The following is a 112313-nucleotide window of genomic DNA, read 5'->3' on the forward strand; positions in this document are numbered from 1 at the left end:
AGGTATTTGAAGGACGGGCCTAAGGGTGGGACGACGCGGCCGACATCGGCTGCACACCTCGCCAAAGAAACCGGGCGTGATGATGCCAGCACCGCCCGTTCAATCGCTCATCTTGCCGAGCGCGGATACATAACCGTAGCGGAGCAGGGCGTTGGCCGGCGCGGCAACACATACCTTTTGCCGTTCAAATGGGTGCGGGACACCGCGACCGCAATTTACAATTACATCAAGCCGCTCGCAGAGGCCAAAAGGCGGCGACGGCGTGCGCACCGTAGTAACCGCGCTGGCGCGGTAGCTAGTTGCACCACTGTAGCTACCGCGCCCACGCGGGAGCTACGGAGCTTTGTTACCGCACCCGTGCGGTATCTAGACAGCATAGCTACCGCGCCCACGCGGGACCAATCCTATGGCCTTCCTACGGAAGGGCCTATAGGTGCCGACATGTCGGCGGGCACCTATAGGGTGCCGCCGCCAGTCGTCACGAAGAAGATTGTTAGCGCGATCGTTGAAACCGAAGATGGCGAGACCTGGCTTTCCTTGGATTTCGAGGAAGGCGGTGGCGATGTCATTGCGTTGGAGTCTTCCGATAAAGGTATTCAGGACGATGGACAGCGCGAGATTCAGAAATTGTGCGCTTCTGCTGGCCTTGACGAACTCAATGAGTCCGCAGAGCTAATTGGCTGCATCGTCTACCTGCAGGGCGGCCGATATGTGCTCGCGCCCGCCAACGATAACGATGCGGCGGACGACGACGCTGCGTGAGCGATCCATCACGCCAAAGCCTGACCGGGGCGATTTCCTCCAGCCCCGTTTCCGCAGCTAAGCGCCTGATCGCGCTAGCCCTGGGGCCGACTTCCAAGGGGGCCACTGCAATCTCTCAGATCACGGCCGCTAACTACCGGCGGCCCCCTCGCAAACTAAATCCCGCAGGTTTCCAAAAAGTGTGCAGCCGGTAACCGGCCACGCCAAGAGCCAGCAAATGGCCAGAACGTCACGTTGCGAAAGAAATCAATGCACCACGCAAACGACAACCAGCCGCTCGGCGCCGACTGCATAATCGAGACGCGGCCCAGCCCAACTGAACTCAACCGGATCCTTCATCGCCGCTTTCCGGGCATGGGGCCAGCTTTCGGCAAGCAGCTGGACGAGGCTGCGCGGAACACATTCAACGCCGACATGTCCAAGTGGCTCGGCCTGGACAACCGCTGGCATTCAACGGCCGAGCAATATCGCCAACCCAAGGGCAGCAGGCGGCTCGCGAAGCCAGGCAACCCGGCCCGGCCAGTGCTGGTGGAGCACGACCAGGACGTCGGCGCGCCGTGGTCGCGATGGTCGACCGCGGTTGCGGAGGGTGCGGAATTCTTGGCTGGCCGTACGGTTCCTGCGGTCGGTGGACGGCTGCTGCAGATTGGTGCCGAGGAGGACAGGCTTATAGCGATGCTGGACGCTGCATCCGATACGTGGGCCGAGGTACCATACAAGCCCAAGCGCGGTAGGCCGCCGAGGAAGGCACCTGCCGCGGCGAATGATAACACCCCCGTGCGCAGGCAAGCGGCATAAATAAAATCGCCGGACCGTATGTATTCGAGGGCGTTGCTGACGTCCCCGACGTGACGTGCACACTTTGGCGCGCCGGCCCACTACCGGCGTCGCCCATTTTTCCGGCCTAGCGCCGTGAGCCGCCGATCGGCTTTTTATTTCACCCTCTAATCGCAACTCCTAAATCTGAAAGGATCGCGGCCGCCATGGCCTCGCTTAACGCTGCGCTCGATGCAATCGAGCGGCACCTTGAATTTCCGCGCTCACGGAGCGTCGGCGTCGCGCGCCGACTGCAGGAGGCTGGGCAACTGCCGCTCGGCACCCCCAGCTCGCCACCTCAGGTGAACGAGGAGCATGTTCTGGATCTCATCGCAGGGTTGGCCGCGGACACGACGCTGGGCTATGCGCCCGAAGCGGTCATGAACTTCAATTACCTGACTCCAGGCGGCGTGCCGCTGGTCGGCGCTCCAGATTCAATTCCAACCGCCTCGATCGCTGTTGCCGTGTTGATCGAGGACGCCAGAGCTGGCGTTGGCCAGGCTCGTAAATCGCAGGTCGAGATTTCTCATAACTCCCGCGCTCTCGCGATTCATAAGCCGGACGGCAGCGTTGCTAGATTTTGCATGCCGGGTAGCGATGCGACCCATTGGCAGAAACGTGGACACCACAAGTCTACCACATTGAACGTCGCCGCGATTGCGGACGCATTCGAAGATATTTTTGGAAAGGTTGTTGCCTGATGGCTCCTCTGAAAAAGAAAACTGCCGACGAATTTGTTGTGCCCTCCCTGATCGAGGCCAGCCCGGAACATGCAGGCCTAGTAGCGAAACATACTGAACTGCAAACCCGCTATAACGAACTGAACGCAGAACGCGCCTTGCTTCGGCGGGATGTCAAGGCAGCTAAGGAGGCGGAGGCATCCGGTAAGAAACCGATTTCGCTCGCCGTCGCCAAATTGCTTGGCGATAACGCGGAAGAAAGCGTCGCCAGCCTTTCGAAAAAACTGCGCGAAGTCTCGGCTGAGATGGCGAACAATGAGAGCGCAACGGAGATATTGCGGCGACGTCTCGACGAATCGCGGAATGCTGCGAGCAAAATCGTTTGCGGCACCGTGCTTCAGGAATACCGGCGCCGTCTTAGCGCATTATGCGAAGTCGCACTCGCTCTGGAAGCCGCGCGCCAGGACGTTGACGAGCTGTTGGACCGGCTGGACGTTGAAGACGTCAACAAAAGCTATTTGCGTCCGATTGCACCCCACTTCATGGGCGATCGGCGCGAAGGCAAGGTGTTCTACTTCCTCAGGGAAGTGAAGGAGGCGCACAATGTTTGAGAAAGCCACCTCAAAACGGACGCGGACTAGCAAGCAATCGCGCCGCATTAAGTTGCCAGGCAAGGCTGAGGTCTACGCCGACACCGATCCCATCGAGATTGCGCGCGAATTGCGCGCCCGTTCCAAGCTCGGCAGGAGCGAGGCGAGGCTCGCTGCCGCCGAGGCGAAGTATCGTGGCCGATAACGTAATCACAGGCTTTGCCGCCGTTTTCGGGGTCGAAACCGACATTGGGGGCTATTTTCGCGAACGCCTTGCTAAGGGAGCGTTCACTCGCACTCTGAAGGAGCGGCCGGACGTTGTGATGCTGCTCAATCATGACAGTGGTCGAGTGCTGGGACGCACCTCTGCCGGCACACTTTCACTGCGAGAGAATAGTGGCGGCCTGTACTTCTCTTTGACTGTGGACCCAACCACGCCGGAAGGTCAAACCGCACTAGGAACGGTCGGCCGACGCGACGTGCAGGGCTGCAGTTTCGGATTTAGGGTTAAAGCCGAGGAGTGGGCTTTTGAAGAGGATGACTACCGGTTGCCGTTACGCACGATCACTGATGTGGATCTGTACGAGATCACGCTGACTGGGTTTCCAGCCTATCCGACCACAACGGCTGCATTGCGCGCTAGTAATAGTGATGCAGCCCGACGCCGCATCGAAGCAGCGCAGCGGAAGCGGGGAATTTTGAGATGAAAACGCTATCCGGCCTTGTTCATTCGTGGGACCGCAACCGTCGCCGAGGCATTGCCGAATTGGATGACTGCAGCACCGTGCAAATCCATGCAAACAACCTAGCGGCAACGCGGCGCCGTCCTGAGTGGCAAGGCCCATTCGAGATGCGCGCAGGCGATCGTTTCGAATGCGTGCGCGATGATGATGGGCATGTTGTTGATGTTCTACGTATTTGGTGATGGTGATTTGAATGAGCAATTATAGCACTAAAGTACATCGGGACGTTGGTGGTGACCAGCTGACCGTCGAGGCCGGCGGATCCATCAAGTTCGGCAATGCCACGTTCTCCGTGAACGCAGCTGGCAAGTTGATTGTCACCGGGCTGCCGACCGCGGATCCTCATGTTGTTGGGCAGCTTTGGGCGAACAGCAACGTGTTGACGATCAGCGCGGGCTAATGGGTCTGGGGAGGGGTGTAGAGCGGCTTTCCAGGCCTCGCCATTAGCTACCGGCGGCCCCCCATTTCACGCGCTTCTCCCATTCAAATGTTGAGGGCAACTTTGCCGAAACCACGTCTGCCGAGGGCAAAAGCCCTAGTTCAGGGCAGTGACATTATCCACCCTGAGCGCCACCGCCATCGCAACGAACCAACCAGCGGTCCATTAGGCGAACCGCCGAAATGGATGACTCCGGCACAGGCCGCAGCCTGGCACACGTTCGAAGCTGAAGCGCCTTGGTTGAATCACAGCCACCGCGGCCTAGTCGAGATTGCCAGCGTCGTACGAGCGCGCCTTGCTTCCGGCCAGGATGTTGGCGTGCAGGCAATGGGGTTGCTGCGGCTGTGTCTCGGTTCAATGGGCATGACCCCGACTGATGCGAGCAAGGTGTCGTGGGCGCCTGAGGAGGAGACCGATGACCTGCTCGATTGACGCGCCAAACCTCAGCAAACAGAGGATGACAGACATGGAAGATAAATCTCACCACCTCACCGCCTCGACGCAGGATGCAGTCGACGGGTTCGTTTTTAAACCAGCCGGCACGGAGTCCTGGCAGGTCTGGCAAACAATCAATGGTCAACACATGCGGATCGATGAAGCGGCTGAAGGTGTCGAACCGAAAGTGAACCAATGACCGCACTCGTCAGCTACTCCACCGGTACCGCGTCGGTTTCCGCAGGCGGAACGACCGTTACGGGCTCCGGCACAAACTGGTTAGGCACCATTGCCAAGCCCGGCGACATTTTCCAGATAGGCAATTTTCAGTCGGTCATCTCGGATGTGACCGACACAACGCATCTGGTCATTCCGCCGTGGGGCGGCGGCAATCAAAGCGGTGTCGCCTATACAATTTGGCAAGTCTCGCCGCAGCGTTTTGCTGGCGCGCAGGCAATGGCTACCGTCAGCCAGCTTGTCGCGGCCTTCAACACGTCCGGCTATTTTGTTTTCGTCGGCATTGACGAGACTGTGCCTGATCCATCGCTAGGCGACGATGGTCAGTTCGCGTTCCAGCCTACCACTGGTAAGACCTGGGAGCGGGTCGCTGGCGTCTGGACGTTTTTGGGTATCTACAAAGGATTCAACCTCACAGGCGATTACGATAACGCCACGGTCTATTCCTACGGCGATGTCCAGACGACGTCGGGATCGTCCTATATCTACATCAACGAAACTCCGAGCGCTGGGCACACCGCACCGAATACGACCTATTGGCAATTGCTCGCGAGCAAGGGCGACACGGGTGCGGCTGGCTCCAATGGTGCGACTGGCGCGACTGGACCAGCGGGGGCGGGCGCGACGGGACAATGCAAGCTTGTCAAATCCGGGTCGAATCTTGTCCTGCAACAGTTCAACGGCAACGCGATCAGAATCAACGGCCAGGTCTGCACAGTTCCGAATGCGGGCGTGTCGCTGGCGCCTACCGGCCTCACCCCGGGGACGAGCTATTTTATTTATGCGACGCAGTCGGGCGGCGTGGTCAACGCGCTTGAAGCATCGACGACCGCGCACGCAACGTCGACCACCAGTGGCAACGAAGGTACCGAAATTAAGAGCGGCGACGATGCGCGTTCGCTCGTCGGCATGGCCAGGGTAGTCACGGGGCCGGCTTGGGCCGACAGCGCTACGCAACGTTTTGTAATCTCATGGTTCAACCGTGACCGACGCTCATTGGCTGGCGCGCTCGATGGGACGTCGACAGAGACCTCAACTGGTTCTTATGTCGAAAAAGCGGTCTCGAAGGTTGAGTATCTTTGCTGGGCCGGTGAGCTGCTGCAACTGATCACCTACGGCATTGTCACCAATTCCGTGAACAACGGCGCCGTTGGCGTGATGAACATGCTGGACGGCGTCACTGTCGGCGGGCAGGCCGACGTCAACCCAGGCGGCACGTCGTTCCGTTGTCCCGTTTCCGCGACCTACAACGTAAGCGCAAGCTCAGAGGGATATCACTATTCAGACTTCGGCTTGCGTGCTCTGGGCGGCGGAACGGCCAGTGCGTCTTATGGCGTGACCCATACCACTGTAGTCGGATAAGGGCGCTGCTCTTATGAGGCTGGCTTTGCCTGTTTTCGAGCAGCAACCGGCGCCGCTGGTGCCGGCGCGGGCGCTAGCCTTTCTTTCGTCTAAATTCGAGCACTAGCTTTGCCTTTTAGAAATGGAGAATTCAAAGTGGCTATGGGTACAGTTAAGTGGTTCAACCCGACAAAGGGTTATGGGTTCATTCAGCCGGACTCCGGCGGCAAGGACGTCTTCGTTCACATCTCGGCAGTCGAGAAGGCTGGTTTTAGCTCTCTTGCCGAGGGCGCCAAAGTCAGCTTTGACGTCGTGAACAATCGCGGCAAGGACTCAGCGGAAAATTTACGAGTCGGTTGATCCGCTTACCTTCCGATCCAACGGGTTCGCGGCTTCGTCGCGGCCCGCGTCGGTTCCAACTCTCCGGCCTGCTCTTAATGGGCCTATGGTCGCATTTCCTCCGATGCTGTCATCGGCCATCCTGCGTTGGTTCGCTGGGGAGTCGAAGGATGAGCGAGCAGGAAGCGGACCGCTATCGAATCGAAGCTGAGGAATGCCGCCGCTTGGCCGAAAGGGCGATTAAACGACCGGATAAGGAAGCCTGGTTGAGGCTTGCAGCTGATTGGATGAAGCTGGCCGAAGGCGCCAGCACAAGCGATAAGCGTGAGGGGTGAGCTTATTGATCTATCAGCGCTGATGTCCGAGCCCGATTCCCAGCACGATAGCCTTCTGACGTAGCGCGCCCTCAGTCCGCTTTGTCATCTTAGCGATTTTGACAACCGGCGTCCGCGCTTTCGAGTGCGCCTTCAGATCCTTGATGTCTTCCTTCGTCCACTCGCGGCGAACAGTTTTCTTTGTCTTTTTGGCCAAGACCGGCGCTCCTTTGATGTCAAGGCGCCGTTTAGCACATGGCGCGCGATGCGCAACGATCACTCAATTTCATTTCGGACATTTAATGGCTGATAACGAACAACTAGTTCTCTCTATTTCCGCCGACACCCGAGCCATGCAACGCCAGCTTGACAAGCTGGTAGGCCAGATCGGCGCGGTCGACAGCAGCTTGGGCAACGCCTTTACGAAGGCGCCTAAGAAGATTGACGAGGTCGCTAAGTCGCTCGGCGCAGCAAAATTCCAGACCGCTAATCTCGCTGCCCAGTTTCAGGATATTGCGGTCCAGCTGCAGGGTGGCCAGTCGCCGTTCACCGTTGCCCTCCAGCAGGGCACGCAAATCAGCCAAGTTCTGGGGCAGGGCGGGGCAACTGGTGCCGTCTCGCTTCTGGGCAGTGCGTTCGCGTCGCTCTTATCCCCAACGTCGCTGGCAACGATTGCCGTGATCGCCTTAGGTGGCGCAGCGGTGCAGTACGGCGCGAAAGCAATCGGTGCGGTTGACGATGTTGACGATAATCTGAAAGCGCACGCTGAGCTAATCAAGTCTCTCAAGGAAGCCTATGGCGAGGCCGCGACAGGCATTGATGTCGTAGTCAAAAAGTCAGCAGATGTTCAGGCGGCGCTGATCGGGCTTAAGACCGATGAGGTCCGAAAGAATCTCCGCAATCTGACGAATTCGCTGCTGGCGACGGTCACGACCTTTACCCAACTCGGAGACGCCGCCGGCCAGTTTACGGAAGAAAACAATCCGAAGTTCAAGGCGTTTGGTGATGCCATTAATCAGCTACGGCAGCAGGCGGCGAACGGCACGCCGGATATTAGGGCCTTCCGGCTCGCTGTATCCCAGATTGTTGACTCGTCGAGTGATCCAAGCGTTCGAAAAATCGGGCAAGAGTTGCTCGATATGTCTAAGAGCGCTGGCCTCGCCGAAGAGGCAATTCAGGGAACATCGAAGGCGCTGCGCAATCTTAGCGCCGATGCTTTGGCCGCGGCAGAGCAGGGCGAGGCTTTTGCCAAAGCGATGAAAACCCTGAGCGGGACGGTCTCACCAGATTTGACCGACCGTCAGAAGGTCATGGAAAACTACACTAAGGCGCTAGTGCAGGCCGGTAGCACCGAGGAGCGCTTGGCGGTCGCGCGCGTAAGAAACGACCAATTATCGATCCTCTCTACGAACGAGCGCAAGAAAGCCGCAGAGGATGCTGCCAAGGCCCAAGAGCAGGCGGTAAAGCAGTTTCAGAGCACGATTAACTCGACCAACAAGAGAACCGCTGGCCTCGGTGGCGATCTTGAAGCCGTTGGCAAAGGCGTTGGTGAGCTTACGAGGCTCGAAACTCAGTACAAGCTTACCGAGGCTGCCCAACAGGCATTTGGCAAAGTCGCCCCTGATGTTGCGGCTCAAATTGAGAAGGTCTCTATCGCCGCGGGCGACGCCGCTGACAAATTGGCTCGCGCAAACATCGCGTCAAGAACCGATTTCGCTGTGAAGACCGCATTTCTGACGCCTGAAGATGTTGCTATTGCCAGCCAGCTCAAGAGCATCTACGGCAACGATGTTCCGGCCGCCCTCCAGTCCACGGAGGCAGCCGCATTGCGTAGTGCATACGCACTCCAGCGGATCAGTGACATCGGTCAAGACATCACTCGCGGCATCTTCACAGACTTCACGCAGCAGATTCGCAACGGTGCATCCGCCATGGACGCCCTGAAGTCCGCCGGAGTTAACGCACTCACCAAGATTTCCGACAAGCTAGCCCAGATGGCGGCTGACCAGCTTTGGTCGTCTGCGTTTGGCGGCTCGGGTGGTGGCGGGTTCAATATCGGCAGCTTGTTCGGTGGTGGTGGATCTGTAGACACGATCCAGGTTGGCTCGCAGCTCTTTCCGAAATATGCGAAGGGCACCAATTTCGCCCCTGGCGGCCCCTCTATCGTCGGTGAAAACGGTCCCGAGCTAGTCAACCTGCCGCGTGGCTCGCAGGTTATCCCGAACAATGTGCTGCGCAATGGTATGGGTGGAGGTGTCTCTGCTCCCGTCACAATCAGCATTGACGCTCGTGGCGCCGACAGGGAGGGGTTGGCACGCGTGCAGGCACAGTTGGCCCAGCTTGAAGCGGAGTTGCCTGGACGGGTTGTCGCGACTGTAAGGCGGGCTAGGACGGGGAGGATGTTGTGAGGGTGGGGCAGGAGGGAGCGGCGGCCTGCTAGAGCGTACGAGTGCTAACCCGGCTTGTCTGATGGCAGCGTCGTCTGATGTGGTAGGGCCGCCGGAGCATCCGGGTTGTCTACCTCGAACTTGGCCTCACCTGCGATAATTCCGGCCTTGGCTTTCTTGTAGGCCCAGCTTGGAATTTGAGGGCTGTTGCTATTGAGCTCGTTCTTGCGCTCGACCAGCTCCTTCAATTGAGAGGTCAAAACAACGTCCGAAGCCTCTTGCCAGCAATCGACAGACCAAAAAAGACGAGCGTCGTTGTTAAGCTTGTCGAAGCCGTGTGCCGCGCTGAGGTGGGCACTCTCCTTGTCATTCGGATTTAGGAAGGTCGTGATGCCAGAAAGAACAGCGACGGCAACCGAAAACAAGCCTGCGACGACTTTTACAGCTGGGTATGTCTCGGCGTACTGCGAGAAGGTCGTAGCCCCGACCAAGCCGGAGATAACAACAACAGGCAGGCCAAGCCAGAGGTTTCGGTTTGACCAACCGTTAGAGGCGACGTGGTGGCCCTTCATCGAATAGAGCGTGCTCTCTTCGAGACGCTTCGCCTCACGGATGATCTCTTCCAGGGCCTTTGAGGCGGGCCGCTCGCCGGTGGTCATCTCAGCCATAGGCGGGAAAATGGTAAGGCATGAGTTTCCGCCAGTTCTCAACCGCGCCGCGGACGTCCCCGCGGTTCGCCATCATCTCAGCATTTACGGCCACCGCGTATGCACTCTCGAACCGACGTGTAGCGTCGTCCACGGTCCCCTGGGTGATGTACCGTCCGATGTCGTCGCCGTATCCGGCCGGGTCCTTGTTTTGAGTCCTCACTGCGCTCCGAGCTTTATCGAAAAAGAACCGGACCCCCGAGGGGAAGTCGTCAATACGAATGCCTCGAAATATCTCTAGCGCCAGAACCTCGATATGGAATGACCTGAAGAAGCTGCCGTGGGCCTTATTCCAAGACTTAATCATCTTGATGATCGGGATGAACTGCCCGTTGTGCGCCTTGTTGGTCTCGGAGCTGATTTCAACGTGCCGCTTCGGGTTTGTAGATAGCCAAGAATTATTCATCGAATTGGCGATGATATAGCCACCACCTGTACGATTGAAGCCAACGACAACGTCCACCACGAAGTCGGCGAAGCGGATGGAGACAGCCTGACCGTTGCGGCTGATGTCTGGGGTCGAAGTGTAAGTTTTGAGCAGCAGACGCTTCGTATAATCCAGCAGCGCGGCTGGTCCGCCGTTCTGGTTGTTGTAGTGATTAAAGTAGTAAGGATCGAGGACGATGAAGATATCTACGTCCGCCTCCTTCAGCGGCGAAATCATTGTCGATCGCATGTAGGAGCCCGTCAGAAAGTCGTCGATTACTTTCATGCCGGCGTTGACCGTTTCGCGAACACCGTTTTGACGGGTTGAGACCGTCAAGGCCTGGTCAAAGGTGATTTCTAAGTTGGATCGGAGTTTCGCGAAGGATTCTGGAATCGTGTAGGGCATGAGACTACCGGAAAAAGTGACGTAGCATACACCGCGCAACCCGGGATGGAAGCCGACCTAAGTGGCCGGCTGCCTCGCAGGCTTCGATGATGGTTTGGGCTCGATGTAGTCGCCATTAAGCTGGGGAAAGGGTTGCGTGCCTTGGCAGATTTCCTCGAAGCCCTTAATCCCGCCGTCTGAAGTGTTGAGGAAGGCGCTATTGGCTGATGAGATGATGACGATCGTCCTACGGATTCCGGTGTAGCCGCCATAAGAATTTTTGGCGTTTGCCTCAATGCAAACGCACGACGTCGCCGCCGGAAACATCCCGTTTTGTATAGGGCAGGTCACCGGCTCGGCTATTCTGGCGTCGCGGATCGAGTACGGGTCTTTCCAAATCGTCGATCGGCTCGACAAGATGACTTTGGTTGCGACGTCGGCAGCAACCGTGCGCTGATAAGCGATGGCTGGAGCAGTATCGCTTTGCGTGACACAACCGCCCAGCAGCGCGCAAAGCGCCACGATTCCCAAATAACGCATATTGGCCCCCGGACCCAAAGCGCCACCATAGGGCGAGGTAGGCGTAGGGGGCAACTAGCCTTTCTAAGAGACGCAATAGGTGGGGTAGCGATGCGAAGGCATCGCCCATATATGGCTCTAACCTCGCAAAAAGCGGTTGATGACGGCTCGAATCGAGGAAATTTGAAAATCTCCAAAAAACGCAAGGCTTGATTCCTCGGTCAAGCGCGAGTTAGTAATTCGTTAAGGAATTACTAACGCGACTCGAAATGTCGCGGGTCTGGGGAGGAACTATGGCAAGGCGGGTTAACGACCCGTTAACCATAAACGGCGACATTCAGTTCGCCGACCACCAACCCATTGAAAAGAATTCGAACAGCCACTTTAACGCAGGTCTACTGCAACGAATGCCCGCGCTGGGTTGTTCTAGGAATCCGGTTCGCCGGAAAAAAGAGGGGGATGCCATGAGCACCCCCCCAAGTCACGCTGTAGAACGGACTGTTCAGCTACTTAGCTGGGCAGTCCGCGGCAGTGGGCGATGACCCACTCCAGCTTCCCGAGGCGGAACCGAGTGTAAGCGCGAACGCTTACGGGGCGGCTGCCACCACAGTGCGGGTAGTGAAACATGCTGTTTCACCTCCTTTCCGAGATCGCGCCAGGATCGAGCCTGGCCCTCCTTCGACGAGCGAAGCCGCCGAAATCCGTGTAAGCCATGACGACTTCCACGCATCGCGGAGTGGGCGATTCGGATGCACCGTCTAGTTTCATGAACGAGTCGTAAGGGAGTCGCAAGGGCGGTTCCGCAGCTATCCAGCTTTTTTGGGGGGAAAGGTGCGTGATCCCCAGGCCTCATCTTTTCGCGCGAGGCCAGCCTGTCATTTCTGACGGGTTCGGCCGGTGCCGAGATGATGCATGATGGCCTAACAGGAGGCCATGCTGTGCAACGTTACTACTTCCCGATCATCCACAACGGGCATCCACAGGCGGACGATGCTGGCGAGACGTTTGGCTCGGCTGAGCTAGCAGTCCAATACGGCGCGCAGATCGCACGCGATATCGGGAGCGATCCGGAATTCGACCGCGGTGCTGGCACGGTCGTTTTGGTGCTCGACGCCGCGAGGGCTGAGATAGCGCGGCACGTGGTTGGCATTCGGGTCAACTAGTCTGTTAATGGAAACAGAGGCTGATAACGTTCGTCTGGCGTTTTCCACGATCGCAAGAAATCTAGCGGATCTTGTGTGCCCAGGAATTGCCGCGCGAGGTTCAGGCGTTCCAGCATCGTGTTTCTCTCGGCCTCTGGCAGGGTGGTTGCGCGCTCAGCCGCTCCGGCGAGAAACCGCTCAACGTTCATCACATTCGACCACTGCTGAATGATCTGTCCCAGGTGCTCTTGGCTGTCCTTAATCGACTGCTGTGCGCGGCGCTTATCTTCCTCTCGGTTATACCTCTCTTCGGCAGCAAGCCGCTCTAGACGAGCGATTTCGGCCTTTCGATCCTCCTCTTTTAGTTTTATGGCAATCTCACTGGCTGCGCCTTCTAGCGACTTTACGATTTGCTTAAGGCTCGACTGAATTGAAGAGTCCTTCGTGTCTTGCCAGGTTGTTGACCACTCGACGCGGTAATAGGGGGAGTAGGTTAGCAATCGAAGCCGGCCAGAGGGCGCATCCTGTGTGGTTGTCCGGGTGCGATCTACGAGGTATGCGGACATTGCGCAGTCGGAATCTCGAACGTATTTGCCTCCAACGTATCGGAGGAGCACCTCTTCAGACATTTCGACGACCGCCAGTCCGATTGCCACGCTACCGATGTAGACAACAGTCGGTGCCATGGGTGACCAGAGACTATCGAAATAACTGCGGGGGCGTTTCCATCGAGTCTCGCGCTCATCAATTGCGGCTCGTCTCAGGTTTTCTCCACGCCGAGCCAGCGTCACGCGATGACCAGCAGATTCGAGGGTGCTGAAGAGATCGTTGGCAAATCTGAGGGCTTTATCGAGAGTGCCCTTCGATGTCGTTATGTCGACCAGAAGCTTTTTGTATGGCTTTAAGTAGCTGCTTTTGAACAAGCCCACTATGCCGTCGCTATTGAGCGGCCTGCAGTGTTCGAAGTGCTCTTTGGCATCGCGAATCAGCCGATGAGTATGCGGCGGTCGGAGCCGGACCTTCCTGGGTGTTTTTCCGTCCGGAGATTTCGCCCAATAGCTTTGCTTGGGTCTAGCAACACCGTAGATGTTGCACATACTAATCACGGAGCCGCGAGACTCCCCCAACTCCTCCGCGACCTCAGCCAAAGGCTTGGACCAAACTAGTTCGGACAGTTCTTCTTTGGTGACCATTGCGCATTCCCAAGGCGCGCGCCCCGGACAAATGCTCAAGCTACTGTGTTGTGGAGGCAAGTCATTGTGGCGGGTTTCCCACAACCGCTCGCGCATCTGTGGACGCGCCGAAGCGCCCCAAGGTAGGGCTGGATTTTTTACCGAATCGTGGGAAGCTGTCCGTGGGCTTGAACACCCGGACCGAAGATGAGGCGGGCGACCCTTGGCGGGGTGGCTGCCGATAGATGCGCTACGAGCCTTGGCGGGCTTTATGCGCTTGGCTGCACCTTGGCGGGTGCGCCGACCTGGCCATTATGGCCGGGAGCGGCGTGCCATGTCCAGAGAGAAAACCCTTAAAAGTGCGCCGGCCTGTCTCTTCGGCAGGTGTTCAACTCCCGGCTGCCGGTCTGTAACCGGCGACGGCCTTGAACAGCCAAATCGAAGAGCATCACACATGACCACCGCCACACTGACCGCAGGCGAACGCCTTTCGCACCTCATTATGTCGCATCGCACCGCTGCGGATCTCGACGCAGCTGCCGGCATCCAGAAAGAAATAGTCGACGCGCCCGCGGCGAACTGGGCTGAGTTCGGCGCCAAGGCGTGTCTTCTCATCAACGAGTTGACTACCGACCCCACCACCGGCTGGCTGGACGCAATCCGGGAGAGCCTCAGGGCCGATGTAGAGCGGTTGGGCACGCCCAGAGCGGCCTAATCCGGCTGTGGTATAATATCGGCTAGCGCGGCTGAATCGCCCCTGGTGACCAGCCGCGCCCCTGTGCGTCGGCTCAGGCCGGCGAGGTCCGCAGAGCAATATTTCTCAAAGGGCGTGCTCTTGCCCATTCCAGCGAACGACAACAGCCGCTTGCTCACGCCCGAGCAAGCGGCCTCTCGGCTTAATATCACCGAAGATCATCTCCGCGACCTCGTTAGCGAGGGTGCTATCGGATACATCAACGTCGGACTCGGCAAAAAGCGTCCTCGGCGGCGCTTCACTGAGACGGATCTGAATGACTTCATTGAAGCCCGCCGCAGGAGGGAAGTGCCGTGTCCGTCTACCGTGACAAGCGTTCGCCGTATTACTCGTTCGATTTCCAGCACGCCGGCAATCGGTTTCACGGCAGCACGAAATGCACGACTCGACGCGAAGCGGAAAGGTTTGAGGCCGCAGAGCTAGAGAAGGCCAAGGCGCTCGTGAAGGCGACTCGGCGCGCTAAGGCGTCGCTGGCGATCGATGACGTTGCCGACCGCCTCTGGAACGACAGCGCGCGGTACGACTCAGAACCGAAGGCAACTGAAACCAACCTTGCGCGCCTGATCAAATATTTCGGCAAGGAGAAGCCGCTCACAGAGATAGACCACAAGGCGGCCAAGGACATGGTGGCGTGGCGGCGAGGGCATCGCGTCTCGCGGCGTGGCAAGCGGACCAAAGAACAGGAGCAGGCCCTGCCGCTGGTGTCGAATGCCACCGTCAATCGCTCCACGACCAAGGTGCTGCAGCGGCTATTCACCTTTGCCAAGGCTGATGGAGCGGTATTCGAGAGCGAGCCGAAGTGGGAAGACCTGCTGCTGGCCGAGCCTGAGGAGCGTGTCCGAGAACTGAAGATCGAGGAGGCCGAGGCGCTCGACGAGGCCATGCGTGCTGATTATGGGCCGTTCTTTGACTTCGTCCGCGCCAGCGGCATGCGGCTAAAGGAATGCGTGACGCTGAGGTGGTCCGAGGTGGACTTCGGCACCCGGCAGATAGTTCGCCTCGGCAAGGGCGGCCGTCGTGTGGTGTTCCCGATCACGCCAGCGGTTCGCGAGATACTCTTCCCGCTACAGGGCCAGCATCCGGACTTCGTATTCACCTACGTGGCTGTCTACGGAAACAAACGCTTGGGTAGGGTGAGGGGGCAGCGCTACCCTCTAACCTACACCGGCACCAAGACCGCCTGGCAGCGCCTCAGAGCCATTTCTGGACTAGCTGATTTCCGGTTTCACGACTTCCGGCACGACTTCGGGACCAAGCTCTTACGCGACAGCGGCAATCTCAAGCTGGTGAAGAAGGCGCTCAATCACCGGGATATCAAGAGCACCCTGAGATACGCGCATGTGCTGGACGAGGACGTTGCCGAAGCTGTCGAGCGGCTCGCAGAGTCCCGGAAAAAGTCCCGGAGTAAGCTCCGGGAGGCAGGCTAAGCCCTTGAGTTGACGAGCGAAGCGCGAATCCGCATTCCACATTTCAGATGTCGTTCGCCGCGACGCTCGGACTTGTTGCGCTGGTGCAGATCGGCATGCCGAACCTGTTTGCGTCCCCCGATCATTCGGCGACAGCGCGGATCGCGCTGTGGGGCGGCCGCGAGATCGCGATGCTGTTCCTGGCCTCGCTGATCGCAGGGCTTGCGACCACGCCCTACGCCGCCTTCCACTTCCACCGCGTCACGCCCTACGGCGTGCTCGCCAACCTCGGCGCGATGCCGGTGGTCTCTGCGCTGGTGATGCCGGCGGGGCTGTTGGGCCTGCTCGCAGCGCCGTTCGGGCTCGACGGCGTGTTCTGGTGGCTGATGGGGATCGGGATCGACTGGATGGTCGCGGTCTCGCGCTGGGTGGCGGCACTGCCGGGCGCGGTCGGCCGCATCCCGGCCTTCGGCATCGCGCCGCTGATCGCAGCGAGCCTGGGGGTCATCGTGATGGGCCTGTTGCGCACGCCCCTGCGCTGGGGCGGTGCCGTGGTGCTGCTGCTTTCCATCGGTTGGGGGCTGTCGGTGCGGCAGCCCGATATCCTGATCGCCGGGGACGGCGCGAGCGTCGCGGTGCGGGGCGCGGACGGGCGTTTGCATCTGATCAGGGCAGGCAAGGACAATTTCCTGCTGAAGGAGTGGTTGTCTGCCGACGCTGATCCGCGCGATGCCGGCAGTAGCGCGCTGGCGAGCGGCATATCGTGCGACGAGTCCGGCTGCGTGACGCCGCTCGCCGACGGACGGCTGGTCGCGCTGGCCTCGCGCATCGACGCGTTGGCGGACGATTGCAGCCGCGCCACGCTGGTGGTGACGTCGCGGCCCGCGCCGCCGGATTGTGCGGCGATGGTGGTGGATCGGCAGCGGCTCGCTCGCCAGGGCGCGCTGGCATTGACGCAGCGCGGCGACGGCTTTTCGGTTCAGGCGGTGAGGGCGAGCGGCACGAACCGCCCGTGGTCACCGGCCGGTGTCGGCGAAGGTGATTTCGACGGCAGCCTCGTGCCGAAGGCGGCTCCCCGCACCCGCGATGCAACGCCATCGGAGACAGACTTGCAGGCCGACGATTGACGCCATCGATTACAGATACCAGGCCAGCACGGCCTCGAGCCTTGCGTTGCCGATGACTGGCAGGGCCACCATCCGGTTCAGCCCGGCTGCGCAGGCCTCGGACCCGGCGATCGAGCCGTCATGGGTGAGATCGTCGTTGAGCGCGGGCATGCCGGTGGCCCAGGCGCCGCCGATGCTGCCTTCGCCTCGGGCAATGGATTTGTCCGCATAGCGTGCGGCAAGGTCGGTCTGCGCGCTGCAATCGCCGGCGCGAAAGACCAGTGCCGAACGGGCCTCGTTCGGGACCCAGATCTCGAAGCGTCGCGCAATCGGCGTTGCCTGCGCCGAGAGGAATGTCAAAACCCAGGTCTGGTCGGTGCCGGTTCGGTAGGGTACGCCGACCCCCAGATTGATCCCGACCTTGGCGGCGTCCTCCCAGCGCAGGAAGCTCTTGGCGTCGTGCAGGTCCTTGATGATCAGCGGCAGGCCCGCCTTCCAGGTGCGTCCGGGCAGGCCGAAGCCGCGAGGAAACCTGGTGTGGCGGGAGTTGAATTCGAACATGTCCGCCGCGCCGTAATAGCCGTCGACGAGGCCCATCTCGTGGGAGAGATCAGGATCGTTGTGCCAGAGCTCGATCGCGCCGACATGCGCCTCGTCGTCGCCGCAGAACAGCACCATCACGGCTTGCAGGAATTCGCCTGCGAACACCGGCACCGCCACGCCGCAGGTGAGGCCGGCCGCGACGGCCTGATCGATCCGCTTGAAATAGGAGTTGGCGAATTTCGTGAGGATGACGGGATGGCCGCAGGCCCAGGCCTTGCCTGGAAGCCCCTCGTCATATCCGAAGTGCAGCTCTTCGCTGACGGCCTTGAACGCGGACAGCCCTTCATCGTAGAGGCCGCCGCCGAATTCCAGCCGCATGCGCGTCCGGTCAGGCACCCAGAGTTCAACGACGCGAATGAAGGTTTTCATCGAGCGTGTCCGCCGCCTCAAACCACGACAGCATCGGTCATTTGGCTGCGGAGCGGACGTTCAAAATTCAGGCAGCACGGCTCAAACTTCGTGCGGCGACGAGGCGAGGCGGCGGCGCTCGCCGATCGAATTTCATGAAACAAAAACCCACCGGGCTCGCCGGCCTCGGCCGGCGACGGCATTTCAATCCTGGCCCTCGGCTTATCGGGCGGAGGGCGTCAGCCGATCGGCAGTCGTGTGACCGTCGGGCGACTGTCGGCGATGATCTGCGGCTTGTGCTCGCGCTCGCCGATCGGCTGGGTCACCGGCAGTTGCAGCACGGTTGCGCGCTGGCCTTCGACCAGTTGCGTCACCAGCACGGATTTGCCGTCCGGGAATTCGATCGCGTCATGATGGCGATCGGGAATGTGCGGATCGATCTTGCCGAACTTGCCGACGCGGGAGTTGACGGTGCGCGTCCAGATCCAGCGGTTGTCGTAACGGACGTCGTCGGCGAAGGCGAGCTCCGTCCCCGGCAGCAGGCAGACCGCGACGGAGAGATCGGCTTCGGAGGCGAAGCCGCGCGTCGAGGTGCCGCGGAATGTTGTCGTAACGATCGTCTCGCCGACTTCTGCGGGGCGCGTCGCGACGGCATGCAGGCTGTAGTCACACATCGGGTGCTCCTCAATGCAGAGATAGCGACCCGCACCTCTTTCGGAGGCGCAGGCCCCTACCAGAGTGGAAGCACGTGACGGTCTGCTCGGTTGTAGGCAAATCTGCGGCTGGGATCCGCGAGCCGCGATCACATTATCTTTTCCATCTTTTCCGAATTTGTTAGGAACAAAGTCGGCTTCCGTGCATTTGGCAGCCGCGTCTCGACAACCGCGCGTGTCAACGACCGGCGGAGTGATGCGCTTGCGCGGCAACGGCTTGCGATGCTGATGTTGCGATCAGCGTTGCTGCGGCTGCACTCAAACGAGCTGCGCATTTGGGCCGTCCCCCCTCGAACTCGAAAGGCCGCGAAGCGATGTTGCGTCGCGCGGCCTGCCGAGGATGTCGCGAAAGGAGGAGGGGCCGGACAATCTGTGCGATACCAGAAAGACTATCCAGCCGGAGCGGACCGTCATCCGCTCCAATCTCTGATCGGCGAGGCCGATCGAAGGCGCGCGCGAGGCGCTAAAGACTTCAGTATCGAGTACTTCCGGTATCAGTACTTGCGATAAAGCCCGATCAGCTTGCCCTGAATCTTCACGCGGTTCGGCGGCAGGATGCGCACCTCATAAGCGGCATTGGCGGGCTCCAGCGCGATCGAGGCGCCGCGGCGGCGGAAGCGCTTGAGCGTGGCTTCCTCGTCGTCGATCAGTGCCACCACGATGTCGCCGGTATCGGCGCTCTCATTGCGCTGGATCAGCGCCATGTCGCCGTCGAGGATGCCGGCCTCGACCATGGAATCACCGCGCACTTCGAGCGCGTAATGCTCGCCGGAGCCGAGCATGTCGGGCGGCACGCTGATCGTGTGGCTGCGGGTCTGCAAAGCCTCGATCGGAGTACCGGCCGCGATGCGGCCCATCACGGGCACCGCAACGGGTCGCTCGCCCTCGTCCGCGGACGGGCTGGAGCTCGCGCGTAGCTTGCCGAGATTGCCCTCGATGACGCTTGGCGTGAAGCCGCGTCGGTTGCCGGCGGCAGCCTGGAGCTCCGGCAGCTTGATCACTTCGATGGCCCGGGCGCGGTTGGGCAGGCGGCGGATGAAGCCGCGCTCCTCGAGCGCGGTGATCAGGCGGTGGATGCCTGACTTCGAGCGCAGGTCGAGCGCATCCTTCATCTCGTCGAAGGACGGCGGCACGCCGCTTTCCTTCAAGCGCTCGCTGATGAACCGCAGAAGCTCGTATTGTTTGCGCGTTAACATCTCGAACAAAGTCCCCCGGTTGATGTCGTTCGATTCCGAGACGATGAGTTCAGCGATAAGCCGCTACATCTCGAAACAAATCATGAACGGACACTATATGTTCGATATGTGTTCCGCAACTGCTTAATTTACCGTGAACAGAACGAAACTCACGGAATGCGTGTGGCGGCGCAGTTCAGACGGGGAGCCGCAGCACCTCGCAGGGGCTGCCGGCCTCGGCCTTCGGCGCAAACGGTGCGCGCACGAGAAGTACCTGTGCTGCAGCAAGATTCGCAAGCAGAGAGGAGTCTTGATGGCTGACGGGAAGGGCGACGAGCGCGCCGTCGTCGCGCTTTTCCAGGCGCGCGCGCAGATAATCCTCGCGCTGGTCGTTGGCGCCGAGATCGCGGCCCAGCACGACGCGCTCGCGATGATGATGAATCACTGAACGGCCCGACAGCGCGCGAATCAGCGGCACCATGAACAGGAAGGCGCAGACGTAGGACGACACGGGATTGCCGGGCAGGCCGATGACGCCCATCGCCCCTAACCGCCCGTGCATCATCGGCTTGCCGGGCCGCATCGCGATCTTCCAGAACGCCATCGCGATGCCTTCGTCCTTGAGCGCCTGCTGGACCAGATCGTGGTCGCCGACCGATGCGCCTCCGGTCGTGACCAGGATGTCGGCGCCGCTTTCACGCGCGCGGCGGATGCCGGCGGTGGTGGCCTCCAGCGTATCGGCGGCGACACCGAGGTCGATGGTCTCGGCGCCTTCGCTGCGGGCGAGCGCGTGCAGGGCATAGCCGTTGGAATAGACGATCTGGCCGTGCCCGGGCGTTGAGCCCGGCATCACCAGTTCGTCGCCGGTGGCGAGAATCGCGACCTTCGGACGGCGGCAAACGGCGAGCTGCGGGTGGTTCATTCCGGCGGCGAGGGCGAGATCGCGCTCCGTCAGACGGGTTCCCTTGCGCAGGAGAACGTCGCCCTCGCGGAAATCGACGCCGGCGGGGCGGATGTGCCGACCCACGATCGCGGCTTCCTTGATCGTTATGTGCTTGCTTTCGGCGATCGTGTCCTCCTGGATCACGACCGCATCCGCGCCGTCGGGAACGACGCCGCCGGTGAAGATCCGCACGGCTTCGCCGGCGCCGACCTTTCCCGTGAACGGACGGCCCGCCGCGACCTCACCGATCATTGTCAGCGTGGAACCCATTGTTGCCGCATCGGCCGCGCGCACGGCATAGCCGTCCATCGCCGACATCGCCTGGGGCGGCTGGGTGCGCCGCGCAGCGACGTCCTGCGCGAGCACGCGATGGTAGGCTTCGTCGAGTGAAACCATCTCTGCAGGCAGCGGCTCTGCACCCGCCAGCACCGCAGCAAGGGCGTCGGAAACCGGCATCAAGGCCACGGCGAAACTCCTGCTCGGCACGTTCGGATGAAATGTTCCGACAGTCTTCTAGCCGAGCGCGGGGGCAGAGGCAAAATGGCGGAGCGGGCAGGATTTATCCTGCCGCTTCCAGCCCAGGATGGAAGGCAGGCTCAGGCTTGGCATGATCCAGAGAACGAGACCGATCGGCAGGAGGGTGGCCATGGCGAGGACGAGAATGACGAGCGCCACGGCCAGCATCGCTCAACTCCCGCTCGGCCGGTCCGGCCCGGCGTCCAGCGCGACGTCGGGAGCCTTCGGGCCTTGATCCTTGTCGGGCAGCGGATCGGCCTGGGATTTCAGGTCGGCGGCCTTGCTGATCAGCTTGGCGGAAAGGTCAGAATCCGAGGTGGTTCTTGCGAATTCAAGCAGGAGAGAGGCTTGCTTGGTGAGATAGGTTTTGCCCAGCACGTGCATAAGTCCGGTGTAGAAGTCCCAACGGACTCAAGAGTCCGTAAGGGGCCATTCCGTTCCCGGAACTCCGTACAAAAATGCACAAAGCGCTCTGGTTCCTCATTTTGGGCAAAATTGGTTCCGGAAGACTTGGCGACATTGGCGTCTCCCGCTGCGCGGAGATCGTCAGATGCCCAATGCCTTCAAGGCGTTCCCGACGTCGCGCGGCGACGTCACATGCACCGCTGTCAGCCCGCGCGACCGCGCGCCTTCAACATTCTCGGCGAGATCGTCGAAGAAAACGATACGTCCTGCGGGCACGCCGATGGCGGCGACGACATGGTCGAAGGCTTCCGCATCCGGTTTGCGCAGGCCGATGCTGGACGACAGATATAGCGCGCGGAAATGGCCGAGCAGTTCGCCGTATTCCTTCGAGAAATAGTCGACATGCGGCCGGTTGGTGTTGGAGAAGGCGTAGAGCGGCATCTGCTTCGCCGCGCGCGGCAGCAGCTCGGCGATGTCAGGCATCTCGCCGGCGAAGATCGCGTTCCAGCCTTCCAGGAACTGGGCGTCCGAAATGCCGATACCGAGCGAAGCACGCAGCGAGGCGAAATAGTCCTCGTCGCTGATCTTGCCGACCTCGTGCAGCCGGTAAGCCTCGTCACGCACATAGCGCGCGACGATGGCCTCGGGCTGGCAGCCGGCATGTCCCGCCCAGCAGGCGATCGCCTTGGAGAAGTCGATGTCGAGCACCACGCGCCCGAGATCGAACAGCAGCGCATCCGCGCTGCCGGGAGAAAGCGAGTTCACTTGCATCCTTTCACTCAGTATCGATACGGATCGTGATCGAACAGCGGGAATGCGCTGAACACGCTCGGCGCGTTGGTGGCGGTCGCCGGATGCAGGCAGGATTTGTCGACCTCGGCAAATGACGTGGCGCCCAAAAGGCCGAGGCAGCGCAGCACTTCGTCCTCCAGCAGCTCCAGCATCCGCGCGACGCCGGCCTCGCCAGCCGCCGCTAGCGCCCAGCATTGCAGCCGGCCGATCCCGACCATGTCCGCGCCCGCCGCGATCGCCTTGACGATGTCGGTGCCGCGACAGACACCGCCGTCGACCATGATCTTGGCGCGGCCCTTCACGGCCTCGACGATCTCGGGCAACACATGCATGGCGCCGCGGCCGTGGTCGAGCTGGCGGCCGCCATGGTTGGAGACGTAGATCCATTCGACGCCGTGATCGATCGCGATCAGGGCGTCCTCGGCGGTGGCGATGCCCTTCAGGATCAGCGGAATCCTGAACTTGTCCTTGATCATCTTCACGGTCCGCCACTCCAGGCCCTTCTGGAAATCGCCGCCGGTGGCACGCAGGCGGCTTTCGCGAACGTAGCGCTTGGCGATGTCACGCTCACGACGGCTGTAATGGGCGGTATCGACGGTCAGGCAGAAGGCGGCATAGGCGCTCTTCTCGGCCCGGCTGACGACATCGGCGACAAAGGCGTCGTCGCCGCGGACATAGAGCTGATAGAGCCGCAGCGCATCGGGTGCGGCTTCGGCGGTCTGCTCCAGGCCGGGCTCGGACACCGAGCTCAGCATGTGCGCTGCACCGAAGGTGCCGGCAGCGCGCGCGACGCTCGCCGCGCCATCCGGATCGAAGATCTCGAGCGCGCCGACGGGGGCGAGCACCACCGGCAGGCGCATCCTGCGGCCGAACTGCTGAACCGAGCCGTCGACCTTGCGGACGTCGCGCAGCACGCGCGGGCGGAAGGCGATCTCGTCCAGCGCCATGCGGTTGCGGCGCATCGTGGTTTCGGTCTCGGCGGCGCCCACGATGTAGTCCCAGGCGTTCTGGTTGAGGTTGGCCCGCGCTTTCCGAATGAATTCGTGCAGGTTTTGGAACGGCTCGTTGCTGGCGCCGAGCTCGACGTTCCGTTCCGGCCGGATCCGGGGTGCTTCGTTCATTGTTATCCTCCCGAGAATTTGAAGCCTTGTGTCATCGCCTAACCCGTCCAGCGTTCCAAAACCATCCTAAAATGGCATGGCTGCGCGGCGTGGACGGGCGCACCGATTGCCCCTTTAGGTACCTTTGGGGGCGGGCCAGTCCTGCAACGTTGCCAAAAGTTTAGGCCCGAACGAAGCGATTTTTGCGGTGTACCGGTCAGCGGTGCATCCCGGCCTTGAAGAAACCAGAATGGTATTGTGAGAAGTGGATTGGATCGCCAATTGCATGGCGCTTCCCAAGTCTGCTTCCCAAGTCTCGAGAGACGAGCCCAAGCAAGCTCAAGCGAACCGCCAAGCAAAAAGGCAAGCCCATCCATGCGGAAAACCCTGCTGTTCCCTCTGGGCGCGCTCACCGGAGCGTGTCTCACCCTTCTGGTCGCCAGCCCGCACGGTGGTGTATGGGCGGCACGGGCGGCAGCGAGCGCGGACAATGCCTATTCCCAGCTCAACCTGTTCGGCACGGTGTTCGAGCGCGTCAAAGCGAGCTATGTCGAGAAGCCCGACAACGCCAAGATGATCGAAGGCGCGATCACGGGCATGGTGACCTCGCTCGACCCGCATTCGCGCTACATGAACGCTAAGGCCTGGACCGAGATGCAGGAGACCACCTCCGGCGAGTTCGGCGGCCTCGGCATCGAGGTCACGATGGAAGACGGCCTCGTCAAGGTCGTTTCGCCGATCGACGATACGCCCGCCTCGAAGGCAGGCCTGATGTCCGGCGACCTCATCAGCAAGATCGACGGCGAGGCCGTGCAGGGCATGACGCTCGAGCAGGCCGTCAACAAGATGAAGGGCCCGGTCGATACCAAGACCAAGCTCACCATCGTCCGCAAGGGCGCTGACGCGCCGCTCGACGTCGCGATCACGCGCGAGATCATCCATGTGCGCCCGGTGCGCTTCCACGTCGAGAACGGCGACATTGGTTATATCCGCGTCACCTCGTTCAACGAGCAGACCACCGACGGCCTGAAGAAGGCGATCGCCGCGATCTCCAAGCAGGTGCCGCAGGAGAAGCTCACCGGCTACGTGATGGACCTGCGCAACAATCCGGGTGGACTGCTCGACCAGGCTGTGTCCGTGTCGAGCGCCTTCCTCCAGCGCGGCGAGGTCGTCTCGACCCGCGGCCGCAGTCCGGAAGAGACCCAGCGCTTCACTGCGCATGGCGGCGACCTCACCAAGGGCAAGCCGCTGGTGGTCCTGGTCAATGGCGGCTCGGCCTCGGCTTCCGAAATCGTGGCCGGCGCGCTGCATGACCACAAGCGCGCGACCATCATCGGCACGCGCTCGTTCGGCAAGGGGTCGGTGCAGACGGTCATTCCGCTCGGTGCCGGCAATGGCGCGCTGGCGCTGACCACGGCGCGCTACTACACCCCGTCGGGCCGCTCGATCCAGGCCCAGGGCATCGCCCCCGACATCGAGATCCTGCAGGACGTGCCGCCGGAGCTGAAGGGCCGCATGGACACCATGGCGGAGTCCCAGATGCGCGGGCATCTCTCAGCCGGCGAGGGCGGCGAGCAGACCGGATCGCAGTCCTACGTTCCGCCGAAGGAGGAGGACGACAAGGCCCTGCATGCCGCGTACGACTTCCTGCACGGCGTGAGCGCGAATGCAGTGGCCGCAAAGCCCGCGTCGAAGGCTGCAGTGCCGAACTAGGTCTGGCGGCCTCCAGACATCGATCGCCCGGGAGTGGATGTCCGCTCCCGGGCGATTTCGTTTGGGACCTTAGCGGTGTCCGCAGCGGGCCTAACTCGCCTCGCGGCGGCGGGCTTTCGCGCCGCCGCGCTGGGCGAGCCGGCTGCGATGCAGCGCAAACAGCTCCAGCACCTTGTCGGCGGGCTTCGCGGCGCTGAACAGATAGCCCTGCATCTCGGAACAGCCGAGCGCGCGGAGCAGACGCTGCTGCTCCTCGGTCTCGACGCCCTCGGCCGTGGTGGTCATGCGGCGCGCGGCCGCCAGATTGACGACGGCCTGGACGATGCTGGCCGAGCCGTCGGGGCCGGCGATGTCGTCGACGAAGCAGCGGTCGATCTTGATCTTGTCGAACGGGAAACGGTGCAAATAGCTCAGCGACGAGTAGCCGGTGCCGAAATCGTCGAGCGCGATGCGCACGCCGATGGCGCGCAGCTGGTGCAGGATCGCCAGCGCCGTGTCGTCGTCGCGGATCAGCACCGCCTCGGTGATCTCGAGCTCGAGCCGGCTCGCCGGCAGGTTGGAAGCAGCGAGCGCCGCCATGATCTTCAGGGCCAACGTGCCGCTCTTGAACTGCACCGGCGAGACGTTGACGGCGAGGCGGATGTCGTCGGGCCAGTTCGCAGCGTCCCGGCAGGCGCTCGCCAGCACCCATTCGCCGATCTCGTTGATCAGACCGGTATCTTCGGCGATCGGGATGAACTCCGCCGGCGAGACCATGCCGCGCGCGGGATGGCGCCAGCGCACCAACGCCTCGCAGCCGGTGATGCGTTCGTCCTTCAGGCTGAGGCAGGGCTGGTAATAGACCTCGAGGCCGCCGTCGCGCCCCCCTTGGGCGATGGCGTGGCGCAGGTCGCTCTCGAGCTGCCGGCGCTCGCGGACCTTGGCATCCATCTCCGGCTCGAAGAAGCGATAGGTGCGGCGTCCGGCGGACTTGGCGGCGTACATCGCCATGTCCGCGTTCTTGAGGACCTGGTCGAGCGCCGTGGCGTGTTCCGGCGCGAGCGCAATGCCAATGCTGGCGTCGGTGGTGAGATGGTGGCCCATGCAGTCGAACGGCGCGCGGATGGCGGCGAAGACCCGTGCGACGAGCTCGTTGACCTGGTCGAGCGATGCCACCGCGCTCTGGACGATGGCGAACTCGTCGCCGCCGAGCCGCGCCACGAAATCCGCCGGGCCGGCACAGCGGCGCAGGCTTGCGGCAATCGATTTCAGCAGCTCGTCGCCGACGAGATGGCCGAGCGCGTCGTTGACGCCCTTGAACTCGTCGATGTCGATGTAATGCACCGCGATCTGTTCGTCGTTGCCGACCGCGGCCAGCTCTTCGCGCAGATGCTCGTGGAACATGGTGCGGTTCGGCAGGTCGGTCAGCGCGTCGTAATGGGCGAGGTGGGTGATGCGCTCCTCGATCCGGCGGCGCTCGGTGATGTCCTCATGGGTCGCCACCCAGCCGCCGTCCGTGAGCGGCTCGTTGAGGATGTGGATCGAGCGGCCGTCGGAGGTGTCGACCACCATGGAATTGCGCGTATGGACGCCCTTCAGCACGCGCACGACATAGTCGTCGATGTCGCCCGTGAACGAGCCGGTTGCCTTGCGATGGGCGATGATGTCGTGGAAGCTCGAGCCGGGCTTCACGATCTCGGCCGACAATCCGTACATTTCGAGATAGCGCTGGTTGCAGACCACCAGCCGCTGCTGGGCGTCAAACAGCAAGAGTCCCTGCGTCATGTTGTTGACGGCGCGATCGAGCCGCTGCTTTTCCAGCGTCAGCCGTTCCCGCGAGAGGCGGTGCTGCTCCAGCAGCTTGCGCACGATCGCGATCAGCAAGCCTGCGATGGCGAGTGCGGAAGAGGCGGCGATCGAGATCAGCATGCCGATCTGCTCGCGCCAGTCCGTCAGGGCGGAGGCGCGCGTCGTGGTGGCCATCATCAGGATCGGGAAATGAGGCAGCGCGCGCGAGGAGATCAGCCGGTCTTCTCCGTCCACCGGGCTCGTGAAACGGCCGGCGAAGTGATCGAGGTCGAAAACCCTCTGATGCTGCACCGGACCAGTTTTGAAATTCCGCCCCATCAATTCGCTGGAGTGGGGATAGCGGGCGAGCAGCGTCCCGTCGCGATGCAGCATCGAGATCGTCGCACCTTCGCCGAGCGCGACGGATGCGAAGAATTTCTCGAAATTGGCGGGCTCGATGCCGCGTCCAACGGTGCCAAGGAACTCGCCGTTCGGCCCGACGATCTTGCGCACGATCAGGACGGTCCAGGCGCCGGAGATGCGACTGTGCAGCGGCTCGATCAGGACATCCGGCGAATTGGGATCATCCTTGAAGGTGCGAAAATAGGCGCGATCGGCAACGCTCACCTTCGGAGCCGGCCATGCCGACGACGAATTGATCAGATTGCCTTCGGCATCGATGATGTTGACGCCCCCGATGTAGGGCAGCGCCTCGATCTTCGAGCGCAGCATCCGGTGGATGTCCTGGCCCGAAAGGCGCTTGCGATAGTCCTCGACGGTCGTGATTCCGGTCGTGCGGACGTGGTCGACGAAATCCTTCTGGATGACCGCGAAGTCCTGCAATTGCTGGTCGAAATGATGGGTGAGCAGCAGCACGGTGTTTTCCAGCTCGCGGCTGGAGTTGCGCAGCGCCCGCTCGCGGAAATTCTGCGCCATCAGGACAGAGCCGACGGCGATGGCCGCGATCAGCAGCGTGCCGCCCACGACCAGCCAGCGGATCGGTCCGCTGCGCACGAAGGCCTGGTCAAAGAGGCGGCTGCCGAATCTCGTCATCATGCTGGATCATTGCCGTGCACACGTCAGGATCAATTCTGGCCCCGAAGACACCCGTTGGTTTTACGGGAACGGTGTGGAGGCGAAGTTAGGAAGCGCGGTTAACGCTGTGTGAACGGTCGCGCGCAAATGCAACTGAGGTCCGCGATACAGCGGGCAGGAATTGCCGAAGGCATTGGAGGGCGCCGGTCAATTCCTGCCGGCCACGCCACAATCAACCAAGCCCTAACCATCTAACGTGTTGGGGAGCCTCAAATCGGCGTTGGCACGTGATTTGCGACATGCCTGCTGACGACGACATGCCTGCTGACGACACAGAGAGGACGCAACGATGAAAAACACCCTGAAGAACTTCCTCGCCGACGAGCGTGGGGCAACCGCGATCGAGTACGGCCTGATCGCGGCCGGAATCGCGCTGGCCATCATCACCGTCGTGAACGGCATGGGCGCCAAGCTCAACAGCAAATTCACTGCGATCAGCTCTTCACTGCGCTGATCGCGTGGGTTCCGCTGCGCGCCAGTATCGCCACCATGATCAGCGCCGCGAGGATGTTCGCGGCGGCACTGGTCAGAATCGGCATCGTGTAGCTGTGGTTGACGTCGTAGGCGAAGCCGGCCGCACTCGGGCCAATCAGCGTGCCGAACGCCACGCTGGTGTAGAGAATGCCGATGATTCCGCTGACATTGCGTCCGCCAAAATAGTCCATGACCACAGAGGGCAGCACCGCGACCCAGCCGCCGTAGAACACGCCGTAGATGAAGGCAAAAGCGGCGAGGGTCCAGACCTCAGCGGCAATGGCCCAGATCGCCATCGCGAGCGCCATTCCGGTCAGGACCAGGATCAGCGAGCGGTCGCGGCCCATCCGGTCGGCGAGTGCGCCGAGAAAGAAGCGGCCTGCGGTGCTGCCGGCCCCGATCACGCCGAGCAGCAGCACTGCAGAGGACGCCGCGACCCCGTGATCGCGCGCGTAGGGCACGAGATGGACGAACGGGACGAAGGCTCCGAAGGAGCAGACCAGACACGATAAATAGAGGGCGACAAATCGCGTCGACCGGACCGCCTCGCGCACGGATGCGCCGCCGGCGTTGCTGGCGCCCGCGACATCGCGAGGCGGATCGCCATCGGGTCCGAGGCCGCGGTGCTTCGGATCGTTCTCGATGAGCAGCGACATCCCGCCGCCCAGCACCAGCGCAATCGCGCCCAGCACCAGATAGGCGCCGCGCCAGCCCACCGAGGCGATCAGCAACGAGGCGAGCGGCGGCATCGCCAGCGTACCGAGCCCGATGCCGCTCACCGCGAGCCCGGAGGCAAAGCCGCGGCGCCTGACGAACCAGCGTTGCACCGCGCCGATGGCCGGAACATAGGCGCATCCGACGCCGAGGCCGACGCCGAGCCCGTAGGCGAGATAGACCTCGACGACGGACCGGGCAGTGCTCGCAGCCGCGAGTCCGACCGCGACCAGGATCATGCCGGCGACGGCCAGCGGACGCGAGCCAAACCGGTCGGCGAGGGGACCGCTGATGAGGCCGAGCGCGAAGTACAGAAAGCCCGCGATCGAAAACACCAGCGAGATCGAACCGCGCGAGGCGCCGAAATCGCGCTGGAGCGGCTCGAGGAATGCGCTGAACGTGTAGGCGGAGCCGAAGCCGACGAACATGACGGCAAACGCCGCCGCGACGACGAACCAGCCGTGGAAAATGCTTCGCTGAGCGGGCGTGGATCGAGTGGTCAATGCGGCCTCTGCGAGGTGAGGGAAGGATGGCGACGATGCCAGGACGTGGCCCGCTGGAAGGCCGCGCCGGCGCGCACGAGCGTGGCCTCGTCCAGATGGGCGGCGACGAGTTGGAATGCGATCGGCAGCCCGTCCGTCGACGCACCGCCTGGCAGCGTGATGGTGGGATGACCGGTCATGTCGAACGGGCAGGTGTAGCGCTGCAGTTTCGCGATCAGATCCGGCTGTTCGCCGAGCGTCTGGATCATGGCAAGCGTCACTGGCGGGAACGGGTGCACCGGGATCAGCAGCAGGTCGATGGTCTCGAACAGCGCAGTCACCCGGCCGCGTAGCGCCAGCCGCCGCAGCAGGATCTTCTGATAGTGGAGAGCAGATAGAGCGCGGCCGGTCTCGATCACGGAGGCGAGGATCGGACCATACTCATCCTTGCGAGCGGGATAGGTCGCCTCATGAGCGACCGCAGCTTCCACCGCACAGTTCGGCGTCCAGTCGGCGATCGCCTGCGTGACGTCGGGAAATCGGACATTGACGGTGTCGGCGCCAAGCGCGCGGAAGGCATCGATGGCGTCCGCCAGCACGCGCTGGGTCGCAACGTCCACGTCGTCGCTGTTCCAGGCGGGATCGACGCCGATCCGCAGGCCCCGCACGTCCTGTGCGGCGGCGGCCAGATAGTCGGGCACCGGATCGACCAGCGACGTCGGGTCGTTCGGATCGTATCCGGCGATGACGCCGAGCAGCGCACCGGCGTCGGCCGCGCTGCGGCCGATCGGTCCGACATGGTCGAGCGTCGCGGCAAGCTCGAACGTGCCGTGGCGGCTGACGCGGCCCCAGCTCGGCTTCAATCCGGTCAGGCCGTTGGCGGCGCAGGGCCAGCGGATCGAACCGCCGGTGTCGGAGCCGAGCGAGCCGAAGCAAAGTCCGGCAGCCGTCGCGACCGCCGAGCCGCTGGACGAGATACCCGGCCAGTAGCTCGCATTCCACGGATTCTTCGGCGGTTTCACCAGCGGATGGTGATCGGCATAGGCGCCCTCGGTGAGTTGCACCTTGCCGAGGATGACGGCGCCCGCGTTCTTGAGCCGGCGCACGACGGTTGCGTCTGCACTGGGACGAAAGTCGCGATGAAGCGTGGTGCCTGCCGCCGTCGGAACGCCCTCGGTCCAGAACAGGTCCTTGAGCGCAATCGGCACGCCATGCAGGGGCCCCCGATACCGGCCCTGCGCGATGTCCGCGTCCGCGGCCTTCGCCTTCGCCATGGCCGTTTCCGCCATCACGTGAACGTAGCTGCCGAGATCGCGGTCGATGGAATCGATCCGGTCGAGTTGCGCGCGCGTCACCTCCAGCGCCGAGATTTCGCGCGCCTTGAGGCGTGCCGCGAGCGCGGTGAGTTCGAGATAGTGCAGGGCGTCGGCCACGGCTCGGTTCTCCATTCCGGTGATCGCAGAGGCGTTCGACCCCGAGGGATCGTTCGACACCAGTATAACTAAGATACAGGTGTCTCTTGCTGTCAACCAGTAAATCTGTTTTACTGGTGTTCAAATCTTTGGTGTTCCGATGTCGAAAGAGTCGCGCAAATTCCAGGTTCCCGACGCGTTGGCGAACCTCTACGATTTCGCCAACACGCTCGATGTTCGCCACTTCACGCATTTCGGCGTGGAGCACCCGGAGAGCGATGAGCTCAGTGGCCCGAAGGACCTGGCGGACTGGATGCGGGAACGCGGCCTTGGCGCCAAGGGCCGCCATGTCACGCCGGCAATGTTCGAGACTGCGCTGAGGTTGCGGGGGGCGTTGCGTGCCTATCTGCAGTGCGAGCCGAGCGAGCGGCTCCGGAACAAGAGCGTTCTCGGCACGCTCAATGACGCGCTGGCGCCGTTTCCGCTGCGGGTCGAGGCGCTCGCAGGCCGTGGCGCAACGCTGTCAGCGGCGCGCGAGGATGCGCTCGCCGGCCTCTCGGCCATCGCGATCGAGCTTCATGACGCAACCCTCGTGGGAACGTTGGACCGGCTGAAGATGTGCGCGTCGGAGGAATGCCGCCGGGTGTTCTTCGACCGGTCGAAACCATCGACGCGGCGGTGGTGCATGTCGACGCTATGCGGCAACCGGATGAAGACGCGCGCTTATCGCGAGCGGCAGCGCGAGGCGAAATAGAGCGGATTGCGCAGTCAGGCGCGGTAATGGCCGGACTTGCCGCCGAGCTTTTCGACCAGATGGATGCCCTCGATGCGCACGCCGCGCTCGACCGCCTTGATCATGTCGTAGATGGTGAGGCAGGCGACCGAGACGGCCGTGAGGGCCTCCATCTCGACGCCGGTCGGACCCGTGACCTTTACGCTGGCGCGGACGAGGCAACCCGGCAGTTTTGCGTCGGGCTCGATGTCGAGCGTCACCTTCGACAGCGCCAGCGGATGGCAGAGCGGGATCAGCTCCGAGGTGCGCTTGGCGGCCATGATGCCGGCGATGCGGGCGGTGCCGAGCACGTCGCCCTTCTTGGCATTGCCGGATACGATCAGATCGAGCGTCGCCTTGGTCATGACGACGCGGCCCTCCGCGACCGCAAGCCGCTCGGTCGCGGGCTTGTCCGAGACGTCGACCATCCGCGCCTCGCCGGAGGCGCCGATATGGGTGAGGGCCGGGACGGCTTTTTTCGCCGGCTTGCGCGCCATGTCAGCGCGTGCCCGTCGCGCGCGCCGCACTCTGGCGCGCGAGCAGCGTGCGCGTCGCGGCGGTGACGTCGGCCTGCCGCATCAGGCTCTCGCCGACCAGGAAGGTCGACATGCCGACGCGCTCGAGCCGGGCAAGATCGGCGGGCGTGAAGATGCCGCTCTCGCCGACCATCAGTCGATCCCCGGGGATCAGCGGCGCCAGCGTTTCGCTGGTCGCGAGCGTGGTCTCGAAGGTGCGAAGATTGCGGTTGTTGACCCCGATCATCGGCGAGCGGAGCTTGAGCGCGCGGTCGAGCTCGGCGCGGTCGTGGATCTCGATCAGCACGTCCATGCCGTAGGCGAGCGCGGCGTCTTCGAGGTCTTTGGCGGTGGTATCATCGAGCGCGGCCATGATGATCAGGATGCAATCGGCGCCGTGCGCGCGCGCTTCCGCCACCTGGTAGGTGTCGAACATGAAATCCTTGCGCAGCACCGGCAGTGCCGTCGCTGCACGCGCCGCCACCATGAAGTCGAGATGGCCCTGGAACGAGGGCGTGTCGGTCAGTACGGACAGGCAGGCCGCGCCGCCGGCCTCATAGGCCTTGGCGAGCTGGGGCGGATCGAAATCGGCGCGGATCAGCCCCTTCGACGGCGAGGCCTTCTTCACCTCCGCGATCAGCGCGTAGTCGCCATTGGCGTGCTTGGCCTTGATCGCGCGCACGAAGCCGCGCGGCGCAGCTTGCGTCTTGGCCTTCGCCTCGACCGACGAGAGCGGCTCGGCGCGCTTGGCGGCGGCGATCTCTTCGCGCTTATAGGCTTCGATCTTGGTCAGGATGTCCGACATGTCAGGCTTGGCCGTTCGAGATCGCAATCAGGTGCTTCAGCTTCGCCTTGGCCGCGCCGCTGTCGATCGACTTGATGCCGATCGCGACGCCCTCCTTGAGGTCCTTGGCGCGTCCGGCCACCACCAGCGCGGCGGCGGCGTTCATCAGCGCGACGTCGCGGTAGGCGCTCGGCTTGCCGTCGAGCACGCTCTGCAGGGCGATTGCATTGGCGTCGGCGTCACCGCCTTTCAGCGCGCCGGCCTCGCATCGCGGCAGGCCGGCGTCCTCCGGCGTCACCTCGAAATTGCGGATCTCGCCGTTGTGGAGCGCGGAGACGAAGGTCGGGCCGGTGAGGGTGATCTCGTCGAGGCCGTCGGAGCCGTGCACCACCCAGGCGGATTCAGAGCCGAGGTTCTTCAGCACCTGCGCCAGCGGCTGCACCCATTGCCGCGAGAACACGCCGACCATCTGCCGCTTCACGCCCGCCGGGTTGGACAGGGGGCCGAGCAGATTGAAGATCGTGCGTGTCGCGAGCTCGACCCGCGTCGGGCCGACATTCTTCATGGCCGGGTGATGAGCGGGCGCGAACATGAAGCCGATGCCGCATTCGCGCACGCAGTGGCCGACCTGCTCGGGCCTGAGGTCGATCTTCACCCCGAGCGAGGCCAGCACGTCGGCGGCGCCCGAGCGCGACGACAGCGCGCGGTTGCCGTGCTTGGCCACCGGCACGCCGGCGCCGGAGACGATGAAGGAGGCGCAGGTCGAGACGTTGACCGAGCCGGAGCCGTCGCCGCCGGTGCCGACGATGTCGACGGCTTCCGGCGGTGCCGTCACGCTCAGCATCTTGGAGCGCATCGCCGTAACGGCGCCGGTGATCTCGTCCACCGTTTCGCCGCGCACCCGCAGTGCCATCAACAGGCCGCCCATCTGCGAGGGCGTGGCTTCGCCCGACATCATGGCGTCGAAGGCGGAAGCCGCTTCCTCACGCGACAGGCTGGCGCCGGTCGCCACTTTTCCAATGATCGATTTCAGGTCGTCCATCGCGTGCTTTCAACTCACTGGTTCGCGCCGGTCACCTGCGCGAAGGCGGCCTGATTAATGGTGGTCCCGATGTCGGTTTCAAGCTTGTTGACGTAAGAGGCGACCTGCTCCTCGGTCTGGGCACGGTCGAGGCCTTCCTTCAGCTTCTTGATCGCGTCGGAGGCGGCGTCGACCGCGGGTTCGACGATGTCGGTGACGCGGAAGACGATCACCTCGGTGCCGCCGGTCACCGGCGTCTGTCCGACGCCGTCCTTGGCGGTGCGGAAGGCGGCCGATACGACGGCCGCGGGCACGCCGGCGGGCGTATCGTCGCGCTTGAAGCCGGTTGCTGTCTCGACCTTGGCGCCGATCGCTGCGGCTTCATCGGCAAGCTTGCCGCCTGCTTCGAGCTTCTGCACCATCTCGGTCGCCTTGGCCTTGAGCTTGGTGGCGATCTGGTCCTGGCGCCAGCGCGCCTCGACCTGGTCGCGGACCTCGTCGAGATTGCGGTCGCGCGAAGGCGTGATGGCGAGCACGTCGTACCAGACATAGCCGCCCTTGAACGAGATCGAGTCGTTGTCGACGCCGACATCGGTGTTGAAGGCCTGCGACACCACGTCGAGGCCCTGCGGAATGTTGGCGACCGGCTGGCCGTTCGGGGCGCGGCCGGAGCGGTCGACCGCGTCGATGGTCACGGCGGTGAGGCCGAGCTTCTGCGCAGCGTCGATCACGCTGGCACCGCCGCCGCGCTCGTCTTCCATCTTGTCGCGGAGATCGGCGACCTTGACGCGCGCGCGTTCGGTGGCGATCTCGCGCTTGATGTCGCCGGCCAGGCTGGCGTAGTCCGCCTCCTTGCCCGGCTCGATCTTGTCGACCCTGACGATCGCGACGCCGAGCCCACCCTGGATCGGCTTGCTGATCTCGCCGACGGGAAGCGCGAAGGCGGCATCGCCGACGGCGGCAGCGAGCGAAGACTTGGTCACGAGGCCGAGGTCGACATCGGAGGCGCTCAGCCCGCGCTCCTTGCCGAGATCCTCGAACGACATTCCGCCGACGAGGCGCTCGCGTGCGGCCTGCGCGTCGGTCACGTTGGGAAACACGATCTGCTGGATCTGGCGCTTCTCCGGCGTGCCGAGCCGGTCCTTGCGCTGCTCGAACATCTTCTTGGCGTCCTCGTCGGAGACCTCGCTCCACTTGCCGATTTCTTCCGGCGAGACCACGACGAAGGAGATCTTGCGGTATTCGGGCGCGCGGAACTGAACCTTGTGATCCTCGAAATAGGCGGCGAGCGCCTCGGGCGAGGGCGCGTCGATCTGGCCGGCCTGGGCGGCGTCGAGCCTGACGAACTCGATGGCGCGCTGCTCGTTCTGGAAGCGCGTCAGCACGTCGATCATGGCCTTCGGCGGCTCGAGGCCGGCGCCGATCGTGCCGGTGATCTGCCGGCGCAGCGACACCTTGCGCTGCTCGGCGACGTAGCGTTGCTCGGTATAGCCGAAATTGCGGATCACGGCCTGGAACCGGTTCGCATCGAAGCTGCCGCCAACGCCCTTGAAGTTGGGGTCGTTCATGATGAGCTGGCGGATCTGGTCGTCGGACTGGCCGAGCCCGAGCCGGCGCGCCTCTTCGTCGAGGGCGGCTTCCGCGATCGTCTGCTGCAGCACCTGGCGGTCGAGGCCGAAGGCACGCGCCTGGTCGGGCGTCAGCGGACGGCCGAACTGGCGGCTGATCTGTTGCAGGCGGTCCGTGTAGATCTGGCGGAACTCGTTCAGCGAAATCTCGGTGCTGCCGACCTTGGCCACCGTGGACTGCCCGAAGCCCTTGAAGATGTCGGCGATGCCCCAAATGCCGAAACTGACGATCAACACGCCCATCACCACGGCCATAATCGTCTTGCCGAGCCAGTTTGATGAGGCCTTGCGCATTCCTCGAAGCATTTGGTCCAACTTGTTTGAGCAGGAGGGGAACGGGAGCGCGTCTTAATGCAGATTCAGCAAAAGCGCGTCACCAAATTGATCAATCATCATAAAGTGGTGGCTTTTCCCCCGCAACCTCGGGTCCGGCGACCGTTTGCGGCTGCGGTTAAAAGCCTCTGGTCTCTGGAACTGCAGCAGGTCCTCTGCTAGCGCATGCACAAACCTCATTTTGCTGGAAATTGACATGACCGACGCCATCCGCCCCCTGATCGCCGGCAATTGGAAAATGAACGGCCTGAAGGCCCAGGCTGCCGAGTTCGACGCCATGCTCAATGGTGCGGCCGAGGTAACCGGCAAGGCCGATCTGCTGGTCTGTCCGCCTGCGACCCTGATTGCGGCCTTCGCCGACAAGGCGCGCGGCAAGAAAGTCGCGGTAGGCGCCCAGGATTGCCACCCCAAGGCCTCCGGTGCCCATACCGGCGATATCGCCGCCGAAATGCTGGCTGATGCCGGGGCGACCGCCGTCATCGTCGGCCATTCCGAGCGCCGCGCCGACCACGGCGAGGGCGATGCCCTGATCCGGCAGAAGGCCGAGGCCGTCTGGCGCGCCGGTGCGACGGCGATCGTCTGCATCGGCGAGACGCAAGGCCAGCGCGACGCCGGCCAGACCCTGGACATCCTGCGCGGGCAGCTCGCCGGCTCCCTGCCTGATGGCTCGACGGCCGCGAATCTCATCGTGGCCTATGAGCCGGTCTGGGCGATCGGCACCGGGCTCACCCCCACGGCCAAGGATGTCGAGCAGATTCATGGGTTTATCCGGGAGGTCCTGACCTCCAGGTTCAAGACCGACGGGGGGAAGATGCCCATCCTCTACGGCGGCTCGGTCAAGCCCTCGAATGCGGCCGAGCTGATGGCGGTCAAGAACGTCAACGGCGCCCTGGTCGGCGGTGCCAGCCTGAAGGCGGCCGATTTCCTTGCGATCGCCAAGGGCTGCCCCTAGCTAACCTCAATGCGGCTGGTCCGGACCCGATCGGGGGTGGCAATGCCCCCTCTGATCGTGTAACACCGCGCAACTTCAGGAAAACCCGCGAAGCGCGATCGGCCGCCGTCAGGCGCCGCCCGCTTGTGACGGAAGGATACTATGCAGACCGTTGTCATCGTCATCCACCTCATGATCGTCGCCGTCATGATCGGCGCCGTCCTGCTCCAGAAGTCGGAAGGCGGCGGCCTCGGCATGGGCGGCGGCGCAGGCTTCATGTCGAGCCGCGGCACCGCGAACCTCTTGACGCGGACCACCGCGATCCTCGCCGCCGGCTTCTTCCTCACCAGCATGTTCCTGTCCTGGCATGCGGGCTACAGCCGCGCGCCGTCGTCGATCATCGGCACCCCGGCCTCGCAGGGCCAGCCGGCCGGCGGATCGCCAATCGCGCCGCCGACGTCGGGCGGCATCCTGGATTCGCTGAAGAAGGCCGACGAGCAGCAGCAGGCGCCGGCTCCGAGCGGCCCGCAGGTGCCTCGTTCGCAATAAAGCAGGGGGGCCATGCAGGGCGGTGGCTACCGTCCTGCATCAACAATCCCCATCAAGGCACTGTCACCACTCTTAGTTTTGGCTCACCCACAGGCCCGCAAAATCTTTGGGGCGGAATACGAATCGCTTTGGCGAATCGAATTCGAGGGATTAGAGGTTAAGTCCCATGGCGCGGTACATATTCATCACCGGCGGCGTGGTTTCTTCGCTCGGCAAGGGTCTGGCTTCAGCGGCACTCGGTGCGCTGTTGCAAGCCCGGGGCTACAAGGTCCGCCTCCGCAAGCTCGACCCCTATCTCAACCTCGATCCCGGAACGATGTCGCCGTATCAGCACGGCGAAGTGTTCGTGACCGATGACGGCGCGGAGACCGATCTCGATCTCGGTCACTACGAGCGCTTCACCGGCCGTCCTGCGACCAAGCAGGACAACATCACCACGGGGCGCATCTATCAGGACATCATCTCCAAGGAGCGCCGCGGCGATTATCTCGGCGCGACCATCCAGGTGGTTCCGCACGTCACCAACGCGATCAAGGAATTCGTCCTCTCCGGCAATGACGATTACGACTTCGTGCTGGTCGAGATCGGCGGCACCGTCGGCGACATCGAGGGCCTGCCGTTCTTCGAGGCGATCCGCCAGCTCAAGAACGAGCTGCCGCGCGATCACGCCATCTACATCCACCTCACGCTGCTGCCGTACATTCCGAGCGCCGGTGAGTTGAAGACCAAGCCGACGCAGCACTCGGTGAAGGAGCTGCGTTCGATCGGCATTCAGCCGGACATCCTGCTCTGCCGCACCGACCGCGAGATTCCCAAGGAAGAGCGGCGCAAGCTGGGGCTGTTCTGCAACGTGCGTGAAAGCGCCGTGATCGAGGCGCGCGACGCCGACAGCATCTACGCCGTGCCCGAAGCCTACCACGCGGCGGGCCTCGACGACGAAGTGCTTGCCGCCTTCGGCATCGAATCGCGCATCCCGCCGGTGCTCAAGAGCTGGCACCAGATCAACGAACGCATCCGCAATCCCGAGGGCGACGTCACCATCGCCATCGTCGGCAAATATACCGGCATGAAGGATGCGTATAAGTCGCTGATCGAGGCGCTCTCGCATGGCGGCATCGCCAACAAGGTCAAGGTCAACCTCGACTGGATCGAGAGCGAGATCTTCGAGAAGGAAGATCCCGCGCCGTTCCTCGAGCACGTCAACGGCATCCTGGTGCCTGGCGGATTCGGTCAGCGCGGTGCGGAAGGCAAGATCCGCGCGGCGCAGTTCGCGCGCGAACGCGACGTGCCGTATTTCGGCATCTGCTTCGGCATGCAGATGGCGGTGATCGAGGCGGCGCGAAATCTCGTCGGCATCGAGGACGCCAACTCCACCGAGTTCGGCCCGACCAAGGAGCCGCTGGTCGGCCTGATGACGGAGTGGCTGCGCGGCAACGAGCTCGAGAAGCGCTCGCAGGCCGGCGATCTCGGCGGCACGATGCGGCTTGGCGCTTATCCCGCCGCGCTCAACCGCGGCAGCCGCGTCTCGCAGGTCTATGGCGGCGCGACCGAGATTTCCGAGCGCCACCGCCATCGCTACGAGGTCAACACCGCCTACAAGGACCGCCTCGAGCAGCACGGCCTGAAATTCTCAGGCTTGTCTCCGGACGGCGTGCTGCCTGAAATCGTCGAGTACGAGGATCATCCCTGGTTCATCGGCGTCCAGTTCCACCCCGAGCTGAAGTCGCGCCCGTTCGAGCCGCATCCGCTGTTCGCGTCGTTCATCGCGGCGGCAGCGAAGCAGAGCCGGCTCGTCTGATGGATCAGCGCGCGGCGGAGTAGTCGCGTGCATGATGAATCGGCGCCAACGCGACCCGCGCTGATGGTTCGGGCGCAAGGGATCCAGTGATCAGCTTCATCTGCGGCCGCCGCGTCAGCCTGTAGACCGCGGCGGGCGGCACGTTCAGCAGGGCGCGATCCACCAGCTTTGCGCGCAGGCCGAGCCGGTCGAGCACCGGCCGTGGCACCGGGCAGCTCATGCCATAGGTGAACTGGTAGAAGGCGCCGCCGGGGCGGACATAGCTGAACGCGCCGCTGAGGATCGAGATGACCTTGCGCCTCGACATGTTGAGCAGCGGCAGGCCGCTCACGACCGCGCCGACGGGGGCGCCGTCGTAGAGGCGCTCGGTCGCGAGCCGGCCTGCGTCCATCCACAGCACGCGCGACCCGGGAAAGCGCATCTGCAGGACTTTCATGAAGTCGGAGCCGTATTCGATCAGCGTGAGGTCCTGCGGCCGCACGCCGCGTTTGAGCAGCTTGTAGGTGAACGCGCCGGTGCCGGGACCGAGCTCGAGAATCGGTCCCGTCGTTGCACTGATCTCGCGCGTGATGAGATCGGCGAGCGCCGCACCCGATGGTGCGATCGCGCCGACCCGACGCGGGGACGACATCCAGGACAGGAAAAAGGAAAGGAAATCGTTGGGCATGCGCACTCCGGCAACTTGAGTTTGCACCTCGATGGAGGTGCGACGCATGCAATGTCGCGGGAGCGCATTGCGACAGCATTGCGCTGTCGGACGTGAATACGATTGAATCAGCTTTGCCGCACCTCCGGCAGCGTCATCCGGAAACAGGCGCCGCCGTCCGGCCCGTCCGCCACCGAGACGTGGCCGCCATGCAGCTGCACGATCTCCCGCACCATGTTGAGGCCGAGGCCGGCACCGCGATCGAGCGGTGTGAGCCGATAGAACGGCTCGAAGATCTGCTCGCGCTGATCGGGAGGAATGCCGGCCCCTTCATCCGTGACCTCGATGCTCGCGGGCTTGCTGACGCGAATCCCGATCGTGCCGCGACGCGGGCCGTGCTGGATCGCATTCTGCACGAGGTTGGTCAGCGCGCGCTCGAGCGCGGCCGCATCGCCGATCGTCTCAACGGGGTTCGCCGGCGCATCGAGGGCAAGCTCATAGCCAGCTGCGATCGCCAGGGGAGCGAGATCGGCGGCGACACTTTGTGCAACGGCGGCGAGATTGACGCGCGTGAACGGATGGCCGCAGCGGTCGAGCCTCTGGATGTCGAGCAATTGCTCGGCAAGCGTCGCCAGCCGCGCGGCATCCTCCAGCAGGCGGGCCTTGTCCGGCCCGGGACTAAGCGACTCCAGGCGCGTGTTCAGGATCGCGATCGGCGTGCGCAGCTCGTGCGCGGCATCCGCAACGAAGCGCTTGTGGCGGGCATAGCCCTGGTCGAGCCGCGCCAGTGCATCGTTGATCGCGGTCACCAGCGGCATGACCTCCAGCGGAATACGTTCCACCGGCAGCCGCGCGCCGCGCTGGTGGATATCGATGCGCCGGGCCTCGTCCGCCGCGGTATCGAGCCCCCTGAATGCGCGCCGCACGATCATCGGCGTCGCGATGAACGTCGCCGTTCCCATCAGCAGCAGGCCGGGCAGGGCGATGCCGAGGAACGCAAGGGATGTCATGAACAGCGCCTTGGCGCCGGTCAGACGCCCTTGTGTCGCCGTGATGACCTGCAAATTGCCCGCATCGGTGTCGACCCGCTTCAGCCGCGCCGCCGGCTTGCGCGGATCGTCCTGGAACATCTGCCAGCCAAGCCGCGCCTGGCTGATCTGGTCGAGGCCGCTGCCGATCGCGGCGAATTCGGCTGGCACGGCGCCTTCGCTCAGCGAGTGGCCCCGCCGGTCCCGCACGAGGAACCAGAGGTCTGGCGTCTCGCTGCGCAACAACCGCAGCTCGGGCGTCGGCCGCAAGGTCAGTCCGCCTTGTGCATCGCGCGTAAGCGCGCGCTGGACGACATCGATGACGCGGTCCTCGTCGCGCTCGGCCAGCACGAAGCCGGAGGCGCAAAGCCCGGCGAGGACGACGGCAACCAGCGCAACGAGGATCGCGGCCTGAAGCGAGAGGAGGCGCCAGCTCAAGCGCGAGCGCAGGCAATAGGGATCGTCGTGCGTGCTCATGGCGCTCATGGCATTTTCTTCAGGAGATAGCCGACGCCGCGAATGCCGTGGATCTCGATGCCTGCGTCGGCGTCCGCGAGTTTTCGCCTGAGACGCGAGACATGCGTGTCGAGCGCGTTGGACTGGATCTCGTCGTCGAAATTGTAGACCGCCTCTTCCAGCGCCGAGCGCAGCACGGTCCGGCCCAGGCGGCGGACCAATTTTTCGAGCACCAGCAGCTCGCGGCGGGGCAGCTCGAACGGGGTGCCGTCGATGCTGGCCTCGCGATGACCGAGGTCGAAGGCAAGCCGTCCGGCGCGGATGACGTCAGGAGAGAGGCCGGCGGGCCGCCGCAGCACGGCGCGCAGCCGCGCCAGCAACTCCTCGACCGCAAACGGTTTTGCCAGATAATCGTCGGCGCCGCCGTCGAGCCCTGCGATGCGATCGGCGAGCTCGCCGCGGGCAGTCAGGACAATGATCGGCACACCGTCGGCGCGCGCACGGAGCTTTGGGATCAAAGCGAGGCCATCGCCGTCGGGAAGCTGGCGGTCGAGCAGGACGGCGGCATGGACGTCGGCCGAAATGGCTTCCTCCGCCTCGGCCAGCGTCGGAGCATGGTCCACCACCATGTCGTAGCGCTTCAGCGCCGAGGCCAGCGCGCAGGCCATTTCCGCTTCATCCTCGACCAGCAAAATCCGCATGTGACAGGCCCCGAACCGCAACTGCGCCTTTCTAGCGGCCCGATCATTGCGGCAGCATTGCGGGATCTGGCAGTGCCGGAGCTCAAGCCATGCGCAGAACGCCACATGGGGCGGCCGGGCGGGCTCAAGACACCGTCGGGGCCGGCCGCTATAACCGCCGGACCTGTTCAGGGAGGAACATGAATGATCTACGAAATGCGCGTCTATCGCTGTGTCCCCGGCCGGCTGCCGGCGCTGTTGAAGCGGTTCGAGACCGCAACGCTGAAGATCTGGGAGAAGCACGGCATCAAGCAGGCCGGGTTCTTCACGACCGTGATCGGTGAATCCAATCAGGATCTGACCTATTTCCTCGCCTGGGAGTCGCTCGCCGAGCGCGAGACGAAGTGGGGCAAGTTCATCGCCGATCCGGACTGGATGAAAGCTCGTGCCGAGAGCGAAGCCGACGGCCAGATCGTCGCCAACATCGACAGCCAGATCCTGGCGCCGACGGCCTTCTCCGCGGTGAAGTGAGCGCCGGCCGGCGCTGCGCAGCCGCAATGGGAGCCCCGGCGCAACCCTGATATTCTGACCGTCCGGGCCGAATAGGGTTGATCCGACCCTCATCGCGGCTATGGTCGCGCCGAAACGAGGGATTTGCCTTGAGCTCTTCGCATTCAGCGGCGCCGGTCGTCACCATCGGAAAGGTCAAGTTCGGCAATGATCTGCCGATCTCGATCATTGCAGGACCCTGTCAGCTCGAAAGCCGCCAGCATGCGCTGGAGGTCGCCTCCGCGCTGAAGGAGATCGCGGCGCGGCTGAACATCGGCCTCGTCTACAAGACCTCTTTCGACAAGGCCAACCGCACCAGCGCGTCCGCGGCGCGCGGGCTGGGCCTCGCGCAGTCGCTGCCGATCTTCGCCGAGATCCGCTCTTCGCTCGGCCTGCCTGTCCTGACCGACGTGCACGAGGCCACGCAATGCGCCGAGGTGGCGCAGGCCGTGGACATCCTCCAGATTCCCGCTTTCCTCTGCCGGCAGACCGATCTGTTGCTGGCTGCCGCCGCGACCGGCAAGGTCGTCAACGTCAAGAAGGGGCAATTCCTCGCGCCGTGGGACATGGCGAATGTCGTCACGAAGATCACCAGCGCGGATAATCCCAACGTGCTCGTCACCGAGCGCGGCGCTTCCTTCGGCTACAACACGTTGGTCTCCGACATGCGTGCGCTGCCGATCCTGGCGCGCACCACCGGCGCGCCGGTGATCTTCGACGCCACCCATTCGGTGCAGCAGCCGGGCGGGAAGGGGACCTCCTCGGGCGGCGAGCGCGAATTCGTGCCGGTGCTGGCGCGCGCGGCCGTGGCGGTCGGCGTCGCCGGCGTCTTCATCGAGACCCATCCCGACCCCGACCGTGCGCCCTCCGATGGCCCCAACATGGTGCCGCTGCGCGAGTTCGAGGCGCTGATCGCCAGGCTGATGGCGTTCGACGCGCTGGCAAAGAACCCGCGCTGATGCAGCAAGGCGAGGCGCGGCCGCACGATCACGGCCTGCCCACGGCGCTCTACGTCATATCAGGAGCGAGCTTCGCCGCGGCGCTTTCGGCGCGCGCACTCGACCCGGTGTTGCCGCATGTCGCCGAGGATTTCGGCGTCAGCATTGCCACCGCCGCGGGCTTTGCCGCGGTGTTCGCCTTCACCTTCTCGATCATCCAGCCCATTGTCGGCGCCGCCGCCGATCTGTTCGGCAAGACGCGGCTGATGATCGGCTGCCTCGCGCTGCTCGGCCTTGCCAACATCCTGGGCGCGCTCTCGTCCTCGTTCTCGGTTCTGTTTGCGACCCGCATCCTCGCCGGCATCGGCTCCGGCGGCGTGTTTCCGGTGGCGCTCAGCCTGACCAGCGATCTCGTCGGGCCCGAGAAACGTCAGGTCGCGATCAGCCGCACGCTTGCCGGCGCCATGACCGGCAATCTGCTCGGTGCCTCGGCCTCCGGTCTGATCGGCGACTTTCTCGGCTGGCGCGGCGTGCTCGCGGTGCTCGGCGCGCTCGTGATCGTGGCATCGATCGCGGTCGCCGCCGGCTTTCGCGGCGCCAAGGTCAAGCACCCGCCGAAGACGAGCCTGTCGGCGCTGAAGGCCGGCTATCGCACCATCTTCACCAATCCGAACGCCTATGTCTGCTATTCGGCGGTGTTCATCGAAGGCTGCTGCGTGCTCGGCCTGTTTCCCTACATCGCCTCGTTCCTGTTCGAGCTGGGGCAGACCTCGCTGTCGATCGCCGGCATGGTCATCGCCGGCTTTGCGGTCGGCGGCCTGTTCTACACGCTGACGGTGTCGCGTCTGCTGCCGTGGCTCGGCGTCAAGGGCATGATGATCGCAGGCATGACGCTGGTCGCCTCGCAACTCGTCGCCGTCGCGTTCGGTCCGCGCTGGGAAGTGCAGGCGCTGAATCTCATCGTGATGGGATGGGGCTTCTACATCGCCCATGGCTGTCTCCAGGTCTTCGCCAGCGAGCTCTCGGTCGAGGCGCGCGCCACCGCGCTGTCGCTGCATTCGTTCTTTTTCTTCATGGGGCAGACGGTGGGACCGCTCGCCTATGGCTTTGGGCTCCAGCATGCCGGCAAGATGCCGACCCTGTTCGCGAGCGCCGCGATCATGGTCGTGCTGGGCTTCGTCTGCGCTCAATTGCTCAAGGCGCGGGCACCGTCCGACGCGCGCTGACCTGCATTCGGTGACCTAAGCGGCCTCGGCGCCCATCGCGACACACACGCCAAAGTCGATCTGCTGAGCGCGTATTCCAGTGCGATATCGTCGGGTGCCTGGTAAATATGCAACCTTCTGTTGCCTTACAATCACACCGTAGTGGAAATCGCCGACTCATCCGCCGACGAAACCGATCATCAGTGGCTCGCTGGCGGCGAAGCAGCTAGATTTTTCTCGTTTGAAGAATATCTGGCGATTGAGGGCAGCGTAGGGCCCCAGCGGAATTTTTGATGATCCGGGCGGACGGGGTTGGGCCCACGCGCGTGGCGCTGTTCAGCAGGGCTTTTCTGGCCGGCACAGCTCTTGCGGCGGTTGTATTGCTGCCGTCCTTGGCGCGAGCGCAGGTCTGGCAGGACGGCGGCGTCGCCAACGGCAATTACAGCGAGCCAACCAATTGGTCGACTAACACCGTCCCCGACACCGCAGGCGAAACCGCGACCTTTTCCGCCACGGGCACGACGGCCGTCACCGTCACCCTTGGCCCCATCTCACCCCAGTCCTGGATTTTCGACGCTACGTCCCAGGGCTACGCGATAAGCGGTCAGGCAGTGAATTTTGTCACCGGCATCACCAACAATGCCGTCGGCGTCGGCACTTTCATCTCGATCAGCAACAACATGACGGGCGCCACGATCTCGCAGGCAGGGTCCAGCAGGTTGACGCTGTCCGGCACCAACTCGTTCACCACCACGAGCGTTACTGCCGGGACCTTCGTCAACACCGGCACCCTGACGACGTCGCTGACCGTCAGTGCGATCGCGAGCAATCAAGGTACCCTGATCGGCGACATTACCACCACCACCGGTTTCTCCAATGTCCCAGGCGGCATCATCTCTGCGACGACCATTGCCAACAACGGTGGCATCTTCTTCAACAATGGCTCGATCACGACGACCGGCGGCACGACCAATGCCGCGGGCGCCACTTTCAACACGACGGGCACGGTCAACGGCGGGTTGACGAATTCGGGCACGGCCAACGCGAGGGGCGTGTTCAATGACGGCATCACCAATCAAGGCAGCGGCTCCTTCGCGCTGATCAACGATCTCACCACCAACGGTGCGGTGACCAACAACGCGACGTCGAGCCTGGCCGTGCAGTTCGGCAGCTTCACCGGCATCACGACGCTCACGAACAATTCGACCTCGGCCACCGCGGTCCAGGTCTCGGCTGGCCGGACGCTGAGCGCGACCAGCATCATCAACAACGCCGGCACGTTCACCAACGGCGGTACGGTGACGACAACTGCCGGGACGACGAACGCAGCCGGCGGCACCTTCACGACAACTGGAACGGTCAATGGCGGACTGACGAATTCCGGCACGGCGAACGCAGCCGGCACGCTCAACGGCAACGTCGACCATCAAAGCGGTACCTTCACGGTGACCGGTGCGCTCACCGTCAACGGTACCCTTACCACCGGCGCGGCATCCGACCTCATCGTTTCCGGCGGCGATCTCAATGTCACCACGCTGATCAATCAGTCCAACGCGATGGTTCACGCGGTCTGGATCGACGCCGGGCGTACCGTCAATGCCACCACCTTCACGAACTCCGGGGGCCAAGTCAGCGTTTCTGGAGTGCTGAACGCCACCAATACCATCTTGAACGACGGCAAGATGATCATCGACGCCACCGGCACGGTGAATGCGTCGATCAACAGCATCTCCGAATACATCGCGCTCAACGGAACTATCAACGGGAACGTCACGATCTCGGCCCCTAGCCAGTTGAACTCGGGAGGCGGCAGCGTGTCGGGACGCGTGACCCTCGCCACCGCCGGCGCGATCGCCGACGTTGCCGGTGTCGGCGCGAGCTTTGGATCGGTAGCCGGCGTGGCGGGCAGCGTGCTCGATACCGGTGCCTTCACCATGACGGTGGGCGGCGACAATTCATCCTCGACCTTCGCGGGGTCCTTGACCGGGAGTGGCTCCTTCGTGAAGACGGGCTCCGGCATCATGAGCCTGACGGGCGACGGCAGCGCCTATACGGGCACGACCACGGTCAACGGTGGCACGCTCGTTGTCGATGGCTCGATGGCGTCATCGAGCCTCACCACGGTGAACGCGACTGCAGCGCTGGCCGGCATCGGCACGGTGGGGGCGCTCCAGGTCGCCGCGGGTGGCATTTTTTCGCCGGGTGGTGCGGGCGGGCCGGGAACGTCCATGACGGCGGCAAGCCTCGCGATGCAATCAGGGGCCCTGTTCAGTGTTTTCGTCGATCCCGTAACCTCCAGCTTTGCCAATGTGACGGGAAGCGCAACACTTGGCGGCGCCACCGTCGGTGCGCATTTTGTCGCTGGCTCTTACGTCGCCAAGCAGTACACGATCCTGAATGCGGGCAGCATCAGCGGCCATTTCGATCCCATCGTGGCGAACACCGGCCTGCCGTCGGGCTTCCACACGACGCTGAGCTATGACACCACCCATGCTTATCTGAATCTTGCGCTGAACTTCGCGCCGCCGTCCGGCAGCCTCAATGGCAACCAACAGAGCGTCGGCAACGCCATCATCAACTATTTCAACAGCAACGGCACGATCCCGATGGCGTTCGGTGGCCTCACGCCGGTCGGTCTGACCCAGCTCTCTGGCGAGGTCGGCAGCGCCTCGCAGCAGACCACGTTCAACGCGATGAACCAGTTCATGGGCGTGATGACGGATCCGTTCGTGGCCGGCCGTGGCGATCCCGTCGGCGCCGGCGGCGCGCCGAATGCCTTTGCCGAGGAGAGCATGACTTATGCCGCGAAGGGCGTGAGCCGCTCGAAGGGCGAGCGCGACGCCTATGCCGCGATCTACGCCAAGGCACCGCCAATCGTGCCAGGGTTCGAGCAGCGCTGGAGCGTCTGGGCGGCGGGGTTCGGCGGAGCGCAGCAAACCGACGGGAACACCACCATCGGTTCGAACACCACCACAAGCAACCTCTACGGCACCGCGGTCGGCGCGGATTATCGCATCTCCCGCGATACGCTGGTCGGTTTCGCGCTCGCCGGCGGCGGCACCAACTTCACCGTGGCCAATGCGCTCGGCGGCGGCCGCTCCGACCTGTTCCAGGCTGGCGCGTTCTTCCGGCACATCATCGGGCCCGCCTATATCACCGGTGCGCTGGCCTATGGCTGGCAGGACATCACGACCGATCGCACGCTGACGGTTGCTGGCGTCGATCGCTTGCGCGCCGAGTTCAACGCCAACGCCTATTCCGGCCGGCTCGAGGGCGGCTACCGCATCGTCACGCAGGGCGTCGGCTTCACGCCCTATGCCGCGGCCCAGTTCACCACCTTCGACCTGCCGGCTTACGCCGAGCAGGCCATCGTCGGCAGCAACCAGTTTGCGCTGGCCTACAATTCGAAGAGCGTCACCGACACCCGCACTGAGCTCGGCCTGCGCACGGACAAGGCCTTCGCGCAGGCAGATGGCATTGTCACGCTACGCGGCCGCATCGCCTGGGCGCATGATTTCAATCCTGACCGCGCTATCGGGGCCACGTTCCAAACTCTGCCCGGCGCGAGCTTCATCGTAAACGGCGCGCCAATGGCCTCGGACTCCGCGCTGGTGACGGGATCGGTCGAGAAGAAATGGCTGAACGGCTGGTCGGCCGCTGGCACGTTCGAGGGCGAATTCTCGGGCGTCACGCGCTCTTACGCAGGCAAGGGCGTCGTGCGGTACGCGTGGTGATCGCAGCCGCGGGACGCGCGGCTCACCCCCGCCCGCGATAGGGCGCGACGCCTTGCTCCGGCACCCACAGGCCCTTGGGTACGCGGCCGGTCTGCCAGAATACGTCGATCGGGATGCCGCCGCGCGGATACCAGTAGCCGCCGATCCGCAGCCATTTCGGCTTGATCTCGCCGGCGATGCGCTTGCCGATCATCACGGTGCAGTCCTCGTGGAAGGCGCCGTGATTGCGGAAGCTCGCGATGTAGAGTTTTAGCGATTTCGATTCCAGCAGCCACGCATCAGGCGCGTAGTCGATCATCAGATGCGCGAAATCCGGCTGGCCCGTCACCGGGCAGAGCGAGGTGAATTCCGGCACGGTGAAGCGCACCAGATAGTCGGTGCCCTTTTGCGGATTGGGCACGCGGTCGAGCTGGGCGTCTTCCGGTGTGTGCGGCCATTCGACCGCGCGACCGAGCTGGAGGGATTTCTTCGCCATCGTCGTCACATCCTGTTTCGGATGCCGGGATGGACGCAAATGCCGCTGCCGTCAACCGGCCGCGATCGTCTGGATCATGACGATGCGATCGTTGCCGGACTCGCAGCCCCAGAGCTCGCCCGGTCGGCCGTCGAGCTGGCGCACATTGGCGTTGGCCCTGTCGCTGGCGAAGACGTTGAACGTCTCAGTGGCGGGATCGAAGCGCACGATGGCGTTGGCCGAAAAATCCGTCAGCCAGACCTTGTCCTTGTGGTCGACAAAGACGGCGTAGGCGCGGGGACGCTCGCCCGGCAGCTTCCAGCTCTTCCACGAGCCATCGGCGGGATCGTGCACCGAGACATGGCCGCTGTTCCACTCGCTGACCCAGATCCGGCTCTTCGAATCCGACCAGACGCGCCGTGAACCCGCATTCGGTATCGGCGGCTGCACGACGCCGGCATTGCCGCTCGCCAGATCGATCTTGGCGATATAGCTGCCGGCAAGCGAGGCGTACCAGACCTCGCCCTTGGGCGTCACCGTGATGCCATAGGGGCCGACGCCCTTGGGCGCCCTGAACACGTTCATTTCGCCGGACGTCGGTGCGAGGCGGCCGTAATAGCCGGACTGGCCGGTGAACCAGTAGGTGCCTTCCTTGTCGAACACGCCGGTGTTGAGATTGGCCGAGGCGAACTTTTCCGGCAGGCGGAACAGCATGACCTTGAGATCGCCGGGATCGACCCGTGCGATCGCGTTCTGGCCGCCCTCGGTGATCCAGGGCGCGCCATCGGGGCCGACGGTCACGCCATGCGGCGCGGCGCCCTGACCGAGGCCGACCGTCTTGAAACTGCCATCCCGGGGATCGAGCCTGCCGAGCAAGCCCTTGCCCTGCGCCGTGAACCAGACCGAACCGTCAGGGGCAGGTGTCAGATCGTGCAGGCCGATACCGGCACGGATCGGAAAGTATTTTGTCCGGAACGGGCCCTCCTGGGCAAAACTTGGGCGAGCCACGAACAGGGCGGTGCTGGAAGCAAGAAACTGGCGGCGATTCATGGCGTTACCCCGACTGCTTGGGATTGAGGATGCACGCACAGACCGATGCCCTCGACCTTAATCCTGGCGCCTTCACGCGTCAGTCGAAGTGCCACCCTCAAGCGTTCACATTTGCTTGCGGCCCGTGTAAGACCCGCGGCGAACCGATCAGCTCCAACGAACGGAAGTGCACATCATGACCGCCATCATTGACATCATCGGCCGCGAAATCCTCGATAGCCGGGGCAATCCCACCGTCGAGGTCGATGTCGTGCTGGAGGATGGCGCGCTCGGCCGGGCCGCGGTGCCGTCGGGCGCCTCCACGGGTGCCCATGAGGCGGTGGAGCTGCGCGACGGCGACAAGGCGCGCTATCTCGGCAAGGGTGTCAGCAAGGCGGTCGGTGCCGTCAACGGCGAGATCTTCGAGGCCTTGAGCGGTCTCGATGCCGAGCAGCAGGCCCAGATCGACCAGATCATGATCGACCTCGACGGCACGGCGAACAAGAGCCGGCTCGGCGCCAACGCCATCCTCGGCGTCTCGCTCGCCTGCGCCAAGGCGGCCGCGAATTCGCTCGACATGCCGCTCTATCGGTATGTCGGCGGCACCTCGGCACGCCTCTTGCCGGTGCCGATGATGAACATCATCAATGGCGGCGTGCACGCCGACAACCCGATCGACTTCCAGGAGTTCATGATCCTGCCCGTCGGCGCCTCGTCCTTCGCCGAAGGCCTGCGCTACGGCGCTGAGGTCTTCCACACGCTGAAGTCGGAGCTGAAGAAGGCCGGCCACAACACCAATGTCGGCGACGAGGGCGGCTTTGCCCCGAACCTGCCGTCCGCCGATGCCGCGCTGGAATTCGTCATGAACGCGATCGGCAAGGCCGGCTTCAAGGCAGGGACCGACATCGTGCTCGGCCTCGACTGCGCCTCGACCGAGTTTTTCAAGGACGGCAAATACGTCTATGAAGGCGAGGGCAAGACCCGCTCGATCTCCGAGCAGGCCAAGTACCTCGGCGACCTCGTCTCGCGCTATCCGATCGTCACGATCGAGGATGGCATGTCGGAAGACGACATGGACGGCTGGAAGGAGCTGACCGACCTCATCGGCAAGAAGTGCCAGCTGGTTGGCGACGACCTGTTCGTCACCAACGTCAAGCGCCTCGCCGACGGCATCAAGACCGGCCGCGCCAACTCGATCCTGATCAAGGTCAACCAGATCGGCACGCTGACCGAGACGCTCGCCGCCGTCGAGATGGCGCACAAGGCCGGCTACACCTCGGTGATGTCGCACCGCTCCGGCGAGACCGAGGATTCCACCATCGCCGACCTCGCGGTCGCCACCAATTGCGGTCAGATCAAGACCGGCTCCCTTGCTCGTTCCGACCGCACCGCCAAATACAATCAGCTCCTGCGCATCGAGCAGCAGCTCGGCAAGCAGGCGCTGTATGGTGGCAAGGCCGCACTGAAAGCGCTGGCATAAGCCAGCGCTTCGACCCGAGAAAAGACGGACAGGGGAGGATCGACATGAGCGACGGCAAGACCGGACTGCAACTGCGTTCGCTGCTGAAGAAGAGCGGCGAGCTGGAATTGTCCCTCGTGAATGTCCCGACCCCGGAGCCGGCCGACGATGAGGTCGTGGTTCGCGTCGAGGCGACACCGATCAACCCGTCGGACCTTGGACTCCTGATCGGGCCCGCCGATATGTCGGCCGCCAAGGCCTCCGGCACGAAGGAGATGCCGGTCATCACCGCGACGATGCCGGAGGCTGCGATGCGGATGATGGGAGCCCGGCTCGATCAGTCGCTGCCGGTCGGCAACGAGGGCGCCGGCACGGTGATCGGGGCCGGATCGTCGGGTGCCGCGAAGGCGCTGATGGGCAAGACCGTATCGATGATCGGCGGCGCGATGTACACGCAGTACCGCGTGCTGAAGGTCCGCGACGTCATGGAGCTGCCGGCGGGCACCACGGCCGCGGACGGCGCGTCCTGGTTCGTCAATCCGCTGACCGCGCTCGGCATGACCGAGACGATGCGGCGGGAGAACCACAAGGCGCTCGTGCACACCGCCGCCGCCTCCAATCTCGGCCAGATGCTCAACAAGATCTGCATCAAGGACGGCATCGGCCTCGTCAACATCGTCCGGAGCAAAGAGCAGGCCGATATCCTGTACAAGATCGGCGCCAAGCACGTCGTGGATTCCAGCGCGGCGAGCTTCACCGAGGATCTCACCAATGCGCTGGTCGAGACCGGCGCCACGATCGCCTTCGATGCCATCGGCGGCGGCAAGCTGGCCAGCCAGATTCTGACCGCCATGGAAGTTGCCGCCAACAAGACGGCGAAGGAATACAGCCGCTACGGCTCCAACGTGTACAAGCAGATCTATATTTACGGCAGCCTCGACAACCGTCCGACCGAATTGAGCCGGTCGTTCGGACTGACCTGGGGCGTCGGCGGCTGGCTGCTGACGCCGTTCCTCCAGAACATCGGTCCGGCCGAGATCGGTCGCCTGCGCCAGCGCGTCGCGTCCGAGCTCAAGACCACCTTCGCCAGTCACTACACCAAGGTGGTGTCGCTGACCGAGGTGCTCGATCCCGCCAACATCGCGGTGTACGCCAAACGCGCCACCGGCGAAAAATTCCTCATCAATCCAAATAAATAATCGTGATCTGCGACCGCAGGTCACCGAAGGAAGGTCTTGCCTTCTGAGCGAAGCCGGAGATTATTCCGCCGCCATTTGAACGCGGAAAAAACCGCGGGGCGCTCAGAAGGGGACCTCTCCATGACTGATCTCAATCGCCGTCATTTGCTCACGGGCGCCGCTGCACTCGGTGCGGCTGCCGTATCCGGCTTCGGGCCGACCGCGGCCAATGCCTCAGTGCCGCCGACCGGCACGCAAGCGCCGGGCTTCTATCGCTACAAGGTCGGCAGCTACGAGTGCACCTCGATCAATGACGGTGCGCGCACCTTCCCGATGCCGGATAAGTTCGTCGCCAACATACCGAAGGACGAGGCGCTGGCGGCGGGTGAGGCGGCTTACATGCCGAAGGGCATGGTCACGATTCCGTTCAACCCGCAGCTCATCAATACCGGCTCGAAGCTCGTCCTGATCGACACGGGAAACGGCATTGCCAATCTCGAGGCGAGCAAAGGCGCTGTCGGCCGCACATTGCAGAACCTCCAGGCTGCTGGCGTCGACCCCAAGAACGTCGACGTTGTGCTGCTGTCGCATATGCATGGCGACCACATCAACGGCATTCGCCTGGCCGACGGCGCGTTGGCCTTTCCGAATGCGGAGATCATGGTGCCCGGCCAGGAGTGGGAGTTCTGGGCCAGTGAGGAGAACGCTGCCAAGGCCGAGTCCAATCAGGCGCTGAAGAACAATTTCGCCAACGTGAAGAAGATCTTCGCTGGCCTCGAGTCGAAGGTGACGAAGTACGAGTGGGGCAAGGAGGTCGCGCCGGGCATCACCTCGATCGCAACTCCGGGGCACACGCCGGGCCACACCTCGTTCGCGGTCGCATCGGGCGATGCCAAGGTGCTGATCCAATCCGACGTCACCAACATCCCGGAATTCTTCCTGCGCAATCCCGACTGGCACGTGATTTTCGACATGGATGCAGCGATGGCGCAAGCGACGCGCCACAAGTTCTACGACATGGCGGCGGCGGAGAAAGCGACCGTGGTCGGCTTCCACTTCACGTTCCCGTCGGTCGGTCATGTCGTGAAGGACGGCGCCAAATACCGCCTGGTCCCGTCGGCGTGGAATCCGACGATCTGATCGGGGTTAGCCGTTCGTGCGAAAGATCGGGCCGCCGCTTGGCGGCCTGATTTTTTGGAACGAATGTCGCGGATCAATCGTAGCCCGGATGGTGCGCAGCGTAATCCGGGACCAGCGTAGCTTGGGGCAGGGCCCTGGATTGCGCTGCGCTCCATCCAGGCTACGTCCCAAACATCTGCTTTCGCGAAACACAGCGTTTCCAAATCGGGCCGGTTCATGCACTTGCATTAAATGATCCGGATCGCTTAAGTGCCGCCCGGCACTCCAGCTCAAGCCCTCAAGGACAATCCATGGCCTACAACATCGTCACGATCGCCGGCAGCCTGCGCAAGGACAGCTTCTCGCTGAAGATCGCCAATGCGCTGGCCAAGCTTGCGCCAGCCTCGCTCAAGCTCGAAGTCGTCACGCCGGCCGGCATCTCGTTCTTCAACCAGGACCTCGAGGGCGCGCCGCCCGCGGACTGGCTGGCCTTCCGCGACAAGCTCCAGAAGTCGGACGGCGTCATCTTCGTCACCCCCGAATACAATCGCGCCATCCCGGGCGTGCTGAAGAATGCCATCGACGTTGCCTCGCGGCCCTACGGCAAGAGCTCGTTCAACGGCAAGCCGGTCGGCATCGTCTCGAACTCGCCGGGCCCGCTCGGCGGCGTCAGCGCCGCAAAGACTCTACAGAACATCCTGCCGGGCATTGCGGGCCCGATCATGCAGCAGCCGGAGATCTATCTGAACGCAGTCGGCGATGCCTTCGACGCCGGAGGTAACCTCACCAAGGACTCGCTGAAGCCCGTGCTCCAGGCCTATATCGACGCCTTCGCCGCGCATGTGACTAAGCACCACGGCTGAGGCGAAACACGCTCCGTCATGGCCGGGCTCGTCCCGGCCATCCACGTCCTTGCGGACACCAAGAACGTGGATGCTCGGGCCTTCGCCGCGCCGAAGCGTCGGCCGCGCAGGCGGGGCAAAGCCCGGGCATGACGATCGTCGGCAGGGGCAATTAATACCGCCTTAACCAACCTGTCCCATCTTCCCAAGATGGTCTCCCGCGCGCGCCTGAAATCGATCCTGACCGGTCTTGCCCTCTACGCGATGGCGGCCGCCATCGTCGGCTATTTCGGCGTCAACGCCTATACTGGCAAATACGGCCTCAACGCCCGTCAGGAGCTCGACCAGGAGATCATCGCGCTGACCAGCGAACTGGCCCAGCTCAAGCGTGAGCGCGCCAGGAGCGAGCAGCGGGTGTCGCTGCTGCGGTCCGAGAGGATCGACCCCGACATGCTGGACGAGCGGGCGCGCTTCCAGCTCGACTACGTCAATCCGCGCGATCTCGTTCGGATGATCCCCGCGCATTAGCGCTTTCCGCAGCTTTCGAAACCGACAACGAAAGCCGCTGCCGAAATCCGACCACAGTGCCTTTCCTCCTGCGAAGGTCGTAAGTCCGGAACCGGGCGGCCGCCTTGACGGCAGTGCCGCGGCGGGCCCATGGCTTCTGGTGGCACTCTTCCGAAGTTGACGCAGATCAAGCGGGCAGGGCCGGCACGTTCTAGTCTGTCATCCGGAGGAAACAGTGATGAATGGGTCAATGCCCCGGCATCACGCGGCCCGTGTCGAGGCCGCCATCGCGTCAGGCCAGGCGGCACGATCCGCGCTTGTGGCCTCGTGGCGCCGTTCGTCCAGATTGCATCATCTCGATCCCGGCGGCCGCACCTCGCCGATGCGGCTGACCGAAGCCGAATTGCATCAGGCGCGCGAGCGCATCGCGCCGCTGCTGGCGGCGGCGCAAGGCGCGATGGACCGGCTCTATCAGGCCGTCGGCGCGAGCGGCTGCTGCGTGCTGCTCGCCGACGGCGAGGGCGTGCCGGTCGATCGTCGCGGCACGGCGGCGGACGATGCGACGTTTCAATCCTGGGGGCTGTGGACCGGTGCGCTCTGGAGCGAGGAGCACGAAGGCACCAACGGCATCGGCACCTGCCTCGTCGAGCAGCGTCCGCTGACGATCGACCGCGACCAGCATTTCTTCACCCGCAACACGCTTTTGAGCTGCACCGCCGTTCCGATCTACGACCATGAAGCGGCGCTTGCGGGCGTGCTCGACGTCTCCTCCTGCCGCGCCGATCGCACCGACGCGTTTTCCAGTCTGATCGCGCTTGCGACGGGCGAGGCGGCCAAGCGTATCGAGGCCGATCTGTTCCGCACGGCGTTCAGCCATGCCCGCATCGTCTTGACCCAAGCTGCGGACGGTCAATGCGGAGGCCTTATTGCGGTCGATGCGGACGATCTCGTGATCGGCGCAACCCGCTCCGCCCGGGCTGCGCTCGGAATCGCGCCCGGCCGGGCCTTGCAGCCGGTGCCCGCGGCCGATCTGCTCGGCGGCGATACCGCGCGCGATCATCTCGCCGGCGGGCAGCGCGCGGTGGTGCAGCGGGCGCTGCTTCGCGCCGGCGGCAATGTCTCGGCGGCCGCCAAGGCCCTCGGCGTCAGCCGCGCCACGCTGCACAGAAAGCTCAAGCGGTTCGAACTGAACCACTGAGCCGCGCTGCTACCTCAATCATCATTGCGGTGTTGATGCCGCGCGCTCGGCACTCCAGGCTCGTGCCCGGACGCAGCGCGTCGCTCTTTTTGCGACGTGGTGCGAGAGTGACGCGGCCCGCGACTGTCGCAGAACTGCGACAGGTCGGCCCCGCCATCGCTCCCATCGGGGCTGACAGAAAACACCTCCCGCGACATCGTCCGCGCAAGTCGCGAGTCACGCGACGAATTGCGCAAACAGCAAACATCGGGAGTGATCAATGAACAAGGTGGAATTCCTCAGCGTCACCAAAGTTCCCTTTGCCGAACGCTATGACAACTTCATCGGCGGCAAATTCGTCGCGCCGATCTCCGGCAAATATTTCGACAACGCCTCGCCGGTGAACGGCCAGGTCGTCTGCAAGATCGCGCGCTCGGACGCGCAGGACGTCGAGCTGGCCCTCGACGCGGCGCATGCCGCCAAGGGCGCTTGGGGCCGTACCAGCGTCGCCGAGCGCGCCGCGGTCCTGAACCGGATCGCCGATCGCATGGAAGAAAATCTCGAGCGTCTCGCCATCGCCGAGACCTGGGACAACGGCAAGCCGATCCGCGAGACCCGCGCCGCCGACATCCCGCTCGCCATCGATCACTTCCGCTACTTCGCCGGCGTCGTTCGCGCCCAGGAAGGTTCGATCGGGGAGATCGACCACGACACCATCGCCTATCATTTCCACGAGCCGCTCGGCGTGGTCGGTCAGATCATCCCCTGGAACTTCCCGCTGCTGATGGCCTGCTGGAAGCTCGCCCCCGCGCTCGCCGCCGGCAATTGCGTCGTGCTCAAGCCCGCCGAGCAGACACCGGCCTCGATCATGGTCTGGGCCGAGATCATCGCCGACATCCTGCCGGCAGGCGTCCTCAACATCGTCAACGGCTTTGGCCTCGAAGCCGGCAAGCCGCTGGCATCGAGCCCGCGCATCGCCAAGATCGCCTTCACCGGCGAGACCACGACGGGCCGGCTGATCATGCAATATGCCAGCCAGAACCTCATTCCGGTCACGCTGGAGCTCGGCGGCAAGTCGCCGAACATCTTCTTCAACGACGTCACCGCCGAGGACGACGATTACTTCGACAAGGCGATCGAGGGCTTCGTCATGTTCGCGCTGAACCAGGGCGAGGTCTGCACCTGTCCGAGCCGCGCGCTGGTCCACGCCGACATCTATGACCGCTTCATGGAGCGGGCGCTGAAGCGCGTCGCCGCGATCAAGCAGGGCGACCCGCGCGATGCCGCCACCATGATCGGCGCGCAGGCATCCGGCGAGCAGCTCGCAAAAATCCTGTCCTACATCGACATCGGCAAGCAGGAGGGCGCCAAGGTGCTCGCCGGCGGCGGACGTGCCGAGCTCGGCGGCGATCTCGCCGGCGGCTTCTACGTCAAGCCGACCGTGTTCGAGGGCCACAACAAGATGCGAATCTTCCAGGAGGAGATCTTTGGCCCCGTGGTCTCGGTCACGACCTTCAAGAACGACGAGGAGGCGCTCGAGATCGCCAACGACACGCTCTACGGCCTCGGGGCCGGCGTCTGGAGCCGCGATGCCAACCGCTGCTACCGCTTCGGCCGGGCCATCCAGGCCGGCCGGGTCTGGACCAATTGCTACCACGCCTATCCCGCCCATGCGGCGTTTGGCGGCTACAAGCAGTCGGGCGTCGGTCGCGAGACCCACAAGATGATGCTCGATCATTATCAGCAGACCAAGAATCTCCTGGTCAGCTACAGCCCGAAGAAGCTCGGCTTCTTCTGATCGAGGTGCGGAGAGGGCGGCGCCATCTTGGCGCCGTCCGCTCCGAAGGCCCGGATCGGCATGGTCCATAGTTCTTGATCCGGCCACGAATCCGCACGCGCACGTGGCGCGCATAGATTTGTTGCCCGATCAGCGCCAAAGATTTTCCAATATTTCGGCCACGTTGCACTGCGGCATAATGAAAGTCGTGCCATGCCGCTGCGGTGCTTTCCAAGGGCGTTTGAGTTGGGTTAGAGAGGACGAAAGTTTTCTCTGACCCGGAATTCCCATGGCCGCACCCAAGAAAGCCGCCGCAAGCACTCCACAGGACAAGACCGACGGCGGTTCGCCCCCGGAATTCACGAAGGAGCAGGAGCTCAAGGCGCTCCGCGACATGCTCCTGATTCGGCGGTTCGAGGAAAAGGCCGGCCAGCTCTACGGCATGGGCGCGATCGGCGGCTTCTGCCACCTCTATATCGGCCAGGAGGCCGTGGTGGTCGGCATGCAGATGGCCCTGAAGCAGGGCGATCAGGTCATCACCGGCTATCGCGACCACGGCCACATGCTTGCCACCGGGATGGATGCCAACGGCGTCATGGCCGAGCTCACCGGCCGCCGCGGCGGCTATTCCAAGGGCAAGGGCGGCTCCATGCACATGTTCAGCAAGGAGAAGCACTTCTACGGCGGCCACGGCATCGTCGGCGCCCAGGTCTCGCTCGGCACCGGTCTGGCCTTCGCCAATCACTATCGCGGCAACGACAATGTCAGCGTCACCTATTTCGGCGACGGCGCGGCCAACCAGGGCCAGGTCTATGAGAGCTTCAACATGGCGGAGCTCTGGAAGCTTCCGGTGATCTTCGTCATCGAGAACAACCGCTACGCCATGGGCACCTCGGTCTCGCGCGCCTCGGCGCAGCAGGATTTCTCCAAGCGCGGCGCGTCCTTCAACATTCCCGGCAAGCAGGTCGACGGCATGGACGTCCGCGCCGTCAAGGCCGCCGGCGACGAAGCCGCCGCCTGGTGCCGCGCCGGCAAGGGTCCCTTCATCCTGGAGATGCAGACCTATCGCTATCGCGGCCACTCGATGTCCGATCCTGCAAAATATCGCACACGCGAGGAGGTCGAGAAGGTCCGCCACGACCAGGACCCGATCGAGCAGGTGCGCAACCGCCTCCTGGCTGGCAAGGTCAGCGAGGCCGATCTCAAGGCGATCGACGCCGAGGTGCGCGACATCGTCAACGCGTCCGCCGATTTCGCCCAACATGATCCCGAGCCGGATGCCGCCGAGCTCTGGACCGACGTTTACCGCTGAACGCGCGCAAGCTTTCTTTTGGAGTCGATATGCCAATTCAAGTGCTGATGCCCGCGTTGTCGCCCACGATGGAGAAGGGCAACCTCGCCAAATGGCTGAAGAAAGAGGGCGAGACGATCAAGTCCGGCGATGTCATCGCCGAGATCGAGACCGATAAGGCGACCATGGAGGTCGAAGCGACCGACGAGGGGACGCTCGGCAAGATCCTGATCCCCGAGGGCACCGCCGACGTCGCGGTGAATACGCCGATCGCGACCATTCTCGCCGACGGCGAAAGCGCCGCCGATCTTGCCAAAGCGCCTGCACCGGCCGCGCAGAAGGCTGCCGAGTCCGCACCGCCCGCCGCGGCGAAGGCCGAGGCGCCCGCACCCAAGGCCGCTCCTGCGCCGCAGGCCGTCGCCGAGCCCGATCCGGAAGTGCCCGCGGGCACCGAGATGGTGACGCAGACCATCCGCGAAGCCTTGCGCGATGCCATGGCCGAAGAGATGCGCCGCGACGCCGACGTCTTCGTGATGGGCGAAGAGGTCGCCGAATATCAGGGCGCCTACAAGGTGACGCAGGGCCTGCTCCAGGAGTTCGGAGCCAAGCGCGTTATCGACACCCCGATCACCGAGCACGGCTTTGCCGGCGTCGGCGTCGGTGCCGCGATGACGGGCCTCAAGCCGATCGTCGAGTTCATGACCTTCAACTTCGCCATGCAGGCGATCGACCAGATCATCAACTCCGCGGCCAAGACGCTCTATATGTCCGGCGGCCAGATGGGCTGCTCGATCGTGTTCCGCGGGCCGAACGGTGCGGCTGCGCGCGTTGCCGCCCAGCACAGCCAGGATTATTCGGCCTGGTACTCGAACGTCCCGGGTCTCAAGGTCGTCGCACCGTTCTCGGCTGCCGACTACAAGGGTCTTCTGAAGGCCGCGATCCGCGATCCCAATCCGGTGATCTTCCTCGAGAACGAGGTGCTCTACGGCCACACCGGCGAGGTGCCGAAGCTCGACGATTTCGTAATCCCCATCGGCAAGGCCCGCATCGTGCGTTCTGGCAGCCATGTCTCGATCATCTCCTGGTCGAACGGCATGACCTATGCGCTGAAGGCGGCCGACGAGCTCGCCAAGGAGGGCATCGAGGCCGAGGTGATCGACCTGCGCACGCTGCGTCCGATGGACACCGAGACCATCATCAACTCCGTCAAGAAAACGGGGCGCGCCGTCACGGTGGAAGAGGGTTGGGCCCAGAGCGGCGTCGGCGCCGAGATTGCCGCGCGCATCATGGAGAACGCCTTCGATTATCTGGATGCGCCGGTTGCTCGCGTCTCCGGCAAGGACGTGCCGATGCCCTATGCCGCGAACCTGGAGAAGCTCGCGCTGCCCTCGGCGGCAGAAGTCGTCGAGGCCGCTAAAGCCGTCTGCTACAGGTAGACCATGGCGGGCCCGAAGGAGCAGCCACTTCCGCCCGACGTCATGACCCGCGACGACGCGGTCGAGATCCTGCGCGTGTTCGTGCTGGACGGCGGGCTGTCGATGGCGTTCCAGCGCGCCTTCGAGGAGCCCGACATGTGGGGGCTGCTGCTCGTCGATCTCGCCCGCCACGCCGCGCGCGCCTATGCGCGCGAGAGCGAATATACCGAAGAGGACGCGCTGAACCGGATCCTGGAGATGTTCCAGGCCGAGATCGAGCGTCCCACCGACACCGGCACCACGACGCCGCGCGGCAAGGGACACTGACCGTGGCGATCGAATCCCATCATTTCGATTTCATGCTGGAGGCGATCCGCGAGGCGGAGGCTTCGATTGCGCAGGGCGGCCTGCCGATCGGCGCGGTGCTGACGCGCGACAACAAAATCATCGCCCGCGGCCACAACAACCGCGTGCAGGAGAACAATCCGATCCTGCACGGCGAGATGAGCTGCCTGCGCGAAGCCGGCGCGATCTCGTTTCACGACACGGTCATGTACACCACGCTGTCGCCATGTTCGATGTGCGCCGGCGCGCTGGGGCTGTTCAAGGTCAAGCTCGTGGTGATCGGGGAATCCGTCACTTTCGAGGGATCCAAGGACATCCTCGACAAGTTCGGCATCCCCTGGATCGATCTTGCCGACGAGCGCTCCATCACCATGATGAAGAATTGGCGTTCCATCCCTGCCAATGAACGCCTGTGGCAGGGCGACATCGGCAACTAAACCTGGTCTGTTCGTCTCCGCTGTCGGAGGCGACATTTTGCAAAGTTCTTCTTGAGGTCAGCATGCCCATCAACATCCTGATGCCCGCTCTCTCGCCAACGATGGAGAAGGGCAACCTCGCCAAGTGGCTGAAGAAGGAAGGCGACAAGGTCAAATCCGGCGATGTCATCGCCGAGATCGAGACCGACAAGGCGACCATGGAGGTCGAGGCCATCGACGAGGGCACGATCGCCAAGATCCTGGTGCCCGAGGGCACGCAGGACGTCCCGGTCAACGACGTGATCGCGGTGCTCGCTGGCGAAGGTGAGGACGTGAAGGCTGCGGGTGCCGCCAAGCCCAGCGCTTCGGCCGCACCTCCGAAAGCCGCTGAGGCTCCCGCTGCGGCGCCGGCTCCCGCGGCTGCGCCTGCCGCTCCCAAAGCCGCGCCGCCGGCTGCTGCACCTGCGCCGCAGGCCGCAACTCCGGCCGCGCAGAGCAACGGCCAAGGTGGTCGCGTGTTCTCCTCGCCGCTGGCGCGGCGTCTCGCCAAGGACGCCGGCATCGACGTGGCGATGGTATCAGGCACCGGCCCGCACGGCCGCGTCGTCGCGCGCGACGTCGAGCAGGCCAAGTCGGGCAAGGGCCTGAAGGCGCCTGCCGCGGCACCGTCCGGTGCGCCCTCGATCGCGCCCACCATGTCGGACAAGCAGATCCTGTCGCTGTTCGAGCCCGGCTCCTACGACATCGTCCCGCATGACGGCATGCGTCGCACCATTGCCCAGCGCCTGACCGCATCGATCCAGAACGTCCCGCACTTCTACCTGACCATCGACTGCGACATCGGCAAGCTGCTCGCTGCGCGCGAGGAGATCAACGCTGCCGCGCCGAAGGACAAGGAGAAGAAGCCGCTCTACAAGATCTCGGTCAACGACTTCGTCATCAAGGCGATGGCGGTGGCGCTGCAGAAGATCCCGAACTGCAATGTCAGCTGGACCGAAAGCGGCATGGTCAAGCACCACCATTCCGACGTCGGCGTCGCCGTGGCGATGCCGGGCGGCCTGATCACGCCGATCATCCGCAAGGCCGAGACCAAGACGCTGTCCACCATCTCGAACGAGATGAAGGATTTCGCCGCGCGCGCCCGTTCCCGCAAGCTGAAGCCCGAGGAGTACCAGGGCGGCACCACGGCGGTCTCCAACCTCGGCATGTACGGCATCAGCCACTTCACCGCCGTGATCAACCCGCCGCATGCGACCATCCTGGCGGTCGGCACCAGCGAGGAGCGCCCTGTGGTGCGCGGCGGCAAGATCGAGATCGCGCACATGATGAGCGTGACCCTGTCCTGTGATCACCGCGCTATCGACGGCGCGCTCGGCGCCGAGCTGATCGGCGCGTTCAAGCAGCTGATCGAAAACCCCGTCATGATGATGGTCTGACGCGGCGGCAGAGGGCGCAATTTTGCATGTCCGTACCCGCTGGCCATGGATATCGCTGCTGCTCGGAGCCGTCGTCGCGCTCAACCCGATCGGGCTCGATTTTCTGCACTCTGCGTTCTTTGCCGGCGAGCAGCTGGCTCGGAACATCGCCCAGCCCATCGTGCTCATTGCTCTGGCCGTCATGGTCCTGGCGCTGATGCTCGAATGGCTGGTGAGGTCTTTTCTGGTCAAGCGCCGCGCCCGCGGCGCCTCTTGAGTTGAACGGGAGCCGCCATGGCCGACACATCCTTCGACATCATCATCATCGGCTCCGGTCCCGGCGGCTATGTCACCGCGATCCGCGCCGCTCAGCTCGGTTTCAAGGTCGCGATCGTCGAGAAGTCGTATCTCGGCGGCATCTGCCTGAACTGGGGCTGCATCCCGACCAAGGCGCTGCTGCGCTCCGCCGAGATCTATCACTACATGCAGCACGCCAAGGACTACGGCCTCTCGGCGGAGAAGGTCTCGTTCGACCCGAAGGCCGTCGTGCAGCGCTCGCGCGGCGTCTCCAAGCGGCTGAACGACGGCGTCGGCTTCCTGATGAAGAAGAACAAGGTGAGCGTGATCTGGGGCGCGGCTTCGATCGACGCGCCCGGCAAGGTCACTGTGAAGAAGTCCGACGTCGAGGCGCCGAAGGGCACGCTGGGCGAGGGGAGCTATCAGGCCAAGCACATCATCGTCGCGACCGGCGCGCGGCCGCGCGTGCTGCCCGGGCTCGAGCCCGACAAGAAGCTGGTCTGGACCTATTTCGAGGCCATGGTGCCGGAGAAGATGCCGAAATCGCTGCTGGTGGTCGGCTCCGGCGCGATCGGCATCGAGTTCGCCTCGTTCTTCCACACCATGGGCTCGGACGTGACCGTGGTCGAGGTGCTGCCGCAGATCCTCCCCGTCGAGGACGCCGAGATCGCAGGCCTTGCGCGCAAGCGGCTGGAGAAGCAGGGCATCAAGATCATGTCCTCGACCAAGGTGACCAAGCTGGAGAAGAAGGCCGACAGCGTCGTCGCCACCATCGACGATGGCAAGGGCAAGCCTGTCACGACCGAGTTCGAGCGCGTGATCTCGGCGGTCGGCGTCGTCGGCAATATCGAGAATCTCGGCCTGGAAAAAATCGGCGTGAAGACCGACCGCGGCGTCATCGTGATCGACGGCTACGGCAAGACCAACGTCCCCGGCATCTACGCGATCGGCGACGTCGCGGGGCCCCCGATGCTCGCCCACAAGGCCGAGCATGAGGGCGTGATCTGCGTCGAGGCGATCAAGGGCCTGCATCCGCATCCCATGGACAAGAACCTGATCCCGGGCTGCACCTATTGCCAGCCGCAGGTCGCGTCCGTTGGTTTGACGGAAGCCAAGGCCAAGGAGAGCGGCCGGGAGATTCGCGTCGGCCGCTTCCCCTTCGTCGGAAACGGCAAGGCGATCGCGCTCGGTGAGGACCAGGGCCTGGTCAAGGTCATCTTCGACAAGAAGACCGGCCAGTTGCTCGGCGCCCACATGGTCGGTGCTGAAGTGACCGAGCTGATCCAGGGCTACGTCGTCGCCATGAACCTGGAGACCACGGAAGAAGAGCTGATGCACACAGTGTTCCCGCATCCGACCCTGTCGGAGATGATGAAGGAAGCCGTGCTGGATGCGTATGGGCGGGTATTGAATATCTGATGGATGAGCCAGCGGGCTGTGGGACCAGTCATCCTGAGGTGCGAGGCCAGCGGTGCATAGCACGGCTGGCCGAGCTCGAAGGATGAAGGGCCGAGCTCCAGCAGCCGGGCTCGTCGCCCTTCGAGGCCTCCGCTTCGTTCCGGCGCCTCAGGGTGACGGGTTTGATAGAGAAATACGAAAACAAGAAGAGGGAATGAACCCATGCACGACAACGACAACCTCACCATCGAACGCCCGACCTTCGTCACCCATCTCGAATGCGCGATGGAGGGCGATCACTACGCGGCCGACCAGGTCCACAATCTCTCCAAGGCCGGCAAGCCGCTGCTCGTCCGCTACGATCTCGCCGGCGTGAAGAAGGCGCTGACCAAGGACGCGCTCGCGCAGCGCCCCGGCGACATGTGGCGCTACCGCGAGTTGCTGCCCGTGCGCAAATGCAAGGACATCGTCTCGCTCGGCGAAGTCACCACGCCCCTGATCCGGCTGCCGAAGCTCGGCAAGAAGCTCGGCGGCGGCGAGATCATCGTCAAGGACGAGGGCCGTTTGCCGACCGGTTCGTTCAAGGCGCGCGGCCTCGTGATGGCCGTGTCGATGGGCAAGGCGCTCGGCATCAAGCACATGGCGATGCCGACCAACGGCAATGCCGGCGCGGCGCTCGCGGCCTATGCGACGTCCTGCGGCATCAAGACCACGATCTTCTGCCCGGCCGATACGCCGGAGGTGAACGTCAGCGAGATCGAGCTGCAGGGCGCGACCGTCTACCGCGTCAACGGCTATATCGATGATTGCGGCAAGATCGTCGGCGAGGGCAAGGCAAAAGTCGGCTGGTTCGACACCTCGACCTTGAAGGAGCCGTACCGCATCGAGGGCAAGAAGACGATGGGTCTCGAACTCACCGAGCAGCTCGGTTGGGACGTGCCCGACGTGATCTTCTATCCGACCGGCGGCGGCACCGGCCTGATCGGCATGTGGAAGGCGTTCGACGAGCTCGAGAAGATCGGCTTCATCGGTTCGAAACGCCCGCGCATGGTCGCGGTGCAGGCCTCCGGTTGCGCGCCGATGGTGCGGGCCTATGACGCCGGCACCGAGCATGCGACACGCTGGGAGGACGCCCACACGATCGCGTCCGGCATCCGCGTGCCGCAGGCGATCGGCGATTTCCTGATCCTGCGCGCGGTGCGCGAGAGCAAGGGCTTTGCCATCGCGGTCGACGACGACAAGATTTCGTTGGCGCTGAACGAGGTCGCGCGCGAGGAGGGGCTGCTGCTCTGCCCCGAGGGCGCCGCCACCTACGCCGCCTACAAGGACAGCCTCGCAGCCGGCCGCGTCTCGAAGGATGACCGCGTCATGCTGTTCAATTGCGCGACCGGCCTGAAATACCCGCTGCCGCCGGTCACCCGCACGCTCGACCGTCACAAGCCGATCGACTACACGCAGTTCTAGCTTGCTTCTCCCTCGCCCCGCTTGCGGGGGCGCGACCGAGCTTCGCTCGCGCTGGGAGGGTTGGGGTGAGGGGGAGTCTCCGCGGGGGCGGTGACAGCTGAACTTGCGGAGACTCCCCCTCACCCGAAATCCGCGCTACGCGCGAATTCCGACCTCTCCCCGCAAGCGGGGCGAGGTGAAGAAAAACAAGAACGACATCGCTGGGGAGAAGACAATGACGAAGGCCGTCTGGGCTGCGCTGTTTGCTATTCTCGCTGTGACCGGCGCCGCGCGCGCCGATGACTATCCCTCCCGTCCCATCACCATCATCGTGCCCTTCTCGGCCGGCGGCCCGTCGGATGCGATGGCGCGTGTGCTCGCCGAGCGGATGCGAACTGCGCTCGGCCAGCCCCTCGTGGTCGAGAACGTCACCGGCGCGGGCGGGTCGATCGGCGTCGGCCGTGCCGTGCAATCGCCGCCGGACGGCTACACCATCTCCTTCGGCCATCTCGGCACCCACGTCGCCAATGGCGCCGTCTACAAGCTCAAATACGACCTCGTGGCCGACCTCGAGCCGGTGGTGCTGCTGCCGAGCAATCCGATGATCGTCGTCAGTAAGAACGCTGTGCCGGCGACGTCGCTGAAAGAGCTGATCGAATGGCTGAAGTCACGCCCGTCGCCGCCGACAGCGGGCACCGCCGGCGCGGGCTCCGGCAGCCATATCGCCGGCGTCTATTTCGAGAGCGTCTCCGGCATCAAGCTGCAATACGTGCCGTATCGCGGCACCGCGCCCGCGTTGAACGATCTCATCGCCGGTCAGATCGACGTCATCGTCGACCAGACCTCCAACTCGATTGCCCAGGTCCGCGCCGGCACCATCCGCGCCTATGCCGTCACCGACGACAAGCGCCTGTCCTCGGCGCCGGAGATTCCGACAGCGGAGGAGGCGGGGCTCAAAGGCTTCAACATGACGCTGTGGTCGGGCATGTGGGTGCCGAAGGGCACTCCCAAGGAAATCGTTGCCAAACTCAATGCTGCGGCGGTGGAGGCGCTGAACGATCCCGCCGTGAAGAAGCAGCTCGAAAGCCAGGGGCTGGAGATGACGCCCAAGGATCAGCTCACGCCGGAAGCGCTCGGCACCCGCCAGAAGGCCGAGATCGCCAAATGGTGGCCGATGATCAAGGCGGCGAACATCAAGGTGGATTGAGCACGTCGCATGGCCGCGGGCCTGTCCTGGCCGTGGGAATCCGGCGCCGCCGCATCACATCGTGGCGTCACCGGGCTCCGACAGTGCGGTCTCCAGGCACTGCATCAGGGCCGGCGTTGAAAACGGCTTGGCGAGAAAGCAGGTCGCGCCGGCCCTGAGTGCGCGGTCGCGTACGGACTCGTCCGGAAAAGCCGTCATGAAGATGAAAGGCGTGACGTGCCCGAGACCGCGCATATGCGTCAACAGCTCGACGCCGCTCATGACCGACATCTGCACGTCCGTGATCACGCAGCAGGTCGTCTCAAGTTCGGGTGATTGGAGAAATTCGTGAGCCGAACCAAAGGTGTGGACCGTATACCCGCGCGACGTCAGGAGGTTGTTCGTCGCAAGACGAACGGAGGGATCATCATCAATGACGGAAATGATCGAAGACGCTGACAATATGATCGCTCCTGCACGGGGAGCCGCCGGCCGCGATTCAGCCGCTCGAGGCAAGGTGGGCCACCGGAGCGAGATTGGAAAGCATACTTAGGTTTGCAGATGACCCCTGTTGCGCGGGATTCCGAGCGCGTCGGTCATTCTGACGAGGTCCGCCAACGACTTCGCTGCCATTTTCCGCATGATCTGGCCGCGATAGATCTTCACGGTGATTTCAGCCAATCCCAGCTCGGCGGCGACCTGCTTGTTCATCAGGCCGGATGCAACCAGGGCGAGCACGTCGCGTTCGCGCGCCGTCAGCCCCTCGTAACGGGATCGCACGCCCGAGATCGACTGCTCGGCATCGCGCCGCTTGCGATCGCGTTCGATCGCAGCCTGCACCGCATCCAGCATGTCCTGGTCGCGCACCGGCTTGGTCAGAAAATCGACGGCACCGCTCTTCATGGCTCTTACGGTCATGGGAATATCGCCGTGACCGGTGATGAAGATGATGGGCGTGTGAATATTGGCTTTGGCGAGGTCCGCCTGGAGGTCGAGGCCACTCAAGCCTGGCAGGCGGATGTCGAGCACGAGGCAACTGGGGACCGCAGGCGGTTTGGCTTCCATGATCTCCGCCGCCGAACTGAAGGCTTCGACCTTGAGACCGACCGATTGAAAGAGATTGGTGAGCGCACGGCGCATCGACGGATCATCATCGACGATCAGGACGATCGGATCAGCGGCGCTCGCCTGGGCCTGCTTGGCATGATCAGTCACGACGTGTCCTTGTGTGGCAAGGGCAGGGCGATCTGGAATGTTGCACCACTCCCTTCATTTTGAATGGCCGAAAGCCGGCCCGCATGAGCCTCGATGATCGATCGGCAGATCGAGAGTCCCATTCCGAGACCGCCCGATTTCGTCGTGAAGAAGGGGTTGAAGATGCGTTCCTTGACGTCTTTGCCAAGGCCGACACCGCGGTCCGTCACGGTGAGGAGCAGGCGGTCGTCGTCCGTCCGGCTCGAGCGGATCGCCAGCTCGCGCGGGCGGTCGACATTGGCATGCATGGCTTCGATGCCGTTCACCACCAGGTTGATCAGCACCTGCTGTAGCTGGATCCGGTCGCCGCAAATGCTGGGCAGGTCGGACGCCAACTCCATTCGCACCGACACGGCATGGATCGCGAGCTCGCGCCGAACCAGCGCCACTGCCTCCCTGACGACCTGGTTGATGTCGAGTGGAGCCATTTCGATCTCGGTCTTCTTCGCAAGCGCTCTGATCCGGCGGATCACCTCGCTTGCCCGGTTGGCGTCCTCGACAATCCATTCTGCGGAACGGCGCGCGGCCTTCAGGTCGGCGGGGTCGCGGTCAAGCCAAGCGATGCAAGCGTCCGCATTGGAGATCACCGCGGCAATGGGCTGGGTGATTTCGTGGGCAATCGAGGTGGTCAGTTCGCCGAGCGTCGTGACGCGGGTGACGTGGGCGAGCTCGCCTTGCGCCTTGCGCAGCGCCTCTTCCGCCTGCTCGACGCGGATTGCCGCCGTGACGTCGCTGCTGACGCCGCGATAGCCGAGAAAATTGCCTGCCGCATCATGGAACGGCTTGCCGCTGGTCCGCACGTAGATTGGAGATCCGTTGCCATCCCTGCTGCGGTAGATCAGATCGCGGAATGCAACGTGGGCATCGAGCGCCGCGCGATGCTGCTCCCATTTCTCCGGCTCGAACTCGGCGTCGGGCGGAATGTCCCAGCGGGTCAGGCCGATCAGGCCCTTCGGCGCCGCGCTGGAGGTTTCGGCATGCTCCGATATCCTGGTGATGCGGTGGTCCGGCCCGGTCTCCCAGAACCAGTCGGATGCGGTTTCGGCATAGTCGCGGAATCGCTGTTCGGATGTCTTGAGCTCGTCGAACGCCTTATGCAGCGCATCTTTCGCCGCGAACTGCTCGGTGACGTCCACGTGCGTGCCGATGATTTCCATCACCTCGCCGTCGCGGCCGATCACAGGATGTCCCTCGCTGTGGACGCGTCTGATCGAGCCGTCGGGGCGCACAATCCGGAAGTCGATCTGGAAGGGCTGCTTTTGCCTGACAGCTTCACGTTCCACCTCGACAATCCGCCGAAAGTCCTCCGGCAGGATACGTTGCTGAAAAGCCCGGGCCGGGACATCGGTCTGGTCCGGCTCAAACCCGAACAGTCGGTACAGTTCAGTCGAGCGGTAGGCGAACTCCTGACGATGAACGTCCCAAGCCCAGCTGCTCGTATGGCTGAGGCGTTGGGCTTCGGCCAAATAGGCTTCGCTGCGACGCAGCCTCTGTTCCGCTTCCTTCGCAATCGTGACATCGGTCACCGCTCCGACGAACTCGATGCGCCCGGATGGGTGCCGCACGGCGCGCGCCACGGAATGGAGATATTTGATCGATCCGTCGGGCATCAGCAGGCGGTATTCGTGGTCGAAATCCTCCGCCAGCCGGTAGGCCCGATCAAGGGTGCTGCGGACTGTGTCGCGATCTTCCGGATGGATGCGCTGAAAGGCGAAGTTCAGGGTCGGCTTCGTCGCAGGGTCGCATTGGAAGATGCGGAAAGTCTCCCTCGACCAGACCGCCTCGCCGGTGGCGAGGTTCAAGCCGAAGCTGCCGGTGTGGCTCAATTCCTGGGCCTGGGCGAGGTAGGCCTCGCTCTGTCGCAGCGCATCCTCGGTCTCCTTGCGCTGGGTGATGTTCTCGCAGGCGACCAGCAGGATCGGCGTGCCGTCGCCGCGCAACATCGCCTTGGCGTTCTCGCGGACCCAGAGCACCGACCCGTCCTTCCGGAACTTGCGAATCTCCCAGGTATGCGACTGGTCCACGGTCGTGAGGCACAAAGCGACGCATTGACGAACGAAGTCGTGGTCTTCCTCGAAGAAGACGTTCAGCACGGATTGGCCGATCAGCTCGGCCGTCGTGTAGCCCAGTTGTGCGGCGCCAAACGTATTCACGTTGAGCACCGTTCCGGCCGGATCGACCATGAAGTACATGACCGGGTTGTGCTCGAACACCTCGCGCCATTGCTTCATGGCGTCACGCAGATCGGCGTTCTGCCGCGAGGCCTCAGCGACCGCGGACCGGTCCTTCTCGCCGTTGCCGAATGATCGAAGCGCCGCAAGGCCGCCGAGCAGGAATTGTGCGGCCGAAGTCCCGATTTTCGTGATCTGGCCAGGCATCATCGCAAGCGTCCCGGCGCGCCAGCGTCAAGGCGAGTAGAGCACTTTGCCAGAACAGGGGCAATTGCCCCCGACCAAAGTCGGATTGCCGGCGAAACTCCCGGTTGCCGTGCAGCTTGCGCGCGTTGCTCCGTCTCGTTGCGCGGGCGGGCAGAGGTCCGCAAAACTACGGCCAAACCTATGTATAGCTCGCACAACCCTAGTTCTAGCGCGCATTTACCTCCGTACAATTGAGTGATGCGTTGCAGCCGGCCTAGTTTGGCAGCCAATCGAGAGGAGACGATTGCGGAGCACAAATTGCTGAAAGGCTCCGGGGGGGTTGCCCCCAAAAGAGCCAGGCTCTGCATCCGCCCCCTGACTTGCCGGGTGAATTGGCAGTCACGATTGAGAAGCCGCATTTTCCGTGACGACCGTGGCGACCCGTGCTTGCGCACAAGGAAGCCGGGACCCCTAAGAGGTCAAGAGGAGAGGATGATGTGCGATAGCCCCGACTACTCCGAGCGCCGTCCCGAGTCCAAAGGCTGTGCTGTCTGCGCGGCGAAGTTTGGCCTGATCCGATACTATTCCTGGCGGACGCCGGTCTGCTCGAGGAAATGCCTCGACCGGTTCAGGGCGCGCCGCGAGCGCGACCGTCGCTGGTTGTTCCGATATCAGGCGGCCTGAGGACCAGCCGCCGCGTCTGCCACCTCAGGCAATTTCTTCGTCGGGAGGCTGCGTTGAACCGTACCTGCAAGCTCCTGTTGGCGATCGCGCTGCCACTTTCGCTGGTGACGGGCGTGGAGGCCGACGAAGCCGGACCGGATGGTTCACATCGTCACCATCCGCCTCAGGATCAACTGCTGCACGAGAAGTTCTATTCGAGCTGGCACATGCCGGACAATCCGGTTCTGAGCTGCTGCAACAATGCCGATTGCTACCCGACCGAGATTCGCTACGTCGACGGCAGGATCTACGCGCGGCGCCGGGAAGACGGCAAATACATCCTGATCCCGTCGCAGAAGGTCGAGCGCAACAGAGACAATCCCGACGGTCGCAACCATATCTGCGCGCCACCGCCGTCCGCCTCTCTGGTCGACCTGGTCTACTGTTTCGCGCTGGGAGGTGCCACGTGAGATTCATATTGGTGAACGGCAGAACCCCGTTCCGCAAGACGTCGTGCCTTTGGTGCTGCGAGGAGATCGATGGTGGCTATCTGCGCGACGCCAGGACGCTGCTGCGCTACTGCGGCTACGACTGCTACGCACTTCATCACGAGTCCGCGCCGTTGATCGAGGGACGCACGCGCGCGGCATCTTGAGTAGTCGGGCCGCAGAACGCATTCGGCAGGAGAGGACACGGCATTGAGATTCATGCTCGTCAATCAGGAACATCCCTGCCACGGCGGCGTCTGCCGCGCATGCGCCCGGCCCCTGGGTGCGAGTTACGTCCGTCATGTGTCCAAGCAGGAGCGGTATTGCGACTACGGTTGCTACCGTCAGCAGACGGCCATGGACATGCTGTGGCCCGGCAGCTCGCTCGAGACGATCGCGGCGCTGGCGGCGATCTCGAGCTGGAGCTGGATGATTCAGATCGGCGCGCTGTCGCGCGCATTGGCCGAGGCATATCTGCGCGAGTACGACCTTCTGACCACGGAAGGAGGTGACGGCTAGCTCGATGACGGCCGCGCAGAGCAGTCGGCCGCAGTCACCGCGTCCAGCCCGCGCCGCGTCCAGCCCCGGCGATCGCGAGGCTAGGGCGACGGGGCTGCGGCCGATCCCGTTGGCGCCGCGCTCACTTCCTGCGTCGTGACGCGCTGGTCTGACTTGCCGGCGACCATGCTGCTGCCCTCGAACCTGGCGCGGTACACCAGCACGTTCTCCATCACGCGCTGGACGTAGTTGCGCGTCTCCGACAGCGGGATGCGCTCGACCCAGTCGACCGGATCGACCTTGGGATCCCTGGGGTCGCCGCGGGCCTGCACCCATTCGCGCACGCGGCCGCGGCCGGCATTGTAGCCGGCAAACGTCATGATCTGGTTGCCGCGATATTCCGACAGGAGCGCGCTGAGTTCGGCCGCGCCCATTTGCGTGTTGTAGACGGGATCTGAGACCATCTTGTCCCAGTCGTAGGTCAGGCCAAAGCGCTTGGCGGTGTCGCGGCCGGCTTCAGGTGTCACCTGCATCAGCCCGACCGCATTGGCCGGCGACTTGTCGCGCTGGTCGAACGAGCTTTCGGTGCGCGCCACCGAATAGATCACGCTGGTCTCGATCGCGGGCGCGACCTGCTGGTGCTCGGGGATGCCGATGGTCGGAAAAGCGTAATGGTCGAGCGCGAGCCCGCGCGCCAGCGCCGACTTGCCGACCTCCAGCATCACGCGCGCATCGCGGCGCTGTCCGGCGAGTTCGCCGAGCCCCTCGAGGGCCGCGACGTCGGTGCTCTCCTTGGCGAAATCCTCGGCGTAATAGAACACCGTGTCGCGCTCGCCGATGCCGTAGAGCATGTCGGCAGCGCGCACGCGCTCGTCTGCGGGCGGAGTGTCGAGCGCGGCCAGCACGGGCGAGGGCGGTCGCAGCTCGATGCGATCGAGGCCGATCTTTGCGCGCGCAAGCTGGCCGTAATAGGCGGTCGGATAGCGCGCGGCCGCCCGGTAGCTCATGCGAGCATCGGCCACAGCACCCATCGCCTCGGCGGCACGGCCGCGCCAGTAATGGGCACGCGACAGCGCGATCGGATTGGCCGAGCCTGCATCGATGGCGGCGAAGTGCGCCATGGCCGCCTGGGGATCATTCAGGAAGCGCAGAGCGATCCAGCCGCACATGAAATGATAGTCGACGCGGTAGACTTCCTTCTCGGGCACCGCGGCGGTACGCACCACGTCATACGCCGTTTTGAACTTGCCCTGGTCGAGCAGCTTGCGCGCGAGCATGCGACGCTCGCGCCACCAGGCGTCGGTGTCCTGCGCGGCCATAGTGCCGGGCGCGGCGGCCAGGATCACCTCGGCGGCGTCGTCGATGCGATCCTTCTGGAGGTGCCATTGGGCGCGGCACAGCACATAGCCGAGATCGCGGCGCGCTTCAGTCGGTACGTCCTCGAGATAATCCTTGGCCTTGCTGGCCTTGCCGGTGACGGCGGCGCAGGCCTTGACGATCGCGAGCTCATCCTCGCCGAGCCGTTTCGCGGCGCGCCGCGCAGCCGCATAGTCCTTGGCGCCGAGCCGCTTGTCCATGCGGGCGCGATGATCCTCGGAGTTGAGCAGATCGCGGAACGCCTCGTAGGAATCCTCCTCGCTCCGCTCGGACAATTCGTCGGTGCGCCAGGCCTCGCGCACGAGCCGCGCGGCCCTGTCGGCGTCGCCTTCAGCGAGCAGCACGCGGGCGAGGGCGAACTTGCCCTTGGCGCTGGTCGGGCGGTCCATGGTGAATTTGTGCACGGTGGCCGCGTCGGCCTTCTCCTGCCACAGCCGCGCCTCGGCGCGGCGGCGAAGCAGGGCGCTGCTCGGCCAACCCGGATTGGCGGCGAGGAAGGCGGCATAACGCTTGAAATTGGCGGTGCTCTCGGAGTGGCGCAGCATGAACCAGTCGGCGAGCTTCTGTCCGGCGGGATCAGCGATGCGGTCGCGCGCCGCGCTCGCATCATCCGTCTTGCCCTTGCGCGCGAGGTCGATCGCATCCTTTAGCGCGGCGAGGTCCCCGGTGAGCGGCGGGGCGGCCGGCTTCTCGGGCGGATCGTCGCCGGTCTTCTTCGACTTGCGCTTGGCCTCGGCATGCTTGCCATGGCGCGATTTCACCGCGGCATGACGCTGCTTGCCGGCTTTCGCCTCATGCGACTTCTTCGGCGCGGACGATTTGTGGCTGCTCTTGGCCGCCAGCTCGGTCGGAAGGAGGGCCATTGCGGCCACGGCAACGAGACACGCGAGCGAGCGTAGGCACTGGTTCATCCCATGGTCCCCCTGCGAAACCACTACAAACCAAGGTCCGCGACGACATGCGGCTTGAGAATCAACGACATCGAGAACGATGCCACGGCATCGTTTCGCATTCCTCACGCTGTCGCAACAATGCGGCAAAATACGGATGTGACCAGGGAACTTCGGCTGGGGAGCAAAGGTCAGCTTCTTTAACCTTTGTTAACGATCCGGGCCTGCGACGGTCAGGCTTGGTTCAGGGCGCCAGGAGGAACCAGATTGCGCGTGTTCCCGCAGCCAGATCCGGTGTATGGAGTTCCCTTGCTCCGTCCCTTTGGCCTTTGTCCCTGCAGCTATGCCGATTTTCAACCAGTCGATCAGGCGCAAGATCGTCGGTATCGCCCTCGGATTGATCGTCCTGATGCTGGTCACCTCGATCCTGTCGATGGTGATGTCGAGCCAGGTCGGCGTCCTGCTCGACGAGCTCACCAACCGCTACATCCCGGCCTATGGCGATCTCGCGCGCGCCAACATCCGCTCGCTGGAGCGATCGGTGGCGCTGCGGCGGATGATCATGATGAAGATGCAGGCGTCCTCGGACGAGGAGGCCTATGCGGCGCGCCTTCGCGAGTTCGAGGACGCCGACCGCAAGATCGAGGAGGAGGCCGAGCGCGCGCGCAAGCTGATCAACGCGATCATAGACGACCCTCGCACGCCGTCCGACAATGCCGCGCTGGCCCGGATCGAGACCCGTATCGAGACCGCCGTCGGCGAGCTGCGCCGCGATCAGAAGGAGAGCCACGCGAGGCTCCTAAACCAGATCGACGCACAGCAGATGGCGGAAGCGCGCGGCACCCTCGAGCATATCGACGCGCTGCGCGACCAGTTCAACCAGAAGATCGATGCGATCCGGGCCGACATGCTCAAGCAGGTCTTCGCCAGCACGTCGCAGGTGATCGGCCATCAGCACCAGGCGATCATCGTCTCGGGCATCGTGACGTTGCTCGCGGCGATCGTCGGCTTTGCCTTTGCGCTCCTGGTGTCCAGCGGCATCACGCGCCCGGTGCGGCTGCTGCTCGCCGGCACCCGCGAGGTCGAGGCCGGCCGCTTCGACAAGACCATCACCGTGTCCACGCAGGACGAGATCGGCGAGCTAGCCGCGGCCTTCAACCGCATGACCGAGCAGCTCAGGCACAACGAGCGCATCCGCGAGACCTTTGGCCGCTACATCGATCCCAAGGTGGTGCAGGGGCTGATCGACCGGCCCGAGGTCGCGATCGACGGCGAGCGCCGGGTCATGACCATCATGTTCTGCGACATGAGCGGCTTCACCTCGATGAGCGAGGGCATGACCCCGCGCGGCCTCGTCAGGGTGATGAACCACTATTTCACGGTGATGTCCGGACCGATCAGGAGCAATCGCGGCATCATCGACAAATATATCGGCGACGCCATCATGTCCTATTGGGGCCCGCCCTTCATCGAGGAGGACGAGCAGGCGCTCCTGGCCGGTATCGCCGCAACCGAGATGGTCGACCAGGTGCCCGCGCTGCAGAAGCAGCTGCCCGACCTGCTCGGCATCCGCGCCATGCCGGCGCCGTGTGACCTGCGGATCGGCATCGCCACCGGCGAGGTCCTGACCGGCAGCATCGGCTCCGAGCTGATGATGAGCTTCACCGTGATGGGCGATGCCGTGAATTTGGCCTCGCGGCTGGAGGCCGTCAACAAGGTCTACGGCACCCGCATCCTGATCTCGCAGGCAACTGCTGATGCGATCGGAGCGCGGCTCGAGCTGCGCGAGATCGATCGTCTCGCGGTCGCGGGCCAGAGCGCGCCGCAGCCGATCTTCGAGGTGATGGCGCGGGCGGGCGCGCTCACCGCCGCGCAGGACAGCCTGCGCACGCATTATGCCGAAGCGCTCGCGGCCTATCGGGCCCGCCGCTTCGACGAGGCGCGCGCCGCCTTCAACGCCGCGCTCGAAGCCGTCCCCGGCGACGGCCCCTCGCGCACGATGCTCGGCCGCATCGCGCAATTCGAGACCAAGCCGCCGGAAGAGGGGTGGGACGGCGCCTGGCGCCTGGAGCAGAAATAGCCGTTTTTGTTGGGCCGGCCCGCCCTGTCCGGAAAAAACGTTTCTACTCGATAACGATGTTCGCCGTGACCTATTTCCCGGGCTTAGGTTGGATGTCCATGAGGCGTTTGACGGGGACACGCCGATGACGGAACTTCAGGACAGGCTGGAACGGTTCGAGACGCTCACCGCCGAATGCGAGCTGATCGCCAAGCTCGCCACCGACAGCACCAAGCGCGAGTTCTATCTGAAACTCTCGGAACAGTACCGTCAGCTGGCGGTGGACATGCGGCAGGCGATCGCGACCAAGGCTGCGGCCTGACGCCGGCTGCAATCCGTTCTTAAGGTTTGGCGCGCATCCTTGACGTCGCGAGCGATCGCTCGTGGTGGAAAGGCCGGGGTTCGCTGCATTGCAGCGCACCTCGCGAGTGTCATTTGCCATGCTTGACAGGGCAATCACATGCGCCTCGTTGCCGTGATCATAGTCGCGCTCATGACGGCGGCCTGCGACCAGGAGCAGGATATCACCGGCTCGACGCCGACCTGCCCGATGCGGAACTACAGCTACAATCCCCGCGACATGAACCAGTGCGTCAGTGCGTGCAAATCGTGCGATCGCGGCACCACGGTCACCTGCACCACCTCCTGCACCCTCAAGGGCGCGCGCTGAGGCCACCGCTTTCTCCGGCGCACCCAGCGGCGGTGCTGGGGCACCGGAACGATTCACTTGGGTTAATCATTGAAGCAGGTGGGCAGGACGCGGAGTCCGATGGAAATGGGTATGCTCGATCCCGGTCGATTTCTGGTGTCGTGCTCGCATTGTGATGCCTGGCCGATGGCGGCCAATGTGAAGCGGTCGAGCTGGTCGGCGTCCCCGCACGAGGTCCGCTTTGTCTGCACGCGCTGTCGTCGCGAGGAGACCGCCATCGTCTCGGCCTCCGGCGAATTGACCCCGATCAAGCGCGTCGATGTTCCGCCGCGCGACGTCGCTGTCGCCTGGGCCCAGGCGCAACGTGTGCGAGGGCGGACCTGAGCGCCCGGCATCCACCGGTCGATTGACTCCCGGGGCCAACGGCTCGTAAATGATCGGCGACGGTTCTCCTCAGGGAGATCAAAAGGGAATGTGGTGCGGGATTCTCCCAACGCAGGGATCTGTCTCAACGCCACGGCTGCCCCCGCAACTGTAAGCGGTGAATCTTTCGTCTCATGCCACTGGGAAACTCGGTCCTGGGAAGGCGACGCAAGGTCACGACCCGCGAGCCAGGAGACCTGCCGTCAGCCGTGGTCACACGCGAAGATGTCGGTCGGGGAGTACAGACATTAGCTTCACCGGAGCAATCCATCGCTCTGCCGTGAAACCTCGTTCGCTGTGACGTGCCACTGACGTCATACCGAGGTTACAATTGTGTCCCGTCTCGTCTCTGCCGCCAGGCGCCTTGCCGCCGGCCTGCTCGCATCCGTTTCCTTCCATTCGCTCGATCTGTCCTCCGCCTTCGCCCAGCACGCGCTTGCCGAGCAATTGCCGCCGATCGAAGTGACGCAGCCCGACGATTACAACCGCACGCGCGCCAGGGCGACCGGTGACGGCGAGGCGACTCGGCAGCGGGCGAGGACGAATGTCGCGCCGGCAGGCAATGGCGCCGGCTCATCCGGCTCCGGCGGTAAGGCTGCCGCCGGCGGCGGCGGCATCGTCGGGGCTGCCACGACCGTCATCACGGCCGCGGATATCGCGCATTCGCCATCGCAGACGCTTGCCGAGATCATCGCGACGCAGACGCCGGGGGCCCAACTCACGACGCTCTATGGCGGCCAGATAGGCGCCAAGACCAGCGTGGACCTGCGTGGCTTCGGCGCCTTTGCCACCGCCAACACGCTGGTGCTGGTCAACGGACGACGGTTGAACGACGTCGACATGGCGCAGGTGGATCTCTCCACCATCCCGCTCAATTCGATCGAACGCATCGAGATCACGCGCGGCAATTCCGGCGCGGTGCTCTACGGCGACAACGCGGTCGGCGGCGTGATCAACATCATCACAAAAAATGGCGTCGGCGGACCGCCCGTGACCGCGCGCATCGAGGCCGGCTTCGGCTCGTTCAACACCAGGCTCGGCAATGTCTCGACCTCGCTCAATTCCGGCCCGTGGTCGACCTCGTTCTACGGCAATACGGTCAGGACCGATGGCTACCGCGACAACAATCGCTATTCGCAGCAGAATGGCGTCGGCAATCTCAACTACACGACGCCGGGCCTGACTGCTTTTCTCACCATCACCGGCGACAATCAGGAGCTGCGGCTGCCGGGTGGCCGCACCGTCGATCCCTCCATCGGCCTCGACGAGCTCAGGGCCAACCGGCGAGGGACCAGCACGCCGTTCAACTACGCCAACCAGCAGGGTTTTGGCGCGACCGCGGGCTTCACCAAGACCCTGGTCAACGGCGTCGATCTCATTGTCGACGGCGGCGTGCGCGACAAGAAGCAGCAGAGTGCGTTCTTTTCCACCCCGACTCCGGTTCCGGCGTTCTTCACGTCGACCTATGTCGGTTCCCATCTGACGAATTGGTCGATCACGCCGCGGCTCAGCGTGAAGAGCCTGCTGCTCGGCATGCCGTCGCAGCTCCTGAGCGGCATCGACTATTACGATGCGAGCTTTGAGCAGGGCCGCGGCGCCGGGCAGGGGCTCTCCCCATGGCACAATTACGACCTCAGGCAGCAGACGGTTGCGGGCTATGTCCAGCACACATTGGGAATCGCGCCCACGACCGACATCTCCTACGGCGCGCGGGTGCAGAACGTCAGACTTGCGGCACGCGACAATTTCGACCCGGCAGCTCCCTTCAACGCCGACATCGGCGCGCTGCCGCTGACGAGCAACGAGACCCAATATGCGCTGCATCTCGGGGCCGAGCATCGCCTCAACGACCAGGTCTCGCTGTTCGGCCGCATTGCGCGCGCGTTCCGCACGCCTGATGTCGACGAGCGCCTGTCCTCGGGGCCTTCCTTCGATCCCTTGACCTTCGCTGCGATCCCGCAAACGTTCCAGCTCAAGACCCAGACCTCTGGGGATATCGAGGGCGGTGTTCGCATCAAGGGCGGCGGGTTGCAGCTGCAGAGTAGTCTCTATCTGATGGATCTCACCAACGAGGTCCATTTCAATCCGGTCCTGTTCTACAACACCAATCTCGATCCGACCCGCCGCTACGGCTCGGAGACCAGCCTGTCCTATCGCGTCAACGACGCCCTGCTGCTGCGCTCCGGCGTGGCCTACACCCGCGCGGTCTTCCGCGAAGGCATCTGGGCCGGCAACGACGTGCCGCTGGTCTCGCGCTACACGGCGAGTGCGGGCGTCACCTGGAACATCTGGCAGAATTACGTGGTGCTCGATGCCACCGCGCGCTTCTGGAGCGAGCGACGCATGGACAACGACCAGGCGGGCACCCAGAAGCCGATTCCCGCCAACGGCACGATCGATCTCAAGCTCAGCGGCCAGGTTGAGCGCTACTTCTGGTCCCTCAGCATCAACAATGTGCTGAACGCGCTCTACTACGACTACGCCATCGCGAGCACCTTCACGGACGGCCGCTTCAGCGCCTATCCGCTGCCCGGCCGCTCCTATCTGCTCAAGGCCGGTGCAACGTTCTGATTTTCGTCACGCGCCCTAAATGGACTAGAATTCGAAAGAAGGAGATTCAACCATGGCTCTCAGCATCCTGCCGTCTGGTGGCGATCGCTTCCGGCTTCACCCGGTCGCGCCGCGCCTCGCGCCGATATTCTGCTTTGCGCTGCTGACGGCGTCATGCGCGCTCGCAAGTTTTGCGTTCGCCTGCGCCACGCCGTTCGCGGCCTTCGCCGTCGTTGCCGCGGCGATGCTGCCGCAGCGTCCGGCGCTGCTCGTCGTCACCGGCGCCTGGCTCGTCAACCAGACCATCGGTTTCGGCGTGCTGCATTATCCCGTTGACGTCGGCACCATTGCCTGGGGCTTCGTGATCGGCGCGGCCGCGCTTCTGGCGACCGCGGCCTCGTCGACGGTGCTCGGCCTGCTGCCGCAGGGCCGCACGCCACTGATGCTGGCGATCACGCTCGTCGCCGCCTACGGGATTTACGAGCTCGCGCTGCTCGCCACGACGCCGTTCCTCGGCGGCGAGGGCGCCTTCACCGCCGCGATCGTGACGCGCATTGGACTGACCACCGCCGTCTGGCTCGCCGGCCTCGTTGCCATCTGTGAGATCGTGCGCCTGGTCGATCCGGCCGGACGCGAGCGAGCGATGTCCGCCTGAGCGGCCGATCGTGGCCGTAGCCCGGATGGAGCAAAGCGCAATCCGGGGCCGCTCGCCCGGCATCTAGCACCGTCCCGGATTACGCTGGCGCTCCATCCGGGCTACGCGATCGTGCCTGTGTCGCCCTCTGTCAATCCACGTCGCTAAAAATATTCCACTTTACCGAAATTCGGTTTCGGCGTATGTGTTTGCCCATCCCGGCTCACCCAAGAGGGGCGACTATGTGGTCGTCACTGTCGCGAGCCGGGCTTGCGGTGGACGCGGCAGCGTCGGCACGAGAGGCGCGGGCAGGGCGGGTAGTCCCTGTGAGCCCGAGGCTTCGTGCGGACGAGCGGCGCTGCCAGGCTTCGTCTCGTCTGTAAGTTTCCGGCTTTGTCGACAGGGCTCGGGAAAACTGCGGCGAAATGGCGGGCCGTGCGTACGGCAAAACCGTGTGGTCCTGGCTGCAAGCGCTATTTTGCCATTGGCGGAGCGGCTAAAAGAACAATAATTTGAATTGGTTGTGCGGAGGATGCTTGCAGCGAAACTTTCTGCTTCAAACCTGCGCGGCCCCAATAGGCCCTAGTCCAAGAGGTGCAGGTCGTAAAGGTAGAGTTTCACGGCGCCCGATAAGGTTAGTTGTGGATGACGCCTTGCCTGAAGGTTGCACCCGCGCTCGCCCGCATTTCTAGTCGATCAATAATAATCCAATTTACATCTAAGACGTCGCGGCGGGGACGATGGGGACATTTTTTAGCGACACCTTTGGGGTCGATCCTTCGGTTGTTGAGAAATACGGCGCTTTTGATGTCTCACTGATCAACGATTTGCCGCTGTTCATCGACCCGTTCTTGTTGTTCCACAGTGAGAGCGATGAATATCAAGCTCTGCACCGGCAGATCATCGACTATCTCGTTTTCTTGAGAGAACGAGCAATCGAAGGACCGCTATCCGATGGCGACCTCACAAACTGGTATTGTTTCCCTGAGGTCAAGCAGAACTGGTTCGGCTTCTCGCTAGTCGGTAACGGAGGCAGCGGAATAGGAATAAACTTCGCCCGTGAATTGCACGCGAACCTGCATGTGGTTTTTGTAAATTTCGGTGAAGAAAAAATTACAGAGGGAAGTCACCTCGAAAAGGTCTGCCTTGTTAGCAACGGCGTCGGCAGAGACAACATCAGTGACTTCGTTACCAATCTCATTCAGGACTTCCTCTGCCAGTACACGGAGCGGTTTGCCGCCCAATTTCTCGATGCTCGCCACGTGCGGGACGTAACGATCAGCCGGGCCGTCTTCAATTACACAACGCAAACTTGGCAGCGGAAGACGTACAAGCTCCCGTGGATAAGAGGTGACTTCGTTCTGCTTACCCCACGTGCGATGCTGACCCGTGACGACACATGGATCAATCGGGCCGATTTGCTTGGTCGTTTTGATGAGATCCCTACTGCAATTCCCGATGCTGCTCTGCGTGCCGCCGTTTCCAACTACTTCGATCTCGCGTTGCGCCAGCGCGTGAACCCGAGGAGGTCCCCAACGCAGAAGGACAAAACGTCAGCGGCAGCGGCGACCGTGCGGCAATTTCCTGAACTGATCGACTACTACATCAAACTGAAAGAAATGCATGGCGAGGATGCAGTTGATCTGAGTGCCGAGAAAGTGCTTCAGACGGAAATTCAATTCTCACGGCGGTTGAAAGAGATCCTTCAGCCGCTACTGGCCGAAACAGAATTCTACAAAATTGCGGGTGGCACCTACGCAGAGGCTCACACGCGCGTCGCCTATCTCAAGCACGTCATTGAGGACAATGCAGGTTGGCGCATCTTTTATGATGACGACGGCAAGCCATTTAAGCGCGAGAACGATCTTCAAATCCTTTATCGTCTAGTCTGGTTCGGTACGCCGCTGGACGTTGGTCAAGAAGCCAATGATGGTCGTGGCCCAGTCGATTTTAAAGCGTCAAGAGGTCGCCACAAGACACTCGTTGAGATGAAGCTTGCCAGCAATACCAAGTTAGAAGCTAATCTCAGGAAGCAGGTTGAGATCTATCAGATGTCCGCCGATGCCGAACGTGGTCTGAAAGTAATTATCTTCTTTAGCTATCAGGAAAGCCAAAAGGTCGACCGAATACTGAAGAAACTGGGTCTACGCGGGAACAAGGACGTAATCCTCATCGACGCGAGGAGCGACAACAAGCCGTCGGCATCACGGGCTAATTGATCGGCTATCTAGGCGGTCTCTGCCGACGCAAGCCGCTGGTGTAGTTTGGCCTGTCGGCCGTACTCGCTGTATTTTATTCTTCAAAGGACACCTCGCAGCATTCCTGCTGTGTCAATGGCCTCCCCGGCTAGGCGGCAGATGGAGCCAGGCGGACCAACGTCACCGACGAACATACTGTTGCATTTGCAACCGCATCCGGACTTGCGCATCCACGCGAGCCGGTTGATGAGCAGCGGCCGAGCGTTGTGTGCTGCGTGGGTGATCTCGCCCTGCGCTTCGGCTTCCGTTGGCGGATGCTAACTGGCCGCTTAGGAAATCAATGTTGTGCTGACGCCGCGCCAATCTTACTGGCGCGGCGTCGTATGCGAGACAGGACCTAGTCAGCGTCTTTCGGAAGCTGCTCCAGTATCACGGTATGCATCGCGCGCGCACATGCGGCATAGGTCCTCTTCTTCATGTCGAGTTGGGCGTCATCGCGCAGTTGCCGAAACCCGAGATCCGGCATGATGTCGTTGCAGTTCCACACGAGCGTGCAGGCGCGCGAGATGGGTATGAGCCGGGGTTCATAGTCGATTTCGTACTCGACCACCGGCTCGGGTTCGCCTGGCTTCCATTCGAGAAATGCGTCGATTGCGCAACAAAATGTCTCGCGTACATGGCCCGGTGCATGGCCCCGCCGCAAGCGCGCGTTTCGTATCTTCATAGCGGTCTCCTGTTTTTGGAGACCTTGGGACGAGGCCCCGATCACGCCCGCCTCGCCCTGCAAGGTCGGGATTGTTCCCAAACCATGCCGTGTCGCGCCTCAGTGCAAGCACCGGTGAGGTTGCCTTGGATCGGGTCGGCCCCTCGACCAGAAAATAAGGCCTTCGGCTGGGGCGGATGTCAATCCCCTATGACATCTATCTCACTAGTCTGGCCTACCTCGTTGATAGCCTGCAAACGAAGTTGCGCGTGCGCGAGTCCGTTGCTCCGTTCCGCCGCCCGCCGGGCGTCGCGTCCACGGCAGATACAGCGGGGCTCGCCATCACGATTGCATTCGCTGAAATTCTGTCAGGCCGGCGCTTCGGCGCTCTTGCTGCTCTTGACCCGATTTCCTCGAATGCGCTCACGTCACGCGCCCCACCGCCGACGCCGACGTCCTTTGCCACGTCCCCGCTTGGGATTGCGCTGGTCGTTGTCGTTGATGGCGGCCTGCCACGCGGCGACTTCATCGCGAAACCAAAGCCGTCTGTTCGGGCTCACGTACACCGACCGAGGAAATTTGCCCGCGCGCTCCAGCCTGTACAACGTGGTGCGCGAGATGGGAATTTCTTCAAGGACCGCCTGCTCGGTCAACATGCGTCGCAGCGCGGGCAGATCGTCGTCGTTATCGTTGTCATTGCTCATTGGGCAACCCGACATCGCGTGAAACAGTATAGTTGCGCAGCGGGCGGCGAGATTCAATGTGATTTTTAGGATGTGAAGAATCAGCAGCGCTCACTAGTACGCAGCAGAACTCAACAGCATTGAGGAGCACTCGGGAGCATTCGGTAGTACTCAAGAGCACTGGAGAGCACTCGAAAGCACTGCAGAGCACTGCAGAGCAATCGATGGCACTCAGGCCAACTGAGGATCTCTCATACGTTCGCTTAAATTGGTCTCGGCATTGGAAGTGCGTGCTGTGCTGGACGTGGAAGTTCGCTCTGTTCGCAACGGCGAGTAGTTGTTGCCAGCGTGCGTATGGAGAGTCATTCTGAGCGCAGAGCCTCGCACGATCGGGCAAGAGCAAGCACGGGGCTCTTCCGATTGCTCGTCTAAGATCGCATACAACACGGCCGGCCAGAGCGGCTTGAAACGCACTGACCGACCAAGCCACGGGAGATTCACCATGGTGAAGGCTAGCGGCAAAACTAACGCGATCCATTGGATCTGGCTCAATGAAGCCTTACAGGAGGCGACGAGGGTTCTCGGCTCGAAGAGGCTCACAAGAAAAAGGCTGAATCAATGGATGGCGACCGGGGAGCTGCCGTGGAGCTGCATGTCGCTGGACCTGTTGGACGGGAAGGGGCAGGTGATGACAGGCCTGCAGTTGGGTAACGCATTTCTTCTCCTAGAGTTGTTCTGGGACGCTACCTCTCACTGGATCGACTGGGAGGACAATTGTGCGGGTGAAAATGAGCTCGGAGCCCTGCAGGCGATGGGGATCAGCGTGTCTCGTGAGCACCTCTTTGCGCTACTACCTCAACGGCGCGAACCAAGCGCGGGCGAGAAACAAATTGACGGGAAAGAAGTAGGCCCACAACAGGGCGGTGAACCGAAGGAGAATCAGAAGCGCGCGAATAAGAGTAGAGTAAGTCGGCAACAGCTTCGTGTTCAGGAAGCGTTAAAAGAAATCTATCCACCAGACGGCAAGGTGACCGACGAAATTCCCACCAGCTTCGTCCTAGGCAGGGTTGCCCATAAGCTGTCATCTGGTACCGAAAACCGTGGTTTGGCAGCGCCGTCCTGGGACACGGTCAATCGCGCGTTGGGACGAGGCGCATAGTTTCTCGCAAGATCCGCAACATCCGCACAATAAATCCGCGTTGCGGAACGTGCGGAATGCAGCTTCCGAGCTTTTGTGATGACCTCTGCGTGTTGAGCGCGCTCACGCGCGCCGACAGCGGAGGAAATCCAATGTCTGCGCCTACCGACTATTTCAACCTCCCGCCTGACCTAGAACTCGATCGCATCATCAGCCTGCGCGAAGCTGAAAAACTTTCTACGTTGTCGGTCGATTCCTGGAAACGACATCACTCGGACAAGCTCGTGGAGCTGAGCCCGCGTCGTCTCGGCGTGCGGCTGCGTCATGCGCTGATGCTCGGGGGGCCCACCTGACGGAAACATCCGCGTCCGGACTGAAGGAGGACGGCGGCCGGGAAGAAAGGCTTCACTCAAACCCCCGGTCGCCGATTCACTAATCCCGCTCTCGCAAAGCAGGAAGAGAACATGGTCGATATCGGCGTACCGTCAGCAGGTGTCAAGCAGTCAGATCGGTTGTGCTGTCACAACCAATCGATCAGCGAAACAGTCCGGATTGGCCAGGAGGCCATGGCGCGCAAGCGCCGCGGTTGGGCCGACTGGATTGCGATTGGTGAAGCCTTGCTGGTCGGCCGCGCGGAAGTGATGCGGGACACCAACACCAACGAGCCGACGGGACGTCGATATAAAAAAGCGATGGCCGAATGGCTCAGCGAGAACGGCTTTGCAGAGATCGATAAGGCGGTTCGCGCGCGCCTCTTAGAATGCCTCGAGTTCCGCTCTGAAATCGATAAGTGGATTTCACAGCTTACGGCGGGCGAGCGGTTTCGGTTCAATCATCCGGACACTGTCCTGAGAAACTGGCGGAAGTCGACCGCTGTTCCGGACCCCGGCGCTCAGCCAAAGACGTCTCCCTACGCGCAGCTCAAGACCGCACACGTAGCGGTCCTTGAGGAAAATCATCGTCTTCGACGCAGCGTCGAAGCTCTCCCCGAGAGCGTCTGGAAGCCCACAGATACGGCGTCCGCTATCGCCGACGCGATGCTGGCTGCGCTCTCGCCCGAAAAGGCCGAAGCCACTGCGAAGGAAATTCTCAAAAAGGTCAAAGAACGAAAGGCGAGCGGTACATGAAACGAGCACCGATCAACAGAGCGTCGCACTGGACTGGGCCGGACTACCGCGTCCGCATGGCGAACGAACTGGTCTGCCCGAGCTGCCGTCGCCGACTGCGCCCGAGCGGCGTTCGCTGCGAGGCCGACGCGATCAGTCTCATCTGCGAGCGCTGCCATCGGGACCTGGTGTTCGTCGAGCTATCGATCACGGAGCCGGTGCTATGAGGGTCACTGTGCAGGCTCGACCATTGGCCTCGATCGCCCTGGCCGCCGGCATGCTCGACGCGCGGCTGAAGAAGGCCCCCGCGTTAAACTATGCGCGGCTGGCGGCTGAGGGCGACCGGCTCGTTATCACGGCCAATGTGCTCGACTCCGCCCTGAAGCTCTCCTTGCCGGCGGCCACCGAGACTATCGGCCAAGTTGCGCTCAGAAGTGAGCAATTGGCGGCGCTGGCGGCTAGCTTTCCACCCGACGCGAAGATCACGATCGACGACGACGGGCCGATGGCGTCAATGCGATGCGGCCGCTCGCGTTTCAGGCTGCCGACGTTGCCGATCAACGTCCTACCGTCCACGCCAACAATAAAAGACGAGACCGGACGGGTCACGCTCGGGCGCTCGAAGCTGGCGGCGCTATTGTCGAAGCCCGCATTCGCGGTTCCAAGTGACCAGGCCCGCTTCAATCTCCATGGCCTCTTTTTGCATGATACCGCCGAAGGATTAACCGCGGTCGCAGCCGACGGTCACCGCCTTGCTCGCGTTGTCGCCCCCGGGATCTCAGGCCTCTCGCACGATCGCCGTCTTATCGTCCCGAAGCAAGCGATCAAGATCCTGCTCAAGCTGCTGGGCGGCAAGGACATCGAACCTGTCACGCTCCGGCGAAGCACGGCGTTGCTGGAGGCCAAGTCCTTGGGCTTCAGTTTCGTCTCGAAGCTGATCGACGCAGACTTTCCGGCCTACGAACGTCTTGTTCCTGCCCCGAGCGATAATTGGGTGACCGTCAACGGCGCCGCATTGACTCGGGCTCTTGTGCGCATCGCGGCCGCCATGCCCGACGAAGGCCATCTGCAGCTCGTCGGACTCACATGGGCGGCGCCAGAGCAGTCCCTCCGTCTCTGCATCGCCCGCGCGCCCGACGTCGCCGACGATCCAATCGAAGCCGGCGTCAACGGACAGGGACGGCTAGCCGTCCAGATTAACACCTCTCGCAGTTACTCGCGGAGCTCGAGGCCGAGCGCGTTCGCATCGATGCGGGCACGCGCGCGAACAGCGGCATCCTAATCACCGACCCTGATGATCCAAGCATCACGATCGTTCAGATGCCGTGCTTCTGGGGAGCCGAAGTCGCGGACGCTGCATGAGGAACTAAGCGGGCCGGCGCATTCCGGCCAAACCGGAGGAAGAGCAAAAGGAAAGCAAGATGACGAACCTACCCGCAATCAATATCACCGAACGATTGATCCACGGCTCGCTTCTCAAGTGCATCGATGGGAGGTGGGGCACGCAAGACGAGGCGGATATGGCAGGAAAGCAACTCATTGCTTTGATGACCGCAAGGGCAATTCAAAGGTGGCAATCAGAGGGAGCAGTCGAGACGCTGGTCGATACCGGCGCGGGACTGCCGGACATTGATGACCTCAATGGGGCAATCCCGCAAAGCGAATGGGAGCTGGGGCTTGACGGTCAGCCACGACCCCCATGGCAACCGCAATATGCGGTGTATCTGCTCGATACCTCCGATGCGTCGCTCTATACGTTCGCTAACGGAACAACGGGCGCGAAAATCGCCTGGGAGCGCCTTGTGGACAGGATCTCTTGGATGCGGGCCTTGCGAGGCACCCAGGTTTTCCCTCTCGTCAAGCTCGATAGCAAAGTGATGAAGACGAAGTTCGGCGCCAAGTTGCGACCCGAGTTCACCATCGTAAATTGGCGCGGTTTCGGAGGCTCCGGCGGCCCGCCGATCGGGGGCGGGCCGCAGAATGCACTTGCCGAGCCGGTCAAGACGCCAACGACGGCCGAAGAACTCCAAGATGAAGTCCCATTCTGATGTCCGGCGGCGGCAATGCCCCTCGAACCCGACCGCGAGCAACTCGAGACCTTCGCCGACGCAATCTTCAGGCGCGCCGGCGAGAAGGGTTTCGTGACGGTTCGAAGTTTCCTCGAGGAGGGCGATCGGGTTTTCAGGATCACCCCCGCCGCTCGATCAGGCGGGCTCAAGTTTCTAGTCGAAGTCTGTGTGGACGATGCTCGAAGGGCGGCGCAGAACCCGGTACCGGCCGTTTTCTGCCCGCCGCTTGCTGTCTTTGTGGGAAAAGACAAGGCGCGCGAAGAGGATCTGCTCGAAGGCTTGGCGCTGAGCGTTGAATGTGACCAGCAGCCGAGCAAGGCGCGCGCCATTCTTGAAGGGTTGCTTGGCCCCGCCACTGTGGTCGTCAGGAGCGGAGGGACGTGGGCTAACGGCGGCACTGCGCCAGAAGACAAATTGCACCTGCATTGGCGATTGAAGATACCCGCCACCGGCAAGTCGCTCGCGATCTTGAAGAAAGCTCGGGATCTCGCGGCGCGCTTGGTCGGCGGCGACCCCTCAAACAAGCCAGTCTGTCATCCGATCCGTTGGCCGGGCTCGTGGCACCGGAAAGCCGAACCGCGCCTGTGTACGATCGAGCAGGTCGACGCTGACGTTGAAATTGATCTCGAGGAGGCGCTAGCCACGTTGCAGATAGCCGCGCCGCCAGAACCGCCAAAAGCAAAGTTCAATGGCACCGCACTTAACGACGGCAGCGAATGGTTGAGGTTGGTCCGTAATATCATCACCGGAACAAACTATCACTCGTCCTTGGTCGCGTTAGCCGCCCGTTTGGTCGGCAGCCAAATGTACGATGGCAGCGCAGTCACTCTGCTTCGGGCACTCATGTCGTCCTCAACCGCACCGCACGACACTGTCCGCTGGCAGGCCAGGCTCGATGCCATCCCGCGCATCGTCAGGTCGGCACGCGAGAAATATCAGCAAGACGAGTCTCCGCCGGCGGGTCCGTTACCATTCATCGATATGCAGCCGTGGGACACCAATCCGGCCCCTCCGCGCCCATGGGCCGTGACTGATCGCATCCCAATTGGTCAGCCGACGCTGTTCAGCGGCGAGGGGGCTGCGGGCAAGACGCTCGTCGAGCTGCAGCTTTGTGTCGCTCACGTTATCGGCCGGGATTGGTTGGGCGGCCTGCCGGAGTGCGGACCGGCGATCTACTATGGCGCCGAGGACGACGCTGATGAGCTGCACCGGCGGTTGACCGCCATCACTGATCACTATGGCGTCAAATTTTCGGACCTAATCGACGGGGGCTTGCACCTGTTGTCCTTTGCCGGCGAAGATGCGGTCCTAGCCGTCCCCGACCGGCAGGGGAAAGTGCAGCCCACCCCGCTATTTGAGCGACTGCTCGAGGCGGCCGCCGACATCCGGCCCAAGCATATCGGGATAGATGCCACCGCAGACACGTTTGCCGGCAACGAGATCGACAGATCGCAAGTGCGACAGTTTGTCGGCCTCATGCGCAAGCTGGCGATTACTGCAAATGGCTCGGTCGTGTTACTTGCGCATCCATCCCTAACCGGGATCAACAGCGGCACCGGGTTAAGTGGATCGACCGCATGGCACAACTCGGTTCGTGCCCGCATGTTGCTTAAGACTGTGCAGGAGCAGGATGGGGACGGGCAATCCGCAAGCGACCTGCGCGAGCTCTCATTCCTCAAAAACAATTACGGTCCGCTGTCCGATGCGGTCGTGTTGCGTTACCAAAACGGCCTCTTCTTGCCAGTCGCGGGCCAATCCACGCTCGAGAAGCTCGCGCGCGAGCAGAAGATCGATGGGGCGTTTCTGGATGTTCTGGGCAAGTTGACGAGACAGAACCGTCCAGTGAGCCCGTCAGCCCATGCGTCGAACTACGCGCCCAAGATTATCGCCGGCCACCCCGACGGTAAGCCCTATACGCAGCGCGACTACAGGGCCGCTCTCGAGCGGCTTCTCGCGGCTGACCGCATCCATATCGCAAGCTTTGGGCCGCCTTCGAAAACAATCCGGCACCTAGCGCCTGGACCGGCCGACTCGGGAGATGCGTGATGAGCCTTCTCGGTTACCTTCTTGGTTGCTTCTTGGTTCTTCCCGGTTGGGGTGTTCGGTGTTCCCGGTCCTATAGGGAGGGAGGACAGCGAACCTCCCTCCCTATAGGCCCGGTGACCGCGACCGAACCAGATAGTGCGAAGCACCGCGCACCACGCTTCGTCGCCCACTGGAAGGTACGGCGTGAATTCGAGGACAACACCTGACACCGCACCGGCCGGACGCCGGCACTGGCTAGCGTCGAGTATGAGATGGGTAAGCGTTCCATTGCTGCCCGCACCGGACGGCGAAATACCATGGCGAGTACTCAGCGCTGATGCGCCGACGACTGAGTGCAGGATTTAAGCGCTGAACGACAAAGGCTCTCCTTCTGTGGTCTGACAAAGTTATGCTACAGTTGGCTCGCAATAGCGCCGTGAAAGGGTGCGTTATGAGTTCATTTCGAGGTCTGCGAGATCCGCGAACCGGTCGCGTTCTCGGATTTCAATCCGAGACGCAGCGCCAAAACTTCATGGCTGCACGCGCGAGGTTTTGCAACGGCCCGAACCGGGAGATGCCGCGCTGTACGGCGCTCACTCGTTTTGGAAAGCCCTGCAGAGCAGCGCGCATGCGAAACCAACAAACTTGCTTTCGGCATAACGCCGCCGCCAAGCGGTCGCGACTTGCCGCCGCGTACCTTTCTGGAGATCCAGACCGTATTCAGCGTGCTGAAATGCGAGCTGAACGGAGTCGGCTTTGCGTTCTTTGGCGTCGCGATCCGAGCCAGCCGGGCCGGACGATTGTGCTGACCCCATCCGACGAAGGGAATTGCAATACTTGGGCAGCGCGACAAGGCTTTCAGCTCGAGCTCCTCGACCGTGACTTTCCGGCCTTCTCAGACGCGCTCCGATGGATTTGGGCGCGGACTTCGCGAGGATTGATCAGTGAGGACGATTTGATCTTGAAGCTTACGCGATTGCGCAAGCGGATCATGGAGGCAGGCCGTGCCGCCTATCATCAGGGATGAACGTGGGCGTTTTGTACCGGTCGTCCGGCCCAAGGTCTGGCAAACCTCTACCGTGAAGCGGAGCCGAGACCGCACCGATCAGATTGGACGTGCCCGAAAGCAAGCAAAAGCAAGGTTAGCAACGACCCGGTGGCTGAGTGATCTGGATCGCAGGGGAATTTGCGAGCTGGAGGCGTGCGGCATTGAGTGGTTCGCGGTTGAAACGTGGCTCGACGCCCTGAATCCACAGGAAGCCAACGCGGCGCGAAGGCTCGTAAAAAACGTCTTGGATGCCTTGGCGGACCCTGCGGCGCTCCCACGAGCGCGGGACGCCGCCTATAATGAACTTTATCGGCGGCTGATCGCCGCTGGCGTCCTTGACTGACATTTATTCGCTGGGAATGCCCAGCCGCCTCATCACCCGCATGACCGTCATTGGATTCCAATTACCGCCACGAGGTGCTGGTATTCCCCGGTCCGTCAGCTCTTGAGCGATCTCACGAAGAGGAAGCTCCCACATCTCCTTCAGGATGGGCTCTAGCTGAGCATCCCGGGCCGCTGCAGCAGCTTTATTGACATTGGCCTGTCGTTGATTGCCAAGCCGCTTGCCGCGATGCTTAGCCTCCGCAAGGGCGAGGCGGGTCCGTTCAGCGATCACGCTGCGTTCCTTCTCTGCCACGGCAGCATAAATGTGCAGCATGAACGGATCGACGTCCCTGCCCAACTCAGTGACGATGAATGGCACCCGTTTAGCCATTAGGCCGGCGATGAAGGCCACATCGCGAGACAGACGATCCAATTTGGCCACAACGACCGGGCATTTGAGCTTCTTTGCCTTCCGCAGGGCAGCAGCAAGCTGGGGACGCCTCTCCAGCGCGTCCACTCCCTTCCCAGTCTCGACCTCGGTGAACTCACCTGCGATCTCCATTGTCTCGTTGGCGGCGAAGGTTGAAACAAGGCGCCGTTGACCATCGAGACCAAGTCCAGAACGGCCCTGTTTCTCTCGAGAGACACGGTAGTAGGCGACAATAGGCTGCAACATCGTCCATCTCGTAACACATCGACGAACGCCAGCATGTTACAAAACAATAATCTCTGCAAGAGTCGGGCCCAAAGAATGGATCAGTATGTCTCAAAAACTGAAAGTTATTAGTGAGGGCAGGGAGGCCCCGACAACTGCCCCCTGGCGGTCCCCAAACGAGGCAACCAAAACGTTCGCAAAACCGTGCGCCAAAATTTTTCGAAAATCGACTACCCGACGCATTTCGCCCAGCATCATGTTGCGATACCGTGCCTCAGGAGTTTGGGCGCAATAGCAGCGTCTTCCTGCTCGTCAGGGATCTGATAGGAGAGCCCAAGATGTCGCTTTCTACCACGCACGTCCTTCTAGAGATGCCGACCGGAAGACCCGATTTTGATGCGGCTTGGATCGCCAAGGCCAGCGAGGCGGAAGCTTTATGGTCGACTGCACTGGCGGACTGCGAGTTCCATGATCGGGTGGAGCTACTCCATGGTGACGGCATGCCTGATCTAGCTGCCTTCGCTCGTGAAACCCTCGATGAGCTGAAGCAACAAAATTGTGCCGCCGCATTCGAACTTTACGCAGATTGCTATGGCACGTTCAGCCGGGAGTTCGGCCTCATGGTCCGGCTCGGCTTCTTTGTCTATGATGGTGTTTGCTACCGCTTAGCCTTGCCACGATTGTTGACGTCGCAGCTTGTTCGTCAGGCCGCTATCGGTTTGTGCGCGGTCGGCGAATATTGGGGCGACGATATCGTCGTACTCACGCCCGAGCGTCAACTTCACATGCACCACAAGTCTGACGCAGAAGCGTGGCAGTCCAGACAGCGTGCGATGCGAAGGCTCACGGTGATCAACGTCTGATCACAGCCTCTAAATGCGGCGTACAGGCCTGCTCAGTGCTACTTCGGCAAGCCCGCGACAATATTTTCCGCTCTCAGACTTCCTAAGCCGCAGGCAACCTATAGACCTTACGTAGTTTTGCGGGTTCTTGCCCCGTTCGTTTTTAGAAAATCCTTCTCCCGACCGACGCTCGCTTTTGCGGGGTGGACCGCGAACGATTTGTGGCGGTGAGGAATAATCGTCTACGGTTGGCTTTAGCCAAACTCCAGCCTCGGCCTAGCTAGAGCGGCAAGCCGGAGCGCTGGCGCGACTGCACGCCGATCTTCTCACCGATGCGTCGGCTATCCGTCCGCCGAAATGCTGGATAAGCTTGCGCTCGGAGGACTGAGATGGGCAGGCCGATGCGTGACGAGACGACAAGATTTCTAAGCGGCGGAGGACGGATGGGCGAGCTTATCCGTCTTTTCGATTGGAGGACACATCCGCTCGGGCCTCCGGAGTCGTGGCCGCAATCGCTTCGTTCGGCACTGTCCATTTGCCTGTATTCGAGCTTTCCAACGGCGATCTACTGGGGGCCGGACTTCAGGCTCCTTTATAATGACGCGTGGTCTGTCATTCCGGGCGAGCGCCATCCCTGGGCTCTCGGCCGCCCCGCCAAGGAAGTCTGGTCCGACATCTGGCACGTCGTCGGCCCGCAGTTCGAGAACGTGGTGGCCACGGGTGAAGGCTTTTCCACCTATGACGAAATGCTGCCAATGGTGCGTGGCGGCAGCCAGCAGGAGACCTACTGGAACTACAGCATTAGCCCGATCCGCGGCGAAGATGGCGAGGTTGCGGGCATCTTCAATCAAGGGAACGAAACAACTCAAATCGTCCTGGCGCGGCGCAGTGCCCAGCAAGAGATTGCACGTCTGTCTCTTATGTTTGAACAGGCGCCAGGCGCGACGGCCATTCTGCGCGGGCCCCGTCATGTCTTCGAAATCGCAAACCCCGCTTACTTGCAGTTGGTGGGCCGTAACGACATCCTCGACAAATCGGTCCATCAGGCCCTGCCCGAGGTGGCGTCGCAAGGTTTCATCGAACTACTTGACACCGTCTACCAGAGCGGAGTGCCTTACGCCGGGCGCGCCATTCCGGTCGTCCTGGATCGAAGTGGAATTCGCGAGCAACGGCATCTCGACTTCGTCTTTCAGCCGATAAGCGACCGCGCGGGCGATCGGTACGGCATCTTCGTGCAGGCGACCGACGTGACGGACACGATCCGGGCGCTGGCTGCTCTTCGTGAGAGCGAGGAACGTTACCAGGCCATCGTGAACTCGATTGACCAGATGATCTGGTCGACGCTGCCCGACGGTTATCACGATTATTACAACGACCGTTGGTACGAATACACAGGCGTGCCCAAAGGTTCGACCGACGGTGAGGCCTGGAACGGAATGTTTCACCCCGACGACCAGGAGCGGGCCTGGAAAGTATGGCGCCACAGTTTGGCTACGGGTGTCCCTTATCACATCGAGTATCGGCTACGGCACCGCTCGGGCGAATACCGCTGGGTGATCGGACGTGCACAATGCATCCGCAACGAGGCGGGCGAGATCATCCGCTGGTACGGCACGTGCACCGACCTGCATGATTTGAAAATGGCCGAGGAGGCTCGCCAACTGCTGATGCAAGAGCTGAATCATCGGGTGAAGAACCTCTTCTCGCTCTTCAGCGCCATGGTGTCCATGACGGGCCGATCGACCAATACGACGGCTGAAATGAGCGCCGCTCTTAACCAGCGCTTGCAAGCGCTATCTCGGGCACATGACCTCGTCCGGATCGGCGGAGCGGATTCGATGCCAGCGCATTCGGTGTTGCTCATCCATCTTGCTGAACAGATACTGGCACCGCATTTGAGTGCCTCGCAGCATGGCAAAGTGAGCTTGACCGGACCGGAAATTGTGCTCGGGGAGAAATCAGCCACCGCAATGGCACTCATCCTGCATGAGCTTGCCACGAACGCTATCAAGTATGGCGCACTGGGTCATGCAGACGGGAAGGTGATGATCGGGTGGGAATTTGCTGGAGACGTTCTGGTTCTGACTTGGAGCGAGCACAATTTGTCTGCTGCGATCGCCAAGCCGATCTCGACCGGCTTCGGCAGCAGGCTCATTAAGTCTGCAGTCGAAGGGCAACTCGGCGGAAAAGTCGATATCGTTTGGAAGCCCTCTGGCGTACAAGTCCGCCTGGAACTCAGCGGGGCACGGCTGAGCGCCTGATCTGGTCTGCTCACTTCGTTCAACGCAGCCGCGCTCTGGATTGTGAGCCACGAACGGAGTACGGATGGCTGCACACGTTGGGTTCTGAAGCGCACTCCTGTAGCGTGCTGTCTTCTTACTGAAGCCATCGGGCACCGCAAAAAGTCCGCACCTCTCAGATTTCGCAGCCGGATAAATTCAGCGCCTTGCGCAAGCCGCCAAACGCCGCGAGCCTGCACGACACGGTCTCGCTTGCGAGCTTTGAACGCTCGCCAATGGCAGGTTGCTTGATAGCAGCTACCTTCTTCGGTTTCGGACGTGCGGCGAGCGCGGCCGTCTTCGCGTTATGACGTTGGCGGGCGATCGGCCTCGAATGCTGCAGCGAAGTGATACCGGCATCGATTGGGGGAGCAACAGGCGCTTCGGCCAAGGCCACCTGGGTCGGTGTCACGCTGCTCACCGGGGCGACGTCAAGGCGATCGCCTTTCGCCAGTGTGTCAGGCGAGGCAGGTGAGCCGGCGTCGGGTGCGGCAGGCGACTGGACGAGCGCGACCGTGCCGCGCGGGGGAGCCCGCAGCTCCATGACTGACAGGACCCCTACACCCAATACGATGAGGAGACCCAGGAAGCTCGGTCTCAGCATGACGCGCCTCTAACCAAGGTTAGTGCTGTTGAAAAAGTCTCCGCTCCAATGAGGCAATCTGTCGGCAGCGGACGTGCCGCGCGCGGATCATTTGCCGACAGGGTTAACGCCGGCGATGCTCCAGCAATGTCGAGAGGCGGCTCCTCGACGCTGGTCGGGACCTAGTTCAGGACACGGCGAATGGCTTCTTGGCGGGGGAGCGACGAGCAAGGTACCGGTTAATAGGCCATAAGCCCGCACTTGCTTGTCGAAGGGCAGCCAGCCGGAGTGTTCGCACGACTACACGCCTGCCTTCTCACCGACGCGTCTTAGTTTCGATAATCATCCAACTCGCTAAGGGGATCGTGCCGAGCGGCCGCCCCTTGGCACCACCCGAAAATTGCCTTCGCGTCTGCTATTGGCGGTAGACCAGGTAGACGGCCGGCCCACGTCCACAGCCGGTTTTGACCCTGAGCAGACTTCGTCTGTGATTGCTGGCAGCAACACGGCCAAAGGGCCTACGGACTACCAAGTCGCTGGGGAAGCCTAAGACCCCTTACGGGTAGCGAGCAGTTGGCGGATGTGGTCGAGCACGGGCCGATAGTTCAGCTTCTTCGCTGCTTGCGGGCCTTCCTCACAAAGATCACCCGCAAGAGCGAGGACCTTGCCGACCGTCGCGCCAAGCATCGTCCTCACGGTTGGGTGGTTACTCCGTATCCACGCAGAGAGAGCAAACCCGGAACCGGTGGGAGAGCCTGCGTCGATCAAGGCCACATCAATGTAGTGTTTCCCGCCCTCAAAGCATTCACGCGCTTCATCGTGGTCAGTTACTTCCACAACGCGATAGCCGCACTTGCGAAGGTACTCGGCCAGCGGATGGCGCACGAGCACGTCCTGCTCGACGAGCAGTACATTTGCTGCTTGCATGCTACTACAGCGCCGGGCCGAGCATGTCCGCGATGTGCATTGCGATCTGCTTGGGATCGTAGGGCTTGCGGATGAACCTACCTACGCGGCTCGCTGCGCTCTCCAATTCGATGCTTCCAGAGGCAACGAGGATAAGGAGCATCGGTTGCATATCGCGCACCCTCCCAGCCAACTCAAGGCCATCAAGGGTTCCCGGCATTCGGATGTCAGTTATTAGCGCGTCAATCCGCTCACCCGATGAAATGTAATCCATCGCATCATCTGCGGTGCTCGCTTCAACAACCTCAAGCCCATGGCCTCGAAGCTGCTCAGCTACATACGACCGGATGAGCCATTCGTCCTCCACGAGCAAGACCCTAACCGGGTCGCTGTTCGGCTGCTCTCGTGGGATCATCATTGGTTCCTTGGATGCTGGTCACCAAACCAAAAGAGCGGCGCGACGTTCCTCAACAGTCACGGCTTAGTGCATCGAGCGCTTGGCTGGCTCAACTCGGATCAGCGCGACGCGATCGGCCGCTCTGACCGTGACGACCTTCTGCAACTTCGTAGCTATTTGTTGCGCGACGCGCACGCCCTCGTCCTCGCGGTCGAGGTCCAGAACCATCATTGAGTAGTCAGAAGGCGGGGGGCATTCAGCCATGTCTGTGGATTGCACGCCCCAGTCCACCCTTGCTATCGCCTATGTTAAAGGTGGCCGAGCCCGGGGGTCGAAGCGGCCTCTAAAAATCGCAGGCGCCCCTTGGAAGTCAGCGGAACAAAATTAACACAGGTTAATTAGTCCGGGGTACTTAAGCCGGGAGGCCGCCATGGAGCGAAAGCTGGATCAGCTAAAGCAGCAGGCGTTAGTTGTAGTTGTCTTGAGTACCGCAACCCTAGTGGTCTGTCTCAGCTTCATCGTGATCGCACCAATCCGGTGACCTATGACGCGGTACTATTTCGACTTGAGCTATGGCTGTTCCCTCGTCGTTGACGAGGAAGGAATTGAGTTGAAAAGCTGGAAAGCAGCGCAAGACGAAGCCCTGCGCGCTCTCGCCTGTTTCGTCGCTCAGGCCGAGCAAGACCCGTCGAATTCTTACCTTGGCGAGATGACAATCCAAGTGCGAGACAAGAAGGGGCGCGTGGTTAGCGAAGTTTCCCCGGCTATCCCAACGAGACACTAGAAGGACGCAGGGCCTCAGTTGGCGCTTCGGTCATTCAGCCCACGTTGACTTCTGCAGTTGGCCCGTGACGAGGGCCGCCTTTGACCAGTCGCTGACATCGGAGCGGGCCCCGCCCGGAGAGTTTTAGCGCGCCTGTTTGCTCGATAAGTCTCTAAAGCCGAAAGCGCACACTATATCGAACAGACCTCGGGCGGGATGCGAGAGCTAAGCGATACGAGGGGCTTACACCTTAAGTGCCGATCTTCATTCGGCAATTGGTCGGCGCACACCCCTCATTGATCTCTCGCAAAGACCGACAAGTCCATCAACGATGCCCCTTAACTCGTAGGGCTTTTCCCAGCGTAGAACACGAGCAAATCGGTCTGGGATTACGTCGCGACTGTATCCAGTGGCAAAAACGAATGGGATGCCCTTTCGTTCAAGCTCATCCGCGAGCGGATAGGCCAACTCATCATGCAAGTTGATGTCGATCACCGCGATCTCGAAACCGTCGCGGTCAATCAGCTTGATAGCTTCAGCTCGATCTCCGGTAGGTCCGATGACGTGGGCCCCTTCACTGCTCAAGACTCTTTTTAGATCATCAGCGAGAAAATACTCATCCTCGATCACGAGAATGCGGCGGTCCTTTAGGCGCTGTCGAGGGTCTTTTGTCATGGGCCTACTCCTTAAGACAAAACAACAACACAGTAATTGTTCCTGCTCATCGCGAGGCCCGACATGCCAGCTTCGGCCTCGTCAAGAGACTGAGAAAGCCCGAACGCTTGGCGGACAGCGCTACCAGAGTGGCTTTGGCTGGCGTACTTTCGCTTCCGGCGTGCTGAAACTTAGTCCGCTACTGGCCGATTCTTTGAAAAAAGACGGCTGTTGCGACGCAATGATATCAGTGATTCAGTCCGTCTAGTCGGCCGAGCAATCGATGAGTATCTGGCTGTCCTCGATGACGCTGCTTTCGGAGTTTTCGCCTATTCGACGAACTACCTGATCGACATCGGGAATGCGATCATCGTCGATGTTGAGGCAACGACGGCAATCCGGCAGGCGGAGGTATTGGCCGCTAAGCGCATGATCGAGCGCTGGCTGGAGCGGTTTGATCTCTATCCGAGCCGGCTCCTCCGTGACCGCGGCTATGGCTCGGCCGAGATGCTCGCCTGGCTGGTCTATGAGCACGGCATCGAGCCGCACGTTACAGTCTTCGACAAGTCGGCCCGCACAGACGGGATCTTCTCGCGCGACGACTTCACTATGACCATGCTCAAGACATCTATCGTTGCCCTGGCGGCAAAGTTCTCACCACGACCCAACGGTGATGAATGATGGTGCCACCTTGCTTTACCTCGCCAGCAAGCGCGATTGTGATCGATGCGGCTTGAAGGCTCGGTGTTGCCCCAAGCAGGCTTCACAGGGAGTATTGCCGAACTGGCAACCTGCGAGCCGTACAGCTCGTTCTGGGGCACACCAAAATCGAAAGCACCGTTCGATATCTCGGCATCGAGGTCGATGACGCCCTCGCGATAGCAGAACAAATTGACGTCTGATTTCGGGGGCAGAGCAGACGTGCCCTGCGCTGCCCTCTCGCACGACCTGCGGGTTCGCTCGCTGGGAGAAGCGAGCCGCCGTCCTGAGAACGTGGAGGGCACACTGTTCGGGTTAATTACCTTTAACCAGATCGCTATGCGACCGTTCAGATAACGTTCACTGGCGTCGTTCTATCCGACCACCTTCCAGAGCACATGGGTAGGACGAGGGCGCGCGATGAAGGACATGCAAGCCAGCCTTGAGAAGCTTCGCGCGGATGCTGCCGAAGCGGCTCTGGTTCGCGATCTTGCGACGGAGCCGAGAAAGCGAGCACTCTACACTACCCTAGCCGAACATCTGTCCAAACTGGCGGATCAAGTCGAGCAGGCAATCAGGCAGGAGCGCGCGCAGCCCTGAGAGGAGGGGACGGCGAGTGAACGTCTGCTAGTGGCCCATCGCTTCCGTTAGTGCGTCCGCAAGCAATGAAATCGGGCGGTGATCAGCGCTTGTCTACCGTTTGACCGTTGGGCTTCTCGAGAGATTACCGGCTTCAAGAGCAAAGCCGAAATTGACGAATGGATGAATGGAGAGCGTCGGATCGATTGGCTGCGGTCACACGGCTACGCGAAGTGACTCGATGAATCTTCCAGGCGCGCGGTGATTGTAATGGTCCTACGCAAACGGCGGGACCTCGACCAGTGTTCCGATCAACCGCAACAATGCTTGCTGTTCCGGTCCCTTCGCGTCGCGCAAGAACTCGCCCAGCTCGATGTGAGATAGCCGGCCACCAGAGGGCGCATTGGGCTGGTGAATGATGAAAGCGTGACCGTTTGTGGGCTCACGTGCGATGAACCACGCGTCCCCGTTTGGGCTCCGATAGAGTTCTCGTCGGTCTGACATCTTTCCTCCCTGCTGCCTCCGGGCCCTGTCTGATGAATGCTCGCGGGAAAGATACAAAGATCAGTGAAAATACGACAGCTGATCTTCCGTAACCACTCGCTCAATGTTCTCGGACCTGCACTTGATGCGGTATCTTACTCGTCCATCGGACTCGATCGGCATGCACTGCACGATCGTGTAGACCCTTGGCAGTTCAGTTGCGGCCCGTCCTTGGGGACCTTGAGCGTGGTGCCGAACCTCTTCGTTTAGCTTGTAGGCGTATGACATATTTTCCTCGACGTTTACGGCGCTATCGGCGGTCTTGCTAGTCTTCAAGAATGGATTTCGTTGCCTCGAATATCTGCTCCGCTGTGCGCTTGATCGTGCCCTTCGCCCAGGCTTGAAACACCGTGACGTATGCGTTCTTGTAAGCCGCTTCGTCCGCAGAGAAGTAGACATCATCCGTGGCGGTATCTAAGACAAGCGCTCCTGTATCGATGCAAATCTCCTCGATCAGGACCATGCGTTCTTCCTGCTCGGCCACATGACGTTTAACGATGCTCATTGAGTCGCCTGCTTGCCACTGAGGAGCCACGTTCCCGGTGCGCTGGTGAACATGCTGACGTAGTCATCGGGCACAGGCGCAAGCGTCAAGGAAGCTGCAGTGACGCCCGCTTTTCGATCTTCCTACCTGCTCGAATGAAAAACCCCGCCCCGATAACTCAGGAGCGGGGCAGAACCACAAGCTCTACCAGCACATCCGTGGCTAGAGCGACAGGTCTGTCGTGCTATTAACTAAGCAGCACGTAGATTTTCGGCAGCGGACTTGCCAGTACGACGGTCTGCGACCACATCGTAAGACAGCGTCTGACCTTCCGTGAGAGTTCCCATGCCGGCGCGTTCGACCGCGCTGATGTGAACGAAGACGTCGTTGGTGCCGTTTGACGGCTGGATAAAGCCGAAGCCCTTTTGTGTATTAAACCACTTCACTGTACCGGTGTTCATCAGGTTTTCCTTGTTATACGCGCAGGACCTGGCGCGCGGAGTTGCGGCCAGCCGTCCGGTTAGTCGATGATGGAGAATGTCTGAAACGTGCGCGCCGTCAGGATCTGAGGCGAAAGCGGAACAGGTGTTCGGCCAGTATCGATGCTGAGACAATACACTAGCAGTTGACAGAATTCAAGAAAAAAGCCAGCGGCGCGTGAGCCCGTTCCGATTGATTGGGCGTACCGTCGCGGCACGAAGTCGAACTAGTCGTTCCGGCCAAACGGGCTCGACGCCCTTGAGCCAGAGCCGAAATGTCGATGATCTAAGGAGCAACATCCTTACGCTCCTTCCAAGGCGCTCCGAAGGGCCTTGAGGAGGTAATCGGGCCTCCACGATTTTCCGACGTTGACGGCATCTCGTAGGACTGGTTCGGCCTGGAGATCGGCCGCAACGTAGCCGCTGGCGAGAATGAACGGCACCGACATCGCCCGGAGCGTCTCCGCGACGGGAGTGACCCACTCTCCGGCCAAGTTGACGTCGAGGATGGCAGCGTCGGGCCGGTCGACCTTCAATAGCGCCAAAGCGCCATCTATATCTGCGAAGGGACCGATCACGCGGTATCCGGCAGTTCTCAACTCGGTGTCGAGCTCCAATGCGATGAGGTACTCATCTTCGACAACCAAGATTCGGGGAGCGTCCTGCACAATGTGTCCCCGGGGGTTCAAGCCTCCACAGGCGCGGTGATGTGAGCCCTTAAACCGGTTGGCTCATACTTCAGTTCCACAGCGCCGCGTAAGCCCTGCACGGCGCTGAGATCGATCAGCCTGGAGCCGAAGCCGGAGCGAGTTGGAGGAGTAGCGGGTGGGCCGTTTTCCTCTCGCCAGTCCATGTGCAGGAAGGTGTTGCCCTGCTCTTCCGACGTGCGCCAGCTCACGTGAACCAGCCCTCCAGCGTTGGAGAACGCTCCGTACTTCCAAGCGTTCGTGACGAGTTCATGCAGAATGAGGCTCATCGGCATGATCTGCCGTGGGCTGAGACGCACTGCTGGCCCGGGGGTTATTCGGTATCGCTCCGGGCCCGCGGCCTTCAGCGATTGCTCCACAAGGGCACTCAGATTGGCTTCAGCGCTGCTGGCAAGCGCGATCGTCTCGGCTTCGGCCACCGCCTGGAACCGTCCCAAGAAGGCATCGCGATATTCCTTGGCTGTGCGGCCCTCCACATCTGTCTGATTGGCAAGCGACCGTACGATCCCCAGAAGGTTCTTCATCCGGTGGCGCGTTTCGGCGAGCAGAATGTCTTTTTGCGCCTCGCTGTGGCGCCTGTCGGTCACATCCTCGAACAGGATCAAGATGCTGGTGCTGTTATTGTCGGGGTGAACGAGGCGACGCGCACTGACCAGCATTGTGCGCGGACCGATGGTCGGGAACTCGGCTGTCACCTCGTATCCAACGACAGCGGTAGTCCGGGGTATGATCTCGCGCACAAGGCGCTTGAGCTCGGGTATGTCCCACTGACCGTTGCCAAGGTTGAACAGGCTGTGTCCGACTGTGTCATCCCTGGCCACGCTGAAAGTTTCGTAGAACCCGCGATTGGCCGTAAGGACACAACCAGCCTGGTCGAGCACCAGGAGGGGCTCGTCAAGTGTGTCGACGATCCCTTGCGCCTGGACATGCTCGCTGCGCAGAAGCCGGTATAAGTCTTCGAGATTCATCTGCCCGCTCACCTAGAAGGTTCCCCATAAGGTAGTACGGGAGCGGGCGTCCACAAAGGAAATTGGTAAGTGTGCTCTACACAATGTCCGCACGTGAGGTGGACCCGCTGAATGCGGCTCAAGCGTCCTGAGACTTACCTTGCAGGTCGATCAGGGCTTCCGCTGAATGCTTCGGCGCGACCTGCTTGTCAACAGGAGGTCTCCTCCTGGCCCCTAGCTGCCCTCTCCCGTGATAGCCGCAGCGTCTGCTATTGAGAGGCGACCGGACGAACGAGCTACTGGCCTCTGCAGCCGCTCTTGACCGTGAGCAGACTTGCGCCGGAACTCAGGGCGTTCCGGATTAAGCTTAGATCAAAAGATACGTCCCTCCGGAGCGCAGCATGGCAGCATCAGGCATGGCTTCGCACTCCCACGTCCTTCCACCCATCTATTGGCCGTCACGCCGGCAGGATCGCCTCGCAATCGAACGCGCAAAAGACGTCGTGAAAACGGCGCAGCAGGTGCTTCACGAGTGTCCTGAGCCGGACACGTTCCTTGGCCGCAAGACACACGAGCCCTTCCCGCAAGCGGAAGAGTAAGTTTGCTTTAGGTCAAACATGGCCGCAAGAAGTCGTGTATGGCGCGTGGATGGATCGCGAGATGCACCTGCGTCACTTGCGGGAGGCCGAACGGCACGTAGCTGAAGGCGAACACATCGCGGCACAGGAAAAACGCATAGCTCTCCTGGATCGACCCGGCGGCAATAGTGAGCTTGCGCGATAACTGCTTGCCACGTTCCGAGCTGGCCTAGCATCGCACTCGTGACCTCATCATCCGTGAGATCGATCGAGGAAGTTGAGCAGAGAGGATCGCACGTCGAACGGCCCTTCAAACATGCGCTGCCCTCAGAGCCCGCCGAGCGAAGGAAAAAGCTCATAGTGAGAGCGGACGCCCGATAGGACTGGGCGCCGTGGCCAGTTTTAGCCGTAGCAGAGACTACTTAGTCCCCGAGCCCTGATTGCAGTTTCGAACCAAGGTGGACTTTGAACTCGTTTAATCCGGCCCACTTAGTCTGGCGCACTTTGCCCTTCTCTGAGGTCCCCGTTTGTCCCATCGGACGGTGGTCGTTTATTCCCCGTGTCTCGGCCGGATTTTAGGGGCGTCCCAGCTTCGTTTTGGAACCCTCTTAACATTTGTTAATTGATACCGCAGAGACCGACGTCGAGGCGGCTATGTGTGAGAAGTGCGTCGAGCTGGCCAAGAAGATCGAGCGCTACAAAGCGATGCAGCTGCGGGTCAGTGACAGGCTGGCGCTGGCGGGATTGGCCGAACTTATTGCTGAGCTGCTGGCAAAGAGGGCCGAACTCCATCCGGAAGCTAAAGAGTAATCCCTTGTAGCAACGGCGCTCGCACGCAGAGTGGTCCACTAGGAACAGCGACGACTAACCTGTGTTAATCGAAAATGCCCCGATACTTTTTTAACGTTCATAGCGCAAGTCCGAGCATCGATGAAATAGGAGAGGAATTGGCCGACGACGAAGCGGCGTGGCAGGACGCTACGGTTTTTGCCGCCGAAGTCTTGAAGGATATCGATGGGAGGTTTCGCCCTGGGCAAGAATGGTCGCTTGAGGTGACGGACGAAGATGGCAAGCCGATATTCTTCATCAACATCGGATCAAGGAAAATGAAGTAAGGCGCCGCTCTAGTTACTCGCCGTTTCGTACCAGCTCTGCTGTTGGCCCGTGGCTGACCTCAGGTCGGAGCGCAGGCATGTCTGCTTCATACTCCGGCTACGGAAGGTGGCGCCTTTGACCTGTAGCGGACCTTGTCGGACGCTTGCGACCGTACCCTCGACTTCAACCTTGCTGGGCAATTGGTTACTCCGGTGGCGGAATTCCTCCGAGCAGCCTCTGTGCCATTCATCTTCGCCAGCCAGTCCCGCGGGATGAGGTCAATGTCGGATAATCCTGGAGGCCGGATTTTCTCATGAAAGCTCTCAGTCGAGCGTTAAGCGGCGCGTGAGCACGCCGCTTTGATGGTTGCCTCTAGATCGCTCCAAGTAATTAATTGGATCAAGTTGGCGGCTGTAAGCCGGGCGACTGCAGCCATTCGCTCAAGTTCGACCCGGTCTCGCATTGGCGCGCCTTGCGCAGCAATTGGTCTCGCCTGAAACCTGGTGGAAGAGATTGAGCTTCTTCGCGGAGCCGCTGCGCTTCCTTAGCAAGTCGTTCTTCAAGGCACAGTGTTTGCTTAAACCGGCGGCGACGCTGCATGGTACAACCTCGAATTCACGGGTCCTAACCGTTAAGTTTGCAACTCCGGACATTACGGCAGCGCGGAGACGGTGTGTCATTTTCAAAAGTTAATGCCCCACTAGCTCACTGTTTCGAACCAGCGATCGAAGCGGCAAACTGGCGGGCCGCACCCACTTCAGAGAAGAACGAGAAGCGTGCAGGTCGGCGGGCGGGCAGTATGTCGATTTTGAGTCTGTCGCGCAGTCTGTACACAGTTGGCTACGCTCCGAGCCAGCGTAGAACATTGATGATCTCAAGACGCGTTGGCGAGCGGCATGTATGACTTTGGCGTCAATCTCGGGGAGCCATTTTTCGATGCGTCAGGAGGTCGCCGATGAGTGAGGAGAAACGATCGCGGCTACACTGAACGCCACCACGCAGGCGGCGGCAAGTGACCAGAGCGCTATTGCGATCTCTCTGGGCATAGAGATTCAACGCTGCTGAACAACCTGAGTTCCCTTACGGGCGGAGCGCAGACATCAATGCGCAATCCACTACGCAACGCGCATACTTCCGGCCAAGCCGGACAGCTGCGCTTGACTACAACGATATCGGTTGTTCCAAGTTCCAACAGGTCATTCGGAAGCCACACATCATGCTCTTTGGCGGAGAGACGGCCCCGGCATAGTTGGCTCCTGGAGGAAGGAAGAATGCGCCGGGGCCGCTCCGCCAGCTTAGTGGGACTGGCGAGACTCTCAAATCGAAGGAGGTGCCATCGTTCCACAACTGTTCAGATCACCAGAAACCGTAGCCGGCTCGCCGCTTCTCTGCGAGCCGGTCATTCGCGTTCTGGGTGGTCGTTGATTCGGCTGCAGTCTCAGGGCCCTCGGCCCAATCGCTAAATGAGGCGTGTCGATGAACCCGTGCGCGTGCTGAATTCTTGCGGAAGCCGCCGGACTCTCACAAGAGCCAGCCACGACACGGCGTTCTGAGGCTGCCAGCGTTGGCGCACAGTGGACAATCCGGTCCACTTTATACTACCTTTCTACCACTGCTCCGCGGAGCCCCAGCTCGTTTAGATTCTCGATGACAAGTCTCACCCGGAATAATGTCGTTGTTGGTGGGAGGGGAACCCGACCCATGATTTTTGCTCATGGGTTCGGATGCGACCAGAACATGTGGCGCTTTGTAGCTCCAGCGTTCGAAGGCGAATTCAAAACGATCTTGTTTGACCATGTCGGCGCCGGCCGCTCCGACCTCTCGGCTTACGATCGCACCAAGTATTCGACCCTGCGGGGATACGCGGCGGACGTTATCGAGATTTGCAATGACCTTGACATCCGCCAGGCCGTATTTGTGGGACATTCGGTCAGCAGCATGATTGGAGTCCTTGCCGCGGCGGACGCCCCCGACTTGTTCGAGGCTCTGGTGCTCGTCGGACCTTCGCCGCGCTATATCGATGACGAAGGCTATGTCGGCGGCTTCTCGCGTCAGCAAGTCGAAGAGCTGCTGGAATTTCTTGATAGCAACCATCTCGGTTGGTCTGCCGCAATGGCCCCCACCATCATGGGGAATCCAGACAGACCTGAGCTTACCGAAGAGCTTACCAACAGTTTCTGCCGGACGGACCCCGAGATCGCAAAGCACTTCGCTCGGACAACGTTTCTATCGGACAACCGCAGGGACCTCGCGCGCGTGACTCAGCCGACCATTGTCTTGCAGTGCAGCGATGACGTGATCGCGCCGACACGCGTCGGCGAGTTCGTTCACGATCAAATACCCCGCAGCAAACTTGTTCTTATGAAGGCGACTGGCCACTGCCCGAACCTGAGCGCACCTGAGGAAACAATCGCGGCGATCCGATCCTTTGTCCAATAACCAAGCCGCCCCCCCTGATTTCGCCGATCTGTTCGAGCACGCCCCATGCGGCTACGTCGCGACAGATCCGCAAGGCACGATCAGCATTGCCAATGCCACGTTCTGCTCCTGGACTGGGTTTACGAAGGAGTATCTTGCCGGCAAGCGCTTTCAAGAACTTCTTACGCTGCCCGGCCGCATCTACTTCGAAACTCATTTTGCACCCTTGCTAAGAATGCAGGGGGTCTTCAACGAGGTCGCACTCGACTTAATCAATTCAGCCGGCGACCGATTGCCGGTCCTTGTCAACGCGGTGGAGCGCAAGAACTCTGCCGGCCAGGTGGAATTCATCCGCATCTCTGTCTTCAATGCAATGGACCGTCGGCGTTACGAATCCGAACTTTTGAAGGCAAAGCGAACGGCTGAAGAGGCCAACGAGGCTCTGCACCAATTGAACACCACGCTTGAAGCGCGGGTTTCGGCGGAAGTTGATCAGCGCATGAAAGCGGAAGCTGCTTTGCGTCAAAGTCAGAAGATGGAAGCGATCGGTCAACTCACTGGCGGTGTTGCTCATGACTTCAATAACCTGCTCACGGTCATCATCGGCAGCATCGATTCCATGGGCAGGGTGCTGCAAGGCTTGCCTGCGTCACCGGAAACGGCGCGGCTGAATCGGCTAAGAGACATGGCCGCTCATGGCGCGCGTCGGGCAGCTACCCTGACCTCACGATTATTGGCATTCTCGCGACGGCAGGCCCTCGACCCGAAGTCTGTCGACCCCAACCAGCTGATCAAGGGTATAGCCGAGCTTTTGCAACGAACTATCGGCGAGAACATCGCGTTCGAAGTGGTGACTGGCGCCGGAACGTGGCAAGCCATGGCGGATCCCGCGGAGCTTGAGAATGCGATCGTCAATCTCGCGGTGAACGCAAGAGATGCGATGCCGAATGGTGGGAAGCTCACCATCGAAACCGGTAACGCTCACCTGGACGATGCCTATGTCGAGGGCCTCGATGAGCCAGTCGAACCCGGGCAATACGTCATCATTGCGGTCTCAGATACTGGCCACGGCATGGACAAGGATACGTTGGCCAAGGTGTTCGAGCCATTTTTCACCACTAAAGAGGTTGGCCGGGGCACCGGGCTGGGGTTGAGCCAAGTTTACGGATTCCTGCGTCAGAGCCGCGGTCACGTTCGCATCTACAGCGAGGTCGACCATGGCACGACCGTCAAGCTGTATCTACCTCGTGCGGATACCGAGCTGGCGACGTTCCAGCCAGGAGAGCGCGATACGGGCGGTTACTATCGCGGATCGGAATGCATCCTCGTTGTCGAGGATGACGAGGCGCTTCGCTCTTTCAGTTGCAGCGCGCTCCGGGAACTCGGCTATGCTGTGCTTGAGGCAAGCGACGGCCGCTCCGCCCTCGAACTGCTCGACGCAAATTCTCACGTTGAGCTCATTTTTACTGATGTTGTGTTGCCGGGCGGCCTCAATGGCCGGCAGCTCGTCGATGAGGCTGTTAAGCTGCGGCCAAGTCTCAAGGTGTTGTTCACGACCGGCTACACGCGGAATGCGATCGTACACAACGGGACGCTCGATCCAAGCGTCACTCTGATCGGTAAACCCTTTACCCTCGATGCATTAGCGAAGAAGATGCGTCAGGTTCTCGAGGCCTAGCATCTAGACATTCCCGTGCCCGGCGTACCTTGCGGCGATCTGGACCTGAAAAGCCTCAAAACACCTAGTTGGAAGACTTGCTTTCCTCTTGTCCTGTTCCTTTTTCAGAGACCTCTTGATCAAATCCGTCCTGCGAAGAAATGCGGCGTTTAGGTAGAAGGCTCAACCATCCTGCGGCGAGCCGGAGCCAAGCGGCGCGGTCGGGCTCCCCAATCGCTTGGTCCGCCTGCCGCTGAGCTTCAGCCGCATTGCGGCGGTATTCGTCGTGGTGATCCATGTTTCACTAGTACGCCTAAAAAGCAAACTAAGCTACCCATACGATCCTACATCGCTGCTGTTCCACCTCGAAGACAGAACCTCTGACGCCGGGAATCCGCAAAGGGTCAAACTGAGCCGTTGCGCGCGGGATTTCGGCGTCAGGTCCACCCTGACAAGCCAACCTGGCCAGGAGCGCATCGAACTTCGCGGCTGGCCACAAGTTGACGTGGGCACAATCCGCCTAGTGCTCCCCAGAACACACGCCGGAAACATGTCAGCGACCCGAATATCCTCAGCACGCCGCTGGCGACTTTCGCAACGAGGAATCCACGTTCCAGAGGAACGCCCGCAGCTTCTTGCCGTTCAGGCGATCATAATGATCGCCGAACAGTACCTACACCTCGCCATCCAATTCGATGAAGCGGCTCAGATTGCATGGGACGGCGCCGATAGCTAGTTCGTGCGGGCAAAAGCGGGGTTGTTCTTGATCGCTCTAGGACCCGAGTTGCAAAGCTCGATGACTGAAAGGAACGGCTCCTAATTTCGAAACGTAACGGGATCTGATCGGAGAGCCTATTCAAGCTCATCGATTTCACGCAGAATGCGATCGCGGTGTTCAAGGTGAAGGACCTGCGATTGCTGCATCGTTGCCAGAACCTCACTGGCCGTTTCAAGGTCATGGCCATCACGGCGCAGTTCGTTGATCAGTTCTTCCTGCCTCGCAATATGACGCTCGCCATCCGCAACGTGGCGCTCCGCTTCGGCCAGGTGGCGCAGCAGCGTTGCTCGGTCCATCAATCATCATAGCACGATGTGAAACTCGTTAACACAGGTTACCGTACGCGGCTCCTTAGGTCCCTGTGGTGCCCGCGCGGTTGGCTGAGTGGCCAAAGCTGGGGAGGCTCGCTCCCTGAAAGGAACACTTATCGATCGCTCCGATTGGATGTCTCGGAGGCAATCATGATGAAGATTGACAAAAAACCGGGGGAAGAAGACCTCGGTGGATGGGGATTGGCGACGGCCGTAGGATTGGTTGCAATCGCTTTTGTTTTGGAACGTGTCGCCCCCTCGGACAAACGGACCTCGCTGCCGAGCAATTTGGATCGCTCCCCCTTGCGAGCCGGCCCGCATGCTGAGGGAGACGACCGCGGCCGACAGGCGACCTCGCCAACCGAGATTCCAGCGAAGGGATGGAAAGATATCTTATTGCGCGTCTATTCCAATATCTCAAAGCATCGAGTTTTGGCTCTTGCAGCCGGTATGACCTACTACAGCATACTCGCTATCTTTCCCGCGATCGCCGCTCTGGTCGCGGTATACGGACTCTTCTCCGACCCTATGACCATCAGCAAACACCTTGATCAGCTTGGTGGTTTCTTGCCAGGCGGAGCAGTGGATGTTGCGAAAGAGCAGCTGACCCGGGTGGCTTCGAAGGGCTCCAACACGCTCGGTGTGACCTTCCTGATCGGATTGGCAACATCTCTCTGGAGTGCCAATGCCGCCATGAAGTCGCTTTTCGACACCATGAACATCGTCCATGGAGAGGACGAGAAGCGAGGGTTCGTCAAGCTGAACGCGGTTTCTCTGGGCTTTACGATAGGGGGTATCATATTCATCGTAGCGGCTCTCGGCTCCATCGTCGCTGTTCCCGTGCTCCTCAACTATGTTGGATTGTCCAACACCGGCGACCTTCTGCTCCGAATCGGCAGATGGCCGGCAATGTTTTTGGTACTCACCTTGGGCTTGGCCCTGATTTACCGCTATGGCCCCAGCCGAGAGACCGCCCAATGGCGCTGGGTCACTTGGGGCAGCGCGATTGCGGCGATCCTCTGGCTCGCGGTGTCAGGTTTATTCTCCTGGTACGCTGCCAGTTTTGGTAAGTTCAACGAGACGTACGGTTCGCTCGGGGCTGTCATCGGCTTTATGACCTGGCTGTGGATCTCGGCCATCGTCGTCCTCCTTGGCGCCGAAATTGATGCCGAGATGGAGCACCAGACCGCCCGCGACACGACCACGGGCCCGCCAACCACAATTGGCGCGCGCGGTGCGCGGGTCGCGGACACCCTAGGCGCGCCACAAGGTCAATGAAGGAGAATGGTTGTGTAGCTCATCAAGTGGTGTCCGGCTGCGCTTTGTAGAATGCGTTGCTTAAGACAATGCTGATGGCCGCGATCGCGTCTGGGCCTCAGCTACACACGCATCTACAGCAGCTCGCAGGAAGTAACGTAATGATCAGCTCCGCCTGCCATCTGCAGCGTTTTGTCTGTTAGGACCTCGTCATCTGCGGGCCATAAGCCGTTTTAGTCAGACCCGTTGTTCTGCCAAACATTCCGACTCGCGCAGTGCAGGCGGGCGATCGCCAGAAG

The 112313-nt window shown here is 62.3% G+C and carries 111 protein-coding genes, 4 pseudogenes and 1 riboswitch; of the genes and pseudogenes, 71 read left to right on the forward strand and 44 right to left on the reverse strand.

Annotated features, from left to right (window positions below):
* The first annotated feature begins 441 nt into the window (after nucleotides 1–441).
* The 12 genes from GGD67_RS24405 (at nucleotide 442) to GGD67_RS24460 (ending at nucleotide 6717) form a co-directional block, all read left to right on the forward strand.
* Nucleotides 442–762, forward strand: a complete 321-nt coding sequence (locus GGD67_RS24405; protein ID WP_179736401.1) for a hypothetical protein — start codon at nucleotides 442–444, stop codon at nucleotides 760–762.
* 234 nt (nucleotides 763–996) lie between these two features.
* Complete coding sequence (locus tag GGD67_RS24410) at nucleotides 997–1560, forward strand: hypothetical protein (protein WP_246784359.1); 564 nt, start codon at nucleotides 997–999, stop codon at nucleotides 1558–1560.
* Between the two features lie 185 nt (nucleotides 1561–1745).
* Nucleotides 1746–2279: a hypothetical protein gene (locus GGD67_RS24415; RefSeq protein WP_179736403.1), complete on the forward strand. Its 534-nt coding sequence runs from the start codon at nucleotides 1746–1748 to the stop codon at nucleotides 2277–2279.
* The gene (locus GGD67_RS24420) at nucleotides 2279–2869 is read left to right on the forward strand and encodes a hypothetical protein (RefSeq protein ID WP_179736406.1); all 591 of its coding nucleotides are present in this window, start codon (nucleotides 2279–2281) and stop codon (nucleotides 2867–2869) included. Before GGD67_RS24415 ends, GGD67_RS24420 begins: the two co-directional genes overlap by 1 nt.
* The gene (locus GGD67_RS24425; RefSeq protein WP_179736408.1) at nucleotides 2862–3053 is read left to right on the forward strand and encodes a hypothetical protein; all 192 of its coding nucleotides are present in this window, start codon (nucleotides 2862–2864) and stop codon (nucleotides 3051–3053) included. The genes GGD67_RS24420 and GGD67_RS24425 overlap by 8 nt, the downstream gene beginning before the upstream one ends.
* Entirely contained in the window at nucleotides 3043–3555 is a 513-nt protein-coding gene (locus tag GGD67_RS24430; protein ID WP_312013770.1) for an HK97 family phage prohead protease, read from the forward strand. Before GGD67_RS24425 ends, GGD67_RS24430 begins: the two co-directional genes overlap by 11 nt.
* The gene (locus GGD67_RS24435) at nucleotides 3552–3773 is read left to right on the forward strand and encodes a hypothetical protein (RefSeq protein WP_179736409.1); all 222 of its coding nucleotides are present in this window, start codon (nucleotides 3552–3554) and stop codon (nucleotides 3771–3773) included. The genes GGD67_RS24430 and GGD67_RS24435 overlap by 4 nt, the downstream gene beginning before the upstream one ends.
* 11 nt (nucleotides 3774–3784) lie before the next feature.
* The gene (locus GGD67_RS24440; RefSeq protein ID WP_179736411.1) at nucleotides 3785–3991 is read left to right on the forward strand and encodes a hypothetical protein; all 207 of its coding nucleotides are present in this window, start codon (nucleotides 3785–3787) and stop codon (nucleotides 3989–3991) included.
* A 454-nt stretch (nucleotides 3992–4445) separates the two neighbouring features.
* The gene (locus GGD67_RS24445) at nucleotides 4446–4664 is read left to right on the forward strand and encodes a hypothetical protein (protein ID WP_179736413.1); all 219 of its coding nucleotides are present in this window, start codon (nucleotides 4446–4448) and stop codon (nucleotides 4662–4664) included.
* Nucleotides 4661–6064: a hypothetical protein gene (locus GGD67_RS24450; protein ID WP_179736415.1), complete on the forward strand. Its 1404-nt coding sequence runs from the start codon at nucleotides 4661–4663 to the stop codon at nucleotides 6062–6064. Before GGD67_RS24445 ends, GGD67_RS24450 begins: the two co-directional genes overlap by 4 nt.
* A gap of 135 nt (nucleotides 6065–6199) precedes the next feature.
* Entirely contained in the window at nucleotides 6200–6403 is a 204-nt protein-coding gene (locus GGD67_RS24455; RefSeq protein ID WP_091956977.1) for a cold-shock protein, read from the forward strand.
* Nucleotides 6404–6552: 149 nt separating this feature from the next.
* Nucleotides 6553–6717, forward strand: a complete 165-nt coding sequence (locus GGD67_RS24460) for a hypothetical protein (protein ID WP_179736417.1) — start codon at nucleotides 6553–6555, stop codon at nucleotides 6715–6717.
* A 13-nt stretch (nucleotides 6718–6730) separates the two neighbouring features.
* Here GGD67_RS24460 and GGD67_RS24465 read toward each other — a convergent pair whose 3' ends face one another.
* A complete protein-coding gene (locus GGD67_RS24465; RefSeq protein ID WP_092257040.1) occupies nucleotides 6731–6913 on the reverse strand; it encodes a hypothetical protein in 183 nt (60 codons plus the stop codon).
* 85 nt (nucleotides 6914–6998) lie between these two features.
* Here GGD67_RS24465 and GGD67_RS24470 point away from each other — a divergent pair, with 85 nt between their 5' ends.
* A complete protein-coding gene (locus GGD67_RS24470) occupies nucleotides 6999–9104 on the forward strand; it encodes a phage tail length tape measure family protein (protein ID WP_179736419.1) in 2106 nt (701 codons plus the stop codon).
* A gap of 44 nt (nucleotides 9105–9148) precedes the next feature.
* Here GGD67_RS24470 and GGD67_RS24475 read toward each other — a convergent pair whose 3' ends face one another.
* From GGD67_RS24475 to GGD67_RS24485, 3 genes are read right to left on the reverse strand one after another with little or no spacing between them, the layout of a single operon-like run.
* On the reverse strand, nucleotides 9149–9751 hold the full coding sequence (locus GGD67_RS24475; RefSeq protein ID WP_179736421.1) for an SLATT domain-containing protein: 603 nt from the start codon (nucleotides 9749–9751) through the stop codon (nucleotides 9149–9151).
* Nucleotides 9744–10622, reverse strand: coding sequence for a CBASS oligonucleotide cyclase (locus GGD67_RS24480; protein ID WP_179736423.1), 879 nt, complete (start codon nucleotides 10620–10622; stop codon nucleotides 9744–9746). Before GGD67_RS24480 ends, GGD67_RS24475 begins: the two co-directional genes overlap by 8 nt.
* A gap of 57 nt (nucleotides 10623–10679) precedes the next feature.
* The gene (locus tag GGD67_RS24485; RefSeq protein ID WP_179736425.1) at nucleotides 10680–11141 is read right to left on the reverse strand and encodes a hypothetical protein; all 462 of its coding nucleotides are present in this window, start codon (nucleotides 11139–11141) and stop codon (nucleotides 10680–10682) included.
* 917 nt (nucleotides 11142–12058) lie between these two features.
* Here GGD67_RS24485 and GGD67_RS24490 point away from each other — a divergent pair.
* Entirely contained in the window at nucleotides 12059–12283 is a 225-nt protein-coding gene (locus GGD67_RS24490; RefSeq protein ID WP_179736427.1) for a DUF6894 family protein, read from the forward strand.
* Here the strand turns inward: GGD67_RS24490 and GGD67_RS24495 are convergent.
* A complete protein-coding gene (locus GGD67_RS24495) occupies nucleotides 12280–13455 on the reverse strand; it encodes a hypothetical protein (protein WP_179736429.1) in 1176 nt (391 codons plus the stop codon). The genes GGD67_RS24490 and GGD67_RS24495 overlap by 4 nt on opposite strands.
* A 433-nt stretch (nucleotides 13456–13888) precedes the next feature.
* On the opposite strand from GGD67_RS24495, the gene GGD67_RS24500 reads away from it, so the two are divergent.
* The 4 genes and pseudogenes from GGD67_RS24500 to GGD67_RS24510 form a co-directional block, all read left to right on the forward strand.
* A complete protein-coding gene (locus tag GGD67_RS24500) occupies nucleotides 13889–14149 on the forward strand; it encodes a hypothetical protein (protein ID WP_179736430.1) in 261 nt (86 codons plus the stop codon).
* Nucleotides 14150–14263: 114 nt separating this feature from the next.
* A pseudogene (locus GGD67_RS40190) lies at nucleotides 14264–14455 on the forward strand (helix-turn-helix domain-containing protein); the annotation flags it as partial.
* A gap of 26 nt (nucleotides 14456–14481) precedes the next feature.
* Nucleotides 14482–15615 (forward strand): site-specific integrase, encoded by a 1134-nt coding sequence (locus GGD67_RS39965; RefSeq protein ID WP_179736432.1) that lies wholly within the window; start codon nucleotides 14482–14484, stop codon nucleotides 15613–15615.
* Nucleotides 15616–15647: 32 nt separating this feature from the next.
* A pseudogene (locus GGD67_RS24510) lies at nucleotides 15648–16721 on the forward strand (ComEC/Rec2 family competence protein); the annotation flags it as partial.
* Between the two features lie 9 nt (nucleotides 16722–16730).
* Here the strand turns inward: GGD67_RS24510 and GGD67_RS24515 are convergent.
* The 8 genes from GGD67_RS24515 to GGD67_RS24550 all read right to left on the reverse strand — a co-directional run bounded on the left by GGD67_RS24515 (nucleotide 16731) and on the right by GGD67_RS24550 (nucleotide 23316).
* Nucleotides 16731–17672 carry a GAF domain-containing protein gene (locus tag GGD67_RS24515; protein ID WP_179736437.1) on the reverse strand — a complete coding sequence of 314 codons (942 nt, stop codon included), beginning with the start codon at nucleotides 17670–17672 and terminating at the stop codon, nucleotides 16731–16733.
* A gap of 218 nt (nucleotides 17673–17890) precedes the next feature.
* Nucleotides 17891–18325: a hypothetical protein gene (locus tag GGD67_RS24520; RefSeq protein ID WP_018320255.1), complete on the reverse strand. Its 435-nt coding sequence runs from the start codon at nucleotides 18323–18325 to the stop codon at nucleotides 17891–17893.
* 533 nt (nucleotides 18326–18858) lie between these two features.
* A complete protein-coding gene (gene lexA, locus GGD67_RS24525; RefSeq protein ID WP_026202323.1) occupies nucleotides 18859–19560 on the reverse strand; it encodes a transcriptional repressor LexA in 702 nt (233 codons plus the stop codon).
* A gap of 175 nt (nucleotides 19561–19735) precedes the next feature.
* Nucleotides 19736–20947, reverse strand: a complete 1212-nt coding sequence (gene glp, locus GGD67_RS24530; protein ID WP_179736439.1) for a gephyrin-like molybdotransferase Glp — start codon at nucleotides 20945–20947, stop codon at nucleotides 19736–19738.
* Nucleotides 20948–20995: 48 nt separating this feature from the next.
* The gene (locus tag GGD67_RS24535; protein WP_179736399.1) at nucleotides 20996–21166 is read right to left on the reverse strand and encodes a hypothetical protein; all 171 of its coding nucleotides are present in this window, start codon (nucleotides 21164–21166) and stop codon (nucleotides 20996–20998) included.
* Between the two features lie 3 nt (nucleotides 21167–21169).
* Nucleotides 21170–21376 (reverse strand): hypothetical protein, encoded by a 207-nt coding sequence (locus tag GGD67_RS24540; RefSeq protein ID WP_049814976.1) that lies wholly within the window; start codon nucleotides 21374–21376, stop codon nucleotides 21170–21172.
* 168 nt (nucleotides 21377–21544) lie between these two features.
* Entirely contained in the window at nucleotides 21545–22174 is a 630-nt protein-coding gene (locus GGD67_RS24545) for an HAD family phosphatase (RefSeq protein ID WP_179736440.1), read from the reverse strand.
* A gap of 8 nt (nucleotides 22175–22182) precedes the next feature.
* Entirely contained in the window at nucleotides 22183–23316 is a 1134-nt protein-coding gene (locus GGD67_RS24550; RefSeq protein ID WP_018320262.1) for an alpha-hydroxy acid oxidase, read from the reverse strand.
* 354 nt (nucleotides 23317–23670) lie between these two features.
* Between GGD67_RS24550 and GGD67_RS24555 the strand changes: the two genes are divergently transcribed.
* Nucleotides 23671–25008: a S41 family peptidase gene (locus tag GGD67_RS24555; RefSeq protein WP_018320263.1), complete on the forward strand. Its 1338-nt coding sequence runs from the start codon at nucleotides 23671–23673 to the stop codon at nucleotides 25006–25008.
* 90 nt (nucleotides 25009–25098) lie between these two features.
* Here the strand turns inward: GGD67_RS24555 and GGD67_RS24560 are convergent, their stop codons facing one another.
* Nucleotides 25099–27831, reverse strand: a complete 2733-nt coding sequence (locus tag GGD67_RS24560) for an EAL domain-containing protein (protein ID WP_179736442.1) — start codon at nucleotides 27829–27831, stop codon at nucleotides 25099–25101.
* A gap of 328 nt (nucleotides 27832–28159) precedes the next feature.
* Between GGD67_RS24560 and GGD67_RS24565 the strand changes: the two genes are divergently transcribed.
* Nucleotides 28160–28324, forward strand: a complete 165-nt coding sequence (locus GGD67_RS24565; RefSeq protein ID WP_179736444.1) for a Flp family type IVb pilin — start codon at nucleotides 28160–28162, stop codon at nucleotides 28322–28324.
* Here the strand turns inward: GGD67_RS24565 and GGD67_RS24570 are convergent.
* Both GGD67_RS24570 and GGD67_RS24575 read right to left on the reverse strand, forming a co-directional pair.
* Nucleotides 28305–29561 carry an MFS transporter gene (locus GGD67_RS24570; RefSeq protein WP_179736446.1) on the reverse strand — a complete coding sequence of 419 codons (1257 nt, stop codon included), beginning with the start codon at nucleotides 29559–29561 and terminating at the stop codon, nucleotides 28305–28307. The genes GGD67_RS24565 and GGD67_RS24570 overlap by 20 nt on opposite strands.
* A complete protein-coding gene (locus GGD67_RS24575) occupies nucleotides 29558–30973 on the reverse strand; it encodes an amidase (protein ID WP_312009941.1) in 1416 nt (471 codons plus the stop codon). Before GGD67_RS24575 ends, GGD67_RS24570 begins: the two co-directional genes overlap by 4 nt.
* 139 nt (nucleotides 30974–31112) lie before the next feature.
* Between GGD67_RS24575 and GGD67_RS24580 the strand changes: the two genes are divergently transcribed.
* Nucleotides 31113–31706 (forward strand): CGNR zinc finger domain-containing protein, encoded by a 594-nt coding sequence (locus GGD67_RS24580; RefSeq protein WP_179736450.1) that lies wholly within the window; start codon nucleotides 31113–31115, stop codon nucleotides 31704–31706.
* A 14-nt stretch (nucleotides 31707–31720) separates the two neighbouring features.
* On the opposite strand, the gene moaC is transcribed toward GGD67_RS24580, so the two are convergent.
* The 4 genes from moaC to GGD67_RS24600 are packed head-to-tail and all read right to left on the reverse strand — an operon-like array spanning nucleotide 31721 to nucleotide 35978.
* Complete coding sequence (gene moaC / locus GGD67_RS24585; protein ID WP_018320268.1) at nucleotides 31721–32221, reverse strand: cyclic pyranopterin monophosphate synthase MoaC; 501 nt, start codon at nucleotides 32219–32221, stop codon at nucleotides 31721–31723.
* 1 nt (nucleotide 32222) lies between these two features.
* On the reverse strand, nucleotides 32223–33044 hold the full coding sequence (trpC, locus tag GGD67_RS24590; RefSeq protein WP_179736452.1) for an indole-3-glycerol phosphate synthase TrpC: 822 nt from the start codon (nucleotides 33042–33044) through the stop codon (nucleotides 32223–32225).
* 1 nt (nucleotide 33045) lies between these two features.
* Entirely contained in the window at nucleotides 33046–34065 is a 1020-nt protein-coding gene (trpD, locus tag GGD67_RS24595) for an anthranilate phosphoribosyltransferase (RefSeq protein ID WP_092256981.1), read from the reverse strand.
* A 14-nt stretch (nucleotides 34066–34079) separates the two neighbouring features.
* Nucleotides 34080–35978, reverse strand: a complete 1899-nt coding sequence (locus GGD67_RS24600) for a SurA N-terminal domain-containing protein (RefSeq protein ID WP_179736454.1) — start codon at nucleotides 35976–35978, stop codon at nucleotides 34080–34082.
* A gap of 223 nt (nucleotides 35979–36201) precedes the next feature.
* Between GGD67_RS24600 and tpiA the strand changes: the two genes are divergently transcribed.
* From tpiA to GGD67_RS24615, 3 genes are all read left to right on the forward strand, one after another.
* Nucleotides 36202–36957: a triose-phosphate isomerase gene (gene tpiA, locus GGD67_RS24605; RefSeq protein WP_179736456.1), complete on the forward strand. Its 756-nt coding sequence runs from the start codon at nucleotides 36202–36204 to the stop codon at nucleotides 36955–36957.
* A gap of 141 nt (nucleotides 36958–37098) precedes the next feature.
* The gene (secG, locus tag GGD67_RS24610; RefSeq protein ID WP_018320274.1) at nucleotides 37099–37485 is read left to right on the forward strand and encodes a preprotein translocase subunit SecG; all 387 of its coding nucleotides are present in this window, start codon (nucleotides 37099–37101) and stop codon (nucleotides 37483–37485) included.
* A gap of 166 nt (nucleotides 37486–37651) precedes the next feature.
* Nucleotides 37652–39283: a CTP synthase gene (locus tag GGD67_RS24615; RefSeq protein ID WP_179736458.1), complete on the forward strand. Its 1632-nt coding sequence runs from the start codon at nucleotides 37652–37654 to the stop codon at nucleotides 39281–39283.
* A gap of 4 nt (nucleotides 39284–39287) precedes the next feature.
* Here the strand turns inward: GGD67_RS24615 and GGD67_RS24620 are convergent, their stop codons facing one another.
* The 3 genes from GGD67_RS24620 to GGD67_RS24630 form a co-directional block, all read right to left on the reverse strand.
* Complete coding sequence (locus tag GGD67_RS24620) at nucleotides 39288–39950, reverse strand: class I SAM-dependent methyltransferase (protein WP_179736460.1); 663 nt, start codon at nucleotides 39948–39950, stop codon at nucleotides 39288–39290.
* Nucleotides 39951–40057: 107 nt separating this feature from the next.
* Complete coding sequence (locus tag GGD67_RS24625) at nucleotides 40058–41434, reverse strand: HAMP domain-containing sensor histidine kinase (RefSeq protein ID WP_179736755.1); 1377 nt, start codon at nucleotides 41432–41434, stop codon at nucleotides 40058–40060.
* 5 nt (nucleotides 41435–41439) lie between these two features.
* Nucleotides 41440–42114: a response regulator transcription factor gene (locus GGD67_RS24630; RefSeq protein ID WP_179736462.1), complete on the reverse strand. Its 675-nt coding sequence runs from the start codon at nucleotides 42112–42114 to the stop codon at nucleotides 41440–41442.
* Between the two features lie 183 nt (nucleotides 42115–42297).
* Between GGD67_RS24630 and GGD67_RS24635 the strand changes: the two genes are divergently transcribed.
* The 4 genes from GGD67_RS24635 (at nucleotide 42298) to GGD67_RS39465 (ending at nucleotide 48519) form a co-directional block, all read left to right on the forward strand.
* Complete coding sequence (locus tag GGD67_RS24635; protein WP_179736464.1) at nucleotides 42298–42624, forward strand: NIPSNAP family protein; 327 nt, start codon at nucleotides 42298–42300, stop codon at nucleotides 42622–42624.
* 128 nt (nucleotides 42625–42752) lie between these two features.
* Nucleotides 42753–43601 (forward strand): 3-deoxy-8-phosphooctulonate synthase, encoded by an 849-nt coding sequence (kdsA, locus tag GGD67_RS24640; RefSeq protein ID WP_179736466.1) that lies wholly within the window; start codon nucleotides 42753–42755, stop codon nucleotides 43599–43601.
* Nucleotides 43601–44806, forward strand: a complete 1206-nt coding sequence (locus GGD67_RS24645) for an MFS transporter (protein ID WP_092256975.1) — start codon at nucleotides 43601–43603, stop codon at nucleotides 44804–44806. The genes kdsA and GGD67_RS24645 overlap by 1 nt, the downstream gene beginning before the upstream one ends.
* Nucleotides 44807–45078: 272 nt before the next feature.
* Nucleotides 45079–48519, forward strand: coding sequence for an autotransporter domain-containing protein (locus GGD67_RS39465; RefSeq protein WP_246784357.1), 3441 nt, complete (start codon nucleotides 45079–45081; stop codon nucleotides 48517–48519).
* A gap of 22 nt (nucleotides 48520–48541) precedes the next feature.
* Here the strand turns inward: GGD67_RS39465 and queF are convergent, their stop codons facing one another.
* Together queF and GGD67_RS24660 are read right to left on the reverse strand one after the other, a co-directional pair.
* A complete protein-coding gene (gene queF / locus GGD67_RS24655) occupies nucleotides 48542–48994 on the reverse strand; it encodes a preQ(1) synthase (RefSeq protein ID WP_177237123.1) in 453 nt (150 codons plus the stop codon).
* A gap of 51 nt (nucleotides 48995–49045) precedes the next feature.
* Nucleotides 49046–50023, reverse strand: a complete 978-nt coding sequence (locus GGD67_RS24660) for a lyase (RefSeq protein ID WP_179736468.1) — start codon at nucleotides 50021–50023, stop codon at nucleotides 49046–49048.
* A 175-nt stretch (nucleotides 50024–50198) separates the two neighbouring features.
* On the opposite strand from GGD67_RS24660, the gene eno reads away from it, so the two are divergent.
* From eno to GGD67_RS24740, 16 genes are all read left to right on the forward strand, one after another.
* Complete coding sequence (eno, locus tag GGD67_RS24665; protein WP_179736470.1) at nucleotides 50199–51482, forward strand: phosphopyruvate hydratase; 1284 nt, start codon at nucleotides 50199–50201, stop codon at nucleotides 51480–51482.
* Between the two features lie 44 nt (nucleotides 51483–51526).
* The gene (locus GGD67_RS24670; protein WP_179736472.1) at nucleotides 51527–52660 is read left to right on the forward strand and encodes a zinc-binding dehydrogenase; all 1134 of its coding nucleotides are present in this window, start codon (nucleotides 51527–51529) and stop codon (nucleotides 52658–52660) included.
* Between the two features lie 120 nt (nucleotides 52661–52780).
* A complete protein-coding gene (locus tag GGD67_RS24675) occupies nucleotides 52781–53779 on the forward strand; it encodes an MBL fold metallo-hydrolase (protein WP_179736474.1) in 999 nt (332 codons plus the stop codon).
* 290 nt (nucleotides 53780–54069) lie between these two features.
* On the forward strand, nucleotides 54070–54621 hold the full coding sequence (locus tag GGD67_RS24680) for an NADPH-dependent FMN reductase (protein ID WP_018320285.1): 552 nt from the start codon (nucleotides 54070–54072) through the stop codon (nucleotides 54619–54621).
* A 189-nt stretch (nucleotides 54622–54810) separates the two neighbouring features.
* Nucleotides 54811–55128: a septum formation initiator family protein gene (locus GGD67_RS24685; RefSeq protein ID WP_018320286.1), complete on the forward strand. Its 318-nt coding sequence runs from the start codon at nucleotides 54811–54813 to the stop codon at nucleotides 55126–55128.
* Nucleotides 55129–55345: 217 nt separating this feature from the next.
* Nucleotides 55346–56305: a GAF domain-containing protein gene (locus GGD67_RS24690; RefSeq protein ID WP_179736476.1), complete on the forward strand. Its 960-nt coding sequence runs from the start codon at nucleotides 55346–55348 to the stop codon at nucleotides 56303–56305.
* A gap of 259 nt (nucleotides 56306–56564) precedes the next feature.
* Nucleotides 56565–58082, forward strand: coding sequence for an aldehyde dehydrogenase (gene adh, locus GGD67_RS24695; protein WP_179736478.1), 1518 nt, complete (start codon nucleotides 56565–56567; stop codon nucleotides 58080–58082).
* 268 nt (nucleotides 58083–58350) lie between these two features.
* Nucleotides 58351–59373, forward strand: a complete 1023-nt coding sequence (pdhA, locus tag GGD67_RS24700; RefSeq protein WP_179736480.1) for a pyruvate dehydrogenase (acetyl-transferring) E1 component subunit alpha — start codon at nucleotides 58351–58353, stop codon at nucleotides 59371–59373.
* A 29-nt stretch (nucleotides 59374–59402) separates the two neighbouring features.
* Entirely contained in the window at nucleotides 59403–60788 is a 1386-nt protein-coding gene (locus tag GGD67_RS24705; RefSeq protein ID WP_018320290.1) for a pyruvate dehydrogenase complex E1 component subunit beta, read from the forward strand.
* Nucleotides 60789–60791: 3 nt separating this feature from the next.
* Nucleotides 60792–61094: a DUF5076 domain-containing protein gene (locus GGD67_RS24710; RefSeq protein ID WP_018320291.1), complete on the forward strand. Its 303-nt coding sequence runs from the start codon at nucleotides 60792–60794 to the stop codon at nucleotides 61092–61094.
* A gap of 2 nt (nucleotides 61095–61096) precedes the next feature.
* Nucleotides 61097–61549, forward strand: coding sequence for a nucleoside deaminase (locus GGD67_RS24715; protein WP_179736482.1), 453 nt, complete (start codon nucleotides 61097–61099; stop codon nucleotides 61547–61549).
* A gap of 62 nt (nucleotides 61550–61611) precedes the next feature.
* Nucleotides 61612–62964, forward strand: a complete 1353-nt coding sequence (locus GGD67_RS24720) for a pyruvate dehydrogenase complex dihydrolipoamide acetyltransferase (RefSeq protein ID WP_179736484.1) — start codon at nucleotides 61612–61614, stop codon at nucleotides 62962–62964.
* 22 nt (nucleotides 62965–62986) lie between these two features.
* Complete coding sequence (locus GGD67_RS24725; RefSeq protein ID WP_018320294.1) at nucleotides 62987–63220, forward strand: hypothetical protein; 234 nt, start codon at nucleotides 62987–62989, stop codon at nucleotides 63218–63220.
* A gap of 17 nt (nucleotides 63221–63237) precedes the next feature.
* Nucleotides 63238–64659, forward strand: a complete 1422-nt coding sequence (gene lpdA / locus GGD67_RS24730; protein WP_179736486.1) for a dihydrolipoyl dehydrogenase — start codon at nucleotides 63238–63240, stop codon at nucleotides 64657–64659.
* Between the two features lie 201 nt (nucleotides 64660–64860).
* The gene (locus tag GGD67_RS24735) at nucleotides 64861–66102 is read left to right on the forward strand and encodes a threonine synthase (RefSeq protein WP_179736488.1); all 1242 of its coding nucleotides are present in this window, start codon (nucleotides 64861–64863) and stop codon (nucleotides 66100–66102) included.
* Between the two features lie 214 nt (nucleotides 66103–66316).
* On the forward strand, nucleotides 66317–67288 hold the full coding sequence (locus GGD67_RS24740; RefSeq protein ID WP_179736490.1) for a tripartite tricarboxylate transporter substrate binding protein BugD: 972 nt from the start codon (nucleotides 66317–66319) through the stop codon (nucleotides 67286–67288).
* A 54-nt stretch (nucleotides 67289–67342) separates the two neighbouring features.
* Here the strand turns inward: GGD67_RS24740 and GGD67_RS24745 are convergent, their stop codons facing one another.
* The 3 genes from GGD67_RS24745 to GGD67_RS24755 all read right to left on the reverse strand — a co-directional run bounded on the left by GGD67_RS24745 (nucleotide 67343) and on the right by GGD67_RS24755 (nucleotide 70902).
* Entirely contained in the window at nucleotides 67343–67729 is a 387-nt protein-coding gene (locus GGD67_RS24745; protein ID WP_018320298.1) for a response regulator transcription factor, read from the reverse strand.
* 87 nt (nucleotides 67730–67816) lie between these two features.
* On the reverse strand, nucleotides 67817–68482 hold the full coding sequence (locus GGD67_RS24750) for a response regulator transcription factor (RefSeq protein ID WP_092256941.1): 666 nt from the start codon (nucleotides 68480–68482) through the stop codon (nucleotides 67817–67819).
* On the reverse strand, nucleotides 68479–70902 hold the full coding sequence (locus tag GGD67_RS24755) for a PAS domain S-box protein (RefSeq protein ID WP_179736491.1): 2424 nt from the start codon (nucleotides 70900–70902) through the stop codon (nucleotides 68479–68481). Before GGD67_RS24755 ends, GGD67_RS24750 begins: the two co-directional genes overlap by 4 nt.
* Nucleotides 70903–71615: 713 nt before the next feature.
* Between GGD67_RS24755 and GGD67_RS24760 the strand changes: the two genes are divergently transcribed.
* Genes GGD67_RS24760 through GGD67_RS24770 form a run of 3 tightly spaced genes read left to right on the forward strand, consistent with a single transcriptional unit; the run spans nucleotide 71616 to nucleotide 72548 of the window.
* Nucleotides 71616–72011 carry a hypothetical protein gene (locus GGD67_RS24760; protein ID WP_092256935.1) on the forward strand — a complete coding sequence of 132 codons (396 nt, stop codon included), beginning with the start codon at nucleotides 71616–71618 and terminating at the stop codon, nucleotides 72009–72011.
* Nucleotides 72008–72196, forward strand: a complete 189-nt coding sequence (locus tag GGD67_RS24765; RefSeq protein WP_177237119.1) for a hypothetical protein — start codon at nucleotides 72008–72010, stop codon at nucleotides 72194–72196. Before GGD67_RS24760 ends, GGD67_RS24765 begins: the two co-directional genes overlap by 4 nt.
* 43 nt (nucleotides 72197–72239) lie before the next feature.
* Nucleotides 72240–72548, forward strand: a complete 309-nt coding sequence (locus tag GGD67_RS24770; protein ID WP_245283271.1) for a hypothetical protein — start codon at nucleotides 72240–72242, stop codon at nucleotides 72546–72548.
* Between the two features lie 80 nt (nucleotides 72549–72628).
* Here the strand turns inward: GGD67_RS24770 and GGD67_RS24775 are convergent, their stop codons facing one another.
* Nucleotides 72629–74815, reverse strand: coding sequence for a transglycosylase SLT domain-containing protein (locus GGD67_RS24775; RefSeq protein WP_179736492.1), 2187 nt, complete (start codon nucleotides 74813–74815; stop codon nucleotides 72629–72631).
* 322 nt (nucleotides 74816–75137) lie between these two features.
* Here GGD67_RS24775 and GGD67_RS24780 point away from each other — a divergent pair, with 322 nt between their 5' ends.
* The 7 genes from GGD67_RS24780 (at nucleotide 75138) to GGD67_RS24810 (ending at nucleotide 83328) form a co-directional block, all read left to right on the forward strand.
* The gene (locus tag GGD67_RS24780; RefSeq protein ID WP_179736493.1) at nucleotides 75138–76874 is read left to right on the forward strand and encodes an adenylate/guanylate cyclase domain-containing protein; all 1737 of its coding nucleotides are present in this window, start codon (nucleotides 75138–75140) and stop codon (nucleotides 76872–76874) included.
* Between the two features lie 124 nt (nucleotides 76875–76998).
* Nucleotides 76999–77175 carry a hypothetical protein gene (locus GGD67_RS24785; RefSeq protein ID WP_018320305.1) on the forward strand — a complete coding sequence of 59 codons (177 nt, stop codon included), beginning with the start codon at nucleotides 76999–77001 and terminating at the stop codon, nucleotides 77173–77175.
* A gap of 138 nt (nucleotides 77176–77313) precedes the next feature.
* Complete coding sequence (locus GGD67_RS24790) at nucleotides 77314–77523, forward strand: hypothetical protein (protein WP_018320306.1); 210 nt, start codon at nucleotides 77314–77316, stop codon at nucleotides 77521–77523.
* Nucleotides 77524–77622: 99 nt separating this feature from the next.
* On the forward strand, nucleotides 77623–77886 hold the full coding sequence (locus GGD67_RS24795; RefSeq protein ID WP_244550660.1) for a hypothetical protein: 264 nt from the start codon (nucleotides 77623–77625) through the stop codon (nucleotides 77884–77886).
* Between the two features lie 43 nt (nucleotides 77887–77929).
* A riboswitch (cobalamin riboswitch) is annotated at nucleotides 77930–78145 on the forward strand.
* A 113-nt stretch (nucleotides 78146–78258) separates the two neighbouring features.
* On the forward strand, nucleotides 78259–80496 hold the full coding sequence (locus tag GGD67_RS24800; RefSeq protein ID WP_179736494.1) for a TonB-dependent receptor domain-containing protein: 2238 nt from the start codon (nucleotides 78259–78261) through the stop codon (nucleotides 80494–80496).
* A gap of 52 nt (nucleotides 80497–80548) precedes the next feature.
* Nucleotides 80549–81130 carry a hypothetical protein gene (locus GGD67_RS24805; protein ID WP_179736495.1) on the forward strand — a complete coding sequence of 194 codons (582 nt, stop codon included), beginning with the start codon at nucleotides 80549–80551 and terminating at the stop codon, nucleotides 81128–81130.
* A gap of 719 nt (nucleotides 81131–81849) precedes the next feature.
* On the forward strand, nucleotides 81850–83328 hold the full coding sequence (locus tag GGD67_RS24810) for a hypothetical protein (protein ID WP_179736496.1): 1479 nt from the start codon (nucleotides 81850–81852) through the stop codon (nucleotides 83326–83328).
* A gap of 376 nt (nucleotides 83329–83704) precedes the next feature.
* Here GGD67_RS24810 and GGD67_RS24815 read toward each other — a convergent pair whose 3' ends face one another.
* Together GGD67_RS24815 and GGD67_RS24820 are read right to left on the reverse strand one after the other, a co-directional pair.
* Complete coding sequence (locus GGD67_RS24815; RefSeq protein ID WP_179736497.1) at nucleotides 83705–84031, reverse strand: hypothetical protein; 327 nt, start codon at nucleotides 84029–84031, stop codon at nucleotides 83705–83707.
* A 407-nt stretch (nucleotides 84032–84438) separates the two neighbouring features.
* The gene (locus GGD67_RS24820) at nucleotides 84439–84729 is read right to left on the reverse strand and encodes an AlpA family phage regulatory protein (RefSeq protein WP_312013776.1); all 291 of its coding nucleotides are present in this window, start codon (nucleotides 84727–84729) and stop codon (nucleotides 84439–84441) included.
* A gap of 466 nt (nucleotides 84730–85195) precedes the next feature.
* Between GGD67_RS24820 and GGD67_RS24825 the strand changes: the two genes are divergently transcribed.
* The 6 genes from GGD67_RS24825 to GGD67_RS24850 all read left to right on the forward strand — a co-directional run bounded on the left by GGD67_RS24825 (nucleotide 85196) and on the right by GGD67_RS24850 (nucleotide 91052).
* Nucleotides 85196–85852 (forward strand): hypothetical protein, encoded by a 657-nt coding sequence (locus tag GGD67_RS24825; RefSeq protein WP_179736498.1) that lies wholly within the window; start codon nucleotides 85196–85198, stop codon nucleotides 85850–85852.
* A gap of 56 nt (nucleotides 85853–85908) precedes the next feature.
* Nucleotides 85909–86184 (forward strand): hypothetical protein, encoded by a 276-nt coding sequence (locus GGD67_RS24830; RefSeq protein WP_179736499.1) that lies wholly within the window; start codon nucleotides 85909–85911, stop codon nucleotides 86182–86184.
* Between the two features lie 111 nt (nucleotides 86185–86295).
* Entirely contained in the window at nucleotides 86296–86958 is a 663-nt protein-coding gene (locus GGD67_RS24835) for a hypothetical protein (RefSeq protein ID WP_179736500.1), read from the forward strand.
* 229 nt (nucleotides 86959–87187) lie between these two features.
* Nucleotides 87188–88219 (forward strand): DNA polymerase III subunit beta, encoded by a 1032-nt coding sequence (locus GGD67_RS24840; RefSeq protein WP_179736501.1) that lies wholly within the window; start codon nucleotides 87188–87190, stop codon nucleotides 88217–88219.
* 139 nt (nucleotides 88220–88358) lie between these two features.
* Nucleotides 88359–88985, forward strand: a complete 627-nt coding sequence (locus tag GGD67_RS24845) for a hypothetical protein (RefSeq protein ID WP_179736502.1) — start codon at nucleotides 88359–88361, stop codon at nucleotides 88983–88985.
* Nucleotides 88986–89000: 15 nt separating this feature from the next.
* On the forward strand, nucleotides 89001–91052 hold the full coding sequence (locus tag GGD67_RS24850; RefSeq protein WP_179736503.1) for an AAA family ATPase: 2052 nt from the start codon (nucleotides 89001–89003) through the stop codon (nucleotides 91050–91052).
* Nucleotides 91053–92425: 1373 nt separating this feature from the next.
* Here GGD67_RS24850 and GGD67_RS24855 read toward each other — a convergent pair.
* On the reverse strand, nucleotides 92426–93079 hold the full coding sequence (locus tag GGD67_RS24855; protein ID WP_179736504.1) for a recombinase family protein: 654 nt from the start codon (nucleotides 93077–93079) through the stop codon (nucleotides 92426–92428).
* Nucleotides 93080–93396: 317 nt separating this feature from the next.
* Here GGD67_RS24855 and GGD67_RS24860 point away from each other — a divergent pair, with 317 nt between their 5' ends.
* Together GGD67_RS24860 and GGD67_RS24865 are read left to right on the forward strand one after the other, a co-directional pair.
* Complete coding sequence (locus GGD67_RS24860; protein WP_179736505.1) at nucleotides 93397–93921, forward strand: hypothetical protein; 525 nt, start codon at nucleotides 93397–93399, stop codon at nucleotides 93919–93921.
* A 422-nt stretch (nucleotides 93922–94343) separates the two neighbouring features.
* Nucleotides 94344–96161: a PAS domain-containing sensor histidine kinase gene (locus GGD67_RS24865; protein WP_210286623.1), complete on the forward strand. Its 1818-nt coding sequence runs from the start codon at nucleotides 94344–94346 to the stop codon at nucleotides 96159–96161.
* A gap of 154 nt (nucleotides 96162–96315) precedes the next feature.
* On the opposite strand, the gene GGD67_RS24870 is transcribed toward GGD67_RS24865, so the two are convergent.
* From GGD67_RS24870 to GGD67_RS24885, 4 genes are all read right to left on the reverse strand, one after another.
* Nucleotides 96316–96783: a hypothetical protein gene (locus GGD67_RS24870; RefSeq protein ID WP_179736509.1), complete on the reverse strand. Its 468-nt coding sequence runs from the start codon at nucleotides 96781–96783 to the stop codon at nucleotides 96316–96318.
* 525 nt (nucleotides 96784–97308) lie between these two features.
* Nucleotides 97309–97689 carry a response regulator gene (locus GGD67_RS24875; RefSeq protein ID WP_179736511.1) on the reverse strand — a complete coding sequence of 127 codons (381 nt, stop codon included), beginning with the start codon at nucleotides 97687–97689 and terminating at the stop codon, nucleotides 97309–97311.
* Between the two features lie 4 nt (nucleotides 97690–97693).
* The gene (locus GGD67_RS24880; RefSeq protein ID WP_179736513.1) at nucleotides 97694–98035 is read right to left on the reverse strand and encodes a response regulator; all 342 of its coding nucleotides are present in this window, start codon (nucleotides 98033–98035) and stop codon (nucleotides 97694–97696) included.
* 114 nt (nucleotides 98036–98149) lie between these two features.
* On the reverse strand, nucleotides 98150–98296 hold the full coding sequence (locus tag GGD67_RS24885; RefSeq protein WP_179736515.1) for a hypothetical protein: 147 nt from the start codon (nucleotides 98294–98296) through the stop codon (nucleotides 98150–98152).
* A gap of 313 nt (nucleotides 98297–98609) precedes the next feature.
* On the opposite strand from GGD67_RS24885, the gene GGD67_RS40195 reads away from it, so the two are divergent.
* Entirely contained in the window at nucleotides 98610–98849 is a 240-nt protein-coding gene (locus tag GGD67_RS40195) for a DUF6894 family protein (protein WP_409411125.1), read from the forward strand.
* Between the two features lie 243 nt (nucleotides 98850–99092).
* Here the strand turns inward: GGD67_RS40195 and GGD67_RS24890 are convergent, their stop codons facing one another.
* Nucleotides 99093–99503, reverse strand: coding sequence for a response regulator (locus tag GGD67_RS24890; RefSeq protein ID WP_179736517.1), 411 nt, complete (start codon nucleotides 99501–99503; stop codon nucleotides 99093–99095).
* A gap of 249 nt (nucleotides 99504–99752) precedes the next feature.
* On the opposite strand from GGD67_RS24890, the pseudogene GGD67_RS24895 reads away from it, so the two are divergent.
* The 3 genes and pseudogenes from GGD67_RS24895 to GGD67_RS24900 form a co-directional block, all read left to right on the forward strand.
* Nucleotides 99753–100236: pseudogene (locus tag GGD67_RS24895) on the forward strand (IS5/IS1182 family transposase); the annotation flags it as partial.
* Nucleotides 100237–100255: 19 nt separating this feature from the next.
* Nucleotides 100256–100384: pseudogene (locus GGD67_RS39470) on the forward strand (integrase); the annotation flags it as partial.
* Between the two features lie 217 nt (nucleotides 100385–100601).
* Nucleotides 100602–100781 carry a hypothetical protein gene (locus GGD67_RS24900; RefSeq protein WP_179736519.1) on the forward strand — a complete coding sequence of 60 codons (180 nt, stop codon included), beginning with the start codon at nucleotides 100602–100604 and terminating at the stop codon, nucleotides 100779–100781.
* A 787-nt stretch (nucleotides 100782–101568) separates the two neighbouring features.
* On the opposite strand, the gene GGD67_RS24905 is transcribed toward GGD67_RS24900, so the two are convergent.
* From GGD67_RS24905 to GGD67_RS24920, 4 genes are all read right to left on the reverse strand, one after another.
* Entirely contained in the window at nucleotides 101569–101808 is a 240-nt protein-coding gene (locus GGD67_RS24905; protein ID WP_179736521.1) for a hypothetical protein, read from the reverse strand.
* A 230-nt stretch (nucleotides 101809–102038) separates the two neighbouring features.
* Nucleotides 102039–102248 carry a cold-shock protein gene (locus GGD67_RS24910; protein ID WP_018321049.1) on the reverse strand — a complete coding sequence of 70 codons (210 nt, stop codon included), beginning with the start codon at nucleotides 102246–102248 and terminating at the stop codon, nucleotides 102039–102041.
* 320 nt (nucleotides 102249–102568) lie between these two features.
* The gene (locus GGD67_RS24915; protein ID WP_179736523.1) at nucleotides 102569–102913 is read right to left on the reverse strand and encodes a response regulator; all 345 of its coding nucleotides are present in this window, start codon (nucleotides 102911–102913) and stop codon (nucleotides 102569–102571) included.
* A 38-nt stretch (nucleotides 102914–102951) separates the two neighbouring features.
* On the reverse strand, nucleotides 102952–103941 hold the full coding sequence (locus GGD67_RS24920; protein WP_179736525.1) for an HWE histidine kinase domain-containing protein: 990 nt from the start codon (nucleotides 103939–103941) through the stop codon (nucleotides 102952–102954).
* Nucleotides 103942–105113: 1172 nt separating this feature from the next.
* Here GGD67_RS24920 and GGD67_RS24925 point away from each other — a divergent pair.
* A complete protein-coding gene (locus GGD67_RS24925; protein WP_179736527.1) occupies nucleotides 105114–105308 on the forward strand; it encodes a hypothetical protein in 195 nt (64 codons plus the stop codon).
* 74 nt (nucleotides 105309–105382) lie between these two features.
* Complete coding sequence (locus GGD67_RS24930) at nucleotides 105383–105613, forward strand: DUF6894 family protein (RefSeq protein WP_409411126.1); 231 nt, start codon at nucleotides 105383–105385, stop codon at nucleotides 105611–105613.
* A 379-nt stretch (nucleotides 105614–105992) separates the two neighbouring features.
* On the opposite strand, the gene GGD67_RS39475 is transcribed toward GGD67_RS24930, so the two are convergent.
* Entirely contained in the window at nucleotides 105993–106193 is a 201-nt protein-coding gene (locus tag GGD67_RS39475; protein ID WP_246784449.1) for a hypothetical protein, read from the reverse strand.
* Between the two features lie 1047 nt (nucleotides 106194–107240).
* Between GGD67_RS39475 and GGD67_RS24935 the strand changes: the two genes are divergently transcribed.
* Together GGD67_RS24935 and GGD67_RS24940 are read left to right on the forward strand one after the other, a co-directional pair.
* A complete protein-coding gene (locus tag GGD67_RS24935) occupies nucleotides 107241–108032 on the forward strand; it encodes an alpha/beta fold hydrolase (protein ID WP_179736531.1) in 792 nt (263 codons plus the stop codon).
* Entirely contained in the window at nucleotides 108022–109689 is a 1668-nt protein-coding gene (locus GGD67_RS24940) for a PAS domain-containing hybrid sensor histidine kinase/response regulator (RefSeq protein WP_179736533.1), read from the forward strand. The genes GGD67_RS24935 and GGD67_RS24940 overlap by 11 nt, the downstream gene beginning before the upstream one ends.
* 64 nt (nucleotides 109690–109753) lie before the next feature.
* Here the strand turns inward: GGD67_RS24940 and GGD67_RS24945 are convergent, their stop codons facing one another.
* Together GGD67_RS24945 and GGD67_RS24950 are read right to left on the reverse strand one after the other, a co-directional pair.
* Nucleotides 109754–109966: a hypothetical protein gene (locus GGD67_RS24945; protein WP_179736535.1), complete on the reverse strand. Its 213-nt coding sequence runs from the start codon at nucleotides 109964–109966 to the stop codon at nucleotides 109754–109756.
* Nucleotides 109967–110520: 554 nt separating this feature from the next.
* On the reverse strand, nucleotides 110521–110742 hold the full coding sequence (locus GGD67_RS24950) for a hypothetical protein (protein ID WP_179736537.1): 222 nt from the start codon (nucleotides 110740–110742) through the stop codon (nucleotides 110521–110523).
* Nucleotides 110743–110907: 165 nt separating this feature from the next.
* Here GGD67_RS24950 and GGD67_RS24955 point away from each other — a divergent pair, with 165 nt between their 5' ends.
* Entirely contained in the window at nucleotides 110908–112035 is a 1128-nt protein-coding gene (locus GGD67_RS24955) for a YihY/virulence factor BrkB family protein (protein WP_179736539.1), read from the forward strand.
* Nucleotides 112036–112313 lie beyond the last annotated feature (278 nt).

Source organism: Bradyrhizobium sp. IAR9, assembly GCF_013408065.1.
In the GTDB taxonomy this organism is placed as follows: domain Bacteria; phylum Pseudomonadota; class Alphaproteobacteria; order Rhizobiales; family Xanthobacteraceae; genus Bradyrhizobium.

What these genes read in the sequence shown, in the direction of transcription:
- GGD67_RS24900 (WP_179736519.1), top strand. Translation starts at nt 100,602, where the DNA reads ATGAAGGACATGCAAGCCAGCCTTGAGAAGCTTCGCGCGGATGCTGCC.
- GGD67_RS24795 (WP_244550660.1), top strand. Translation starts at nt 77,623, where the DNA reads ATGGAAATGGGTATGCTCGATCCCGGTCGATTTCTGGTGTCGTGCTCG.
- GGD67_RS24445 (WP_179736413.1), top strand. Translation starts at nt 4,446, where the DNA reads ATGACCTGCTCGATTGACGCGCCAAACCTCAGCAAACAGAGGATGACA.
- GGD67_RS24935 (WP_179736531.1), top strand. Translation starts at nt 107,241, where the DNA reads ATGACAAGTCTCACCCGGAATAATGTCGTTGTTGGTGGGAGGGGAACC.
- GGD67_RS24495 (WP_179736429.1), bottom strand. Translation starts at nt 13,455, where the DNA reads ATGGTCACCAAAGAAGAACTGTCCGAACTAGTTTGGTCCAAGCCTTTG.
- GGD67_RS24440 (WP_179736411.1), top strand. Translation starts at nt 3,785, where the DNA reads ATGAGCAATTATAGCACTAAAGTACATCGGGACGTTGGTGGTGACCAG.
- GGD67_RS24835 (WP_179736500.1), top strand. Translation starts at nt 86,296, where the DNA reads ATGGTCGATATCGGCGTACCGTCAGCAGGTGTCAAGCAGTCAGATCGG.
- trpC (WP_179736452.1), bottom strand. Translation starts at nt 33,044, where the DNA reads ATGTCGGACATCCTGACCAAGATCGAAGCCTATAAGCGCGAAGAGATC.
- GGD67_RS24825 (WP_179736498.1), top strand. Translation starts at nt 85,196, where the DNA reads ATGGTGAAGGCTAGCGGCAAAACTAACGCGATCCATTGGATCTGGCTC.
- GGD67_RS24565 (WP_179736444.1), top strand. Translation starts at nt 28,160, where the DNA reads ATGAAAAACACCCTGAAGAACTTCCTCGCCGACGAGCGTGGGGCAACC.
- GGD67_RS39475 (WP_246784449.1), bottom strand. Translation starts at nt 106,193, where the DNA reads ATGCAGCGTCGCCGCCGGTTTAAGCAAACACTGTGCCTTGAAGAACGA.
- GGD67_RS24780 (WP_179736493.1), top strand. Translation starts at nt 75,138, where the DNA reads ATGCCGATTTTCAACCAGTCGATCAGGCGCAAGATCGTCGGTATCGCC.
- GGD67_RS24625 (WP_179736755.1), bottom strand. Translation starts at nt 41,434, where the DNA reads ATGAGCACGCACGACGATCCCTATTGCCTGCGCTCGCGCTTGAGCTGG.
- GGD67_RS24785 (WP_018320305.1), top strand. Translation starts at nt 76,999, where the DNA reads ATGACGGAACTTCAGGACAGGCTGGAACGGTTCGAGACGCTCACCGCC.
- GGD67_RS24460 (WP_179736417.1), top strand. Translation starts at nt 6,553, where the DNA reads ATGAGCGAGCAGGAAGCGGACCGCTATCGAATCGAAGCTGAGGAATGC.
- GGD67_RS24535 (WP_179736399.1), bottom strand. Translation starts at nt 21,166, where the DNA reads ATGCTGGCCGTGGCGCTCGTCATTCTCGTCCTCGCCATGGCCACCCTC.
- GGD67_RS24810 (WP_179736496.1), top strand. Translation starts at nt 81,850, where the DNA reads ATGGGGACATTTTTTAGCGACACCTTTGGGGTCGATCCTTCGGTTGTT.
- GGD67_RS24630 (WP_179736462.1), bottom strand. Translation starts at nt 42,114, where the DNA reads ATGCGGATTTTGCTGGTCGAGGATGAAGCGGAAATGGCCTGCGCGCTG.
- GGD67_RS24405 (WP_179736401.1), top strand. Translation starts at nt 442, where the DNA reads ATGTCGGCGGGCACCTATAGGGTGCCGCCGCCAGTCGTCACGAAGAAG.
- GGD67_RS24720 (WP_179736484.1), top strand. Translation starts at nt 61,612, where the DNA reads ATGCCCATCAACATCCTGATGCCCGCTCTCTCGCCAACGATGGAGAAG.
- GGD67_RS24855 (WP_179736504.1), bottom strand. Translation starts at nt 93,079, where the DNA reads ATGTTGCAGCCTATTGTCGCCTACTACCGTGTCTCTCGAGAGAAACAG.
- GGD67_RS24425 (WP_179736408.1), top strand. Translation starts at nt 2,862, where the DNA reads ATGTTTGAGAAAGCCACCTCAAAACGGACGCGGACTAGCAAGCAATCG.
- GGD67_RS24515 (WP_179736437.1), bottom strand. Translation starts at nt 17,672, where the DNA reads ATGAAAACCTTCATTCGCGTCGTTGAACTCTGGGTGCCTGACCGGACG.
- GGD67_RS24555 (WP_018320263.1), top strand. Translation starts at nt 23,671, where the DNA reads ATGCGGAAAACCCTGCTGTTCCCTCTGGGCGCGCTCACCGGAGCGTGT.
- GGD67_RS24865 (WP_210286623.1), top strand. Translation starts at nt 94,344, where the DNA reads ATGGGCGAGCTTATCCGTCTTTTCGATTGGAGGACACATCCGCTCGGG.
- GGD67_RS24775 (WP_179736492.1), bottom strand. Translation starts at nt 74,815, where the DNA reads ATGAACCAGTGCCTACGCTCGCTCGCGTGTCTCGTTGCCGTGGCCGCA.
- adh (WP_179736478.1), top strand. Translation starts at nt 56,565, where the DNA reads ATGAACAAGGTGGAATTCCTCAGCGTCACCAAAGTTCCCTTTGCCGAA.
- GGD67_RS24740 (WP_179736490.1), top strand. Translation starts at nt 66,317, where the DNA reads ATGACGAAGGCCGTCTGGGCTGCGCTGTTTGCTATTCTCGCTGTGACC.
- pdhA (WP_179736480.1), top strand. Translation starts at nt 58,351, where the DNA reads ATGGCCGCACCCAAGAAAGCCGCCGCAAGCACTCCACAGGACAAGACC.
- GGD67_RS24815 (WP_179736497.1), bottom strand. Translation starts at nt 84,031, where the DNA reads ATGAAGATACGAAACGCGCGCTTGCGGCGGGGCCATGCACCGGGCCAT.
- GGD67_RS24850 (WP_179736503.1), top strand. Translation starts at nt 89,001, where the DNA reads ATGCCCCTCGAACCCGACCGCGAGCAACTCGAGACCTTCGCCGACGCA.
- GGD67_RS24805 (WP_179736495.1), top strand. Translation starts at nt 80,549, where the DNA reads ATGGCTCTCAGCATCCTGCCGTCTGGTGGCGATCGCTTCCGGCTTCAC.
- GGD67_RS24660 (WP_179736468.1), bottom strand. Translation starts at nt 50,023, where the DNA reads ATGAATCGCCGCCAGTTTCTTGCTTCCAGCACCGCCCTGTTCGTGGCT.
- GGD67_RS24705 (WP_018320290.1), top strand. Translation starts at nt 59,403, where the DNA reads ATGCCAATTCAAGTGCTGATGCCCGCGTTGTCGCCCACGATGGAGAAG.
- GGD67_RS24485 (WP_179736425.1), bottom strand. Translation starts at nt 11,141, where the DNA reads ATGCGTTATTTGGGAATCGTGGCGCTTTGCGCGCTGCTGGGCGGTTGT.
- GGD67_RS24870 (WP_179736509.1), bottom strand. Translation starts at nt 96,783, where the DNA reads ATGCTGAGACCGAGCTTCCTGGGTCTCCTCATCGTATTGGGTGTAGGG.
- trpD (WP_092256981.1), bottom strand. Translation starts at nt 34,065, where the DNA reads ATGGACGACCTGAAATCGATCATTGGAAAAGTGGCGACCGGCGCCAGC.
- GGD67_RS24690 (WP_179736476.1), top strand. Translation starts at nt 55,346, where the DNA reads ATGAATGGGTCAATGCCCCGGCATCACGCGGCCCGTGTCGAGGCCGCC.
- GGD67_RS24845 (WP_179736502.1), top strand. Translation starts at nt 88,359, where the DNA reads ATGACGAACCTACCCGCAATCAATATCACCGAACGATTGATCCACGGC.
- GGD67_RS24670 (WP_179736472.1), top strand. Translation starts at nt 51,527, where the DNA reads ATGAGCGACGGCAAGACCGGACTGCAACTGCGTTCGCTGCTGAAGAAG.
- tpiA (WP_179736456.1), top strand. Translation starts at nt 36,202, where the DNA reads ATGACCGACGCCATCCGCCCCCTGATCGCCGGCAATTGGAAAATGAAC.
- GGD67_RS39465 (WP_246784357.1), top strand. Translation starts at nt 45,079, where the DNA reads ATGATCCGGGCGGACGGGGTTGGGCCCACGCGCGTGGCGCTGTTCAGC.
- GGD67_RS24480 (WP_179736423.1), bottom strand. Translation starts at nt 10,622, where the DNA reads ATGCCCTACACGATTCCAGAATCCTTCGCGAAACTCCGATCCAACTTA.
- GGD67_RS24550 (WP_018320262.1), bottom strand. Translation starts at nt 23,316, where the DNA reads ATGAACGAAGCACCCCGGATCCGGCCGGAACGGAACGTCGAGCTCGGC.
- GGD67_RS24830 (WP_179736499.1), top strand. Translation starts at nt 85,909, where the DNA reads ATGCAGCTTCCGAGCTTTTGTGATGACCTCTGCGTGTTGAGCGCGCTC.
- GGD67_RS24615 (WP_179736458.1), top strand. Translation starts at nt 37,652, where the DNA reads ATGGCGCGGTACATATTCATCACCGGCGGCGTGGTTTCTTCGCTCGGC.
- GGD67_RS24600 (WP_179736454.1), bottom strand. Translation starts at nt 35,978, where the DNA reads ATGCTTCGAGGAATGCGCAAGGCCTCATCAAACTGGCTCGGCAAGACG.
- secG (WP_018320274.1), top strand. Translation starts at nt 37,099, where the DNA reads ATGCAGACCGTTGTCATCGTCATCCACCTCATGATCGTCGCCGTCATG.
- GGD67_RS24620 (WP_179736460.1), bottom strand. Translation starts at nt 39,950, where the DNA reads ATGCCCAACGATTTCCTTTCCTTTTTCCTGTCCTGGATGTCGTCCCCG.
- GGD67_RS24470 (WP_179736419.1), top strand. Translation starts at nt 6,999, where the DNA reads ATGGCTGATAACGAACAACTAGTTCTCTCTATTTCCGCCGACACCCGA.
- queF (WP_177237123.1), bottom strand. Translation starts at nt 48,994, where the DNA reads ATGGCGAAGAAATCCCTCCAGCTCGGTCGCGCGGTCGAATGGCCGCAC.
- GGD67_RS40195 (WP_409411125.1), top strand. Translation starts at nt 98,610, where the DNA reads ATGACGCGGTACTATTTCGACTTGAGCTATGGCTGTTCCCTCGTCGTT.
- GGD67_RS24685 (WP_018320286.1), top strand. Translation starts at nt 54,811, where the DNA reads ATGGTCTCCCGCGCGCGCCTGAAATCGATCCTGACCGGTCTTGCCCTC.
- GGD67_RS24580 (WP_179736450.1), top strand. Translation starts at nt 31,113, where the DNA reads ATGTCGAAAGAGTCGCGCAAATTCCAGGTTCCCGACGCGTTGGCGAAC.
- GGD67_RS24910 (WP_018321049.1), bottom strand. Translation starts at nt 102,248, where the DNA reads ATGAACACCGGTACAGTGAAGTGGTTTAATACACAAAAGGGCTTCGGC.
- lexA (WP_026202323.1), bottom strand. Translation starts at nt 19,560, where the DNA reads ATGTTAACGCGCAAACAATACGAGCTTCTGCGGTTCATCAGCGAGCGC.
- GGD67_RS24435 (WP_179736409.1), top strand. Translation starts at nt 3,552, where the DNA reads ATGAAAACGCTATCCGGCCTTGTTCATTCGTGGGACCGCAACCGTCGC.
- eno (WP_179736470.1), top strand. Translation starts at nt 50,199, where the DNA reads ATGACCGCCATCATTGACATCATCGGCCGCGAAATCCTCGATAGCCGG.
- GGD67_RS24890 (WP_179736517.1), bottom strand. Translation starts at nt 99,503, where the DNA reads ATGACAAAAGACCCTCGACAGCGCCTAAAGGACCGCCGCATTCTCGTG.
- GGD67_RS24415 (WP_179736403.1), top strand. Translation starts at nt 1,746, where the DNA reads ATGGCCTCGCTTAACGCTGCGCTCGATGCAATCGAGCGGCACCTTGAA.
- GGD67_RS24885 (WP_179736515.1), bottom strand. Translation starts at nt 98,296, where the DNA reads ATGATGGTTCTGGACCTCGACCGCGAGGACGAGGGCGTGCGCGTCGCG.
- GGD67_RS24735 (WP_179736488.1), top strand. Translation starts at nt 64,861, where the DNA reads ATGCACGACAACGACAACCTCACCATCGAACGCCCGACCTTCGTCACC.
- GGD67_RS24520 (WP_018320255.1), bottom strand. Translation starts at nt 18,325, where the DNA reads ATGTGTGACTACAGCCTGCATGCCGTCGCGACGCGCCCCGCAGAAGTC.
- moaC (WP_018320268.1), bottom strand. Translation starts at nt 32,221, where the DNA reads ATGGCGCGCAAGCCGGCGAAAAAAGCCGTCCCGGCCCTCACCCATATC.
- GGD67_RS24420 (WP_179736406.1), top strand. Translation starts at nt 2,279, where the DNA reads ATGGCTCCTCTGAAAAAGAAAACTGCCGACGAATTTGTTGTGCCCTCC.
- GGD67_RS24680 (WP_018320285.1), top strand. Translation starts at nt 54,070, where the DNA reads ATGGCCTACAACATCGTCACGATCGCCGGCAGCCTGCGCAAGGACAGC.
- GGD67_RS24560 (WP_179736442.1), bottom strand. Translation starts at nt 27,831, where the DNA reads ATGATGACGAGATTCGGCAGCCGCCTCTTTGACCAGGCCTTCGTGCGC.
- GGD67_RS24710 (WP_018320291.1), top strand. Translation starts at nt 60,792, where the DNA reads ATGGCGGGCCCGAAGGAGCAGCCACTTCCGCCCGACGTCATGACCCGC.
- GGD67_RS24860 (WP_179736505.1), top strand. Translation starts at nt 93,397, where the DNA reads ATGTCGCTTTCTACCACGCACGTCCTTCTAGAGATGCCGACCGGAAGA.
- GGD67_RS24930 (WP_409411126.1), top strand. Translation starts at nt 105,383, where the DNA reads ATGCCCCGATACTTTTTTAACGTTCATAGCGCAAGTCCGAGCATCGAT.
- GGD67_RS24875 (WP_179736511.1), bottom strand. Translation starts at nt 97,689, where the DNA reads ATGCAAGCAGCAAATGTACTGCTCGTCGAGCAGGACGTGCTCGTGCGC.
- GGD67_RS24755 (WP_179736491.1), bottom strand. Translation starts at nt 70,902, where the DNA reads ATGATGCCTGGCCAGATCACGAAAATCGGGACTTCGGCCGCACAATTC.
- GGD67_RS24450 (WP_179736415.1), top strand. Translation starts at nt 4,661, where the DNA reads ATGACCGCACTCGTCAGCTACTCCACCGGTACCGCGTCGGTTTCCGCA.
- GGD67_RS24820 (WP_312013776.1), bottom strand. Translation starts at nt 84,729, where the DNA reads ATGTCGGGTTGCCCAATGAGCAATGACAACGATAACGACGACGATCTG.
- GGD67_RS24675 (WP_179736474.1), top strand. Translation starts at nt 52,781, where the DNA reads ATGACTGATCTCAATCGCCGTCATTTGCTCACGGGCGCCGCTGCACTC.
- GGD67_RS24790 (WP_018320306.1), top strand. Translation starts at nt 77,314, where the DNA reads ATGCGCCTCGTTGCCGTGATCATAGTCGCGCTCATGACGGCGGCCTGC.
- GGD67_RS24545 (WP_179736440.1), bottom strand. Translation starts at nt 22,174, where the DNA reads ATGCAAGTGAACTCGCTTTCTCCCGGCAGCGCGGATGCGCTGCTGTTC.
- GGD67_RS24645 (WP_092256975.1), top strand. Translation starts at nt 43,601, where the DNA reads ATGCAGCAAGGCGAGGCGCGGCCGCACGATCACGGCCTGCCCACGGCG.
- GGD67_RS24905 (WP_179736521.1), bottom strand. Translation starts at nt 101,808, where the DNA reads ATGAGCATCGTTAAACGTCATGTGGCCGAGCAGGAAGAACGCATGGTC.
- GGD67_RS24635 (WP_179736464.1), top strand. Translation starts at nt 42,298, where the DNA reads ATGATCTACGAAATGCGCGTCTATCGCTGTGTCCCCGGCCGGCTGCCG.
- GGD67_RS24475 (WP_179736421.1), bottom strand. Translation starts at nt 9,751, where the DNA reads ATGGCTGAGATGACCACCGGCGAGCGGCCCGCCTCAAAGGCCCTGGAA.
- lpdA (WP_179736486.1), top strand. Translation starts at nt 63,238, where the DNA reads ATGGCCGACACATCCTTCGACATCATCATCATCGGCTCCGGTCCCGGC.
- GGD67_RS24920 (WP_179736525.1), bottom strand. Translation starts at nt 103,941, where the DNA reads ATGAATCTCGAAGACTTATACCGGCTTCTGCGCAGCGAGCATGTCCAG.
- GGD67_RS24950 (WP_179736537.1), bottom strand. Translation starts at nt 110,742, where the DNA reads ATGGACCGAGCAACGCTGCTGCGCCACCTGGCCGAAGCGGAGCGCCAC.
- GGD67_RS24955 (WP_179736539.1), top strand. Translation starts at nt 110,908, where the DNA reads ATGATGAAGATTGACAAAAAACCGGGGGAAGAAGACCTCGGTGGATGG.
- GGD67_RS24500 (WP_179736430.1), top strand. Translation starts at nt 13,889, where the DNA reads ATGACCACCGCCACACTGACCGCAGGCGAACGCCTTTCGCACCTCATT.
- GGD67_RS24945 (WP_179736535.1), bottom strand. Translation starts at nt 109,966, where the DNA reads ATGGATCACCACGACGAATACCGCCGCAATGCGGCTGAAGCTCAGCGG.